The organism is Stenotrophomonas sp. DR822, from assembly GCF_019793815.1.
Classification (GTDB): Bacteria; Pseudomonadota; Gammaproteobacteria; order Xanthomonadales; family Xanthomonadaceae; genus Stenotrophomonas; species Stenotrophomonas indicatrix.
Map to the genome: position 1 here is coordinate 968,807 of NZ_CP081826.1, position 113,902 is coordinate 1,082,708.

Sequence of the window (113,902 nt, forward strand, 5' to 3'; positions counted from 1 at the left end):
AACGCCGCCAGGCGGCCGGGATCGCGGCCGACCACCAGCACGGGGCTGCCGGCCTCCAGCAATGCGCCGACCACACCCTGGCCCACGGCACCGGTGCCGCCGAGAACCAGGACTTCGGGCGTCAGAATCCCATTCACGGGACATTTCCTCCCAAATCCGGGATAGTCCCGATTCGGCGCAGCCGGTCACCCTTGTGCGAGGCAAGGTGCAAGGCACCGCCACGCTGCTGACGCATGGGTGCGGTAAACTCCCGAAAATCCTTGTTAACCAAGGAGCTGGGACGGGATTCAACGGTCATTGCCAGGTCCAGGGCGTTCTGGCCGGCAATCCGGAAGCGGGCAAGAATGTTGCGCAGGCTCATGGCGGACGGGCTCCAATTAGCGAATGGCCCCACGATAGACCTCAAACCCCTACTTGATTAGTCCTGATTAAGGGGAATAATCATCCCGCCCCCGGTCCAATCGTTCTGTCACGATTGCCCCATCCCCGACGTCCAGGATCCCTGACCATGTCCCACGATCTCAACGAGACGCTGATCTTCGTCAAAGTGGTCGAGCAAGGCAGCTTCATCGCGGCTGCCAAATCGCTCGGCCTGCCCAAGACCACGGTCAGCCGCAAAGTGCAGGAACTGGAGACGCGCCTGGGTGCGCGCCTGCTGCACCGGACCACGCGCCGCCTCGGCCTCACCGAAGCCGGTTCGATCTATCACGAGCATTGCCAGCGCATCGCGCGCGAACTTGAAGAAGCCGAAAGCGCGGTCAGCCAGCTGCAGTCCGGTCCACGCGGCTGGTTGCGCTTCACCGTGCCCTATTCGATCGGCATCACCTGGATCGCACCGCTGCTGGGCCAGTTCCATGCGCAGTACCCGGAAATCCGCCTGGACATGCACATGGGCAACGAGAAGCTGGACCTGATCGCCGGTGAGGCCGATCTTGCCCTGCGCGTGGGTGCCCTGCCCGATTCCAACCTGGTGGCGCGCAAGCTCGGCAGCCTGCGCACGCAGGTGTTCGCCAGCCCGGCCTACATCGAGCGCTACGGCGAACCGCTGCATCCGGAAGAGCTGCAGTTCCACCGCATCCTGGCCATGCGCAAGCCGTACCACACCGGCAATTCGCCACGCTTTACCTGGCAGCTGGGCGAGAACGGTGGCGAGCTGCGCGACTTCCCGGTGACGCCGCTGATGACGGCCAACGACATGTCTGCGCTGAATGGCGCGCTGGTGTGTGGCGAAGGTCTGCTGCTGACCGGCGACGTGATGGCCAAGCCGTTCGTCGAGTCGGGCATGGTGCGCCGCGTTCTGGCCGGCTGGACCGGTCCGGAAGTGGATTTCAACGCGGTGTTCGCCGGTGGCCGGCTGGTGTCGCCGAAAGTACGCGCGTTCGTCGATTTCCTGGTGGAGAAGCTGAACTTCGACGCCAACTACATGCTGGCGCAGTGCCCCGGTGCGAAGCTGGCGCGGCAGCAGCAGGAACAGGAAGAAGCGGCGCTGGCGAGCAGCGGCAAGCGGATCCTGGAGAAGGTGGCTGCTTCGGCGGCGTAAGCTGCAGCGATGCCGGCTGTACCCTGCTCCTGGATCGCCTTCGGTAGATGCCGACCTTGGTCGGCACGGCTCTCCACATGGGCTATCGGCGTGCCGAGCACACTCGGCACCTACAGAAAATGCCGCCTGCCAGGGCGGCATTTTCGTTCCGGCTGCGGCGGAACAGCAATAACGCTATGCGTTATTGTTTGAGAGGAATCACGCGGATTTCGACGCGACGGTTCTTGGCACGGCCGGCATCGGTGCTGTTGTCAGCGATCGGGTAGGCCTTGCCAGCACCCAGGGTTTCGATGCGCACGCTCTGCACGCCCTGGCCGATCAGGTACTGCGCCACCGAATCAGCACGTTCCTTGGACAGGCGGTTGTTGACCGCGTCGCTGCCGATGCTGTCGGTGTGGCCGACCACTTCGATCATGGTCTGGTTGTACTCGCGCAGGGTGCCGGCAACGCCATTGAGCGAACCGTAGAACTGCGGCTTCAGTGCCGACTTGCCGAAGTCGAAGGTGATCCCGTCGGGCAGGTTCAGCATGATGTTGTCGCCCTGGCGCTCGACGTCGATGCCGGTGTTGGCGGTGCGCTCGCGCAGCGCGCGCTCCTGGCGATCCTGATACTGGCCCACCGCGGCGCCACTGAGCGCCCCGATACCGGCACCGATCAGCGCATGCTGGCGACGTTCGGTCGCGCTGTCGCCGGTCAGCAGGCCGGCGGCCACGCCGATGGCGGTACCGATCAGGGCATTTCGGCCGGTGCGGTTCTGCTGCTCGGTCGGGTTGCCGTACGGATCACTCTGCACATAGGAGCCGCCGGTGGCGCAGGCCGACAGGACGGCCGCACTCATCAGGGCCAGTGCGACGTTGCGGGTGGTGTTGCGGATCATGGTGTTCTCCTTGGTTTCCGGTCGGGCCGGCGGCTTGCGGGCGGCAACGAGGATAAACAGCCGGACGCGATGTCGGGATGATGATCGTACCGGTCGACAGGGACGTGTTCAGCTAGCTGTCTGGACCGCTCAGCCAGCGCTTTACCCCGCCGCCGACTGACGGTAGGCGGCCAGAGCGGCATCCCGGCCAGCCGCCAGGTCCACCAGCGGCGTGCGCGGGTAGCCGGGCGCCAGCTCGGCCAACAGGAGCGGATGCTGCCATGGAGCGAACCGCGCCTTCACCGGCAGCGCCGCCAGCTCAGGCACCCAGCGGCTGATGTAGCGCGCCTGCGGATCGAACTTCTCGGCCTGTGTGACGGGATTGAACACGCGGAAATACGGAGCCGCGTCTGCACCGGTGCCGGCCACCCACTGCCAGCCCATCGTGTTGTTGGCCAGGTCGGCATCCACCAGCGTGTCCCAGAACCAGCGCGCACCGTGCAGCCAATGCGCACGCAGGTGCTTGCACAGGTAGCTGGCAACGATCATCCGCACCCGGTTGTGCATGTAGCCGGTATGCCAGAGCTCGCGCAGGCCAGCATCGACGATGGGGACGCCGGTATTGCCGCGCTGCCAGTCGTGCAGCTGGGCGGCACTGGGGCTGGCCCACGGGAAGCGATCGAAGCGTGGATTGAGGTTGTCGGTCGGCGTCTTCGGGAAGTGGTGCAGCAGGTGATGGGCAAAGTCACGCCAGCCAAGCTGGCGCAGGTAGCCGTCGATATCGGCATCGGTACCGGCACTGCGCAGGCCTTCCAGCGCGTGGGCGATGCGCCACGGCGCGATCTCGCCGAAATGCAGGTGCGGCGACAGCCGCGAGGTACCGACCCGGTCCGGCAGGTCGCGCTGCTCGCGATAGCCGCGCAGCGCACCATCCTCGAACACGGACAACGCCTCGAGCGCACCGGTCTCGCCCGGCTGCCAATGTTCCCAGAACCCGGTGTCCCAGTGCAGGGTGGGCGCCAGCTGCAGCGTATCCAGCGCGAGGCTGTCCACCGTATGCGCCGGCAGCGTCTCCGGTGCGGCCTGCAAGGCGGGCAAGCGCCAGTGGCTGAGTACATTGCGCCAGTACGGAGTGAATACCTTGTAGGGCTGCCCCTGCTGGGTGGCGATGTCCCAGGGCTCGAACAGCAGGCTGCCGTTGCAGCTCTGCGCATCGATGCCCTGCTCGCGCAGCGTGCGTTTGATGGCGGCATCGCGCGGTTGCGTCGCCGGTTCGTACTTGCGGTTCCAGTACACCGCCTCGGCGCCGGTCTGCTGCACCAGCTCCAGCAGGGTCGGCAGGCTGTCACCGCCGCGCAGGACCAGCGATGACCCCCGTACACGCAGGCCGGCATCCAGTGCCGCCAGCGAACGATGGCGCCACGCATTGGAGGCCGCGCCCGGCGCCCACTCGCCCTCTTCATGCGGCGCGTGGATGTACACCGGCACCACATCGTGGCCCGCTTCCAGCGCTGCCTGCAGCGCCGGATTGTCCTGCAACCGCAGGTCCCGACGGAACCATACCAACGCTACCGACACGTGCACTGCCTCTCAGTTGCTGGGCGGCCATGATAGCCAGTGAAGGTGAAGGCGATGCGTGCGACCGGCTCTGCTAGGCTGCGCGCTCTTCCGCTTCCGCCCGGCCCACGTCATGGATGATCTTCGCGCCACGTTTGCCCGCTTCGGCGCCCTGCAGCCTCAATCTGCCGACGCGTGGCAGGGGCCGTTCCCGCTGCCGGGCGTGCTGGCCGGATTCTATGCGCGCGTCGGCCCGTTCGGCGAGGTATTCAATCCTGCAAAAGGCCCCTGCGGCATCACCATTCCAGGCCTTGAGGTGTGGATACCGCCCCTGCAGCGCCTGTGGGCCTATCAGGCAGGCTATCGCTGGAACGGCAACGATGGAGAACCGATCAGCGACTGGCCGGCGCAGTGGCTGGTGATCGCCGACCGTGGCGCCGATCCCCTCATCCTCGACATCGACGACGGCCGCGTGCTGTTCGCCCGGCATGGTGCGGGCCACTGGGACGCCGATGACTTCGCCGCCGACGTGCCGACCCTGATGGCCGCGTTGGCTGCGGCCGGCAGCGTTTACCTCGATGCCGATGAGGATCTGTACAGCGATGACGACGATGGCGGGATCCGTCCGGTTCATCGCGACGCGGCGCTGCGCGCTGTCGCTGTGGTGTTGGGCAGCACGGATGAAGCGGATCTGTTCCTGGACGCGATGCAGTAGAGCCACGCCTTGCGTGGATGGTGCACGGAAAGGTTCAATCCACGCGTGGCGTGGATCCACTTCTGGACTGCTGCATCGCTTCGTTGATCACCCGTCCGTCGTTCTTTCCTGCGGCACCTGCTCCGGCTGAGCGGCCAGGAGCGGGTGCAGTACGGTATCGGCAGCAGCCACCGCGCCCACCACCAACAGCAGGGCAACGGCGATGGCGGCCATCGGAACGAGGTGCGGGCGTGTGCTCATCGGTCGTTCCTCACTCCCAGCACCGGTCGGTGCGGCCCTTGGCGGTCTGCGCACGCGTGCAGTCACGCGGCGCGATCCGTCCCTCCTGCTGCTCCAGCCGTTGCTTGCCGCCATTGTCATCGCGCTTCAGCTCGAAGGCGTCGTACAGGCGCCCGGTCACCGTGCGGGCCTCGTAGCGAAGGCGCTGCGGATCGATGCGCAACACCTGGAACAGCTGGGTGTCTTCGCCCACAGGGTCCATCGTCCTGCGTGCTTCGTCCGACAGGCGGTACTGCTTCGGTCCGGCCACCGTCACCACGTACTGCGGTGTTGCCGCCTGCCCTTCGCCGCGACGGCCGTAGGTATGGTCATGCCCCTGCAGTACCAGATCCACCTTGTGACGGCGCACCACCGGCAGCAGCACCTTGCGCAGGGCAGCATTCTCGCGGCCCTCGCGCGGCGAATAGAACGGCTGGTGCAGCAGCACGATCGTCCACGGCTGCCGGTTGCCGGCCAGCACCTTGTCCAACCACTGTGCCTGCGCCTTGGCGGTACCGAGATCCAGCGCCGAGGTGCCATCGACCACGGCCACGCGCACGCCCTGTGCGTCGAACCAGTAGCTGGTACCCGCCGCCGCGCTGGCACCGTTGCCCGGCAGGGCGAAGGTCACCGGCCAATGGCGGCCCAGCACACGGCGCTCCTGTGGCGTGTCCTCGAACTCCTCGAAGTACTCGTGGTTGCCGATCGCCGGCGCCACCAGCGTCTCCTGTGCCAGCCAGCTGGTGGCGGCGAACCATTCGCCCCATTCGCTGTCGTCCATGTTGTCGCCACCGCTGACCAGGTCGCCGGCAAACAAGCTGATCCGTGCATCCGGCGCGGCCTTCTGTGCGGCCCGCACCACGCGGCTTACATGGCTGACGTTCTTGTTCTGGGTATCGCCGAAATACAGCAGGGTCAGCGGCTGGTCGGCAGCGGCCAGCGTACGCAGCTGGTTCCACGCGCTCCAGCTGCCATTGCCCTGTACGCGGTAGACATACAGGGTGTCCGGCTGCAAACCATCGATGTCGGCGCGATGATGATGCGACAGGCCGTTCTCGGTCTGCAGCACCTGGGTCTTCGCGCGCACCTGGACGATGCCCTCGATGGCCGGCGAATCGTCGGCCCGTGCGATTTCCAGCAGCGGCGACTGCACGCTGCCATCAGTGCGCCAGGCCACTGCGAAACCGTGGCTGGGGTCGACCGATGGAGAGGCAACGATGCGGTCCGGCACCGGTGTGGCCGCGTAGTAGCGGCTGCCCGACGGCACCTGCGTATTGGGCTCGGCCGCAGCCATCGCCATCGATGGCAATGCCAGCAGCAGCCCGATCGCAAGCAGGCGCACCAAACGCGCGCTCACGAGCCACACTCCAGCGGCAGGGCCAACTGCTTGGCGATGCTCTCCCAGTCGAAGGCCACCACGCCCTGGTCATCGTGCACCGCATACAGGGCGCCGTGCGGGAACCGTGGCGTTGGCTGCTGCATCATCCAGATGCCATCGGTGTTGGCCACGGTATTGCCCTGGAACGCACCCACCGGCTTCAGCGTATGGCGGTCGAACAGATGGAACACGCTGCGCTGCTTGCCCTGCTCGGTGGTGATCCACCAGCCGTCCTTGCCGCAGGTGCGCAGCATCACGCCTTCGGCCTGCGCCTTGAACACGTCGCGGCCGAAGGTGGTGCCGGTGAAGCGCCCCGCCAGGGTGTAGACCTTGAATTCGCTGGCGTAGCTTTCGTCCTCTTCGGCGATCAGCAGGCGATCATTGGCCGGATCCCCCCAGATCGATTCGACCACACGCAACGCGCCGGCTTCGCTGGTATCACCGATGCTGGCCGACAGTGTTGCCTGCACCTTCGTGCCATCGCGGGACACGTGGTACTGGCGCACGCGCTTGTCCAGCTCAGCCAGCGGCGGCAGGATGTCCTTGCCCTGTGCGTCCTCGCCGTTGTCCCAGGAGTCGGTGACGTAGACGCTGTAGCCATCGGCACGGCGGTCCACCCACAGGCCGTAGGGCTTGCGCAGGTCGTCGGCACCGAAGGTGGCCAACGGAGTGAAGTCCGGCAGCGAAAGCACCTGCACACGGTGGTTGTCGCGCTCGACAATCCACAGCAGGTCATCGATCACCGCGATGCCGTTGGGACGATCGAACTGGCCCAGGCCGGTGCCGGTGCTGCCGACGTCGCGCAGGTGCTGGCCGTTGCTGCCGTCGTAGACCACCAGCTTGTCGGTGGCCTTGGCCGTGGCGATCAGCCAGGTCGTGCCATCCGGCGCCTGCCAGGACGCGGGCGAATCGATGTTGTCGGCCGGGGTCATCGGGGTCAGGAAGGCCTCGGCGATGGTCGCCACGTTGCGCTCGACCGGAGCCACAACGCCTGTTGCTGCAGCCGCTGCCGACGCCTTGTCCGCGGCCGGCGTGCAGCCGGCGGCAAGAACGGCTGCCAGCGAGGCCGCCATCAGGGTCATGCAACGCGCCATCACAGCGCCACCTTCAGGCCCACGGCGTAGGTGCGGCCGTATTCCTCCATCTGCAGGGTGCGCGAGCGCGTGCCCTGGTACAGCTCCAACGGCTTGTCCAGCAGGTTCTGCGCTTCAAAATACACGCTCACGTTCGCGTTGAACTTGTAGTCCAGCGAGAAGTCGAGCTGGGTGTTGGGCGCCACGTAGATGTCGAACGCACGGCCCTTGCCGATGCTGTCCAGGTACTCGCTGCGGTACACCGCCGCCAGACGCGTGCTCAGGCCGTACTTTTCATAGCCGATGTGGGCGCTGTACACGTGCTTGGAGGCACGCGGCAGGGTGAAATCCTCACCGGCGCGATCCTCGATGCCAGCGTCGAATCCGGTATCCAGCCAGGTGCCGCTGGCGCCCACCAGCAGGCCGTCCAGGCCGGCGGGCAGGAAGGCCAGCTGCTGCTGCCAGTTCAGCTCCGCACCACGCACGGTGGCTTTGCGGCCATTGATCGGCTGGGTCACGTCGAAACCACCGTAGGCCGGATCATTGGTGCGCACCGTCTCGACGATATAGCCGTCGATGGACTTGTGGAACAGACCGAGCGAAACGATGCCGGTGCTGCCGAGGTACTTCTCCACCGACAGGTCGATGTTCTTCGACTCGTACGGGTCCAGCTCAGGATTGCCCAGGCGCACTTCCTCGTCGCCGCGGCTGTAGCCCACGCGCGGCGAGATATCGCCGAAGGACGGGCGCGAAACGGTCTTGTTGGCCGACGCGCGCAGCACCCAGTCATCGGCTGCGTCGTAGCGCAGGTGCAGGCCCGGCAGTACGTTGGTGTAGCTGCTGTTGGCCACGCGCGGGGTTACGGTGTAGCTGCGGCCGTTGGCCGCCACATCGACCTGGTTGCCCTCGGCCTTGAAGCGGGTGTTCTCCACACGCACGCCACCGATGATGCGCAGCGCACCGACATCCCAGGTGCCCATGGCGTAGCTGGCGAAGATGTCTTCACTGGCGGTGTAGTCCTCTTCCAGCGAGGTCATCGCGTTGGCGCCGACATCCTGCGGACGGGCACTGAACTGGCCACGGTTGGCCGCCCAGTACGCGCGCATCGCGCCCGAATCCATGCCGTCACCCAGGGTGCCGTGGCGGTGATCCGGGGAGCCGGTGGTCCAGCTGGACAGGGCAACCTTCGGGCCGACGCGCAGTTCGCTTTCGTCGACGTTGACGTCGCGGTCGCGCCAGCGCCCCAGCAGGCCGAACTTGATGCTGCTGCTGTCGCCGTCGAAGCGGACGTTGACCTGTGCACTGTGCTCCTTGTCGTTCACCTGCTTGGGTGAAATCACGAAGCGGTCGAACGCGTAGTTCGCGTTGTCCATCCACTGCGGATTGTCGAAGCTGTAGCTGGGCATTCGACTGCTCTGGTCCAGCGTACCGTTGAAGGCCTTGCCGTTGAGCTTGAAGCGCGCCTCCATTTCATCGTTCACCCGCTCTTCGGTTCGGGTGAAACCAACCTTGTAATCGACCACGGCGTTGGTCAGCGTGTTCTCGCCGCCCAGGCTGGCCGCAAAGGTGTTTTCTTCCTTGGTGCGGTAGCGCATGCGCTTGTCGATGGAATCCTTCGGCATGCCGTCCAACCGGTACTGGTCGGTACCGGTCTTCACCATCTTGGCGTCATCGAAGTTGAAGATCACCCGCTGGCGGGTTTCGGCATCATCGAACTGGCTGTACAGCGCACGCAGGTAGTACTTGCTGTCCTCGTTCGGGCGCCAGTCCAGGTTGAGGTTGGCGCCGATGCGCTTGCGCTCGATCTCATACTTGCGGTGCTGCAGGTTGATCGCGGTGACGTCGCCCGGTGCGGCATCGTCTTCGCCGTCGTACTCCACTTCGGTGTTGTCCGATTCGAACGTGCGCTTCTGGTAGTTCACGCCCAGCGCGACGCCGAAGGTGTCGTTGAACACTTCGCTGTAGTTGAAGGCCGCCTTCGGGCTGGTTTCGCCGGACAGCTGCTGGTGGCTGGCTTCGATCTTGCCACGCAGGCTGCGGCCGTCACGATCGAAGGCCGAGGCCGATTCAACCAGGATCGCGCCGCCGATGGCGTCGCCCGGCATGTCCGGGGTCGGCGACTTGACCACGCGCAGGCGTTCGGTCGAATCGGACGGAATCACATCCAGCGGCGCCGCGCGGCTGGAATCTTCCGGGGTGCCGATGGCGATGCCGTCGACGCTGACGCTGTTGAGGTTGGCATCCAGGCCACGCACCACCACGAACCGGCCTTCACCCTGGTCGCGGGTCACGCTGATGCCTGGCAGGCGCTGCAGCGACTCGGCCACGTTCTTGTCCGGGTACTGGCCCAGCGCGTCGGAGGACACGGCGTCTTCGATGGCATCGCTGCTGCGCTTCAGGTCGACGGCGCGTACCTGCGATTCCAGCTGCGCGCGCACTTCGATGCGGTCCAGATCGGTCGCTGCGGCGGCACCCCCTGCCACGGCAGCGGCAGCGTTTTCGGCCGCCAGCACCGACGGGCTGGCCGTCACCAGCAGCGAGAGGCTGATTGCCAGGCCCAACGTGTTCTTCTTCTGCACAGCTATCCCCAACGGTGTAAAGATTGGGTCAGCACGGTATGTCCGGCAGGTTGCATGGGCATGACACCGGTGGAGCCTGGCCTGCCGGACCCGGCTCGGCACCACCGCGCATTCCGCTTAAAATGGGGGCCTCCCCTTCTGCCAGACCCTCCCATGAAGATCGTCGAAGTGCGCCACCCGCTGGTGCAGCACAAGATCGGCCTGATGCGCAACGCCGCGCTCAGCACCAAGGATTTCCGCGAACTGGCCAACGAACTGGGCACGCTGCTGGCCTACGAGGCCACCGCCGACCTGGAAACCGAGCCGCACACCCTGCCGGGCTGGTCCGGCCCAGTCACCGTGCAGCGCATCGCCGGCGCCAAGATCACCGTGGTGCCGATCCTGCGCGCCGGCCTGGGCATGCTCAGCGGCGTGCTGTCGCTGATTCCGGCCGCCCGAGTCAGCGTGGTCGGCCTGCAGCGCGATGAGGAAACCCTGCAGCCGGTGCCCTACTTCGAGCGCCTGACCGGCCGCCTGGAAGAGCGCGACGCGCTGATCCTCGACCCGATGCTGGCCACCGGCGGCACCCTGATCGCCACCATCGACATGCTCAAGCGCGCCGGCGCCCGCCGGATCAAGGGTATCTTCCTGGTTGCCGCGCCGGAGGGCATCGAAGCGGTGAAGGCCGTGCACCCGGACGTGGAGATCTACACCGCCGCGATCGACGCGCAGCTCAACGACAAGGGCTACATCCTGCCGGGCCTGGGTGATGCCGGCGACCGCATCTTCGGTACCCGCGTGGGCTGAGATCGACCGGGGTCGGAGCGCTTTCGAAAGGAAGTGCTCCACCTGCTCCAGGCACCTTCACGCCGGCTTTGCAGCGACGGGAGAATGCTCCGCGCACCCGCCCTGCCCTGGAGCCACCATGAAAGCCTCTTTGCTGCTCGCCGCCGCCCTGCTGGTCGGCCTCCCGATTGCCGCCAACGCAGCCACCCCACAGCAACAGCGCATGGCCGACTGTGCAGCAAAGAACAAAGGGCTGAAAGGCGACGCCTACAAGTCCGCGCAGAGCGCATGCCTGAGTTCGCACGCAGCCGCACCGGCAACCCCTGCCACGCCGCAGGAGCGCATGAAGAAGTGCAACGCAGACGCTGCCACCAAAAAGCTCGCCGGCGACGCCCGCAAGACCTTCATGAGCAGCTGCCTCAAGGCATCGTAAAAAACTGCGAAGAAAGGCCCCATCCACGCATGGCGTGGATCTACTGACCGTCACTTGGAACCTGTCCGTCGAATGGGGTCAGAGCCCGTTGCCCAGCAACGGGATCCGACCCCGAAAGACTCACCGCGTGTCCCATCCGTCACCGGAAAACTGTCGAAGGCGGGGCGGTGTCGGATTGCGGGGTGTCAGCCGCATGGATGCGGCTGCAAAGCCTACAAGGACGTACTTGCGGCCTCCCCGCCATCCGACACCGCCCCGCCACCCCACGGACAGCCCGCTGTTGCTGTTGCTGTTGCTTCGGCTCCGGCCTCTGCAGGTGCAGGGCGCAGCCCTGCCGGCCAACCTCACCCCAGCGCACGCGCCTTCAGTTCGCCCTGCTCATGCAGCGTCACGAAACGTCCCTTCTCATCCCGCCCGAGCTGCGCCAACGCCACCTGCGGATCATGGGTGAAGAACAGATGCACGTTGCGCGCCAGCTTGTCTTCCAGGAACTGCCGCTTCTCGTCGATCAGCAGCTCGGCGTTGCGGTCGTACCCCATGGTGATCGGCACGTGCACCCACGAGCGACCCGGAATCAGATCGGCGCAGAACACCACGCCGCCGTGCGCCCCCTCGCCTGCGCGTGCCTGCCCGACGATCTCGGCCAGCATCAGCCCTGGCGTGTGCCCGTCGCTGTAGCTGAAACGCACGCTGTGGCCGAGCACCTTCGAATACTCGCCGTCCACCACTTCCAGGCGGCCACTGGCCTGCAGCAGGCCCGGCAGTTCTGGAATGAAGCTGGCGCGATCGCGCGGGTGCGGCTGCAGCGCGCGCTGCCAGTGCTGCGCACCGACCACGTACGTCGCATTGGGGAACAGCAGTTCCGGTTCACGGCCTTCGTGCCACGCGGCCAACAGGCCGCCGGCATGGTCGAAGTGCAGATGGCTGAGCACCACCACGTCGATGTCTTCGTGCTCGAAGCCGGCTTCGCGCAGTGAATCGATCAGCACATGCTGGCTTTCCTGCACGCCATAGCGCTCGCGCATGCGCGGCTCGAAGAACGCACCGATGCCGGTTTCGAACAGCACCGTCTTGCCTTCCAGCGGGCTCGCCAACAACGCACGACAGGCCAGCTCGATGCGGTTGAGCTCATCCGGTGCTGCCCACTTTTCCCACAACGCGCGCGGCGCGTTGCCGAACATTGCACCGCCATCCAGGCGTTGGGTATTACCGCGGATCGACCATAGTTTCATGAGGCAATTATCGGTGGCCGCTCGTTAAATAATCGCTAGTGGGGAAATGAAAAACCCCGCCGTTGCGGGCGGGGTTCCCAGGTTTGCGTCCGCCGGACATGGCCCGGCGCAACCGCCGGCTCAGGGAGCCGGCACGACCTGGGCACTGCCGACCGGGTTGCGCGGGTCGCTGCCGCCAAACAGCTTGTTGGCCTTGCGGTCCCACTCCACCGTCTGCAGGTTGCCCCACACGTGGCTGGAGCCGCGGCCGCCGGCAGCGACCTCGCCCGGCAGGTCGATCTTGTGGCCCATCGCCTGCAGCTGCTTGATGGTGCCAGCGTCGAAAGCATTGCTTTCCGCTTCGATCAGGTCCGGCAGCCACTGATGGTGGTAGCGCGGCAGCGCGGCGACCTGCTGCGCATCCAGGCCAGCGTCGTAGCCCAGGATACCCAGCAGCACCATGGTGATGATGCGGCTGCCACCGGGCGTGCCCAGCACGATCACCTTGTCGTCGTTTTCCATGAAGGTGGGCGTCATCGAGCTGAGCATGCGCTTGCCCGGCTTCGGCGCGTTGGCCGCGTAGCCCATCACGCCAAAGGCGTTGGGCGTTCCCGGCTTCAGCGCGAAGTCGTCCATCTCGTTGTTCAGCAGCACGCCGGTGCCCTTCGGAATCAGGCCCGAGCCGTACAGCAGGTTGACGGTCTGGGTGGCACCGACACGGTTGCCATCACGGTCGATGATCGAGAAGTGGGTGGTCTCGTCATCCTCCAGCGGCGTCGGGTTGCCCGACAGCAGGTCGCTGGGGGTCGCCTTTTCCGGGTGGATGGTGGCACGCAGGCCCTGCGCGTAATCCTTGCTGGCCAGCACCTTCTGCGGGATCTGCACGAAATCCGGGTCGCCGAGGAAGAAGGTGCGGTCACGGTAGGCACGACGCATCGACTCGACCACCAGATGGGTGCGGTGCGCGGCATCCATCTGCTTGATGTCCCAGCCTTCCAGGATCTGCAGCATGCTGGCCAGGGCTATGCCACCGGAGGACGGCGGCGGTGCGGTGGTGATCTTCCAGCCGTTGTAGTTGAAGACGATCGGCGCGCGCTGCTTGACGCGGTAGCCGGCAAGCTCTTCGGCGGTCCACTTGCCGCCCGCCTGCTTCACGCCGGCCAGCAGCAGCTTGCCGGTCTGGCCCTTGTAGAAGCCGTCGAAGCCACCGGCCGCCAGGCGCTCGAGGGTCTGCGCCAGTTCCGGCTGCTTGAACAGGTCACCGGTGGCTATCGGCCTGCCATTGCGCAGGTAGACCTCGCGCGTACCGGGATAACGCTCCATCACTTCACGGCGCGAGGCATAGCCCTTGGCCATGCGGTCGTACACCGGGAAGCCTTCACGCGCGATGCGGATCGCCGGCTGCAACGATGCCGCCAGCGGCAGCTTGCCGTGCTTGGCCGACAGTTCGACCAGCGCCGCCGGCAGGCCCGGAATGCCGGCCGACCACGGGCCGTTGACCGAGCGGTCGCGGTCCAGGTCACCCTTCTTGTCGAGGAAGGCCTGCGGCGTGGCCGCGGCCGGCGCGGTCTCGCGCGCGTCCAGCATCACGTCCTTGCCGGTGGCCGCATCGTGCAGCAGGAAGAAGCCGCCGCCACCGAGGCCGGAGCTGATCGGCTCGACCACCGCCAGGGTGGAAGACACCGCCACCGCCGCGTCGAAAGCGTTGCCGCCCTGGGCCAGGATGTCGACACCGGCCTGGGTGGCCAGGGCGTGACCGCTGGCGATGGCCGCGCCATCGGGGCGCTCGGCACGGACCGGGGCATCAGCCCAGGCGAGGGAACTCAGCAGCAGGCCGAGCAGCAACAGGGGGCGGGCGAACGACTTCATTCGGATGGGGGCTCCGCATAGAGTTCGGGATGATCGTGCTGCAGTTGGCGCAACTTGGCCAGCAGCTCGATTTCGGTTTCGACGATGTCCGGATCGGGGTCGATGCATTCGACCGGGCAGACGACCACGCACTGCGGCTCGTCGAAATGGCCCACGCACTCGGTACAGCGGGCGGGGTCGATCACGTAGATGGTTTCACCCATCGTGATGGCCTGGTTCGGGCAGGCCGGCTCGCATACGTCGCAGTTGACGCAGAGCTCATTGATTTTCAGCGACATGGCGATACTCCACGCCCGCGCCTTGGGACAAGGACCGGCCTGCGCGGGCGCGCGGGCCGGTCAGGTCATCAGCGGCGCCCATCGCAGGGCGCCGCCCGGGCCGTGCCGAAGCACGACCGCCTCGGCTCGGTCTTACTTGGCTTCGACGAAAATGTACTCGGCACCGGTCGGCTGGACCACGGCCTGCACGCGGGCGTTGTCGGCGGACTGGCCGATGAAGACGACGCGCACGCCCTTCATCGAATCCGGCGAGACATCCTTGAACACGGTCTGGATCATGTCAGCCATCTTGCCCGAGGCCGACGAACCGAAGGCCAGCATGTTGCCCGGCTGCACGCCACGGGCCACGGCCTGGGTCGCGCTTTCGGTCTGGCGCTCGTACTTGGCCTGGAAGTCCGGATCCGATTCCGGCGACAGGTAGTACAGGAACGGGCTGTTGGTGATGTTGCCCATGTTCTGGATGGCCACTTCCTGCAGGTACTTCTTCCAGCCTGCGTCGTCTTCCTTGGCCGGCGCGACCAGCGCCTGCTTGGCTTCGTCGACCGGAGCGGCTTCTTCCTTCTTGCAGGCGGTGAAAGCCAGGGCAAACGAAGCGATCAGCATCGCGCGCATGGTGTTGTTCATGGGTTTCCTCCCGGAATGTTGCGTGTTGGTGTGCGTAATGGAATGCGTGGTGCTACAGGATCTACTGCTGGCCAGGGCTTACGACTGCGCCGACTTCGCTTCGCGGACCTTGCGCAGCGCCTCGAGCACGGCGGCCGGCACGAAGCCGGACACATCGCCACCCAGGCGTGCGATCTCGCGGACCAGCGAGGACGAGATGAAGCTGTGCTGCTCGGCGGGGGTCAGGAACAGGGTCTCGACCTCCGGAATCAGGTGGCGGTTCATGCTCGCCATCTGGAATTCGTACTCGAAGTCGGACACCGCGCGCAGCCCGCGCAGCAGCACACCGCCCTGCACCGAACGAACAAAATGTGCCAGCAGCGTATCGAAGCCGATGACCTCGACGTTGCTGTGGTGGCCCAGGGCGCCACGCGCCAGCTGCACGCGCTGTTCCAGCGGCAGGGCCGGTCCCTTCGAGGGGCTCTGCGCCACGCCCACCACGACCTTTTCAAACAGCGGCGCGGCCCGGCTCACCAGGTCGATATGACCGTTGGTGATGGGGTCGAACGTGCCGGGATAGACGGCGATGCGGCGGTTGGCCACGGTCATGGGCGGTAGCAGATGTTCAGATGAGGTCAAAGTGTAGCAGCGGCGCGGCGGTACAGGGCAAAGCGCACCTCGCGGGTGCCGCCATCGCGGTGCAGCAACCATTCCGGGGGCAGCGCCGGCACGTGGCTGGCCGGCGATTCCAGGTACAGCCAGGCATCGGCGGCCAGGTGCCGCGGCAACTGGGCCAGCACGTCCTGCCACAGGCCATCGGCGAACGGCGGGTCGATGAACACCAGATCCGCCTGCTGTGCCGGCGCGGCCTGCAGCCAGCGCAGCGCATCGGCCTGGGCGACCGTCACGACGTCACCCGCCTGCAGTCTGGCCACGGCCGCCGACAGGTTGCGCGCCAGCTGCGGGTCGCGCTCGACCAGGGTGGCATGCGCAGCCCCGCGCGAGACCGCCTCCAGGCCCAGCGCGCCGCTGCCGGCGAACAGGTCCAGCACGCGCGCCCCGCCCAGCTTGGGCATCAACCAGTTGAACAGGGTCTCACGCACGCGGTCGCTGCTGGGCCGCAGGCCCGGCAGGGTCGGCACCGGCAGCCGGGTATTGCGCCAGCGCCCACCGATGATGCGCACCTGGCCTTCGTTGCCACCGCGGCCGCTCACAGGCGCCCCTGGCGAGGTTCATTCGAGAATTTCAGCATGAGCGGGATTGTAGTTCGGCCGGGCTGCGCCCGGCACCCGCAGAGGCCGAAGCAACGGCCGAAGCAACGTCAGAAGCTGGCTTCCTGCGGGTTGGCGGGGTGGGCCCGGTTGCGGGGGCCGCCGTAAATCCGTCCATGGAGGCTCGGTCGCGCCATCCATGGCGCTCACGCCCCCGCAACCGGACCCACCCCGCCTTCGACAGTTTCCTGCGACCTGTAGATCCACGCCATGCGTGGATGAACATCTGTCAGATATCGAAGGATTTGATGAGATCAGAAGCCAGCCGTCGGCTCCGTCACCGGGAATCTGTCAGAGGCGGGGCGGTGTGGGTTGGCAGGACCGCAGGCGCCATGGATGGCGCCTACGAGCCCCCATGGAAGGGTTTACGGCGTGTCCTGCCAACCCACATCGCTCCGCCAAGCGAACAGACAACCCAGAGCCAGCTGTTGCTGTTGCTGTTGCTTTGGCCTCGGCCGGTGCCGGGCGCAGCCCGGCCGACCAACCCCTTGATTTCGGGACAATCACCCCTACCCCTTGGCGAGGCCGCACGCGCTTGCGCGGCACCGCACATGGAGCCCTACCCGATGACCGAGACGACCCAGACCGAAACCCTTGGCTTCCAGACCGAAGTCAAGCAGCTGCTGCAGCTGATGATCCACTCGCTGTACTCCAACAAGGAGATCTTCCTCCGCGAGCTGGTCTCCAATGCCGCCGACGCCGCCGACAAGCTGCGCTTCGAAGCCCTGACCCAGCCCGAGCTGCTGGAAGGCGACAGCGAGCTGCGCGTGCGCGTCAGCTTCGATCCGGCCGCCCACACCATCACCATCGAAGACAACGGCATCGGCATGAGCCGCGCCGATGCCATCACCCACCTCGGCACCATCGCCAAGTCCGGCACCGGCGACTTCCTGCGCCAGCTGTCCGGCGACCAGAAGAAGGACTCGCAGCTGATCGGCCAGTTCGGCGTCGGCTTCTACAGTGCCTTCATCGTCGCCGACGAAGTGGAAGTCACTTCGCGCCGCGCCGGCCTGGCCGCCAATGAAGGCGTGCGCTGGACCTCGCGTGGCGAAGGCGATTTCGATGTCGCCAGCATCGACAAGGCCGAGCGCGGCACCCGCATCGTCCTGCACCTGAAGGACGGCGAGCACGACTTCGCCGACGGCTGGCGCCTGCGCAGCATCCTCAAGAAGTACTCCGACCACATCGGCCTGCCGATCCAGATGCCCAAGGAAGGCGGCGAAGAAGGCGCCGCGATCGAGTGGGAAACCGTCAACCGCGCCAGCGCGCTGTGGACCCGCCCGCGCACCGAGATCAGCGATGCGGAGTACACCGAGTTCTACAAGCACGTCGCCCACGACCACAGCGACCCGCTGGCGTGGAGCCACAACAAGGTCGAAGGCAAGCTGGAGTACACCTCGCTGCTGTACGTGCCGGGCCGCGCGCCGTTCGACCTGTACCACCGCGATGCGCCCAAGGGCCTGAAGCTGTACGTGCAGCGCGTGTTCGTGATGGACCAGGCCGAACAGTTCCTGCCGCTGTACCTGCGTTTCATCAAGGGCGTGGTCGATTCCAACGACCTGTCGCTGAATGTCTCGCGCGAAATCCTGCAGTCCGGCCCGGTCATCGATTCGATGAAGGCCGCACTGACCAAGCGTTCGCTGGACATGCTGGAGAAGCTGTCCAGCGACAAGCCCGAGCAGTACGCCACGTTCTGGAAGGAATTCGGCCAGGTGCTGAAGGAAGGCCCGGCCGAGGACTACAACAACCGTGAGAAGGTCGCCGGCCTGCTGCGCTTCGCTTCCACCCGTGGCGAGGCCGATGCGCAGACCGTCTCGTTGGCCGACTACATCGGCCGCATGGCCGAAGGCCAGGACAAGATCTATTACTTGACCGGCGAGAGCTACAGCCAGGTGCGCAACAGCCCGCACCTGGAAGTGTTCCGCAAGAAGGGCATCGAAGTCCTGCTGCTGACCGATCGCATCGACGAGTGGCTGATGGGCTACCTGACCGATTTCGACGGCAAGGGCTTTGTCGACATCGCCCGCGGCGACCTCGACCTGGGCGCGCTGGAGAGCGAAGCGGACAAGCAGGAGCAGGAAGCCGCAGCCAAGGACAAGCAGGGCCTGGTCGAGCGCCTGAAGAACGTGCTCGGCGATGACGTGGCCGAAGTGCGCGTGTCGCACCGCCTGACCGATTCGCCGGCGGTGCTGGCCATCGGCGAACAGGACCTGGGCCTGCAGATGCGCCAGATCCTGGAAGCCAGCGGCCAGAAGGTGCCCGACAGCAAGCCGGTACTGGAGATCAACCCGGGTCATCCGCTGATCGCCAAGCTGGATGCTGAAGCCGATGGCGCACGTTTCGACGACCTGGGCCGGGTGCTGTTCGACCAGGCCGCACTGGCCGCCGGCGACAGCCTGAAGGACCCGGGTGCCTACGTGGCCCGTTTGAACAAGCTGCTGCTGGAGCTGTCGGCCTGACCGATGCCGGGATCGCCCGGCCTGGTGGGTGCCAACCTCGGTTGGCACCGCCATTGCCCCGGTAGATGCCACCCTTGGTTGGCGCTGCTGTTGGCCTGGTAGATGCCAACCTTGGTTGCCGCTTGAAAAGCTGCCGAGCATGGCTTGACTGCAAAAGCGTGCCAACCAAGGTTGGCACCTACCAGAGCCGGTCGGATCAAGCCCGTCCCGGAGCCGGTCGGATCAGACCCATCCCAGATGCGGTCCGATCAGGCCTGCCGATCCAGCAGCGAGCCCAGCATCTGGTCCTCGCGGCGGATCAGCACGCCATTGGCAGCGAAGGCCACCACCTCGGCCTTGGCAGCCAACAGGTCGCCCAGCGGTGCGGTCGGATCGGTGTCGCCATGGGACGTCACGCGGGTGTCCACCCCGCCCTGCGCTGCGGCATCGCGCTGCAGCTGCAGTCGTGGCGCATCCGGGGTCGCCAGGTTGGCCACATTGTGTGCAGCCACCTGCACGCCCTGCTGGGCCGCACGCATCCCGCTGAGCGCAACACCTGTCACATCGTTCATCGGCGGTCTCCCAGGCCACCCAACGCAGCCCTCCGGACCGGTTAACGGCCGCGCAGCTGCGACCTTGAGTCCACGCCGGCCATACAGGCCCGGGTGGTAGCATATCCCTCTGATTTCAGCGCCTTTTGCCAATGCTCAGTTTTTTCCGCCGCAAGAAGCCCCAGGACGCCGCCACACCGGACGCGCCCAAGACCCAGCACTACTCGGCTGAAGAGCTGGCGGCGGCATTCCCGTCGGCCGCGCCACCCGAGCAGGCCCCGGCCGCACCGGTAGCCCCGCCGATGGTGGAAGCGCCTGTGCCAGCTGCCACGCCCGAGGTCGTTGCGCCCGCAACGTCAACCGCGCCGGCCCCGCAAGCAACACTGCAGACGGCGCAGGAAACCATCCCCGAAGCCGCGCCCGCCCGCGTGCTGGCGCCGGAGAACTTCGAAGCCGAAGCGGCCGCCGCTGCCGCGGTGCTCGCCCCGCTGGCCCCGGTCATCCCGGCACAGGAACCTGCCGCCCCCGCCGCCGACCTGCCGGTACTGGTCGATGCCCCGGCTGCTGCGGCGGGCAAGCCCGGCTGGCGCGAGCGCCTGCGCAACAGTGCGTTTGCCCGCAGTTTCGGCGGCCTGTTCTCGCGCAACCCCAAGCTTGATGACGACCTGCTGGACGAGATCGAGACCGCGCTGCTGACCGCCGACGTTGGCGTTGCCGCCACCACCGACCTGATCGCCGACCTGCGCAAGCGCATGAAGGCGCGCGAGTTCATCGATGCCAATGCCCTGCTGGCGGCACTGCGCGCGGACCTGATCGCGATCCTGCAGCCGGTATCCAGGCCACTGGTCATCGACCGCAACGCCAAGCCGTTCGTGGTGCTGACCGTGGGCGTCAACGGCGTCGGCAAGACCACCACCATCGGCAAGCTGGCCAAGCGTTTCAAGGATGAGGGCCACAGCCTGATGCTGGCCGCTGGCGATACCTTCCGCGCCGCCGCCGTCGCCCAGCTGCAGATCTGGGGCGAGCGCAACGGCGTGGCCGTGGTCGCGCAGGGGCAGAACGCTGATGCCGCCTCGGTGGCCTACGATGCGCTGCAGGCCGGCAAGGCCCGCGGCACCTCGGTACTGATCGCCGATACCGCAGGCCGCCTGCACACCCAGTCCGGGCTGATGAACGAGCTGGGCAAGATCCGCCGCGTGCTCGGCAAGATCGACGAGAACGCGCCGCACGAAGTGCTGATGGTGATCGACGGCACCACCGGCCAGAACGCGCTTTCGCAGCTGCGCCAGTTCAATGCCGCAGTCAAGGTGACCGGCCTGGTGGTGACCAAGCTGGACGGTACCGCCAAGGGTGGCGTGGTGTTCGCGCTGGCCCGGGAGTTCGGCATTCCGATCCGTTTCGCCGGCATCGGCGAGCGCCCGGAAGACCTGCGCGTGTTCGATCCGGAAGCCTTCGTCGACGCCCTGTTGCCCGAAGCACTGGGCACTGCCTGACGCGCCCGCATCCGCGCATGGCGTGGCTCTACTGCAACCCGGTAGAGCCACCCCATGGGTGACCGGCCGCTGCCGTAGTAGAGCCACCCCATGGGTGGCTGCCCCCTGGAGTACCGATGCCCCGCCAGCCGAACGCCAGCGCCACGTCCGACCCTGAGCACGGCTTCGTTGCCCGCCTGCTCCACTGGTTCGACGACCACGGCCGCCACGACCTGCCCTGGCAGCATCCGCGCAGCCCGTACCGGGTGTGGTTGTCGGAGATCATGCTGCAGCAGACCCAGGTGGCCACGGTCATTCCGTACTTCCATCGGTTCCTGCAGCACTTCCCCACCCTGCCCGACCTTGCCGCCGCCAGCAACGACGCGGTAATGGCGCAGTGGGCCGGCCTGGGCTACTACGCCCGTGCACGCAATCTGCACGCCGCCGCCAAGCGCTGCGTGGCCGAGCACGGCGGCGACCTGCCGCGTGATTTCGATGCCCTGCACGATCTGCCCGGCATCGGCCGCAGCACCGCCGGCGCGATCCTCAGCCAGGCCTGGAACGACCCGTTCGCGATCCTCGATGGCAACGTCAAGCGCGTGCTCAGCCGCTATCACGGCGTCGAAGGCTTCCCTGGCCTGCCCGCCATCGAAAAGCAGCTGTGGGCCATCGCCGAAGCGCAGGTCGCCCAGGTGCCGGTTGGACGCATGGCCGACTACACCCAGGCGCAGATGGACCTCGGTGCCACGGTCTGCAGCCGGTCCAGACCGGCCTGCGTGATCTGTCCGCTGCAGGCCGATTGCGTGGCACGTCGCGAAGGCCGCACCGCCGAGCTGCCAACCGCAAAGCCAGGCAAGACGCTGCCCGAACGCGAGGCGGTGGCTTTGCTGCTGCGCGACAAGCAGCAGCGCGTACTGCTGCAGAAGCGGCCGGACACCGGCATCTGGGCACAGTTGTGGACGCTTCCGCAGGCCGATGCTGGCAGCGAGCTGCAGGACTGGTTCGACGTCCACGTCGATGGTTCGCTGGAAGATGCCGAGGAACTGCCAGTGCTGCAGCACACCTTCAGCCACTACAAACTGCACCTGCAGGTATTGTCACGGCAGGTGCACGGCCTGCGCGTGCAAGAACCCACGCTGCGCTGGGTTGGCGCCGCCGAACTGCCTGCACTGGGCTTGCCTGCCCCCATCCGCAAACTGCTTGAGGGCGCGCCCATCAAGAGCCCGAAGCGAACCTCCGCAAAATCCCGCAACCACGAGTGAGTGCCATGCCCCGAACCGTCTTCTGCCAGTACGAACAACGCGATGCCGAGGGCCTGGACTTCGTGCCTTACCCGGGCGAACTGGGCCAGCGTGTGTTCAACCACATCGGCAAGCCGGCGTGGACCGCATGGCTGGCACACCAGACCATGCTGATCAACGAGAACCGCCTTTCCCCGCGAAAGCCGGAGCATCGCGCCTGGCTGGAAACGGAACTGGTGAAGTTCCTGTTCGAGAAGGACGCGGAGAAGCCCGCCGGGTTCACCCCGGAAGCCTGACCTGCCGGTAGCGCCGGGCCATCCCGGCGTTCCCGCACCCGCCGGGCATGGCCCGGCGCTACCGGCCTATTTCGTGGACTCTTCGCGCTCCTGCACCTGCGCCTGGCGCATTTCCTTCTCCTCCGCCCGCAGCGACTTCACGTCCAGCTTGCGGATGGTCTTGATGAAGCACGGCATGCGCGGACCACCGGTCGGGTCACGTACCAGCACTTTGTCGAACGGCGCCGAGACGCGGCCCATGTGGCTGGTCAAGCCGATTGCCGGCGCGTAGGACAGATCCGGGCATGGCCCGCTCAGTTCCAGCAGGTAGGCCTCGCTGGGCTTGGTCCAGACCGCCAGCGCGCTGTCGCCCAGCTCGGTCCAGCCATTGAGACTGCCGAAGAACTGCATGTCCTTCTGCGGTGCGCCGGCGTGGGCACGATACAGCTCCAGCTTCTCGGCACTGCCCAAGCGCCCGGTGGTGGCGCAGCCAGCCAGGGCCAGGCACAGCCCGGCGATCAACAGTGGGGTCTTCATGGCGATCTCCGCGGGGGAACTGTGCCGATCATGCACCCGCCGGGGTGGTGCCGGCGCAACGGCCGGCAGCCCCGTTCAGGCCCTGCATCGAATCCGGTAGTCGCCAACCTTGGTTGGCGCTTGGCCGGCCGCTCAGACGTCGGCGTGGGCCAGCGCGTGCAGGCGCCCTTCGCGCAGCTCCAGCACCCGGTCCAGACGCCGTGCCAGCGAGCGGTCATGGGTCACCAGCACCAGGCTGGTATGCCGCGCACGGTTGAGCTCCAGCATCAGCTCGAACACGGTCGCAGCGGTGCGGTCATCCAGGTTGCCGGTCGGCTCGTCGCCCAGCACACAGGCCGGGTGATTGACCAACGCGCGCGCCACCGCGGCACGCTGGCGTTCGCCACCGGACAATTCGCCGGGCTTGTGGTCCAGGCGATGGCCCAGGCCGACCGATTCCAGCAGCGCCGTGGCGCGCGTAGTGGCCTCGGCCACCGCGGTACCGGCCAGCATCACCGGCATCATCACGTTTTCCAGCGCGGTGAATTCCGGCAGCAGGTGGTGGAACTGATAGACGAAACCCAGCGCCTGGTTGCGCAGCAGGCCGCGCGAGGTGTCCGACAGCGCCGACATGCGCTGGCCGGTGACATACACCTCGCCCGCGGTGGGCGTATCCAACCCGCCCAGCAGGTGCAGCAGTGTGCTCTTGCCGGCACCGGAGGCACCGATGATCGCAACCGTCTCACCTGCCGTCACCGTCAGGTCCAGCCCGTCGAACACCGGGGTCTGCATGCGCCCTTCGGCGTAGGTCTTGCCCAGCCCTTCGGCACGGATCACTTCATCGCCGCGGTTGAAGACCTTATTCATAGCGCAGGGCCTCCGCCGGCTGGGTGCGTGCTGCCCGCCAGGCGGGATACAGAGTGGCCAGGAAGCTCATCAGCAGCGCGACCAGGGTGATCACCACGATGTCGCTGGTCTGCATGTCGGTCGGCAGGCCGGTGATGTAGTACACATCCTCCGGCAGCAGCTTGACGTTGAACACCGACTCGATGGCGCCGAGGATGCGTTCCAGGTTCAAGGTCAGGGTGATGCCGCCGATCAGGCCGGCAAGGGTGCCGAAGATGCCGATCAGCGAGCCCTGCACCATGAACACCTGCATCACTCCGCCCGGGGTCAGGCCGAGGGTGCGCAGGATCGCGATATCGGCCTGCTTGTCGGTCACCAGCATCACCTGCGAGGACACCAGGTTGAACGCGCCCATGGCGATGATCAGCGAGAGCAGGATGCCCATCACCACTTTTTCCATGCGCAGCGAGTGGTACAGGTTGGCGTTCTGCTGGGTCCAGTCGCTGACCCGATAGGCACCGCCGAGGTTCTGCGCCAGGTCCACGCCCACCTCCAGCGAGCGGTCCATGTCATGCAGTTTCAGGCGCACGCCGGTGGCGCCATCCGAACGCAGCACGCGCTCCAGATCTTTCATGTTGGCAAAACCCACACCGCGATCGACCTCGTTGTAACCGGCCTCGAAGATGCCGCTGACGGTGAAGCGCTTCATCCGCGGCACCGCACCGGCTGGCGTGCCCTGCACTTCGGCGAAGGTCACCAGCACCTGGTCACCGACGTCCACGCCCAGCCAGACGGCCAGTTCCTTGCCCAGCAACAGGTTGAAGCTGCCCGGGGTCAGGCTGCCGTAGCTGCCCTTGGTGACCTTCTTGTCGATCACCGACACCTTCGGTTCCAGTGCCGGGTCGATGCCCTGGATGATCGCACCCTGCACGCGCGGGCCGCTGATCATCGACTGGATCTCGATATACGGCGCAGCACCGGCCACGCGCGGATCCTTGCTGGCCACATCGACCACGCGCATCCAGTCCGGCATCGGTTCGCCGTCGCGGCTGATGGTGGTGTGCGCGGTCATCTGCAGCAGGCGGCTGCGGATTTCCTTCTGGAAACCGCTCATGACCGCCAATGTGGTGATCAGCACCGTCACCCCGAGCGCGATGCCCAGGATCGATGCCATCGAAATGAAGGAGATGAAGCCGTTGCGGCGCTTGGCGCGCAGGTAGCGCAGGCCAATGGCCACGGGAATGGGTTTGAACATGCAGGCACGCCGGTCGATTCAGCCTATGGTGCCACCGACCGGGGCCGACGGGAAACGCTTCGTGCGGCCACGGCCAGTCGCAGTTCACGTCGTTGTGCGCGATCAAGCACGTCCGGCCAGAACAACAGGCGCCTGCGACGCCAGCCCTCGCGCCAGTGCAGCAGCAGCCAGGGCCCGCGCACCACCAGCCGGGGCTCGGCAATATCGCCGCCGTCCAGCCGCAGCAGCGCTGGCAGGGGCGGCAGCTGCAGCACGACAGGGGGCCGCCGCAGGCGCCAGCCCAGCTCAGCCAGGCCAAGCGCCCAGACCCCGATCAACGCCGGAAGCAGGTGCGCGGACGGCAGATCCGAAGCATGCAGCAGCCACGGCGCGGCCAGCAGTACCGCCAGCTGGGCGCCGGCCTGCAGCCGCGACGGGCGCCACTCAAGGCTTGAGGGCGAGGATCCTGTGCATGAGGGGGACGGCGTGTGCATGCGGGCAGGCCTCGTAGCCCATGAACCAGCGCCACAACTTATCGTCCTCGCAATCGAGCAGGAACAGGAAAACCTCGCGGTCTTCGGTCGGCGCACTGCTCCATTCGCGGTCCAGGTAGCGACCGAACAACTGATCCAGTTCACGCATGCCGCGACGGCAGCGCCAGCGCAGCTTCTTCAGCAGGACTTCTTCATCCATTGTGTTTCTCCAGATACAGCAAAGCCACGCATGGCGTGGCTCTGCTGGGGTCATGCAACCACCCGGCACCGTATCAGGCGCGGCGTTCCATCATCAGCTTCTTGATCTCGGCGATCGCCAGCGCCGGGTTCAGTCCCTTCGGGCAGGTCCGGGCGCAGTTCATGATGGTGTGGCAGCGGTACAGCTTGAACGGATCTTCCAGATCGTCCAGGCGCGCACCGGTGTCCTCGTCGCGCGAATCGATGATCCAGCGGTAGGCCTGCAGCAGGATCGCCGGGCCCAGGTAACGCTCGCCGTTCCACCAGTAGCTCGGGCAGCTGGTCGAGCAGCACGCGCACAGGATGCACTCGTACAGGCCATCGAGCTTCTTGCGGTCTTCCGGCGACTGCAGGCGCTCACGGTCCGGCGGTGCCGGGGTCTGGGTGCGGATCCACGGCTTGATCGAGGCGTACTGCGCGTAGAAGTGGGTCAGGTCCGGAACCAGATCCTTGACCACGTTCATGTGCGGCAGCGGATAGATCGGCACTTCCTTCTTGCCGCAGTCCGAGATGGCCCGGGTGCAGGCCAGGGTGTTGGTGCCGTCGATGTTCATCGCGCACGAACCACAGATACCTTCGCGGCACGAGCGGCGGAAGGTCAGGGTCGGGTCGATCTCGTTCTTGATCTTGATCAGCGCGTCCAGGACCATCGGGCCGCAGGCGTCCAGATCGACATCATAGGTGTCGGTGCGCGGATTGCTGTCGTCGTCCGGACTCCAGCGATAGATCTTGAAGGTGCGCACGTTCTTGCCGCCGGTCTTGGCGGGGAAGTGCTTGCCCTTCGTGATCTTGGAATTCTTGGGGAGTGAAAACTCGGCCATGGCTGCTCTCGTTGGCTCAGGCGGCCCGCGCCCGAGGGCGCGGATTGCATGTTAGGCGGGGTCGGATCAGTACACGCGCGGCTTCGGCGGCACCACGGACACGTCATCAGTCAACGTGTACATGTGCACCGGACGGTAGTCGAAGCTGCACTTGCCCTTCTCGTCCACGCTGACCAGGGTGTGCTTCTGCCAATTGACGTCGTCGCGGTCCGGGAAGTCCTCGTGCGCGTGTGCGCCGCGGCTTTCCTTGCGCTGCTCGGCCGAGTTGATCGTCGCCACTGCATTCAGCAGCAGGTTGTTCAGCTCGTAGGTCTCGATCAGGTCCGAGTTCCAGACCAGGGAACGGTCGGAGACCTTCACGTCCTGGAACGAATCGAAGATCTTGTCCATCTTCTCGCAGCCTTCCTTCAGCGTCTGGCTGGTACGGAAGACCGCCGCGTCGGCCTGCATGGTGCGCTGCATGCGATCGCGGATGACCGAAGTCGGAGTATCGCCGTTGGCGTGGCGCAGCTTGTCCAGCAGGCCCAGCGCCTTGTCGCAGGCGTCGGCCGGCAGGGTCTTGTGCGCCGCACCCGGGGTGATCGTCGCCGCGCAACGGTTGGCCACCGCACGCCCGAACACCACCAGGTCCAGCAGCGAATTCGAACCCAGGCGGTTGGCACCGTGCACCGAAACGCAGGCCGCTTCGCCGATGGCGTACAGGCCCGGCACGACCGCATCGGGGTTCTCGCCGTCCTTGCGCACCACTTCACCGTGGTAGTTGGTCGGGATGCCGCCCATGTTGTAGTGCACGGTCGGAATCACCGGGATCGGCTGCTTGTGCACGTCGACGCCGGCGAAGATGCGCGCGCTTTCGGCGATGCCCGGCAGCTTGTCGTCGATCACGCCCGGGCCAAGGTGGGTCAGGTCGAGCAGGATGTGGTCCTTGTGCTCGCCCACGCCACGGCCTTCGCGGATCTCGATGGTCATCGAACGGCTGACCACGTCGCGCGAAGCCAGGTCCTTGTAGTGCGGTGCGTAACGCTCCATGAAGCGCTCGCCGCTGCTGTTGCGCAGGATGCCGCCTTCACCGCGGACACCCTCGGTGATCAGGCAGCCGGCGCCGTAGATGCCGGTCGGATGGAACTGCACGAACTCCATGTCCTGCATGGCAATGCCGGCGCGCATGGCCAGGCCGCCACCGTCGCCGGTGCAGGTATGCGCCGAGGTGGCGCTGAAGTAAGCGCGGCCGTAGCCGCCGGTGGCCAGCACCACGCCCTGGGCGCGGAACAGGTGCAGTGTGCCGTCGGACATGTCCAACGCCAGCACACCACGGCAGGCACCTTCGTCGTCGAAGATCAGGTCGAGCGCGAAGTACTCGATCATGAAGCGTGCGTCGTGCTTCAGCGACTGCTGGTACAGCGTGTGCAGCATCGCGTGGCCGGTACGGTCGGCCGCCGCGCAGGTACGCTGCGCCGCCGGGCCTTCGCCGTACTTGGTGGTCATGCCACCGAACGGACGCTGGTAGATCTTGCCTTCGGCGGTGCGGCTGAACGGCACGCCGTAGTGCTCGAGTTCGATGATCGCCGGAATCGCTTCACGGCACATGTACTCGATGGCGTCCTGGTCGCCCAGCCAGTCCGAACCCTTGATGGTGTCGAAGAAGTGGTAACGCCAGTCGTCCTCGCCCATGTTGCCGAGCGCGGCGGAGATACCCCCCTGCGCAGCAACCGTGTGCGAACGGGTCGGGAAGACCTTGGTCAGGCACACGGTCTGCAGGCCCTTGGCGGCCAGGCCGAACGTGGCACGCAGGCCGGCGCCGCCGGCGCCCACCACGACCATGTCGTACTTGTGTTCGGTAATCTTGTAAGCGGACATCTAGTCTGGATTCCTGTCTTGGCGCCTGGGCTCAGGCAACGCCGAGGGCGATGCGGCCCACCGCAAACACACTGACGATCATGCCGAGCACGGCAACGAACTTCACCGCGGTCTGCAGCACCAGGGCCAGCAGCGATTCGTGGATGTAGTCCTCCAGCACGACCTGCAGGCCGAGCTGGGCATGCCAGAACATGGCGATCAGCAGGCCGATCAGCGGAACGGCGTTCCACGGCTTGGCGATCGCGGCGGTGGCGGTCACGTAATCCGAGCCCAACAGGCCCAGCACGAACACCAGGAACCAGATGCCCAGCACCACCAGCGCGGCGGCGGTCAGGCGCTGATGCACGAAGTGCTCGGTGCCGGTCTTGGCCGAACCGAGACCGCGCACGCCCTTCAACGGGGTACGGAACTTGCTCATGCGCCACCTCCGAACAGCACATAGGCCCACACCGCCAGGGTGATCAGCAGGCTGCCGATCACCGACATCCAGCTGCTGCGGATGAAGGTGGCAATGCGGAATCCGATCGCGAAGTCCTGCACGATATGGCGGATGCCATTGCACAGGTGATAGGCGAACGACCATGTCCACGCGAACAGGAACACGCGGCCATACCAGGCCCCGGCATGGCCGGTGAAGCAGTTCCAGGATTCGGGCCCCATCATCAGAGCCAACAGGCCTCCGGCGATGATGAGGGCACCAACAGACAGAAAGACGCCAGTGGCTCGATGCAGGATCGAGGTGGCCATCTGAATCTGCCAGCGATACACCTGAAGGTGCGGAGAAAGGGGACGTTGTCTGGTCGCCATTCGCTGGGCTCGTTGTCTCGGCTGGGCGGCATAAGGCCGCGTTGGCTCAATGCTGATCAAAAATCGATGCAGCGTCCGTTTTTTTCCCAATCGCCATACCGCACCGGATCAAGTCCGCCACGGCCACCGAATTCTTCTTCCACCTCTGGTTGTTCCACGGGCACAGGGACCGGGGGAACCAGCGGGGCTTCAGCTTCGGCGTCGGGAGTGGGGGTTGTTTGGCCTATCATGATGGGTCTCGCAACGCACAAATTTTAGACCTCGTTCACGTGCCTGACAACCTTCCCCCTGCTTTCGTCGCATATCCGCGCCTGCCCGGCCATCAATTGCTGAGCCTGCAGGGCGTGGATGCAGTGGCTTTTGCCCATGCCCAGTTCAGCAGCGACGTGACCGCCCTGCCCCTGCTGCATTGGCAGTGGAGCGCGTGGCTGAGCGCCAAGGGCCGCACCCTGGCGGTGTTCCAGCTGCTGCGCCTGGCCGATGACCATGTGCTGCTGGTGCTCGCCGACGGCGATGCCGATGCGATTGCGTCGCAACTGCAACGCTTCGTGTTCCGCCGCAAAGTGAAACTGCAGGTGCATGCGGACCTGGCCGTTGCCGGTGCCTTTACTGCGCCGGAAGCCGCCGCTGGCGCCGCCATCGCGCTGGTCGGCAGCCAGGGTTGGGAGCTGGATCTGGGCAACGACGCACTTCCCCGTACGCTGCGCATCGGCCCGGTCGAGGCCTTCCCGGCCAGCGACGAAGCCGAAGATGCCGCCTTCGCCCTGGCCTGGCGCCAGACCGACCTGCGCTTTGGCCTGCCACGCTTGGCAGAGAGCCAGCGCGAGGTGTGGACCCCGCAACAGCTGGGCCTGGACCGCCTCAACGGCTACAGCGTGAAGAAGGGCTGCTACCCCGGCCAGGAAATCGTCGCGCGCACCCATTTCCTCGGCAAGGCCAAGCGCGCGGTGCAGCTGCTGCATACCGCTGCACCTGCGCAGGCAGGCGATGGCGTGCAGCAGGACGGGGTCGCGCTCGGCACCCTGGCCAGCGTGGCCGGCGATCTGGCACTGGCCGTGCTGCCGCTGGAGACCGGCGACAGCGAACTGCAGGTGGGCAACGCGGTCGCGCAGCGGATGCCGCTGCTGGACGGCCTGGCGCGCTGAGGCGCCCGCCGGACATGGTCCGGCGCTACCACTGGCCTTGTGGGTGCGGAACGTTGGTCCGCACCGGATGGGTAGTGCAGGCCGCTGGCCGGCACTACCGGTTACAGGCGCTCGCCGGTTTCCGGGTTGAAGAAATGCAGGCCCTGCGGGTGGATCGCCACTCGGATGTCCTCGCCCACGCCCGGCAGCGACTGCGGCGCCACGCGCATGGTCAGCGCGTGCTGGCCGCTGCTCATGTTGACGAAGATCTCGTTGCCGACCGGCTCGATGCCCTCGATGCGTGCGGTGAACGCATGGGTGTCTTCGCTGCCTGCCGGCTGCAGGTGCTCGGGGCGCACGCCCACGGCGATCGGCTTCTGCAGCCACGCCGGATCGATCGTCGCCTGCCCCAGCGGAGCACGCCACTGGCCATCGACCACGGTCACGCCACCGGCGTCGCCCTGCAGCGTGCCGCGCAGCACGTTCATCGCCGGGCTGCCGAGGAAGCCGGCCACGAACAGGTTGGCCGGGCGGTCGTACAGCGCCATCGGCGTATCGATCTGCTGGATGATGCCGTCCTTCAGCACCACGATGCGCTGGCCAAGGGTCATCGCCTCGACCTGATCGTGGGTCACGTAGATCATGGTGGTGCCCAGCTTGCGGTGCAGCTGCGCGATCTCGGTGCGCACACTGTGGCGCAGCTTGGCATCCAGGTTCGACAGCGGCTCGTCGAGCAGGAACACCGCCGGCTCGCGCACCAGCGCACGGCCCAATGCAACGCGCTGGCGCTGGCCACCGGACATCGCCTTGGGCAGCTTGTCCATCATGTCGGTCAGCCCCAGCGTCTGCGCGGCTTCGCTGATGCGCTTGTCGATGGTCGCCTTGTCGTGCCCGCGCAGCTTCAGGCCAAAGGCCAGGTTCTCGGCCACGGTCATGTGCGGATACAGCGCGTAACTCTGGAACACCATCGCGATGTCGCGATCCTTCGGCGCCACGTCGTTGACCACGCGATCGCCGATGGTCAACGTGCCGCCGCTGATCTCTTCCAGCCCGGCCACCATCCGCAACAGGGTCGACTTGCCACACCCCGACGGACCGACCAGCACCATCAGCTCGCCATCGGCGACCTCGAAGGTGGCGTCCTTCACCGCAACCTGGCCGTTGTCGTAGACCTTGCGCACACCCTGCAACTGCACTTTTGCCATTTCACTCATCCAGTGCGCCCGACGCCGGGCTGTCTTTTGGGACTGCCTCGGCCCTCCCGATGGCAGTGATGATTGCGCGGTCGCCGCATGACGGCGACCACTGCAATCGAATACAGTTGCCCATTCTGCCATGTAAACGTTTTCACGTGGCACTATCCGACTGTCGGTGCGCACCGACCTGCATCGTCGACCGAACGAAGGGTTGCCGCTGTAGTGGTTTCGATTGGAACGGTGCTCCGCCAACCCGGAAAACCGATCCAGATGAGCCTCGGACAGGCAGTTGCGCGGATGTCCCCCGAACCCAGCCATGAAGCGATTGACAACGATGTCACCCGGATCTGAAACTCGAGCGATGCACGACACACTCTTCCTGTTTGGTGCCACAGGTGATCTGGCCCAGCGCTACCTGTTCCCTTCGCTGCTGCGCCTGCTCGGCGACGGCCTGCTGCCGGAGGATTTCCGCATCCGTGCGCTGGCCCTGTCGGGCCACGACACCGCAGCCTTCCATGACATCCTGCGCCCACGCCTGCAGCAGGCGATGCCGATGGCCAGCCAGGAGGACATCGCCTCCCTGCTGCGCCGCATCGACTACCGCTCGGTGGACCTGCGCGACGTCGACTCGGTCGCCGCTGCCGTGTCAGACCTGGTCGACCGCCGCTGCGTGAGCTACCTGGCGATCCCGCCGGGCCTGTACATCTCCACCTGCGAGGGCCTGGCCAAGGGCGGCGCGCTGGCCGCACCCGCGCGGCTGATGCTGGAGAAGCCGATCGGCAGCGACAGCGAAAGCGCCGAGGAGATCATCACCACCATCGGCCAGTGGATCGACGAAGACCGCGTGTTCCGCCTGGATCACTACCTGGGCAAGGCGGCGGTACAGAACCTGATCGCGCTGCGCTTCGGCAACACGCTGCTGGAAGCGGTGTGGAACCGCAATTACATCGAATCGGTGCACATCCTGGTCGCCGAGAGCGAAGGCGTGGATGGCCGCGATGCCTACTACGCACGCTCCGGCGCCCTGCGCGACATGGTGCAGAGCCACATCCTGCAGCTGCTGTGCATGGTGGCGATGGAGCCGCCGGCGTCGCTGGAAGCCGACCGCATCCGCGATGAGAAGGTCAAGGTGCTGCGCGCACTGCGCCCGCTGGATGCCAAGCACGCCGCGCGTGACAGCGTGCGCGGCCGCTACACCGCCGGCAGCATCAACGGCCAGCCCGCACAGGCCTACCAGCCGCCGGAAGGCAGCGACGTGGAGACCTTCGCCGGTGTCACCGCGCACATCGACAACTGGCGCTGGAGCGGCGTGCCGTTCCACCTGGTCACCGGCAAGCGCCTGCCCGAGCGCACCACCCGCGTGGTGGTGACCCTCAAGCCGGTCACGCATTGGTTGTTCGAGCGTCCGCAGCGTGCGCAGGCCGCACCGAACCGCCTGGTGTTCCAGCTGCAGCCGCAGGAGAACATCGAACTGGGCCTGATGAGCAGCCTGGCCGGGCCGGAATGGGGCGCGCTGGAACTGCAGCCGCTGGAGCTGGAGCTGTCGGTGCCGACCGGCCTGCATCGCCGCATTGCCTACGAGCGCCTGTTCCTGGACGCCTTCAACGGCAACCACACCCTGTTCGTGCGCGATGACGAGGTGCGTGCCGCTTGGGCCTGGATCGACAGCGTTGCCGATGCCTGGAAGGCGGCCAACCTGCCGCTGGAACCCTACCCTGCCGGCCAGTGGGGCCCGGCCAACGCGGTCGACTTCCTGCCGCAGGGCGTGGATGCGCCCGACAGCGGAGCGTCGGAATGAGTGCCAGCTCGCAGCCCGTGCTTGTGGCCGACATCGGCGGCACCAACGCCCGCTTCGCCCTGGCCGACACCTCGCAGGACGCCCCGCTGCTGAAAGAGAGCATCCGCGAGTACGCCGTGGCGGAGTTCCCGTCGCTGGGTGATGCCGCGCGCCACCATCTGGAGCAGATCGGCGCCACCGCAAGCCGTGGCGTGTTCGCAGTCGCCGGTCGTGTCGATGGTGACGAAGCCCGCATCACCAACCATCCGTGGGTGATCTCGCGCAGCCGCACGGCCGCGATGCTTGGTTTCAACGAACTGCACCTGATCAACGACTTCGCCGCGCAGGCGATGGCGATTTCGCTGCTGCAGCCCGATGACGTGGTCCAGGTCGGCGGTGCCGCCTGGGTTCCGGGCAAGCCGGGTCAGCCGCGCAACTACGCAGTGATCGGCCCAGGTACCGGCCTCGGCGTCGGCGGCCTGATCCTTCGCCACGGCCGCTGTTACCCGCTGGAAACCGAGGGTGGTCATGTCAGCTTCCCGCCGGGAACGCCGGAAGAGATCCGCATCCTGGAGATCCTGTCCGAGCAGTTCGGGCGCGTCTCCAACGAGCGGCTGATCTGCGGCCCCGGCCTGGTCAACATCCATCGCGCAATCTGCGAGATGGCGGGTATCGACCCGGGCCAACTGCAACCGGTGGACGTGACCGCCCGCGCCCTGCACGGCGATCCACAGGCGATGCGTACCGTGGATGTGTTCTGCGCGGTGTTCGGCGCCATTGCCGGTGATCTGGTGCTGACCCAGGGCGCCTGGGATGGCGTGTTCCTGACCGGTGGGCTGACTGCGAAGATGCTCGATTCATTGCAGCACTCCGGTTTCCGCCAGCGCTTCGAACACAAGGGCCGGTTCTCTTCGATCATGGCGCGGGTGCCGTCGCTGGCCGTGATGCATCCCCACGCCGGACTGCTGGGCGCCGCTGCCTATGCTGCCGACGCCGAACGTGACGCACCAGGAGTTGCCGCATGAGCCCAATCTTCCAGGACGACCGTATCGACTTCATCAACCACGGCGATGCCGATGGCTGGATCGAAGCGGTTGCAGCCGAAATGGCCCAGGCGATCAACCACGACATCACCGAACTGGGCCGCGCACGCATCCTGTTGTCCGGCGGCACCACGCCGGCACCGGTGTACCAGGCGCTGGCCGAGCTGGACGTGCATTGGGACCGCGTTGAAGTGAGCCTGGCCGACGAACGCTGGTTGTCGCCGCAGGATCGCGACAGCAATGCGTGGCTGGTGCGCGAGAACCTGCTCACACGTGCCGAAGGTGCGCACTTCGATCCGCTGGTGCGGATCGGCAAGCCGCTGCCCGAGTGCGTGTACACCGCCAACCTGCAGGCCCAGTACAGCCAGGCGCCAAGCCTGGTCGCACTGGGCATGGGCAACGACGGCCATACCGCCTCGCTGTTCCCGTGCTCGAAGGACCTGACCCGCGCGCTGGAAAGCACCCTGCCGTATGCCGCACTGGATGCCACCGGCTGTCCCGGTGCCAACCAGTGGCCGCTGCGCATCACCCTGACCCCGCGCGGCCTGGCCCAGTGCCGCCAGCGCCTGCTGCTGCTGCGCGGCAAGCAGAAGCTGCAGGTGCTGCGCCAGGCATTGGACAGCAACGACCCGCAGCAGTATCCGATCCTCAACGCGATCAACCTGGAAGGCGCGCGCCTGCGCGTCCACTGGGCTGATTGATGTCGGCGGCGGCGCCTTGCTGCCGTTTGCCTCTCGCCACCTCGAACGCCGGTAGCCCATGAGCCTCCATCCGCAACTGCAAGCCATCACTGAGCGCGTCATCCGCCGCAGCGCCGCCTCGCGCGCCGCCTATCTGGCAGCGATCGACGCCTCCCTGCGCGATGGCCCGTTCCGCAGCCGCCTCAGCTGCGGCAACCTCGCCCACGGTTTCGCCGCCTGTGGCGGCACCGACAAGAGCCGCCTGCGTGGCGGCGTGACGGCCAACCTGGGCATCATCACCGCCTACAACGACATGCTGTCGGCGCACCAGCCGTTCGAAACCTATCCCGAACAGATCCGTGCGGTGGCCCGCGAGCTGGGCGCGACGGCACAGGTTGCCGGCGCTGTGCCGGCGATGTGCGACGGCGTCACCCAGGGCCGTGGCGGCATGGAGCTGTCGCTGTTCTCGCGTGATGTCATTGCCCAGGCCACCGCGATCGGGCTCAGCCACGACATGTTCGATACCACCGTGTACCTCGGTGTGTGCGACAAGATCGTGCCGGGCCTGCTGATCGGCGCCCTCGCCTTCGGCCACCTTCCGGCGGTGTTCGTGCCGGCTGGCCCGATGACGCCGGGCATTCCCAACAAGCAGAAGGCCGAAGTGCGCGAGCGCTACGCCGCCGGTGAAGCGACCCGCGAAGAACTGCTGGAAGCCGAATCGGCGTCCTACCACGGCGCAGGCACCTGCACCTTCTACGGCACCGCCAATTCCAACCAGGTGCTGCTGGAAGCGATGGGCGTGCAGCTGCCGGGCGCATCGTTCGTCAATCCGGACACGCCGCTGCGCGATGCACTGACCCGCGAAGCCACCGAGCGCGCACTGGACATCACTGCGCTGGGCGACGACTTCCGTCCGCTGGGCCGGATCATCGACGAGCGCGCGATCATCAACGCGGTCATCGCGCTGATGGCCACCGGCGGCTCGACCAACCACACCATCCACTGGATCGCGGTGGCACGTGCGGCCGGCATCGTGCTGACCTGGGACGACTTCGACGAGCTGTCGCAGCTGATCCCGCTGCTGGCACGTGTCTATCCGAATGGCGAGGCCGACGTGAACCGCTTCGCTGCAGCGGGTGGCCCGGCGTTCGTGTTCGGTGAGCTGATCAAGGCTGGCCTGATGCATGGCGACCTGGTCAGCGTCGCCCGTGGCGGCATGGCCGACTACGCCCGCGAGCCGCAGCTGCGCGATGGCAAGCTGGTGTACCTGCCGGGCCTGGAGCGCAGCGCCGATGAAGAAGTGGTGCGCAGCGTCGACAACCCGTTCGAGAGCCAGGGTGGCCTGCGCCTGTTGCGCGGCAACCTCGGCAAGTCGCTGATCAAGCTGTCGGCGGTGAAGCCGCAGTACCGCACCATCGAAGCGCCGGCCGTGGTGGTTGATGCGCCGCAGGTGCTGAACAAGCTGCATGCCGGCGGCCTGCTGCCCGAGCATTTCGTGGCGGTGGTGCGTTACCAGGGGCCGCGCGCGAATGGCATGCCGGAACTGCATTCGCTGGCGCCGCTGCTGGGCCTGCTGCAGAACCAGGGAAGGCGCGTGGCGCTGGTCACCGATGGTCGCCTGTCCGGCGCCTCGGGCAAGATTCCCGCCGCCATCCACGTGACGCCGGAAGCTGCGCGCGGTGGTCCGCTGGGCAAGGTGCGCGAGGGCGACATCATCCGCCTGGATGGTGAGGCCGGCACCCTTGAGGTGCTGGTGGACGCAGGCGAATGGGCAGCGCGTACACATGCGCCGAATACGTCGCCGACGGCCAATGACCTGGGCCGCAACCTGTTTGCGATCAACCGGCGCGTGGTGGGTCCGGCCGATCAGGGCGCGATCTCTATTTCGTGCGGTCCGGCGGCGGCTGACGGTGTGCCGTGGGACTACGACGCGGAGTATGAGCTGGGGCACGATGCGGCGGCGGCGGCGGCGCCGCATGAGGCGAAGGACGCCTGAGGGATTGAAGCGCGTTGCGGGTTTGTCGCAGCGGTAAATTTCCTGGCTGAGGGCGCGGTCAGCCCCAGCCGGGACACGCCGTAAACCCATCCATGATGGGGGCTCGGTCGCGGCATCCATGCCGCTCACGGTCCCGTCTGGGGCTGACCGCGCCCTCCTGACACTCCCCCCGGCGCGTCAACGCCGCGAAGTGATCATTGAAAGCACAACTAGAGCGAAAGCAAAGGCAGAAGCAGAGCTATGGGTATCGAACAACATCAGGTGCGGGCGGCGGAGTTGTTGCATGCGGCCGGCATCCTGCCGGTGGTGACGATTCATACGCTGGACCAGGCACGTGCGGTCAGCGCGGCGCTGCTGGAAGGCGGATTGCCGGCGATCGAGCTGACGCTGCGTACGCCGGTGGCGATGGAAGCGCTGGCGATGCTCAAGCGTGAGCTGCCGGATGTGGTGGTCGGCGCCGGTACGGTGCTGACGGTGGAGCAGATGCAACAGTCGATCGATGCGGGCGCCGATTTCCTGGTGACCCCGGGCACGCCGCCGGTGCTGGCCGATGCGTTGGCTGCGGCACCGCTGCCGGTGGTACCGGGTGCGGCGACGCCGACCGAACTGCTGGCGCTCTACGCGCGCGGTTTCCGCGTGTGCAAGCTGTTCCCGGCCACGGCCGTGGGTGGCCTGGCGATGATCAAGGGCGTAGCCGGCCCGATCGCCGACCTCAAGCTGTGCCCGACCGGTGGCATCACCGAGAACACCGCCGCCGAGTACTTGGAGCAGAAGAACGTGGTCTGCATCGGTGGCTCGTGGATGGTGCCGGGCAACTGGATCGACGCCGGCCAGTGGGACAAGGTGCGCGAAAGCGCGGCGCAGGCCGCGAAGATCGTCAAGCGCGTACGCGGTCACTGACGCAGTACGGAGTCAGAGCCCTTTCCCGCCGGGAAAGGGATCCGACCCCAAGCGCGCAAAGCGCGCGACCCGCTCCTGCCGTTCCTTCTTCATTCCGCGGTGGCAGCGCACGGAACCTGTCCGTGGCCGGGCGGATGGGTTGCGCAGGGGCGTGAGCCGCATGGATGCGGCGACCGAGCTTACATGGACGTACTTGCAGCGTCCCCTGCGCAGCCCATCCGTCCGGCCAACCCCACGAACTCCGTCGCACCACCGCGAGGGGCTCAGCCGTTGGCCGACACCCTTACAGCGGCCGTGCCGGATCCACCAGCCCGTACTGGCTGGCCATCCGCGCCAACGCGATGTTGTCGTGGATTCCCATCTTCTCGAACAACCGTGCCTTGTGCGTGTTGACCGTCTTCGCGCTCAGGCTCAGACGACGGGCGATGTCTTCCTGGCGCAGGCCCTGGGTCAGCAGCAACGCCACTTCCAGCTCACGCGGCGACAGGTTGTCGAACGGCGAGCCGTTGCCTTCCACGGTGGACAACGCCAGGTTCTGCGCGATGCTCGTGCCCAGGTAGCGCCGTCCGGCGGCTACGTCGCGCACCGCTCGCAGCAGTTCCTGCGCATCACAGCCCTTGCCGATGTAACCGGCAGCCCCGGCTTCGAGCAGGCGCTTGGGCAGCGGACCGTCTTCCAGCACCGACACGATCACCACCCGCGTGCTGCGGTGGCCACGGACGATGCGCTCGGTCACTTCCATCCCGCTCACGCCGGGCAGGTGCAGATCACACAGCACCACGTCCGGTTGCAGCTGGCGGATCGCGGGCAGCGCGTCTTCGCCCGTTTCGGCCTCGCCCACCACTTCAATGTCGGTTTCACTCGACAGTATCATTTTCATCCCGGTGCGGACCAACGCATGGTCATCCACTAGGTAGACTCGAATCGTCATTCACGTACCTCTTCGAATGCGGCCAATACGGGTCAACCTAGGCAGGAGCACCTGACCACTGCAAGCGCGGATGTTGCGCAATTCCGGCGTTCTGCCTTGCGCATCACATTCTTCACGCACTGATCGTGCCCCTTGCCCTGCAGAACCCGTTACAACGAAACAACCCGTCCCTCAGGTAGACGCCCTTGGGAGGGCATCCACGTCACTCCCCTTGCGTGATCGCTTCGCTGGCCGTCGCTGGCGGCGAACCGTGCCGTCGCCATGGATGGCGGCGGCTGAACATGACCAGATAGCACCCTACCACCCAAACCAGCGCGGCACACCACCCGGCGAGGATGTCGGAGGGGTAATGCACCCCCAGATAGACCCGGGAAACGCTTACCAGCAGGCTGAACGACGGCGCCAGCAGCAGCACCGGCCAGCGCCAGCGGGTATTCCAGGCCAGCAGCACCAGGGTGACCGCCAGGGTCATCGAGCCCATCGCGTGGCCACTGGGGAAACTGAACGTGGATTCCGGCGCGATCGATTCCCACAGGCTGGGCCGGTCACGCTGGAAGAAGTGCTTGCTGCCCATGTTGAGCAGCGCCGACCCTACGAAGCTCACGGCCACGAAGGTCGCTTCACGCCAACGCCGGTGCCAGGCCAGTGCACCGACAATCAGCACATCGGCCGGGATCAGGAACCACTCGTAGCCCAGTTTCGACAACAGCACGAACACGTGGTCCAGCCACGGCGAATGCAGGCCGTGCATCTGCCACAGCAGCGGCGCATCGAAATGGAAGGATTCGAACTCGTGCACCTCGTCGGCCAGGGCGACGAATCCGGCCAGCGGCAGCAGCACGCCGGCAAACAGCAGCAGCAGCCGCCAGGCATTGCGCGCCATCCAGTGGCGGAAGCCGGAGGCGGGCTCCGGTGCAGCGAGGATCGTCGGCTTACCCGGCGCTTCGGACATAGGTGCGTTCAACGTAATCATCGATCAGGGCGACGAATTCCTGGGCGATGTTCTCGCCACGCAGGGTCACCTTCTTCTCGCCATCGACGAACACCGGTGCCGACGGTGCTTCACCGGTGCCCGGCAGCGAGATGCCGATGTTGGCATGCCGCGACTCACCCGGCCCGTTGACCACGCAACCCATCACCGCCAGGGTCATGTTCTCCGCACCCGGGTGCTGGATCTTCCACAGCGGCATCTTTTCGCGCACGTGGTTCTGCACCACCTTGGCCAGCTCCTGGAAGAATTCCGAGGTGGTGCGGCCGCAGCCCGGGCACGCCGTGACCAGCGGAGTGAAGGCGCGCTGGCCGGTGGTCTGCAGCAGTTCCTGGGCGACGATCACTTCCTGCGTGCGCGACTGGCCCGGTTCGGGCGTCAGCGAAATGCGGATGGTGTCGCCGATGCCTTCCTGCAGCAGCACGCTCAGTGCCGCCGCCGAGGCGACGATGCCCTTGCTGCCGATACCGGCTTCGGTCAGGCCCAGATGCAGGGCGAAGTCCGAACGCTGGGCCAGGTCGCGGTAGACCGCGATCAGCTCCTGCACGCCGCTGACCTTGGCCGACAGGATGATGCGATCGCGTGGCAGGCCGATGTCCACGGCCTGCTCAGCCGAATCCAGCGCCGAACGGATCAGCGCCTCGCGCAGCACGCGGCCGGCGTCCCAGGGCTGTTCGCGGTGGTTGTTCTCGTCCATCAGCTTGGCCGCCAGGGCCTGGTCCAGCGAGCCCCAGTTGGCGCCGATGCGCACCGGCTTGTTGTAGCGGATGGCGAACTCGATCAGCTGGGCGAACTGCAGGTCCTTCTTCTTGCCGAAGCCCACGTTGCCCGGGTTGATGCGGTACTTGGCCAGCGCTTCGGCGCAGGCCGGCTCGGCCGTCAGCAGCTGGTGGCCGTTGTAGTGGAAGTCGCCGATCAGCGGCACGTCGATGCCCATCATCGCCAGCTTGTCGACGATGCGCGGGATCGCCGCGGCCGCTTCGACCGTGTTGACGGTCAGGCGCACCATTTCCGAGCCGGCACGCCAGAGCTCAGCGACCTGCTTGACGCTGGACGCCACATCGGACGTGTCGGTATTGGTCATCGACTGCACCACGACCGGCTTGCCACCGCCCACGGTGACTCCACCGATCTGGACCGCTTGGGTCAGGCGACGGGGCCAGGAAGTGGCATCGGAGGGGGCTGTAGGGCGGGTGACGGCGTCATGCATGCGGGCATTCTAACGCCCGCCCCGACCTTCCGGGTGTGTCGCATTCAGGCGACAGTCCGGCTGCGGCCGATTGTCGCAGGCAGCCGCCCCCGCGAACGCATACGATGGGCGCGAATGACCGGTCCCGACGCCCCGTTTCTCCGAACCCTGTGCAGCCTGCGCTGGTTGGCCGTGGCTGGCCAGGCGGCCACCATCCTGGTTGCGACCTGGGTGCTGGGACTTCCCTTGCCGCAACTGCCGCTGTGGTCGGGCGTGGCCGTGCTCGCCGTATTCAACCTGTATACGCAGCTGCGCCCGGAGCCGGCCGATACCGCGCCGCTGACCGCCTTCGGCCACATCCTGGTGGACGTGATCATCCTCACCTGGATGGTCAGCTGGAGCGGCGGCATCGCCAATCCGTTCGGCTCGCTGTTCCTGATCCTGATCGCCCTGGCGGCCTTCGCCCTGCCCCTGCGCTGGGCCCTGGCCGTGGCCAGCGCCTGCCTGCTGGGCTACGCCGCCAGCGGACTGTTCGGGCAACCGCTGCCGGCGGGCTATTTCAACGCACTGGACCTCAATCGCTGGGGCGTGATCGCCACCTTCCTGCTGTCCGCTGCGGTCGTACTGATCTTCTCTACCCGGCTGGCGATCGCGCTGCGCGAGCGCGAGCTGGAACTGTCGGCACTGCGCGAACGCTTCGCGCGCAACGAGGGCATCGTCGCCCTGGCCACGCATGCAGCCTCGGTGGCGCATGAACTGAACACGCCGCTGGCGACGATGACCCTGCTCGCCGACGACGTGGCCGAACGCAGCGAAGAGCCGGAAGTGCGCGAGGACATGGAAACCCTGCGCGAACTGCTGGTGCAGTGCCGGGAGCGCGTGCTGGCCCTGGCCGCCCCGGCCTCCAATGACCGCCCCGGGCGCGCCCACTCCACGGCCCAGCAGGTGCTGGAGCAATGGCGGCTGGTGCGCCCGACCATCGACCTGCATCGCAACGACGACGCACCGCTGCGCCTGCCGCTGGACCCGGGCGTCGGCCACCTGCTGATGGTGCTGCTGAACAATGCTGCCGATGCCGGCGAGCAGGCCGGCCGACCACGCGTCGATCTCAGCCTGCGCATCGAAGGCGACGACCTGATCGGCGAAGTGCGCGACTACGGCCATGGCTTCAACGCCCGCGCCGCCGTGCTGCCGGGCAAGCTGTTCGGCAGCAGCAAGAGTGAAGGCATGGGCGTCGGTCTTGCCCTGTCCCATGCCACCATCGAACGCCTGGACGGCGAGATGTGGATGCGCCCGGCCCAAGGGGCCGGTAGCCGCGTCGGCTTCCGCCTGCCGTTGGCCCCCCGCGAGGAATGACCATGACTGCTTCCACCCTTGGCCTGCTGGTCGACGACGACGAACTCTACCTGCGCACCCTGCAGCGCAGCCTGGCCCGCAAAGGGCTGGAGACGCAGACCGCACAGGATGCGGCCAGCGCGCTGGCACTGGCCCGCCAGCATCCGCCGGCGTTCGCGTTGATCGACCTGAAGCTGGGCAGCGATTCCGGCCTGGCCCTGATCCAGCCGCTGCGCGCCCTGCGCGCGGACATGCGGATCCTGCTGGTGACCGGCTATGCCAGCATCGCCACCGCAGTGGAGGCGATCAAGCTGGGCGCCGACGACTACCTGCCGAAACCATCGACGGTGCCGATGATCCTGCGTGCGCTGGGCGAGGAAGACGATGGCCCCGCCGATGACGGCGAGATGGAAGTGCCCGATGCGATGACCCCGATCAGCCGCCTGCAGTGGGAACACATCCAGCAGGCGATGCATGAAACCGGCGGCAATGTGTCGGCGGCCGCGCGGCTGCTCGGCATGCACCGGCGTTCGCTGCAGCGCAAGCTGGCCAAGCGGCCGAGCCCGGAACGCGATCCGAGCCGGTGAAGCGTCGTCGTATTCGCCGGGCATGGCCCGGCGCTACCGGCATGACGAAGGGTAGCGCCGGGCCATGCCCGGCGGCATTCCCTGCCCGCGCTCAGCCCTTCAGCTGCGCCAGCAGCTCACGGGTCAGCGGATCATTGATCTGGACATCCTCGCCCTGCAGGGCCGGCAGCAGGCCACTGGCCAGCTGCTTGCCCAGTTCGACACCGAACTGGTCGAAAGCGTTGATGTTCCAGATCACCGACTGCACGTACACCGCGTGCTCGTACATCGCGATCAACGCGCCCAGCGCCTGCGGGGTAAGCGCGTCGAGCAGGATCATCGTGCTCGGGCGGCCGCCCGGGTAATCGCGGTGCGGATCGTCGCTGCCCTGGCCGTTGGCCAGTGCTTCGGTCTGCGCCAGCAGGTTGGCCATCAGCGCCTGGTGGTTGACCGTATACGGATCATCGTTGTGCACGCAGCCGATGAAGTCGGCCGGGATGATGCTGGTGCCCTGGTGCAGCGCCTGGAAGAAGCTGTGCTGCACATCGGTGCCCGCACCGCCCCACCACACCGGCACGGTGTCGGTGGTGACCGGCTGGCCATCGCGCTGCACGCGCTTGCCCAGGCTTTCCATCACCAGCTGCTGCAGGTAGGCCGGCAGCAGCGCCAGGCGCTGGTCGTAGGTCATCACCGCATGCGTGGCGTGGCCCAGCAGATTGCGGTTCCAGATGTCGGTCAGGCCGTGCAGCACCGGCAGGTTGCGCTCCAACGGCGCGTCCAGTGCATGCGCATCCATCTGCGCGGCACCTTCCAGCAGCTGCTCGAAGCGCTCGAAGCCGATGGCCAGTGCGATCGGGAAACCGACGGCCGACCACAGCGAATAGCGGCCGCCCACCCAGTCCCACATCGGCAGCACGCGCTCGGCGGCGATGGCGAAGGCCTTGGCGGCGCGTTCCGGATTGGCGCTGACCGCGTACAGACGGTCGCTGCCGCCCAGCCAGTCATGCAGGATCTGGCCGTTGAGCAGGGTTTCCTGGGTACCGAAGGTCTTGGAGATCAGGATGCCGGCGGTCTTCGCCGGATCCAGCGTGGCCAGCGTGCGCTGCATGGCGGCGCCGTCCACGTTCGACACGAAATGCACGCGCAGGCGTGCGCCTGTGACCGGGCGCAGCGCATCGGCGACCAGTCGTGGGCCGAGATCGGAACCGCCAATGCCGACGCTGACCACATCGGTCACGCCGCTGTCTTCCAGCGCGCGCACCAGCACGCCCATGCGCTGGCGGATGCCGCGCGCGGTGGCATAGGCCTCGGCCGCCACCGGTGCATCGACTACATCGCCGCGCAATGCGGTATGCAGCGCAGCGCGGCCTTCGGTCAGGTTGACCTGCTCGCCACGGAACAGGCGCGTGATGGCGCCGCCGACATCACGTTCGGCAGCCAGCGCCAACAGCGCCTGCAACGCTGCGGCATCGTATTTCTGCCGGGCGAAGTTGACATACAACGGACCGACCCGCAGCGCCAGGTCCTGTACACGGCCGGGTTCGGCGGCGAGCAGGCCGGGAATGCTTGCGCCCTTCAGGCGCTGGGCGTGGGAATGCAGCGAGTCGAATCCGTTGTTCGTTGTCATGCGGCCTGGGTCGGGATCGTGTCGTTGGTGTGGGAGATCTGGTTGTTGCCATCCACGTACACCAGCTTCGGCTTGAAGCTGTCGGCTTCCTGCTCGGTCATGCTGGCGAAGGCGGCAATGATGATGATGTCACCGACCTGCACGTGGCGCGCAGCGCCACCATTGAGCGAGACGACACCGCTGCCGGCTTCGGCGCGGATCGCATAGGTCGAGAAGCGCGCACCGTTGGTCACGTCCCAGATGTGCACCTGCTCGAACTCACGGATGCCGGTGGCAGCCAGCAGGTTGTCATCGATGGCGATGGAGCCTTCGTAGTTCAGCTCGGAATGGGTGACGGTGGCGCGGTGGATCTTGGTCTTGAGCAGGGACAGGTGCATGGGGGCGCTGCAACGGCAAAGGAAAGAGCGGATTCTAGCACCCACGCGGCAACCGTCAGGTAGCGGCCGCAGGATGCTGAAGACCGTTCAGCCGGTGCGCTGCTGCGCGCCCGGCGATGGCGCCGCGGCACCGGCCAGCACGGCCCGGAACACGGCATGGAACGCCAGTCCGGCCATCAGGCCGAATCCGGCCGCCACCAGTACCGGGAAGGCATAGCTGGCCCAGTCGAAGTTTCCCGCAGAGGACAGCAGGCTCATCAGAGCGCCGCCAGAGCCGTCGGGCCAGGCACAGGTGGCCATGGCCAGCGCGCCCAGCCCTGCCCCGACCAGCGCGAACCACACCCAGCGCAGGCGGCCGGAAGACAGCAGGATCAGGCCCATCGGCAGCAGCACCGCCACGGCGTGGGCGAAGGCCAGCACGAACATCAATGCGGCCGCCAGCGCGGCCGTGGCCACTTCCTGGCCGAGACTGAGACCGGCAATCAGGCCACCGATCACCAGCGAAGGCAGCAGCGCGGCGGCGAACACCGCCAGGATCGCCGCCACGGCACGGCGGCCGGGGCTGGCTGGAAACGAGGTCATATCGGCAGGTCATCCTTGTCCGGCGAACACGGGCGCCCACTGCGGGCGCCCTGCACAACCGCGCGGGGCGGTTCAGAACTCCAGGTTGTCGATCAACCGGGTGGTGCCCAGGCGTGCGGCGATCAGGGCCACGCGGCCGCCGCCATCGAAACTCGGCTCGGCCAGCTCCGGAGTGCGCAGTACCGCGTAATCCACCTGGAAGCCCGCTGCCTGCAGCGCAGCGACGGCGTCGGCCTCGATGCGTTCACGCGCGTGCCCGGCCACATAGCCTTCGCGCATGCCCAGCAAGGTGCGGTGAAGGGTGGTCGCCAAGGGGCGCTGCTCGGCGCTGAGGTACTGGTTGCGCGAGCTCTTGGCCAGGCCATCCTCATCGCGCACGATCTCGGCACCGACGATCTGGATCGGGAACGACAGCTCGGCCACCATCTGCTTGATGACCGCCAGCTGCTGGTAGTCCTTGCGGCCGAACACGGCCACATCCGGCTGTACCTGCAGGAACAGCCGCGCCACCACCGTGCACACGCCATCGAAATGGCCCGGGCGGCTGGCGCCTTCCAGCACCTCGCTGACGCCAGGCGCATGCATCTGCGTGGTCTTGTCCACGCCCAGCGGGTACATCGCTTCGACGCTGGGCAGCCACACCGCATCGCAGCCCACCTGCTCCAGCCCGGCCACATCGGCTTCGGGGGTGCGCGGATAGCGGCTGAAATCCTCGTTCGGCCCGAACTGTGTCGGGTTGACGAAGATGCTGGCCACCACCTTGTCGGCGTACTGCTTTGCCAGGGTGACCAGCGCGTGGTGCCCGCCGTGCAGGTTGCCCATGGTCGGCACCAGCGCCACGCGCAGGCCCTCGCCCTTCCACTGCGCGATCTGCGCGCGCAGCGCACCGAGTTCGTTGAAGGTCTGGATCATTGGGCGTACGCGTGTTCGTCGTCTGGGAAGCTGCCATCGCGCACGGCATCGGCGTAGGCACGGGTGGCGCCGGCCACCGAACCGCCTTCAGCCAGGAAGTCCTTGACGAACTTCGGGCGACGGTGGCCGCTGTCCAGGCCGAGGAAATCGTGCAGCACCAGCACCTGGCCGTCGCACTGCGGACCGGCACCGATACCGATGGTCGGCACCGGCACCGCGGCGGTGACGGCGGCGGCAACCGGGGTCGGCACGCATTCGAGCACCATGATGCTGGCACCGGCTTCAGCCACGGCCTTGGCATCGTCCACCAGCTGGCGCGCGGCATCGCCACGGCCCTGGATCTTGAAGCCACCCAGGCGCAGCACCGACTGCGGGGTCAGGCCCAGGTGCGAACAGACCGGGATCTCGCGCTCGACCAGGTAGCGGATGATGTCGACCTTGAAGCCGGCGCCTTCGATCTTGACCATCTCCGCACCCGCCTGCAGCAACTGCAGCGAAGCATCCAGCGCGCGTTCCGGGGTGGCATCGGCGCCGAACGGCAGGTCGGCGATCAGCAGCGCACGCTGCAGCACGCGGGCGACTGCGCGGGTGTGATAGACCATGTCGGCGACGGTCACCGGCAGGGTCGAATCGTGCCCCTGCACGACCATGCCCAGCGAATCGCCGATCAGGATCAGGTCGACGCCATTGGCATCGAAGGTGCGGGCAAAGCCTGCGTCGTAGGCGGTCAACATGACCAGCTTCTGGCCATTGCGCTTGGCCTCGGCCAGGGCGGGAACGGTCCAGGGCTTGCTGTCTGCGTGGGTGCTCATGTGCTGATAACCGGGGGAGATAACCCGGGCATTATCACCCTAACGGCGCGATCCCGCAGGCATCCACCCGCATCACTGCATCCCGTACGCGACCGTGGCCGGGAATGGCCAGATCGGCGGCGATTTCGGCCAACGGCACCAACACGAACGCACGCTCGTGCAGGTAGGGATGCGGCACCTTCAGCTCGGGCAGGTCCAGCACCTGCTCGCCGAACAGCAGCAGGTCCAGATCCAGCGCACGCGGCCCCCAGTGCACGGCGGGGTCGCGTACGCGGCCGAAGCGCTGCTCCAGCGCGAGCAGGGCCTGCAGCAGCTCGACGGCGGGCAGATCGGTGTCGACCGAGGCCACTGCGTTGACGAACGGCGGCTGGTCCTCGTTGCCCCATGCCGGCGTCGCATACAACCGCGAGGCCTGCGTCAGCCGGGTTCCGGGCAGCCCGTCCAGCGCGGCAATGGCCGCGCGGACGGTGTTGGCTGCGTCGCCAAGATTGGCGCCCAGCCCGATCCAGGCACCGGTCATGGATTACTCGGCAGCACCGGCAGCTGCGCCATCGGGACGACGACGGCGACGACGACGCTTGCGCGGCGCTCCACCCTCCTCATCGCCGGCATCGCTGTGCAGGGAATCCAGCGACGAATCCAGCTCATGCCCGGACTGCGCCTGCGCTTCACGCCAGAACGCAACGTCGGCTTCGTGCTCTGCCGATGCCACCTGGCGCAGGGCCAGGAAATCGAAGGCGGCACGGAAACGGGGGTGGCTGAGCGTGCGCATCACGCGCTTGCGCTGGCGCGAACTGAAGCGCGCCTGCAGCAGCCAGATCTCCTGCATCGGCAGCGAGAAACGGCGCGGCAATGCAATGGTGCTCAGCTGCTGCACGGTGACACGGTCGGCGGCACGACGCTGTGCCTCTTCCGGTGCCACGCCCTGCTTGAGCAGCATTGCCTGTGCGCGGCAATACGCCGGCCACAGGAGCAGCGCGAACAGGAACGCCGGCGACACGGGCTCGTCATTGGCCACGCGTGCATCGGTGTTGGCCAGGCCCTCGACCAGCATGCGACGCAGCGCGCCGGTGCGGTTCGACTTCAGCGCCTTGGCGCTTTCCGGGAACAGCACGTCGAACAGGCCGTAGCGTTCCAGTCCTTCGAAGCTGGCAACGCCATGCCCGGACAGGAACAGCTTCAGGACTTCCTCGAACAGGCGCGCCGGTGCGGCTTCGTTGAGCAGGCCGGCCAGCTGCGGGATCGGTGCGGCGGTGCCCTCTTCGATCTGGAAACCGAGCTTGGCCGCCAGGCGGACCGCACGCAGCATGCGCACCGGGTCTTCCTGGTAACGCTGCACCGGGTCGCCGATGAGCTTCATCAGGCGTGCCTGCACGTCTTCGAAGCCACCGGTGTAGTCACGCACCGAGAAGTCCTCGATGGCGTAATACAGGGCATTGCAGGTGAAGTCGCGGCGGATGGCGTCGTCTTCGATGCTGCCGTACACGTTGTCGCGCACGAGCATGCCGTTTTCCATTTCGCGGTCGCCGCTGCCGTCATCGATGTTGGCACGGAAGGTGGCGACTTCGATGATCTCGCGGCCGAACACAACATGGGCCAGGCGGAAACGGCGGCCGATCAGGCGGCAGTTGCGGAACAACTGCTTGACCTGTTCGGGCGTGGCATCGGTGGCCACGTCGAAATCCTTGGGTTGGCCATTGACCAGCAGATCGCGCACCGCGCCGCCGACAAGGTAGGCGCCGAAGCCGGCATCGCGCAGTCGATAAAGCACGCGCAACGCGTTCGGGCTGATGTCCTTGCGGGAGATCGTGTGCTGGTCGCGCGGGATGACGCGCAGGCTGAACGGTGATGTAGCAGAGGAAATGATGTTGGCGCTTCCGGTTGAAGTTTCGGGATTGCCCAATGGCATCGAGGTGCATATACTAGCGCTCCTGCACCGGCAGCGACACACTGCTCCCTTCGTCTAGTGGTTAGGACGTGGCCCTCTCAAGGCTAAAACAGGGGTTCGAGTCCCCTAGGGAGCACCAGTCGCCGCAGCAGGAACCGAAAAAGCCCGCCTTGTGCGGGCTTTTCTGTTTTCCGGATTCGTGTCGCCGACTGGGCTGGTCGCTTGAGCGCCTCCCTGCTATCGGCTTGAGCCGGCGGGGTCACCCAGGGCAGGACACGCCGTGAACCCATCCATGGGGTCTCGATGGCGCCATCCATGGCGCCAACGGTCCTGCCCTGGGTGACCCCGCCGGCTCTGGACGGTTTCCCGCGCGCTGCAGCAGCAGCCGACCAGCGCTTCAGTGCATCCGCTGGCACCGTGAAACTGTCAGGAGGGGGCAGGCCGCCCTCTCCAGGACCGTTGGCGCCATGGATGGCGCCATCGAGCACCATGGATGGGCTCTTGCGTGTCCTGGAGAGGGCGGCCTGCCCCCTCACACCGTGGACAACCAGGCGCCGACGAAATGCAACCGAAGCCAGGCACACGTCAGCCTTCCATCTGCTCCAGCTCTTTGCCCTTGGTCTCGCGCACGTAGCGGATGACGAAGATGATCGAGAGGATCGCGGCCACGGTGTAGATGCCGTACGCACCGGCCAGGCCGATGCCGGCCAGCAGCATCGGGAAGGTCACGGTGATCGCGAAATTCGACGTCCACTGCGCCGCCCCGGCCACGGCCAACGCCGGGCCGCGGATCTGGTTCGGGAACATTTCGCCCAGCATCACCCACATCACCGGGCCCCAGGACATATTGAAGAACACCACATAGACGTTGGCCGCTACCAGCGCCAGCCGGCCCATGCCGTCGGACAGCTGCAGGCGCCCCTCGGCCAGGCTGCCACTGGCGAAGGCCACCACCATCAGCACCAGGGCCACCGACATGCCGACCGAACCGACCCACAGCAGCGGCTTGCGGCCGATGCGATCGATCAGCACCACCGTCAGCAGGCAGGCGCCGATGCTCAGCGCACCGGACAGGACGTTGATCAGCAGCGCATCGCTTTCCGAGAAACCCACCGCCTGCCACAGCACCGCGCCGTAATAGAACACCACATTGATGCCGACCAGCTGCTGGAACATCGCCAGGCCGATACCGACCCAGACAATCGGTCGCAGCTTGCCGGTGGCCTTGTTGAGCAGGTCGCCGAATCGCGGCTTGTGCTGGTCCTGGGCCAGGCTTGCTTCGATCTCGGCCTGCTTGTTCACCGCGGCACGTTCGCCGTACAACCGGCCAAGCACCGCCCTCGCCTGCGCCTGCCGGCCCTTCATCACCAGGAAGCGCGGGCTTTCCGGGATCACCAGCAACAACAGCAGGAACAGCAGCGACGGCAGTGCCTGCATCCAGAACATCCAGCGCCAGGCTTCCTGCCCCAGCCAGAGCGGCTCGGTCGACGCACCCGCCGCCCGGGCCAGCAGATAGTTGCTGAGGAACGCGGCGAACAGGCCGCAGATGATCGCCATCTGCTGCACGGTCGCCAGCCGGCCGCGATAGCGCGCAGAGGCGACTTCGGCGATATAGGCCGGCGACATCACGCTGGCCGCACCGACAGCGAACCCGCCGAGCACGCGTGCGCAGACGAACAACCAGGAGGCATGTGCAGCGCCGGCGCCCAGCGCCGACACCAGGAACATCACGGCCGCCACGATCAGCACGCCGCGACGTCCCAGCCGATCGCCAAGCCAACCGGCCACGAACGCCCCGATTGCGCACCCCAGCAGCATCGAGGCGACCTCGAAGCCGAGCGCGGCCTCGCTGGAGTTGAAGGCCTGGCGCAGGCCGTCGACGGTGCCATTGATGACGCCACTATCGAAGCCGAACAGGAACCCGCCGAGGGTGGCGGCGCAACTGATCAGGACGATGAAGGCAGTGTTCTCACCGCCGTTGGAGGCGGCACCGGGCTGGACTGGCGACATGAAGAATCCTGCAGGGAAGGGGGCCGACCGAAGCGGGCCGGCGGCCCTGGCAGCGTCGCACAGGGCGGGCACGCCGCCAAATGGGCCTTCGCCCCCCCCATCCCCCCACTTTCACACGGCAACCGACACCGGGGGCCAACCTGTTCTAGAATTGGCAGGTTCAGAAAGCGATTCGCCCTCTACCCATGCCATTTGTCGTCACCGAAAACTGCATCAAGTGCAAACACACCGATTGCGTGGAAGTGTGTCCCGTGGATTGCTTCCACGAAGGCCCGAACTTCCTGGTGATCGACCCGGACGAGTGCATTGACTGCACCCTCTGCGAACCCGAGTGTCCGGTCAACGCGATCTTCCCGGAAGACGATGTTCCCGCTGGCCAGGAAGGTTTCGTCGCCCTCAATGCAGAACTGGCGAAGGAATGGCCGGTGCTGACCGTGCGCAAGGACCCGCCGGCCGACGCCGGTGAGTGGGATGGCAAGCCGGACAAGCTGAAGCTGCTGGAGCGCTGAGGCGCAGGCACCATGGCCGTGGTAGCTGCCAACCTTGGTTGGCACAAAAGCGCCGACCAGGGTCGGCCTCTACCACGGCAGGTGCGAACCAGCAGGCAATGAAAAGGGCGCCCAGGGCGCCCTTTTCTGTTCCGGCCTTGGTAGCTGCCAACCTTGGTTGGCACAAAGGCGCCGACCAGGGTCGGCCCCTACCACGGCAGGTACGAACCCGCAGGGTCCGCACCCGCCCAACCGGCCATTACGGGGCCAGCTTGGCCTTCAGCGCGGCAATCAGCTTCACCGGGGCTTCGGCGGTGGCCGGCAGGCCACGCGGATCGACCGCGGAGATGTAGGCACCGGCGTCGACGGCGACCACGCGGACCAGGAAGTTGCTGCCTTCATAGGCCACGTCGTACGAACCCAACAGCTGGGCGCGGGTAGCGATGGTCAGACCTTCCACGCCTTCCAGCGCGGTACCGACCTTGGCGAAGGCTTCATCCTTGCTGCCGGCAATGGTGAAACCGGTGGCGCTGACGGCGGGGGCAGCGGCGGCCGGGGTGGCTGGCTTGGTCGCCGAGCTCAGGGTCGGCACCTGGTTGTTGCCGGCGCCTGCCGGCAGGTTCAGGTCCGGCGGCACTTCCAGCGGACGCACTTCCGGGGCCAGAGCGTAGTCGCCCTTGACGCCACGCTTGAAGCAACCGGTGGTGCCGGCTGCGGTGGCCACGGCAAGGAGCGCGAAGGACAGCACGCGGACGGCGGAAACGGATTGGCGCATGTGAATCTCCTGGATCAGACCAAGACGGAAGGTCAGTGGCTGGAAAGGGCTTCGAGGGCGGCGATATCGCCGGCGAGATGGTCGGCGGCAGGCGCGTGTGCGGCCGAAAGCGGCAGCAGCGGCAGGCGCAGATCGTGACCGATGCCGATCCGACGCAACAGCGCCTTGACCGGAATCGGGTTGGATTCGACACCGCAGAAGTCATGGAACGGCTGCAGGCGAGCGTCCCAGGATTCAACGGCTTCATGGTCGCGGGCAGCGGCCAGGTCGCACATCCGGCGATAGGCGCCGGGCAGCACGTTGGAACCGACCGAGATCAGACCGTCCATGCCGGCCTGGATCGAACGTGCGGCCGTGCCGTCATCGCCGGTGAGCACGGCAAACGTCGGACTGCGCAGGTCCAGCAGTGCCCGCACGCGGCCGGTGTCGCCCACCGCTTCCTTGATGCCGACGATGTTCGGATGGCTGGCGAGCTCGGCCACCGTCTCCGGCAGCATGTCGCAGCCGGTACGGCCGGGCACGTTGTACAGCACCACCGGCACTCCGGCCTGGTCGGCGACCGCGCGGTAATGCGCGATCAGGCCAGCCTGGGTCGGGCGCACGTACGGCGGGGTGACCACCAGCGCGTGGGTGGCGCCAAGCGCAGCAGCACGGCGGGTCTGCTCGATGGTTTTGGCGGTGCCGGACAGGCCGGTACCGGCCAGGACCGGAACGCGGCCGGCGATGCGTTCGACCGCGCTGGCCAGCAGCTGGTCGTACTCCGCATCGGACAGGGTGGCTGCCTCGCCGGTGGAGCCAGCAACGACAACGCCTTGGACGCCGCCCTCCAGCTGCAGGTGCAGCAGGCGCTGCCAACCGTCGGGGTCGAGTGCGCCGTCGGCCCGGAAGGGGGTCGCCAGCGCGGTGATGAGGCCGGAAAGGGACAAGGACGTGCTGCTCTTGGCTGGGGAGGGAAAACGTCCGCCACGGAAGGGCGCGGGCGTTCTGAATGTTACTTGCGGCGCGAAAGCACGGGCAAGTATGCTGGACACCGGTGGATCCCCGCCTCTGGCGGGCATTCAGACTAACGCATGCATTACCCGGAATCGCCTTGACCGACACCACCCCGCGCCCAGCGCCGAGCGAAAACCACCTCCTGATCAACGCCTATACGACGCATCCGGAGTCCCCCCTGTTGTCCGTCACCCGCCGCATCGCCGACAGCGGGTGCAATCTGGTGGATGCACGCCTGGCCACCGTGGGCCGCGACGTCTCGGTGACCGCGCTGGCCACCGGCTCCTGGGATTCGGTCGCCAAGCTGGAAGCGATGCTGACCCGGCTCGAGCGCGAGGAAGGCCTGAAGCTGGTGTGGTATCGCACCGAAGCCAAGCAGGCGCAGTCCAACCTGCTGCCGTACATCGTCGAGGTGATCGCCGCCGACAAGCCGGGCATCCTGTTCCAGCTGGCCGATTTCTTCGACCGCCAGGGCATCACCATCGAGACCCTGCAGAGCACGCGCTACCGCGCCATGCAGACCGGTGCGGAAATGTTCAGCGCACAGGTCACCATCGGCGTGCCGGCCAACATGCATATCGCCGCCCTGCGCGATGATTTCCTCGAGTTCTGCGACCACTTGAACCTGGACGCGATCATGGACCCGATGAAGTTCTGATTGAAACCCTGATTCTTCGCGCGCTCCTCACGGGCGCGTGGCGTTTCATGCAATTGTCGTAGAAAGAACCCAGGCTCGACAGAAGGACCTCATGAACAACGGCGATACCCTGGACAGCACCACCCTCTCCCTGCCGCTGGCGCTGTCCGGCGGCGCCCAGGCCACCCTCGGCGATTACGCCGGCCAGTGGCTGGTGCTGTACTTCTACCCCAAGGACAGCACCCCGGGCTGCACCACCGAAGGCATCGACTTCAACGCGCTGCTGCCCGACTTCCAGAAGGCGGGCGCGGTCGTGCTTGGCGTCTCCCGCGACTCGGTGAAGTCCCACGACAACTTCTGTGCCAAGCAGGGCTTCGCGTTCCCGCTGGTCAGTGATGCCGACGAAGCGCTGTGCAGCGCCTTCGACGTGATCAAGATGAAGAACATGTACGGCAAGCAGGTACGTGGCATCGAGCGCAGCACCTTCCTGATTTCCCCCGACAGCCGCATCGTGCAGTCATGGCGCAAGGTCAAGGTCGCCGGCCATGCCGACGCCGTCCTTTCCGAACTGAAGGCCAATCAGTCCAAGTGAGTCCCATCGCCCACTTTGTCCGCCACCACCCTGCCCTGCAGCAGGTCGTGGTGGTTTTTCCCTGTCCGTAACCAGGAACCGATGATGACCCGAGGCAAGCGCATCTACGTGCTGGATACCAACGTGCTGATGCACGATCCCACCGCGCTGTTCAAATTCGAGGAGCACGATGTCTACCTGCCCATGCAGGTGATCGAGGAGCTGGACAACGGCAAGAAGGGCACGACCGAAGCGAGCCGCAATGCGCGCCAGGTCAGCCGCTTCCTCAACGAGCTGGTGCAGGCTTCGGGCCTGGACAACCTGGCCGAGGGCATTCCGCTGCAGCGGCCGCAGGGCCTGCAGCTGCGCGGCAAGCAGAGCGTGGGCCTGCTGCGCTTCCAGACCAGCCATTTCGACGCGGGCAAGAGCTTTGGCAAGGTCATCCCGGACAACGCCATCCTCGGCGCGATCCTGGCGCTGAAGGAAGAAACGCCGGAGATCCCGGTGGTGTTCGTCTCCAAGGACATCAACCTGCGCATCAAGGCGGCCATCGCCGGCATCGTCTCGGAAGACTACGAGAACGACCGCGCGCTGGACGATTTCAGCCTGCTCTACACCGGCGCCACCGAGCTGCCGGAAGACTTCTGGAAGCGCCACGGCGAGGATCTGCGCAGCTGGAGCGACAAGGGCCGCACGCACTACGAAATCCTCGCCCAGGACGGCGAAGAGTGGTACCCGAACCAGTACGTGTACCTGCCGGGCGAAGATGAAGTCGAGCTGCGCGTCAGCAGGATCGTCGGCGATGGCAAGGTGGTGTTGTCGCTGGTCGATGACTTCCGCCACGGCAGCCATGCCGTGTGGGGCATCAGCGCGCGCAACCGCGAGCAGAACTTCGCACTCAACGCACTGATGGATCCGGAGATCGACTTCGTCACCCTGCTCGGTACTGCCGGCACCGGCAAGACCCTGCTGGCACTGGCCGCCGGCCTGGCGCAGACGATGGACCAGCAGCGCTACCGCGAGATCATCATGACCCGCGCCACAGTCAGCGTCGGCGAGGACATCGGCTTCCTGCCCGGTACCGAGGAAGAGAAGATGACGCCGTGGATGGGCGCGCTGACCGACAACCTGGAAGTGCTGACGCACAACCAGGAAGGCGGCACCTGGGGCCGCCAGGCCACCAACGACCTCCTCGCCAGCCGCATCAAGATCCGCTCGATGAACTTCATGCGCGGCCGTACGTTCCTGTCGCGTTACCTGATCCTGGACGAGGCGCAGAACCTGACCCCCAAGCAGATGAAGACGCTGATCACCCGTGCCGGCCCCGGCACCAAGATCGTCTGCCTCGGCAACGTCGAACAGATCGACACCCCGTACCTGACCGAAACCACGTCGGGCCTGACCTATGCCGTGGACCGCTTCAAGAACTGGCCGCACAGCGCGCACATCACGCTGCGTCGCGGTGAACGCTCGCGACTGGCCGATTACGCCTCGGAGGTGTTGTGAACCGCTGCACCCGTCTGCTGCTGCCATCGCTGGCCGCCGCCATTGCCACGCTGCTCGGTGCCTGCGCGACCACGCAGGGACCGGCCAGCGTGCCGACCACAGAACGCAGTGGCCAGTCCTGGGTGGTCACCCGCCCGATCATCGCCGCGCAGGTGCTCGACACCTGCTCGCGCCCCAGCCCCGGCCGCGAGGCCGGGCGGGTCAGCGGCTACTGGGCGCCGAGCCGGCAGCAGGTGGACCAGCTGGAAGCGAAGCTGGCATCGCTGGAAGCCCAGGTGCCACACGTGCTGGATTTCGATCGCCAGTACGTCGGCATCGAGCTGGATGGAAAGCAGGTGATCTACATCAACGCGTTCCATCTGCCTGAAGACAACAGCCTCCGGCCCGCCCGCGAGGCGGTACGGGTGTGCGATGGCGGCGCACAGTTCTGGGGCGCGGTCTTCGACCCGGCCAGCGGGACCTTCAGCGAGCTGCAGTTCAACGGCGGCTTCGGCGGGCCCTGAGGGGCCTGCCATGGGAATCCGCCTGCCCACCTGGGTCTGGATCGGCGCGGTCGCCCTGTCGTGCGTGGCCGGCATGGTCAATGTGGTTGGCTTCCTCGGTTTTGAACACCAGGCGGTCAGCCACATGACCGGCAGCACCAGCCAGCTCGGCATGGCACTGGCGCAAGGTGACTGGCGCGCGGTCGGCCATCTGTGGGGGCTGCTGATCGCGTTTTCGCTGGGCGCGATGGTCAGCGGACTGCTGATCCAGGACAGCGCACTGCAGCTCGGCCGGCGCTACGGCGTGGCGCTGGCATTGGAATCGCTGTTGCTGCTGGCGGCCATTCCGCTGTTCAAGCAGCATCAGATATGGGGCGCATTGGCGGCCGCGATGGCCTGCGGACTGCAGAATGCGATGGCCACCACCTTCAGTGGTGCCGTCGTACGCACCACTCATCTCAGCGGCATGTTCACCGATCTCGGCATCGGCCTGGGCCACCTGCTGCGCGGGCTGCCGCTGCAGGTACGACGCCTGACCCTGAGCGGCCTGATCATCAGCGGCTTCCTTGCTGGCGGCGTGATCGGCGCCTGGCTGTTCGTGCGCTGGCAGTACGACGCCCTGCTGGCCCCTGCCCTGCTGACCGGCCTGACCGGGCTGGGCTATGTGTCCTACCAGCAGTGGGCACGCTGGCGGCGTTGAGCATGGCGTCATCCACGCATGGCGTGGATCTGCGTTGTCCATCCGATCTTTTCCGCGATATCCACGCATGGCGTGGATCTACTGACAGTCACCAGGAAGCTATCGACACCGCCCCGCCTCCCCCGCAGAAATCCAGAGCCGCTGTTGCTGTTGCCCCGGCTTCTGCCGGTGGCGGGCGCAGCCCGGCCGGCACTACCCCCTGGCAAGGCAGCACGGCACAATCGCTGCATGAGCCCGACCACCCCCGTTTCCGCCCTGACCATCGCCGGCTCCGATTCCGGCGGCGGCGCCGGCATCCAGGCCGACCTGAAGGCCTTCGCCGCGCATCGCGTGCATGGCCTGTCGGTGATCGCCGCACTGACCGCGCAGAACACCCGCGGCGTCCGCGCCGTGCACGTGCCACCGATCGACTTCCTGCGCGCGCAGATCGAAGCCTGCTTCGACGACTTCGACATCCACGCGGTGAAGCTGGGCATGCTGGCCAACGCCGAGGTGATCCACGCGGTGGCCGATGCACTGGAACGCCATCGACCACCGCACGTGGTGCTCGACCCGGTGATGGTCGCCACCAGCGGTGCGCGCCTGCTGGAGGACAGCGCGCTGCAGGCAATGCGCCAACGGCTGCTGCCACTGGCCACCCTGGTCACCCCCAATGCACCCGAAGCGGAGCTGCTGGTCGGCCGCAGCATCGCCAATGGCAACGACGCAGAGCGGGCCGCCGCCTTGCTCCTTGATCTGGGCGCCGGTGCGGTGCTGTTGAAGGGGGGGCACCTGCACGAAGGCAACCGCGTGGTCGACCGCTACTTCGACGGCGTCAGCAACGAAGAATTCATCCATGCCCGCCTGCCACTGGATGCGCATGGCACGGGCTGCACGCTGGCCTCGGCCATCGCCGCGCAGCTCTGCAACGGGCTGAGCCTGGCCAACGCCTGCGAAGCCGGCATCGACTACGTGGCGCGCGGATTGCAGCAGGGCTATGCGCCCGGGCGCAGCGAGGTGCTGGTTCTGGACCACTTCGGCGCGGCGCCCCACGCATGAGCGATTCGCCACGCGCGCTCACTGTGAACAGCGGCGATGGCCACCGTTTCGATGTGATCGCCTGCGTGCCCGCACAGCCGCTGGCACGGCTGTTGTGGCTGCCGGCGCTGGGCGTGGCCGCGCGCCACTACCTGCCGCTGGCGCAGGCACTTGCAGCCAGGGGCGTGGCGGTCTACCTGCACGAATGGCGTGGCAATGGCAGCAGCTCGCTGCGACCGTCGCGCAGCCAGGATTGGGGCTACAGGCAGATTCTCGACCACGATCTGCCGGCCAGCCAGGCCCTGCTCGCCGACGCTGATGCTGGCCAGAACGCGCTGCCATGGATCATCGGTGGCCACAGCCTGGGCGGGCAGCTGGCCTGCGTGCACGCCGGACGCCAGCCACAGGCGTTCGATCGATTGTGGCTTGCCGCCAGCGGCACACCGTTCTGGCGCACGTTCCCGCCACCACGCGGTTGGCTGCTGCCACTGATCTATCGCTTCCTGCCGTGGATCGCGCGACGCCAGGGCGTGCTGCACGGGCGCCGGCTCGGTTTCGGCGGCACCGAAGCACGCGGACTGATCGCCGACTGGGCACGCGTAGGGCTGAGCAATCACTACGCCGCCGCAGGCATGGACGAGGACCTGGATGCGCAGATGGCGCGCGTGCACGGCAGTGCGCAGGCGGTGCTGATGGAAGACGATTGGCTGGCGCCGACCGGATCAATGCAGGCGCTGCTGGCGAAACTGCCGGATGTCGCCTCGGAATTACGCGTGCTTTCTGCGCAGGAGCTGGGTACGCAGGCCGATCACTTCGCTTGGATGAAACACCCGGAGGCTGTCGCAGAGGCGTTTTTCATTCAGTTGGGTGAAAATTTTCACAAAAGCGTTGACGACTCGCGCCGACATCCGCATAATTCCGCTCCTGTCGCAGGGCGCCCGTAGCTCAGTTGGATAGAGTACCTGGCTACGAACCAGGCGGTCGGGAGTTCGAATCTCTCCGGGCGCACCACTCGACAGACCTTCAGCATCCGCCGCTGGAAGTGCAGTAAAATTTGATTGTGTACCGCGCGCCCGTAGCTCAGTTGGATAGAGTACCTGGCTACGAACCAGGCGGTCGGGAGTTCGAATCTCTCCGGGCGCACCACACACCGATCAACACAACAAGTTTATGTAATTGGCGCCCGTAGCTCAGTTGGATAGAGTACCTGGCTACGAACCAGGCGGTCGGGAGTTCGAATCTCTCCGGGCGCACCATTACACCGAAACAGCAGGCCTCGGCCTGCTGTTTTTTTATGTGTGTTTTTTTTGGCAGGGCTGCGCCCTGCACCTGCAGAAGCAACGGCCGGAGCAACAGCAACAGCTGGCATTCCGTGGGGTGGCGGGGCGGTATGGATAGGCAGGACACGCCGTAAACCCATCCATGGGGGCTCGATGGCGCCATCCATGGCGCCAACGGTCCTGCCTATCCATACCGCCCCGCCCCTGACAGATCACCGCGATCTGCGGTAGATCCACGCCGTGCGTGGATGACTCCATTGAATTCGAATATTTCGACAGTTGAACGAAGGACATCCATGCTTGGCGTGGATCTACGTGTCGACCAAGGTCGACACCCACCAAGAGCAGGCCAAGAGCAGGCCAAGCCATTCCGGCAGATCGCGGAAATCTGTCGAAGGCGGGGTGGGTCCGGTTGCGGGAGTGTCCGCGGCATGGATGCCGCGGCCAAGCCCCCATGGACGGGTTTACGGCGTCTCCCGCAACCGGACCCACCCCGCCTCCCCACAGGAAACCAGCTTCTGCTGTTGCTGTTGCTGTTGCTTCTGCTGTTGCTGTTGAGGTTGCCGGCCAGCGGCCGGCACTACCGCAGGTGCAGGGCGCAGCCCTGCCGAACCCTACCCCTCTGCCATCGCCTGCCACCATTGCGCCAGCAGCTCCGGCCGCCGCAGGCGCTCGCGCCACCAGCGCAGGGCCGCGCCATCTTCGCCGGTGCGCCAGGCCAACCAGAAGGTCTCTTCCGGCTTGTGCTCCTCGACCTCGCGGATCACCAGCTGGCCGCGCGCCACCGCCGCGCGCGCGCAGGGCTCGGGCAGGAAGCCGAATCCCAGCCCCTGGCACTGCAGCTTCAACTTGCTGGCCATGTCCGGCACGGTCAACGTCTCCTGGCCCATCAACAGGCCCACCGTCCGTGGCAGCAGCCGCCGCGCCGAGTCGGACACGGCGATTGCGCAGTACGGCGCCAACTGCTCGCGGCCCAGCACACCCGGCACGGACGCCAGCGGATGCCCGGGTGCCACCGCAAACACAAAATCAACGCTGCCGAGCGGTTCGACCACGTAGCCCCCGCCACTGGGCCCCTCACCGGGCGCGCCCACCAGCAGGTCGGCGCGCCGGTCCAGCAGCGCTTCCCAGGTACCGGACAGTGCTTCGCCAAACAGGCGCAGCCGGGTGGGCGCCGCCACCTCGCGGAACGCGGCAATATCCGGCCCCAGCAGCCAGGTCGGGAACACCGAATCCACCGCCAGGGTCAATTCCGCCTCCCAGCCCGAGGCTACCCGCCGCACCCGCAGCTCGAGCTCCCGGGCCGCACGCAGCAGGTGCCTGCCCTCCTCCAGCAGCGCGCGCCCGGCCTCGGTCGGCTCCGCCCGCGGGCCGATCCGGTCGAACAGCTGCACCCCCAGATCCTCTTCCAGCTTGGCCACGGTGTAGGAAATGGTCGAAGGCACCTTGTGCAGGGCCTTGCCGGCGCCGGCAAAGGAGCCTCGGCGGTCGATCGCGTCCAGGATCTGCAGGGCATCGAGGCTGAGCTTGAGCATTCGAAATTTTCGATGATGTCTGTCAAAACTATCCGTTTTTCAAACCCAAGGTGCAAGCGGATACTTCTCTTCAACGGGGAAACAAAGCGGCTACCCGCCCACCCCGCCCCATCGAAACCATCGAACAAGGAGATTCCATCATGCTGCAGATCCGCAAGAGCGCTACCCGTGGCCTGGCCGAGCATGGCTGGCTGTCCTCGCGCCATACCTTCTCGTTCGCCAGCTACTACGACCCCCGCTATGTGAGCTTCGGCCCGCTGCGGGTCATCAACGAAGACAAGGTGATCGGCGGCCAGGGTTTCGGCACCCACAGCCACAGCAACATGGAGATCGTCTCCTACGTGCTGGGCGGCGCGCTGGAACACAAGGACTCGATGGGCACCGGTTCGGTGCTGCGCTACGGCGACGTGCAGCGCATGAGCGCAGGCAGCGGCGTCAGCCACAGCGAGTTCAATCATTCGGCCAGCGATCCGGTGCATTTCCTGCAGATCTGGATCTTCCCGGAGGCCGAGAACATCGCGCCGTCGTATGAGGAGACCCACTTCACGCCGGAGAGCAAGCGCGGCCAGCTGCGCCTGATCGCCTCGCCGGATGGCGCCGATGGTTCGCTGCATATCCATCAGGATGCGCGCATCTTCGCCACCATCCTCGATGGCGAGCAGAAGCTGCACCACGCCCTGGCTGCCGGCCGCGGCGCGTATGTGCAGGTGGCGCGTGGCCAGCTGCAGGTCAACGGCATCACCCTGGAAGCGGGTGACGCACTGCAGGTCAGCGACGAGGCACAGCTGACCCTGGAAAACGGCAACGACGCCGAAGTGCTGGTGTTCGACCTGAAGCTGTAACCAGCATGCCCGCGATGCCATCCGGCAGCGCGGGCATGTCCTGTTGCAACGCGATCAGAACCTGTACGTCACTGCCAGCCGCACGTTGCGCGGCTCGCCCCAGGTGTAGGTGCTGTACCAGCTGAAGATCGTGTAATAGCGCTTGTCCAGCAGGTTGTTGACGTTGACCGTGGCCGACAGGCGATCGTTGAACTGGTACCGGGCCATGGCATCCAGCAGCCAGTACGGCTGGGTGCGATGAACCACCGACGTGCCACTGGCCGGGTTGGTGATGTCGCCGAACGTGGAGTCCTGCCAGCGCGCACCGCCACCGACGGTCAGGCCCTGCCAGTCGCCGCGCAGGCGGTAGCTGGTGTGCAGGCTGAACTGGTTTTCCGGCTCCAGCGTGGTCACCTTGCTGCCGGCCTGGCGGGCGATCTTGTGCGCAAAGCCACCCTGCACCTGCCAGCCCTCGGCCAACTGCCCGGACATCTCCAGTTCGTAGCCCTTGGTGCGTACGCCCATCAGTGCGCGATAGGCGTCTTCTCCGTTGGGCGTTTTGCCGCCTGTAGGCTGGGCGAAATTGTCCTGGTCGAGCTGGAACAGTGCCGCGCTGGCATTGAAGCGGCCGTCGAGGAACTCCGCCTTCAGGCCCATTTCATAGCTGCGGCCTTCCAGCGGATCCAGTGCCTTGCCCTGTTCGTCGCGTTCGCTGTGCGGCTTGAAGATGGTGCTGTAGCTGGCATACACCGAATAGTGCTGGCCAAGGTCGTAGACCACGCCGGCATAAGGCACGAACACGCCGGTCTCGCGCGTCTGCGGCGAACGGTAGCTGGCCAGGCGGCTGCCGACGATCACCTTCAACGGGTCGGCCACGTCGAAGCGACCGACCACGTACAGGCCGTTCTCGCGGGTCACCTCATTGTTGCCATAACCGCGCTGCCATTCCGGCTCCGGGATGTCGCCCTTCCAGCTGTTGTAGTCGGCAACGGCGGTCGGGTACCCGGGCTGCGGCGAATAGCCGGTGTTGGTCCAGCGCTTGCGCGAGGCACTGCCGCCGACCACCAGTTCATGCTGGCGACCGAACAGGCCGAAATTGCCGCTCAGATAGAAGTCGGCCGCGTTGCTGACCGTCTTGCCGACGTACTTGCCCAGCCACAACGAGACGCCTTCGCCGGTGACCGGATCGGGATTGCCACCGGCCGCACCGGCCAGTGCCGCATCGTAGCCGTTGACCTGATGGTTGAGCTGCAGCTTGGCTACCCAGTCGTTGTCGAAGGTATGTTCCAGCGTGGCAAAGCCGGTGCGCACGTATTGGCGCCAACCGCTCCAGTGGGTGCCGTTGTTGAACGAGCGCGGCATGTCGTTGAAATTGCCCTGGCTGTCCAGCAGCGGAATACCGCCCCAGGTCGAGCCCTTGGGATCGCTCTCCAGCACGTCGCCACCGACTGTCAGCAGCGTGCGTTCGCCCAGATCGGCTTCCAGCACGGCATAGCCGACCTTGCTGGTGCGCTGGTAGAAATCCAGATTGGAATGCTTGTCCTGCCAGGCACCTACCGCGCGCCCGCGCACGCGGCCATCGGCGGCCAGCGGGCCGCCGACATCGACTTCGGCACGGTAGTCGTCCCAGCGGCCGACGCCCAGCGTCGCACTGCCAGCAAATTCCTTGCCCGGCTTCTTGCGCACCAGGTTGATGGTCGCGCCGGGGTCGCCCATGCCGGTCAGCAGGCCGGTGGCGCCCTTGAGCACTTCGATGCGGTCGTAGATCGCGGTATCGCTGAGCGTATTGCCGGCCGAGTACGCCGAGTCGCGTGACATCGGAATGCCGTCGTACTGGAAGTTCTGCACGGCAAAACCACGTGCGTAGTACTCGGTGCGCTCACTGTCGTAGGTGACGATGCTGATGCCCGGGGTCACCCGCATCACGTCATCGATGCCATCCAGACCGAAGTCGTCCATCTGCGCACGGGTGATCACGCTGATGGTCTGCGGGGTCTGCCGCGGAGTCAGCACCAGGCGGGTGGCGGTGGCGATGGTACCCGGCGTGTACGCGCCGCTGCCCTCGGTGATGGTGCCCAGCTGGTTGGCGGTGACCTGCACGGTCTGCAGGGTCTGCGAGGCTGTCCTGCCCTTTTCTTCAACCGGCGCCGATTGCGCCGAGGCGGCGCCGGCAGTGGCCACTGTGGTCAGCAGAAGACCATTGGCAAGGGCCCTCGCCAATGGGCGGCGACGCAGGGACAGCACGGAAAAACGAACAGGCACAGACGACACGACGGGACCTCCACGAAGGGGTGGGATCCTCTGGCGGCGGCTCGAGGGGAAGGGGGAATGCGGCCAAGGGCGGCCGGCGCAGGAGTTTACTCTCCTGCGCCCCCACTGTCGTGGGGTGGCGCCAGTGCCTGACCAGGGACTGCTGCCTGGCGATAGTCAGCCGTCGACGGCGGCTACGGCCTCCAGGATCAGTGCTGACACTTCGGAGGGATGCGAGGCCAGCGAGGCATGGCTTGCCTCCAGCTGCAGCAGGCGCTTGGGCTGCATGCGTTCGGCCATGGCCTTCTGGTTCTGTGGCGCGATCATCCGGTCCTGGCCGGAAAGCTGGTACCAGCTCGGCTTGTGCTTCCACGCCGGATCGCTGATCGCATGGCCGAAGGTGCTGGCCAGCGGCGCCTTCTGGGTCACCGCCATCACCCAGCCTTCGTCGGCACTGAGGTCCTGGCAGAAGCTCTCATGGAACTTGTCGGCACGCAGCCACAGATAGCCATCGCTGTCCGGGGCGAGGTTCGGTGCTGCTTCGGGCAGGTGCTGCTGGGTAATGCCGCCGGGGCTCTCACCACTGTCCGGCGCAAAGGCGGCGATGTAGACCAGCGCCTGCACATTCGGCTGGTTGCCGGCTTCGGTGATCACCGCGCCTCCGTAGGAGTGCCCGACCAGTACGACCGGGCCATCGATCTGGCGGATCATCCTGCGCGTCCGCTCGGCGTCGTTGACCAGCGAGGTCAGCGGCAGTTCGACCGCCTTCACCTGGTCATGGCCCTTGCGGTGCAGCTCCAGGATGACCTTGCCCCAGTGTGCGGCCCCGCCCCAGAACCCATGGACGAGGAGGATGGTCGGTGTGGTGCTCATGCGCTGATCTCCGGCGGCGGCCGGGCGGAATGCCGACCGTCGGTCTACTTTGCGCTGGCGACGTTAATCCCCGGTGAGGCCTTGGAGCCGGAATTCAGATGTGCGGAGCTGGTGCGCGTTTCAACAGTCCATCAATCCTCTGATATCCGTCGAACAATGCTGGCCGCCCCTGTTGCGGGCACAGTGCCGGGAGAAACGCGCCAGCCAACGACAATGCCTCGCTGTAGCACGTTGCCAGCATCGAAAAGTCACCTGTGCGGGCGCACAGGGCAGCCAGATGGAACAGCCGTCCCCGCCCACGGTGCAGCAGAATCAGAGCAAGCGTCAATTGAGGCGCGGCATGACCATCATGCGCGAGCGCATCGGCGGCAAACAGCATGCGTGCCGTGCGCCCATTGCCATCGGCAAACGGATGGATCGACAACAGGACCACATAGGTGGCCAGTGCCTTCTCGATACCGGACCGTTCCGTTTGCCGGCGCCGTGTGCTGAACAAGCGCACCGACGCTCGCATGGCCTGGACCGCTGAAGGTCCGCGGAACCGTTGACTGTAGGAGTTCTGCGTCGCGATCCCTATTCCGCGCATGCGCTGCGCCGGACGAAGGCCGGTGATCGTTTCCAGTGCCGCTGATAGCTGCCCCAGCGTGCACGCAGCGTGCGCGCGGTTGAGTGCCGGTTCGAGCAGTGCGTGCGCGTGTAGCAGCTCATGACGCTCCAGGTTCCGTTCAAAGAGCTCGGAACGATCAAACGAATCATGCAGCAGCAGCGCGGTTGCCACTGGCAGCGGACAAGTGACGTCCTGCCGAAGCGGAACACCACACGACAGGCGCAGCTCGGAAAAGGCAGCAGCGATCCACTGGTCGCTGCAGGTGAACGTGATATCCATGGTTACTGGCGCTCGTAGATGGTGACCAGATCATCTGCCGCACCCGATCGACTCAATTGATAGAGCTCGTTCCATTGCGCTGCATTTGGACGGGGATCCACGCTGGGCGGCGGCAACCCCTGCAGCCGGGCGTCTTCGGCAAGCGCGCGCAGGAACTCGCGGGACTGGATCTGCACGTGCTTCGGGGATGCCATGGCGTCCACGTCAGCCATCACGGTATCCATCAGGTACTGCACGGTGTGATCCCCCAGCGCCAGTGGCACCTCCAGCCGAGCTCGCAGTACACCGGCAGTATCCCGATTCGTAGGTCCAAAACGCTCCTCGTACAGTGCGCGCTCGGCAACCGCACCTTGTTGATAGGCATACAAAGCGCCATGGGCACCGGCATCGAAATTCTGGCTCATGGCCAGCATGTACTCACCACGTTTCTTGAATGCGGAACCCGCCATCGTCAAAAGCCGGGGATCGCGGGTTCCTGCCAGTTGTCGCGGATCGATCGACTCTGCTGCTGCCAGGTCGGCAGCTTTTGGGTAGTGATGCCGATCCATCCATGCCGCCTCTTCAACCGACAACGCAATCAGACGGGGATCGCCCGCAAATGCCTCGCGCACCGTCAGCTTGCGCTGCTGCGGTGGTTTCTTCATGGATGCCAGCGCGTCCGCATCACGCTGCGCCTTCATCCCCGCCATCGCGCCGCGGTAGGGCTGCAGGAGAGGATCGGCCTGGTGAGCCGATTGCAGCGAATCGACATCCCCCTCGACATATGAATCCAGCAGCCACAGTCCGCCGCAGACCAGGACCAGAACCAGGACCGCCAACAGGCCTGCAGCCTTCCAGGTGAACTTCATGGTCAGCTCCCGAACCCGAGATGATCGCAGTAGTTCTTGAAGGCAGCGCTGGATGTACGGCAGGCCGCGTCCATCTGCGACCGGTCATACGCCGGCTGTGACGTCCAGGGCTCGATCCATTCCCACTGCAGAAACCTTGCATACGCCGTGGCCTGGCCTATCACGAATGCACCGAATGCAGGAAATGCGCCACCGAGCCTCTGCTGTCCATCCGCGATCATGTCCTGCCGAAGACGTTCATCGCACTGATGTTTGTCATTGCCATGCGTCCCGTAGCACGTGTCATGCGCATCACAGGCCGCTTTGAACATCGCTCCGAACGCCGCCGCGCCGCCCTGCAACGCCCCTGGTGCAACCAGAAAATCCGGCACCGGTACGCCACCCGCCGTGCCACAGCCATTTACCGCCAGCACCGGCGGGCTGTAGAGGTCACAGCCATGGCCGTCCCAGGCGTAACCGGGGGCATCGGTGCACCATGAGATCTTGTGATATTCGTCGCGCGGGTCTGACGAACCGTCACCGCCGCCCCAGCCTCCTCCTCCTCCGCCCCCGCCAGGGTTGGGAAGGATGGGCGGATAGACCCAGCATCCCGAATCCGTGCAGGTACTGCCTCCGGCCAGTGCGCCGTCGGCAACCGCGCCGCTTCCCAGACCAAGAACGCTGGCCATCACCAGCTTCAGCACGTGCGGTGAGTTCATTGACGATTTCCTCCATGAAGGGCAAGGCGGTGAGCAGGGATTCCCTGCCCCGGTCGCTTCTGCGCGACGGAGAGACCTTAGGAGGTGCTTCACAGGCTCTGTATCGGAAAATGTCCATGCTTGCGCCAAGGATTCCGCTCGTGCGGGTGCGAAGCTGGCGAAGGGTCACACTTCCATGCGCGCGACATCTGCGCGAGCCATTGCGCGAGCATCGATGCAGCGCACCGTCGCTGCATGCGCCGTCCTCACAATGGCCCGAATGCGCTACCTGCAAGGGAAGACCGGAGGAATCGCCACGATGCATTCGTATTCGACATCCGATGTCATCCATGGCACTTGCCTACGGATTATGAAAACGTTTTCATGCAATCGACCCTCTGGAGCCTTCCTCGCGCATGACGCCCTCTTCTCCCCGCGCCCAGCAGCACGCGACCCGCGCTGCGTTCTTCATCCCCGGCTTTGCCACCGCTGCCTGGGCGCCGATGGTGCCCTTCGCCAAAGCCAAGGCCGGGTTGTCCGACGCCAGCCTGGGCGGGCTGCTGCTGTGCCTTGGCCTCGGCTCGCTGCTGGCGATGCCACTGGCCGGTGCGTTGACCGCGCGCCTGGGCTCGCGCCGCTTGATGATCGCGACCACGGCCTTGATCCTGCTCGCCCTGCCACTGCTGACGCTCGCCCCCACGCCGCTGGCACTGGGAGCAACGCTGTTCGTGTTCGGCGCGGGTGTGGGGGCGATGGACTGCACGATGAACATGCAGGCGGTGGCCGTCGAGCGCGATGCAGGGCGGCCGATGATGTCCGGCTTCCACGCGTTCTACAGCATCGGCGGCTTCATCGGCGCCGGCTGCATGACCGGCCTGCTGGTTCTCGGCACGCCCCTGTGGCTGGCGTCATGGGTTGCCGTGGCGGCGATGCTGCTGGTGGCCCTGTTGTCGGCACCGCACTGGCGCCCGCAGCGCATTCTGCATGACGGCCCGATGCTGGCCCTGCCGCACGGCGTGGTGCTGTTCATCAGCGTGCTCGCCTTCGTGGTGTTCCTGGCCGAGGGTTCGATGCTGGACTGGAGCGCGGTGTTCCTGGCCGAAATACGCCACGTGCCGCGCGACCAGGCCGGTGCCGGTTTTGCCGTGTTCACGCTGGCGATGACGGCGATGCGCCTGTTCGGCGATGGCATCGTCGAGCGCCTCGGCCGCACCCGTACCATCGTCATTGGCGGCATCACCGCTGCGGCCGGTTTCGCGCTGGCCACGTTGGTTCCCTCCTTCGCCATGGCGCTGGTCGGCTACGTGCTGGTGGGCCTGGGCTGCGCCAACATCGTGCCCGCCCTGTTCTCGATGGCCGGTCAGCAGCGCGCGATGCCGGAGAGCATTGCGATCACCGCAGTCACCACGCTGGGCTATGCCGGCATTCTTGCAGGCCCCGCAGCGATCGGCGCGCTCGCCCATGCCACCAGCCTGGGCTTTGCCTTCCTGTGCGTGGCAGCGATGCTGCTGGGTGTAGCGGCATCTGCACGTTCGCTGGCCCGCCGCCTGCCCTGACGCTCAGCCGCGTGCTGGGGTTTTTGCGGGTGTGTCGACGCCATGCACCAGCCATTCGGCCTGGGCCGGCAACTGCGGTGCCGGACACGCGGCTTTCGGATGGTGCTCGTCGCGCGCCATCCAGTCATCGACCACCCCGGCCAGCAGGTCCAGCCGCAGCGGCAGGGTGATGTGATCTTCGCCGCGCATCTCGATGTAGTGCGCACGCGGATTGGCCTGCGCCAGCGCACGCCCCTGGCTGACCGGAATGTGCTGGTCGCCCTGCCCGTGCAGCAGCAGCACGCAGGCGCGGGTATCGGCCAGCGCGCGGGCAACATCCACCTTGTCCAGATCCACGTCGATGCGGCGGCTGGCGGCGGCCACCACCTGGTTGATGTCCTGGCTGCCGTAGCGCCAGCGTGCATAAGAAGCGATGGCCTGTGCCTTCAACCCTTCCGGCTGCAGGGCCATCAGATGCGGAATCATGGTGCGGATCGCAACCCCGGCATTGGCGAACGATTCCATCGCCACCACGCCGGCGACCTGGTCGCCCAGCTTGTCGGCGGTGAACAATGCGGTGGCAGCGCCGTAGGAAACACCGAACAGGTACAGCGGGCCGGTCACTTCGCCGCGCGCGCGCAGTTCGGCGATGACATCCACAACATCGTCCGACTCATAGGTGCCGTAGCCGGAGGGACCGGCGCCGGACTGGCCATGGTTGCGCAGGTCCAGGGTGATCACGCGGTAGCCCGACTCGGCCAGCTGCAGCGACCATGGCAGCATCGAATCACCGTTCATCATCCAGCCGTGCAGCAGCACCACGGTGCCGCGCGGTGCCTGCGCGCGGAACGGCTGCGGTACGGACAGGCTCAACCCGGTATCCAGCGGCAGGCCGTTCTGGTGCTGCTGCGGCAGGTAGTGGTAGCGCGCACCGTAGTCGCCCGGATCGAAAGCACGCCAGAAGATCGGCACGCCATCACGGCCCGGGGCGAAGCCATGCCGGTTCGGCAGCGCGGCCACAGCTGCGGCGATACGCGGTTGATCAAGCAGGGTCGAGACGCCACCGGGCGCGATCAGGCGGTCGCTGAGCGAGGTAGACGAGGCCGTCATCGAGGAAGAGCATGCAGCCAGCCACAGGCCGGCGCACGCCAGCAAAAGCAGCAGCAGGCGCTTCATGGGCAGTCAGGGGAAAAGTGCGACAGCGTGGCAGGTTAGCGGCCACGCCCGGCGCCATCTATCGCAGCTGGATGACGGGTTGATGACAGCGCAGGATCGATTCAGCTTGTCACAATGTCGCGACCGGCCAGAGCATTGATCCGGATCAATGAATGCCATCGCATGAATGGCCACAGTGCCGGCATGCGCACCCCGTTCAAGCTCGCCATTGCCCTGGCCGCCACCTTGGCCGCCGCTTACGGCATCGCCCGCAGTACACCGTACTGGTTCGCCCCACGGCAACAGGCCGAGGTCGACATCCACGACCCGGCCCTGATCGAGCAGGGCCGGTATCTGTCGCGTGCTGCCGACTGCGCCGCCTGCCATACCGCACCGGGCGGCAGGCCGTTCGCCGGCGGCCTTGGCATGCAGACCCCGATGGGCACGCTGTACTCGACCAACATCACACCGGACACGGAGACCGGCATCGGCGCATACGACTACGCCGATTTCGAGCGCGCGGTGCGGCGTGGCATCCGCCATGACGGCCAGCCGCTGTATCCGGCCATGCCCTACGCCTCGTACGTGATCGCCAGCGATACCGAGATCAAAGCGCTGTATGCCTACTTCATGGGTGCGGTGCAGCCGGTCCGGCAGGACAACGCCGACAGCACGATTCCGTGGCCGGCAAACATGCGCTGGCCGCTTGCCTGGTGGCAGCTGTTGTTCGCACGCCCGCGCAGCTTCAGCCCTGATCCCACCCTGGATGCCGGCCAGCAGCGCGGCGCCGAACTGGTTGAAGGCCTGGCCCATTGCGGCGCGTGCCATACCCCGCGCGGGCTGGCCTTCCAGGAAAAGGCGATGGCCGATGATGGCCGCCGCCAGTTCCTGTCCGGCTCGGTGCTGGAAGGCTGGTACGCGAAGAACCTGCGCAATGAACAGACCGGCCTGGCCAGCTGGAGCGAAGCCGAAATCGTCGAGTTCCTGCGCACCGGCCGCACCGATCGCTCCGCGGCTTTTGGCGGCATGGCCGATGTGGTCGAGCACAGCACGCAGTACCTGTCCGACGCCGATCTGCTGGCGATGGCGCGGTACCTGAAGCAGCTGCCGGCCCGCGAAGGGCGCAGCGCGCAGTGGACGTCGGGCACCGACACCACTACCGCCGCACTGCGCGGCGGCGATTACCGGGTGGCCGGTTCGCTGGCCTACGCCGAACACTGCCAGGCCTGCCATCGCGCAGATGGACGCGGCATGCCACGGGTCTACCCAGCCCTGGCGGGCAACTCCATCGTCTTCGCCGATGATCCCAGCTCGCTGGTGCAGGTAACCCTGACCGGCGGGCGCACGCCACATACCGCGCACGACCGCATGGCATTCACCATGCCGGGCTTCGAGCAGCTGCCCAATGCGCAGCTCGCCGACATCCTCACCTTCATCCGCAACAGCTGGGGCAACCAGGCCAGCGCGGTCACTGAACTGGACGTAGCGCGCATGCGCCGGGTGGTGCGTGACAAGCCGGCGCATGTGGTCCCGCAGGAGACGGCGCAATGAGGCGTTCGAAAAAGCGTTCGACAGCGTTGATCGCCAGCGCGGTCGTTGTGGTGCTGCTGGCCGGTGCTGGCGCGCTGCTGTACCAGCACCTGTACCCGGACCTGGACGCGGAAGTCGCAAGGACCCTGGACATCCTCGACAGCCACGGCCAGGTGGTGGGCCAGTACCACGTACCCAGTGCCGAGGAGATCGCCAGCCTCGGCAACGCCGACGCGGTGATGTTCGGCCGTCGCCTGCTCAACGAGACCGCACGCCTGCTGCCGGACAACGTCGGCAACGATCTGAACTGCAATTCGTGCCACATGGCCGAGGGCAAGCGACCGTTCGGCAACCACTATTTCAATACCGGAGGCGGCAGCTATCCGCGCTACATGCCGCGACCGGGCAGGGAAATCGGCCTGGCCGAGCGCATCAACGGTTGCCTGCAGCGCTCGATGAACGGCAAACCGCTGGCCAAGGACGCGCCGGAGATGCGTGCGATGCTGGAATACATGGCGTGGCTGAGCCGCCCGGTACCGGAGGGTGCGCGCGTGGCCGCGCCCAGCGAAGGGCCGATCGACAGCACGCTGACACCGGACCCCGTGCGCGGGCAGGCGCTGTATGCCGCGCAGTGCGCCGCCTGCCACGGCGACAACGGCGAAGGCCGGCGCGATGCCAGCGGCGATATCGCGTTCCCGCCGTTGTGGGGCGAGCGCAGCTTCAACATCGGTGCCGGCATGGCGCGGTTGTACAAGGCCGCAGGCTTCGTCAAGCACAACATGCCGCCGGCAATGACCCGTGAACCGCCACTGGGCCAGCAGGTGATGCCCGACCAGGACGCGGTGGATATCGCCAGCTACTTCATCAACCAGCCGCGCCCGGACTTCGCCGGCAAGGCCAAGGACTGGCCGCGCGATCCGAAACCGAAGGACGCGCGCTACTGAGCAACGCCCCGGTCTTGCCGGCCGTCACACAACACACTCCCTGCATCTGCGCGTCACCGCCATGTCATCGGCGCTGCCGACACTCCCGGACTTTCCTCCCTTGAAGGTCCGGTTTCGATGCGAACGATTGCGCGCTTTCCCCGTATCTCGCTGCTTGCCCTGCTGATTGCTCCCGCACTGGATGCCCTGGCCGAAGCACCGCAGGGCGATGTGGCCGATACGCGAAGCGCCGACGCGCGGACCCTGGACCAGGTACAGGTGATCGGCCAGGCCACCAGCTATGCCAAGACCTCCGTGCGCCAGGAAACGTTGAACCGACAGACCGTGTTGAGCAGCGTCAATGGCGCGCTCAACGAAGTGCCCGGCGTGGTCGTCAGCGAAGCCGATGCCACCGGTTCGTCGGTCTGGGGCACGCAGATCAGCATGCGCGGCTTTGTCACCAACCGCGACACCCAGCAGATCGGCACCACCATCGATGGCCTGCCCAATGGTGGTTCCGGTTATGGCGGCGGCTCGCTGGCCAACCGCTACATCGACACGCTCGACCTGGAAACGGTGGAAGTGAGCCAGGGTACGGCCGATATCTCCTCGCGCTCGAACGAAGCACTCGGTGGCACCCTGAACTTCCTCACCAGCGACCCACTGCAGGAGCAGCGACTGCGCATGGTGGTGGGTGCCGGTGACAATGAAGCGCGCAAGTACTACGTGCGCTACGACACCGGCCTGCTTGGAGGGCATACCCGCGCATGGATCAGCGCATCGTCGGCGCGCGTGCATGACTGGATCGATGGCACCGGCCACACCAGCAACGACAACATCGCCGGCAAGTTCATCACCGAGCTGGACCGCTGGACCCTGACCGGCTACCTGTCCTACAACGATGCCGACGAGCCGGAGTACACCAGCGTTTCGCCGCAGGGGTTCGCCACCAACCCCGACCGCGACGGCCTGGTCGGCACCCTGACCGGCATTCCGTACCTGGACCAGAACTACCGCTCCGGTTCGCGCGCACTGCGCGAGAACACGTTCGGCTACCTGCGCGCCGCCTTCGATGACGGCAACGGTTTCAAGGCCTCGATGGCCGCCTACGGGCACCGCATGCAGGGTCGCGGTGACTGGCTGCCGCCGTACCTGGCCGACGTCAACGACGACGGTGCCGGTCGCCCGCAGTCGGAGTACCTCGGCGGCAGGACGGTCTACGGTGGCAGCAACCGCGGCCAGATCTACTTCGTGAACCCCGACGGCAGTTCCGCCCAGCGCCTGGCCAACTGCACGCCGCGACTCGGCTTCAGCGCCGAGTACGACCCCAACTGCTACGCCGGCAACGTGCAGGGCGCGCAGTCCTACCGCCACTCCCACTACGACAACGATCGCGTGGGCGTGACCGCCGACGTCGAATGGCGGCAGACCTTTGGCGCCATCGACAACACCGTACGCGGCGGGCTGTGGGTGGAGAAGCTGGACCGTTCCGTGCGCCGCGATTGGCACCGCCTGCTCAACGTCGGCCAGGACATCGCCTTCGACCACCAGCCCTACTGGGTGCAGTTCGAGGACAAGTACAAGGTCGATGAGCAGATGTACTACGTCGAGGACGTGGCCCGCTTCGGCCCGTTCAGCGCGCGACTGGGCGTAAAGCAGTTCTTCGTCGATCAGTCCCGCCACCGCGTGATCGGCGCCGCCGAGAATGTGAAGTCCGACTCGAAGTCCGATCCGCTGCTGTCCACCGGCTTCACCTGGGCCCCGGGTGTGGAGGGCATGGAACTGTTCGCCGGCTACTCGCAGAACTTCGCCGCGATCCCGTCCGGGGTGCTGGGTGAAACCGATCCCCAGCGCTTCCGCAACGTCGAGCCTGAGACCGCCGACAACATCGAACTGGGCATGCGCATCAGCCGCTGGCCGCTGACCACCTCGGTCACCCTGTACAACATCAAGTTCGACAACCGCATCGTGTATCTGCCAGCCGGCCTGGTCAGCGGCATCGACTACCTCGGCGAGACCGATGGCGTCTACGAGAACTTCGGCGGCGTGGAGAGCAACGGCCTGGAAGCGGCCTTCGGCTACGGCTGGGACAATGGCTGGCGCATCAATGCGGCCTACACCTACAACCGTTCCAAGTACCTGGGCAGCGGCAACGACGCGCGCGACACGCAGCTGGGCATCGTCGATGGCGCCAAGGTGATCGGCCAGCCGGAGCAGATCCTGGTGGTGTCGGCCGACTGGCAGGGCGAGAACTGGAACTTCGGCCTGTCCGGTCGCTACCTGGGCGAACGCTACCTGGATGCGGCCAACGTCAACAAGCTGCCCTCGGCCACCGTGTTCAACGCCAACATCGGCTTCGACCTGCAGGGCCTGTCGCCGCGCCTGAAGGGCATGGGCGCCAACCTGGTGGTGAGCAACCTGACCGACAAGCGTTATCTTGCAGGGGTGGACGGCCGCGACAACGCCTTCATCGGCGCCCCGCGCACCGTCGGCATCTCCTTCCGCGTGGACCTGTGAGTGTGACCCTGTGACTGATACCGGCCGACGCCGACTGTTGCAGGCCGGCGTCGCCGCCGGCCTTTCGCCGCTGCTGCCCAGCATCGCCCGGGCAGCAGCGATCGCCCCTGCGCCGCGCGCGCGCAGCCTGCAGGACCTGCAGCACATCGTGGTGTTCATGCAGGAGAACCGCTCGTTCGATCACTACTTCGGCACGTTGCCGGGCGTGCGTGGCTTCGGCGACCGTTTCGTTGCCCCGGCATCGCCGCTGCCCGGTGGCGACCGCCCGCGCAGCCTGTGGCTGCAACCCGACGCCAGCGGACAACGCGCCATCGCCCCCTTCCCGTTGGATACCGCTGCGCACTTCGGCTACATGCGGGTGGAAGGCACGCCCCACACCTGGCCTGATGCACAGCAGGCATGGGACCACGGGCGCATGGCGCACTGGCCCAAGGCCAAGCAGAACCATTCGATGGGCTACTTCCAGCGCAGCGACATGCCGTTCCAGTTCGCCCTTGCCGATGCATTCACGCTGTGCGATGCCTACCACTGCGCGATGCAGGCCGGCACCAACCCGAACCGCGTGTTCCTGTGGACCGGCCACAACGACGCCCAGGGCCAGGCAGGCGGCCCGGTGATCGCCAATTCGCACGACAATTTCCCCGAGCTGGGCGGCCATCCGGACTCGTACCGCTGGGCCAGCTATGTCGAGCGGCTGCAGCAGGCTGGCGTGTCCTGGCAGATCTACCAGGACATGGCCGACAACTTCACCGACAACCCGCTTGCCGGGTTCGAGACCTTCCGCCAGGCGTACCGCGGCGACCCGGGGCATGACCCGGAGCTGCGCGCGCGCGGTGTCAGTACCCGTGGCCTGGCGCAACTGCGCGAGGACGCGATCAGCGGCCGCCTGCCGCAGGTGAGTTTCATCATTGCCGACGCAGCCGGCAGCGAGCACCCCGGTCCGTCCAGCCCCGCGCAGGGCGCCGCCTATACCGCGCGCCTGCTGGATGCACTGACCGCCGATCCAGAGGTGTGGAGCCGTACCGCCCTGCTGCTGATGTTCGATGAGAACGATGGCTTCTTCGACCATGTGCCGCCACCGGCACCGCCCTCCCCGCTTGGTGCCGGCTGGGCCGGTGCGTCGGCGGTCAGCACCGAGGGCGAATACCACCGCCACCCGGCACCCGGCGACGAGAAATACGATGCCGCCGAGCTGCGTGGGCGCCCCTATGGGCTTGGCCCGCGCGTACCGTTGTATGTGATTTCACCGTGGAGCCGCGGCGGCTGGGTCGACTCGCAGGTGTACGACCACACGTCGGTGTTGCGTCTGATCGAGCGCCGCTTCGGCGTCGCCGCGCCGGACATCTCGCCGTGGCGGCGTGCGGTCTGCGGTGATCTGAGCAACGCCTTCGACTTCGCCCAGCGCGACACCCGCCCCTTCGCCAAGGCGCTGCCCGATGTCACCGCGGTCGCCGCGCGCGCCGCCGCCCTGCCCGGCCGTACCGTGCCCGCGCTGCCCGATGGCCTGCATCCGGCCCGCCAGGAGCCAGGCGTACGTCCTGCACGGGCACTGCCCTATCGGCCGCAGGTGCAGGCCACATCGGTGGATGGCGCTGGTCTCACCCTGCAGCTGGCCAGCGATGGCGCCGCGACCGTGCTGCATGTCTACGACCGCCTGCACCTGGACGCCGTTCCGCGCCGTTACACCGTGGTACCAGGCGCCCCGCTGCAGGATCGCTGGCCGCTGGATGCGCAGGGTCGTTACGATCTCTGGCTGCTGGGACCGAATGGATTCCATCGCCATTATCGCGGCGATGGCACGCTCGCGCCGCTGCACGCGCACGTGGAGCGCGCGGACGGCCAGATGCGCCTGACACTGCGCAATCCATCGCCTTCAGCGCGGAAGGTCCAGGTGCAGGCCGGAGCCTATGCCGGCCACATGCCTACCCGCGAACTGCAGCTGGTGGCTGGCGCGGAAACCGTACTGGCCTGGGATCCCGCGCCAACCGCAGGCTGGTACGACCTGATCATGCGCTCGCAGGGCGTCGAGCAACGCCTCGCCGGACGTGCCGAAGACGGCCGGCCTGGCACCAGCGACCCTGCCATGGGCAGCGAACCGCTGCGCTTCGATCACGGCTGAAAGTGATGCTGTGGAGCCGGGCGCGTGCTCGGCTCCACAGGGTGGCCCATCCCGCTCAGGCCTCCTGCAACCCCGGCCGGCCATGCTCCACGGCATAGCGCTTCCAGCTCTGCAGCGCGCCGTTCGGCTGCATGACCGTATCGAGCGTCTTCATGTCACCGATCCAGGCATCACGGGTGACGTCGCACAGCACATAACCGCGCTTGTCCGTCGTCGCCTTCAGGTGCGGACTGTGCCGCAGCTGGTTCTCTGCATAGGCATCCACGCCCTGCCCGTCCGCGCCCGACGTGATCGAAGTGGCCAGGAACTCACTGGAAATGACCCCGGAATCGGCATTGTCCTGCACCAGGTCACTGGCATAGTGGCGGTGCGCATCGCCACAGACGGTTACCACGTTGCCGAAGCCCACCTTCTGGATGTGATCGAGCAGGCGCCGGCGGCTGGACAGATAACCGGACCACTGGTCGTCGGAGGCCTGCACCACGCCGTCCTTCTCGCGCAGGTAGTTGCCCAGCGAAACCTGGTGGGCGATGGTGTGCCAGCGCGGCGCGGCGTCGGCCAGGCCGTCGAACAGCCATTGCTCCTGCTTTGCGCCAACAATGCTGCGTTCGGGAGATTCGACCTGCCCGCGCTGCGCGATGTCCACCTGCTTGCTGCGGTACTGGCGGGTATCGAGCAGGTGCAGGTCCAGCAGCGTGCCATAGCGCGCGCGCCGGTACATCTGCATATGGCCGTCGCGCGGGAACGACGAAGCACGCAGCGGCATGTTCTCGTAGTACGCCTGGAACGCCTGTGCGCGGCGCAGCAGGAACACTTCACTGGGCGTGCCGTCCTGGTCCTCGGCGCCGGCCCAGTTGTTGTCCACTTCATGGTCGTCGAACGTGACGAACCACGGCGACGCGGCGTGCGCGGCCTGCAGGTCCGTATCGGTCTTGTATTGCGCGTAGCGCCGGCGATAGTCGTCGAGCGTGTAGGTCTGCGGGCCAACATGGTTGCGCAGGTTGGTGAACGGCTGGCCGTTCATCCTGCGCACGCCAGGCTGGCTTTCGCCCTCGTAGATGTAATCACCGTAATGGAACACGAAGTCGAGCGGCTCCTCGGCAATGTGCCGCCATGCACTGTAGTGCCCCTCCTCGTAGTGCTGGCAACCGGCCACCGCGAAGCGCACGCGGTCGACCCGTGCGTTGGCCGCAGGCAGGGTGCGGGTGCGGCCAATCGCACTGGCATGGCCTCCCACGGTGAAGCGGTACCAGTACGGCCGCCCCGGCAGCAGGCCGTCCAGTTCCAGGTGCAGCGCATGGCCAAGCTCGGGGTGGGCCAGCGCGGTGCCCTGCCGCACCACGGTGCGCATGCTCTCGTCGGCGGCCAACTGCCATGCCACCGCCATCGGCCGGGTTGGCATGCCGCCGCCGAACACCAGTGGCTCGGTGGCCAGCCGCGTCCACAGCACCACGCCGTCGGCCGACGGATCACCCGACGCCACGCCGAGAGTGAACGGCGTACTGGCAAAGCGCGGCGATGCGAGCAGGTTGCGCGGATTCAGCGCTGCCACATCGTTCTGCGCAGCCAGCGCGCGGGCCGTTCCGGCCCACGCACCCAATGCGGAAAGTCCGGACAGGGCAAGGAAACGCCTGCGATTGATCGTATCCAAGACGGCCGCCCTCAGTTGTAGATGATGTGGAAATAGAAGAAACGGCCGTAGTCATCGATCTCTGTGCGGAAGCGCCCGTTCGGACCGGTGCTGTAGGTCGGCTGGGTGTTGAACAGGTTCTTGGCCTCGTACTTCAGCGTCACGTGCTTGCTGACCTTGTGGCTGAAGGCCAGGTTGAAGGTCATGTACGGGTCGTAGTACGAATCCAGCCACTGGGTATCGCCGAAGTCGACCAGCATCCGGCTGCGGTAGGTGCCGGATACGCGCAGCTGCGAGCTCTTCCACGGCATGCGCCAGATCACCGAGCCGTTCACCGACCAGTCTGGCTGGTACAGCAGGCGGTCCAGGCGGCGCTCGCTGCCGTCGCTGATGCGGTAGTTGGTCTGCCCGTCCAGGCGGGTGGCATTGAGGTACATGTCGAAACGGTGGCGGCCCCACTGCAGGTTGCGGTTGGCTACCGCGAACTCGACACCGCGCAGCGTCGACTCATCGGTGTTCATCGGCTGGGTGATCCGGTAGCGGATGTCGCCGACGTTCTCGAACGTGGTCAGGGTGTAGATGTCGTCCTTGATGACCTTGTCGAACAACGCCACCGAGACCAGGCCGTTGTTGCCGTTGAAGTACAGGTCCCAGGCAAGATCGAGGTTGGTCGAGCGGCGCGGCTGCAGCGAGGCATTGCCCTGCTTGATGGTGCAGAAGCCTCCGCCCAGCTCGTCGTCGCCGCAGCTGGTGCTGGTGGCCTGGGCGATGTTGCTGGGCGTCGGCCGGCCCAGCGTGCGGCTGGCGGAGAACCTCAGGCGCTGGTCTTCGCTCAGCTTGAAGGTGGCGTTCAGCGACGGCAGCAGGTTGTTGTAGCCGCCACTGCTCTTGCGGAATGCCGATGTGTAGGTGGTGCCACCGTCCTCACTGAACGGGCTGAACGCATCGAAGGTGGTGTGGTCGTAGCGCAGGCCGCCGATCAGCAGCAGCCGGTCCCAGGCGTAATGCGCCGACACGTAGGCGTTGGCAATGTCTTCCACGTACTTGTAATCGCTGGTGAAGTCGGCATTCGGGTACGCCGCATCGTTGTTGCCCAGCTTCGGGTAAAGCTCGTCATGCCACTTGCGGTTGTCGATCAACGGGAAACCGGGAACGCTGCCAAGCAGGGTCGAACCCGGGTACAGATAGTCATTCAAGGTCGCGCTGGTCTTGTAGTAATCGAAATCGATGTCCTGCCAGATCTTCAGGTGGCGATACTCGGCACCGGCAGCCAGACCGAAACCGCGTGCATCGGCATCGATGTTGTAGCTGAAGTCGGCGCGCAGGTTGTCGATGCTTTCCTTGGCGTCGCGCGGCGAGATATAGGCCTGCGCCGGATTGAGCTTGAACGCCGAGCTGGTCAGCAGGCTGGAATCGGAAACACCCACGGCGTTCGGAAAACCATGGCTGTCGTTGGCATAGTCAACGAACAGGTTGCTCGGGTAGGCGCGCACGCCCCAGTAGACCTGGTTGTTGTGGAAGGTCTCTTCGGTGTGGCCGGCACGCAGGGTCAGCCGCGAGAGGTCACCGATATCCCAGTTGAAACTGGCGATCGCGCCGCGGTTGCTGCGGTCCCAGCGGTCGTGGCGGTTCTTGATGTAGATGCTGTTGATCTGGCTGGTGCCGCCGTCCTCGCTCTGGTTGCGTATCGGGAACTTGGCGTTGCCATACAGATCGGTCTTGTTCATCGTCGAGTTCTCGTAGAACCGGTACGAATACAGCAGCAGCGAGGCATAGAACGGGTCGTCCGATGGCTTCCATTCCAGCTTGGCCGAGCCACCGAAGTTGGTGATGTAGTTGGTGTAGGTGCCGGTGCTGAAGTTGCCCGGTGCGCGCAGGCCGTTCCAGCCTTTCGCCTCGTCGGGGCCGGTGGTTCCATCGGTGAGGTACTTGCCGGCATCGTTGTAATAGTAGTTCGATTCCACCCAGCGCTTGACGCTGTTGCGCGAGCGCTGTTCGTAGCGCGCGACCGCGACGATGCCGAACTGATCGTCGCCGCCGAACTGGTTGGAAAACACTGCCTTGGCGCTCTTGCCGAAGTGACCCAGGGTCTTGTGGTCGCCCCCCGCGCTGCGCCCCACATTGGTCTCGGCCGTGGAATGGATGCCGGCCACGTCGGCGAACACGTACTTGCCGGAGCGGTCAAAGGCGCTGCGGCTGATGATGTCGATCACACCACCGATGGCATCCGGTGCCTGCTCGGCGCTGAAGCTCTTGTAGATGTCGGTGCGGGTGCCGATGTCGCTGGGAATCAGCTGCAGGTTGTTCATGCGCTCGCCGGAGCCACTGCCGCCCACGCTTGCGATCGCGATGCCGTCGATGGTCGTGTAGTTGAGATTGGCCTGCACGCCGCGCACGGTCACGTAACGCGGTTCGCCCGCATCTTCCACCGCACTCAGGCCGGGCGCGGCCATCAGGCTCTCGGCCAGCGTTTCATCGCCATAGCTGTCCATCTCGTCGTAGATCACCGAATCCTTGATCACCGGCGAGGTCTTCTTCTGATCGATGACCTCATGGGCGGCGATCACCTTGACCGTGCCCAGGGTCGGGGCCACCACCGCTTCCGGTGGGCGCGGTGCAGGTGCGGCCGGCCGGCTTTCCCGCGAGACCGGTGCCGCGTCGATGGCGATCACGTTGCCGTCCACCACCGTGTAGCGCAGGCCGGTGCCGGCCAGAAGCGTGTCCAGCGCCTGCTTGACGGTGGCTCCTCGCGGTACCGCGCCCGCCATGGGTGCAGCGCCCGCGCCGGCATACAGGAACTGCACGCCCGAACTGCGTGACAGCTGCTCCAGCGCCTGGCTCAGCGGCTGCGCGGCGATCGCTGCGGTGATCCGGGTCTCAAGCCCGTTGGCCGACGCCACCTGTGCATGCGCACCCAGACAGGGAGACAAGGCCAGTACCACCGACAGATAGAACTTCTTGCGCATCACGGTTCCTTGGAGGAGAGAGGACTGCTGGTACCGCGTCGGCAGGCGACGGCGGCTTCTCCCAAGTAAGAGCCGGCATCGGCGGAAGTGGAGAACGCCGATTCGATGAATTTTTTCTGACAACCGTTCGCCGAACCGCGGTCAACGGCTGGACACCCACACCGTGTCCGCTTCGCGGCGGATGACGAAGCGTGCGTCCCGCTGCAGGAATGCCTGCAGCGCTGCGACCCGGTGCGCCTCCAGGCTGCCTGACAGGCGCGCCGCGCGCGCCGCATCATCGGTCAGCCGCACCTGTACCTGGTTGTGGCGGTTGAAGGCAGCCGCCACCTCGTCCAGCCGCTCATCGCGGAACGACACCCGGCGCTGCTGCCAGTCCAGCAGCATGGACACCGGTATTTCCAATGGCTGCACCGCATGGCTGCGGTGATCGACTTGGACCACCTTCCCGGCAGGCAGCTGCGCCAGCCGTCGTTGCCCGCTGCCGGCGGTCCAGACCTCCACTTCGCCGGACACCACGCCGATGCGCGTACTCTGCAAACGGCGCGACACATCGAACACGGTGCCGATGTCGCGGATCCGCAGATCGCCAACCTGCACCTCGAACGGCCGGCGATCCGCTGCGATATCGAACGTGGCCTCGCCGCTCAGCAATTCAACCCGACGGCTGAACCAGCCGATGTTCACCCGCAGACGGCTGTCTGCGTTCAGGCGCACCTGCGTCCGGTCAGCCAGCACCACCTCACGCAGTTGCCCGTGGCCGGCGATCAGCATCTGTTCGCGAGGCATCAGCCACGGCACCAGTCCGGCCACCATCAACAGGCAGCAGGCCACCGCAGCCACCCGCCTCCAGAGTGGTCGGCGTGATCGCGATGCGACCACGGCGCGCGGCACGGGCACCGGTACGGCAAACAACGGCACGACTTTCGCCGTTGCCGGCAGCTCCGGCAACGCGGCCCTGTCCCCCTGCTCCTGTCCGTACGCCACCATCACCGCGCCTACCTGCCGGTGCACGTGCAGGACGTGCAGGTACGCGCGTATGTGTTCGGGAGAGCGCTTCATCCATGCCATGAACTCGATGCGCTGAGCGGCGCTCAGGTCACCCTCGCGGTTGCACAGGAACCAGTGCGCGGCCTGCTCGGCCACCTCGTCATCCATCGCTGCAGGCTCCTGCCGGTTCATCCATCCTTCCCGGCGCCGAGCGCCTTCCTGCAGGCATCCAGTCCCTTGCCGATGTGCTTGCGCACCATGTGCACCGACACATCCAGCTGTGCCCCCACCTGCCGGCAATCCAGCCCATCGCGATAGTGCAGCTCCATCACCCGCCGCGTTGTCGGCGGCAGTTGCGCGATGGCGCCGCGGATTCCGCTCCAGCGCTGTGCCCGCTCGAAATCAGCTTCGATGTCCTCCTCGCTGCGCAGTACCTCGGCCAGCAGGTCGACGTCCTCGATCTGTGGCAGGCCGGAGCGCGAGCGTGCCTGTTCACGCGCCAGGTTGGCCGCCACCGCGAACAGATAGGCTTCGGGATTCTCGATCGCCTGGGCATCTTCGCCGGTACTGCGCAGCAGCCGCAGGTAGACCTCCTGGGCCAGGTCCTCGGCATCGGCAGCCTGTGAACCACGCCGAAGGAAGAAGCCACGCAGCAGGCGGCGCCGCAAGGCATAGCTCTTCTCCCAGATCCTGACGCTGTTCACAACCGACCAACCACCCCGAGGCTGGAAAACCCAGCAGGGTGCACACCAACGATGACATCCGCATTGCAGCGCTGCATGGCCAAGCGAAGGTTCGCGCAGACCCAATCGTCGCCCGTCTACCCGCCAGCCGATACGGCGCCTACGCTTGTCTCCTCGGCAGCCACCACGGCCGCCCCCGCGCCACGGACCTGCCAGCGCGACTCCGCTCCAGAGCTGTCGCCCTGCCGGCGGTGCCGTGCAGGTGCAGAACCGGCGCTCTCTGGAGACGCAGCATGAACCAGGCACATTTCCCTCTCGACGCCGATCCGCAGGAAACCCGCGAATGGCGCGAGTCCCTGCAGGCGGTGATCGAGGCCGGCGGCCGCCCCCGCGCGCACTATCTGCTGGACCAGCTCGATGCACTCGATGTGCAGCAGCATGGCGACCTGCACACCCGCGCGTGGACCGCCTACACCAACACGATTCCCCCCGAACGCCAGCCCGCCTACCCGGGTGACCTGGCCATCGAGCGGCGGTTGAACGCGATGATCCGCTGGAACGCCATGGTGATGGTGCTGCGTGCCGGCAGGCATTCCAATGTCGGCGGCCACATCGCCACCTACCAGTCCGCAGCAGTCATGTATGACGTGGGCTTCGATCACTTCTTCCGTGGACGGACCGAAACCTTCGACGGCGACATGATCTACATCCAGGGTCATTCGGCCCCCGGCATCTACGGCCGGGCGTACGTGGAAGGCCGCATCAGTGCCGAGCAGATGGACAACTTCCGCCGCGAAGCCGGACGCGAGGGCCTGTCCTCGTATCCGCACCCGCGGCTGATGCCCGGGTTCTGGCAGTTTCCCACCGTGTCGATGGGCCTGGGCCCGCTGACGGCGGCCTATCAGGCCCGCTACATGCGCTACCTGGAATACCGGGGGCTGAAGCAGCACCAGGGCCGCAAGGTCTGGGCCTTCCTTGGTGACGGCGAAATGGACCAGCCAGAATCGCTGGCGGCCATTTCGCTGGCCGGGCGCGAGCGCCTGGACAACCTGGTGTTCGTGGTCAACTGCAACCTGCAACGTCTGGACGGACCGGTGCGTGGCAACGCCAAGGTGATCCAGGAACTGGAAGGCACCTTCCGCGCCGCCGGCTGGAACGTGATCAAGGTGATCTGGGGCAGCGGCTGGGACGAGCTGCTGGCACGCGATCATAGTGGGCTGCTGCGCCAGCGCATGATGGAGTGCGTGGATGGCGACTACCAGACCTTCAAGTCGCAGAGCGGCGCCTACGTGCGCGAACACTTCTTCGGGCGCTACCCGGAACTGCTGGCGCTGGTGGCGCACATGAGCGACGACGAGATCTGGGCACTGGCACGCGGCGGCCACGATCCGCAGAAGGTATTTGCCGCCTACCAGCAGGCGGTGAACACCAGCGGTCGCCCGAGCGTGGTGCTGGCCAAGACGGTGAAGGGCTTCGGCATGGGCGAGGCCGGCGAAGGCCAGAACATCAACCACCAGCTGAAGAAGATGAGCGCCGACGCGGTGCGTGCGTTCCGTGACCGCTTCGACCTGCCGGTCAGCGACGGGCAGCTGGAAGAGATGCCCTACCTGCGCCCGCAACCGGGCAGCGCCGAGGCGCTCTACTTCGCGCAGCGTCGCCAGGCGCAGGGCGGCCAGCTGCCGGCACGGCTGACCCAGGTCGATCCGTTGCCGCTGCCGCCGCTGTCCACGTTCAACGTGCAGTTGCAGGGCAGCGGTGATCGTGGCCAATCCACCACCATGGGCTTCGTACGCATCCTCACCACCCTGCTCAAGGATCCCGAACTGGGCAGGCTGGTGATCCCGATCGTGCCCGATGAATCGCGTACCTTCGGCATGGAAGGGCTGTTCCGCCAGATCGGCATCCATTCCTTCCTGGGCCAGCTGTACACCCCGCAGGACGCCGGCCAGCTGAGCTATTACAAGGAGTCCAAGGACGGCCAGATCCTGCAGGAAGGCATCAACGAATCCGGCGCAATCTGTTCGTGGATCGCAGCGGGCACCGCGTACAGCAACCACGGCCTGGCCACGATTCCGTTCTACATCTTCTATTCGATGTTCGGCCTGCAGCGCGTCGGCGACCTGGCCTGGGCAGCGGCCGACGCGCGCACCCGTGGCTTCCTGCTTGGCGCCACCTCCGGCCGCACTACCCTGATGGGCGAAGGCCTGCAGCACGACGATGGCCACAGCCACGTGCTGTCCTCGGTGATTCCAAGCTGCGTGTCCTACGACCCGACCTACAACTTCGAACTGGCAGTGATCATCCACGACGGCCTGCGCCGCATGTATGTGGACCAGGAAGACATCTACTACTACATCACCCTGCTCAACGAGAACTACCCGCACCCTGCACTGCCTGACGGCGCCGAAGCCGGCATCCTGAAGGGGCTCCATCTGCTGCGTCCCGCCGCTGCCGACAGCACGGCACAGCCTCGCGTGCAGCTGATGGGCAGTGGCGCGATCCTGCGCGAGGTGCTGGCCGCCGCCGATCTGCTGCAGCAGGATTTCGCCATCGCAAGCGATGTCTGGAGTGCCACCAGCCTGACCGAACTGCGCCGTGATGGCCTGGCTGCCGAGCGCTGGAACCTGCTGCATCCGGCCGACCCGCCGCGCGTTCCCTACGTGCAGCAGTGCCTGCAGCACCATGCCGGGCCGGTGGTGGTGGCAACCGACTACATGAAGATCGTCGGCGACCAGATCCGCCCCTTCATCAACGACCGGCGCTTCATCGCACTCGGCACCGATGGCTTTGGCCGCTCGGATACACGCGAATCGCTGCGCACGTTCTTCGAAGTCGATCGCCACTTCATCGTACTGGCGGCACTGAAGGCCCTGGCCGACGACGGGCATGTGGAACGGGGCCTGCTGCAGCAGGCGATCGACCGGTACGGCATCGACACCGGCAAGCCCGATCCCGCCGCGGCATGACAGAACAGCAACGGCACCCGCAGAGCAAGCTTCTGTGGGTGCCGTTGCATCACATCACTACGGCAACCGCTTGAACAGGTTGGTCTGCAGGATCGGCGTGCCGTCATGGCCGAAGAAGGCCTTTGTCTCGGTCATCGTTGAACGATCGGCGGCCACCGTGTACACGCGGGTGGACGCCGGCGCGCCATGATCGACCAGCTGCATCACCAGCGTATTCGGCGCCGGCAGTTTCAGCGTTGCCTGGTTGGCGCCGTAGCTGCCGGTCAACGCCGCGGGCGTGCCATCCAGTGCCAGCGTACCGTCGGATTTCATGGTCTTGCCGTCATGCAGGACGATGTCCACATGCGAGCTCCACCTGCCCGCACCGGCATCCTTGAATTCCAGCACGACCTGTTGCGGCCGCTGCGCCTCAGGAAGAGCGGAGGTGGCGATCTCCAGCGACCAGCGGCCGAGCAGGGGCGAACGCATAGCGTCGGCCGCCTGCGCCGTCGATGCCTGCTGCGGAAGAAGGGCCAGCAGCACAGCAGAAAACAGCTTCATGTGAGTCTCCTGTCGAGTGAAGAACCGTCTGCGCAACGTGCACGATGGCCGCACCACCCGGACTCTTCAGCCACCGGGGCAGGCGCGTAACGAACTGCATCACAGTGCGGCAGTCCGATCCGGGGCCAGGCCCCACGGGGTGAGCATTCATCGAGGTGATTCCGCCGCGCTCAGCCGTTCCATCCCAGCCCGCGCGGCTCGTTGCTGAAGCCTGCGGCCCGCAGCGCGTCCACCAGCGCGCCGCGATGCACCGGCACATCATTGATCCGTTCCAGGATGAAGGACAGGCGCCGCCCCCGGCGCAATGCCACCGCCAGGGCCTGTGCAGCGGCAACCAGAGTATTGGCCGCATCCTCTGCCCCGCCCTCGATCCAGCTGGACAGTTGCCGCCCGCCCTGCGCCAGGTACAGCAGCAACCGGCCGTTGCCGATCACCACCATCGCGCCGGAACGCCGCAGCGGACGTGCACCGGCCACCGGCTGCGGCCACGGCAGCAGGCTGCCGAAGGGATTGGCCGGATCCAGCGCTGACAGCGCGACAACCGACAGCTCACGCGGCACACGCTCGGACAGCTCGCGCAGATGGTCGATGGTGCCGCGCTCTGCAAACTGTGCTCCGCCCAGCCCCGCCACGAAGCGGCCGCGCAGGACCTGCCCGGCATCTTCCATGCCTCGATAGACAGGCTGCAGTGCAGGGAACCCACCGGTTACCGCTTCGGTCATTGCCGCCGCCCGGGTCACCACCCGGTAGCGATCAAGCAGGCCTTCGCCCAGCGCCAGCGCCCGCACGGTGTCGTTGCTGCGCTCGCGGGGCAGCAACGACCATCGCCCCGCCAGGGTCGGCCCGCTGGCAATGGCCGGGTCCAGCGCCGTGGCCCGCGCGTCCAGCATCGGCATGAAGCGGAAACCCCGCGTGCGCCGCGAGGCCGACGCAACGCGCGCCCGCTGCTGGCGCACGCCGGCCAGGGCCCGCAACGGCGACCACAGGTCGCTGCTCACTTCGCCCCTCCAGGCCAGCTGCCACAGCGCCAGCTGGAAGTCCTCGGCCGCCGCCGCACTGCCGGCCAGGCGCGACTGCACCTGCGTGGCCAGCTGCCGCGCGAAGTAGGCGCCGCCATCGGCCAGGACCTGCACGATGGCGTCCTGCATCGGTGTACGCAGCGCCGGATCCGCTTCCGGCAGCAGCGGCAACGTTTCGGCGGCATGTTCCTGCAGGTGCAGCGACACCAGGCCGTCGTCGTCACCCAGCCGCCCGTGCCCGGCCCACAGCACCATGCCGGTCGCCAGCAGCTCATCAAGCAGGGCCGGTGCGTAGTCGCGTACCCGGGCCGGCAGGACCTGGTGTTCCCAGACCGAAACCGGCAGCGGCAACCCCGCCAGCTGCTCGACCACACGGGCAACGCCGTCGCTGCCCTCAAGCATGGCCGCAACGGCACCATTGCGGGCACGCCCGGCGCCGCCCTCCAGCAATACCCCCTGCCCCTCCAGCAGCAGGCGCACATAGGCTGCCGGTGGCACCGGCCGGGTGGCTTCACGTGCGGCCTGCAGCGACCGCAGGCGCAGACGCTGCAATACATCTTCGCTGACCCATTCGTGCACTACGTCCGGCGACGGATGCACCCCCTCATTTTCCTGCTGTCGCCGCGCTGCGCCGAAATTGCCACGCAGCACCCGCCCCTGCTCCTGCAGCCTTTCCAGCGCGCCGTCGACCACCGCCACACCCAGCCCGAACCGCTTGGCCAGCGCGCTGCTGGTGAAAGGCGCATGCGTACGTGCGTGGCGGGCCAGCAGATCGCCGAGGGGATCGGGCATGCCTGCAAGAAACACCTCGGGCAGGCCGCCCGGCAGCGCCGTACCCAACGCATCGCGCACACGTGCGGCGTCCTCCACGGCGACCCACTGCGTGCGGCCGGCAATTGAAGCCGGGATGGCGCGCTGCTGCGCCTGCAGCGCTGCCAGGTGCACTTCCACGCATTCCGGATCGGACAGGCGCAGCGCCAGGTCCGATGCAGCCAACGGTCCCAGCTCGCGCAGCAGGTCGGACACGCCTTCCATGCCATGGGCCCTGCGCGCAGGTTCCAGCCGCTGCAGTTCACGTTCAACCTGATCGACCACCCCCGCATCCAGCAGTTCGCCCAGATCTACCTGGCCCAGCAGCTCGGCAAGCAGGCCACTGTCCAGTGACAGCACCGAAGCACGGCGCTCGGCCAGCGGTACGTCCGCCTCGTACATGAACTCGGCGACATAGCCGAACAGCAGATTGGCCGCGAACGGCGAAGGCACCTCGGTCGCGACGTCCAGCAACTGCACCTGGCCGCGTTGAACGCGTTGCATCAGTGCGTCCAGCGCATCCAGGTCGTAGACATCCTGCAGGCACTCGCGGGCGGTCTCGATCAGGATCGGGAACTCCGCATGGGCCTGCGCGATCTCCAGCAACTGGCCGGCGCGCAGGCGCTGCTGCCACAGCGGCGATCGACGCCCCGGCGTGCGACGCGGCAACAGCAGTGCGCGCGAGGCACACTCGCGGAAGCGCGCCGCGAACAGTGCCGAATGACCGACCGCCGCGGTGATCGTACGGCGCAACCGCTCCGGTTCGAACACGAACATGTCCGCCCCCGGAACGCGCCCGGTACTGTCGGGAATCCGCGCGATGATGCCATCGTCGCTGGCGACCACGGCCGGGTCGATGCCCCAGCGCTCGCGCAATCGTGCTGCCACCGCCAATGCCCACGGATCATGCACGCGGCGGCCATACGGCGAATGCAGCATCACCCGCCAGTCGCCCAGCTCGTCGCGGCAACGTTCCACCACCAGGCGCAGATCGGTGGGCAGCACGCCCGTGGCCTGCCGCTGCTCGGCGACCAGGCCGAGCATGTTGCTGATCGCGTTGGCGTCCAGGCCACTGGCCTGCAGGCGTGCGTGCAGCGCCGTCGCAGGGGTGTCACTGCTATCGATGTGCGCCTCCAACGCGGCAAGAAACGCGCCGATGGCCTGTCCCAGTTCGGCAGGGCGGCCCACACCTTCGCCACGCCAGAACGGCAGGCGCGCCGAACGTCCGGGCGCGGGCGTCACCACCACCTGATCGTGGGTGATCTGGTCGATCCGCCATGAGGTCGCGCCCAGCGTGATCACATCATTCACCCGCGACTCGTGGACCATCTCCTCGTCCAGCTCACCGACGCGACGCGATCCGGCCCGCTCTTCTCCTTCAGGCAGCACCACGCTGTACATGCCACGGTCGGGAATGGTGCCGCCGCTGGTAACCGCCAGTTGCTTCGCACCAGGGCGAGCGCTGAGCTCACCACTCTGCCGGTTCCATACCAGCCGCGGCCGGAAGCCGGCGAAATCCTCGGACGGGTAGCGGCCGGAAAGCATGTCCAGCACGGCGTCGAAAGCACTGCGCGGGAGTGAGCGGTACGGCGCGGCACGGCGTACCCGCGCATACCAGGCATCGGCCTGCCACGGCTCCATCGCCACCGCCGCCACCGTCTGCTGGGCCAGCACATCAAGCGGGTTGCGCGGCGGAGCGATGGCCTCGATGCGTCCGGCCAGCATGCTGTCCACCACCACAGCGGCATCGATCAGGTCGCGCCGCGTACGCGGATACACCAGACCGCGGGACATGCCGCCCACCTGGTGGCCGGCGCGACCAACGCGCTGCAGGGCGCTGGCCACCGACGGCGGCGCGGCCACCTGTATCACCAGGTCAACCAGCCCCATGTCGATCCCCAGCTCCAGGCTGGACGTGGCCACCACGCAGCGCAGTGCACCCGATTTCAGCGCCTGCTCGATCTCGCCGCGCTGCTCCTTGGAGACCGACCCGTGATGCGCGCGTGCAATCAGTGCCGGCGCAGCGGAGACCCGGTTGACCGTACTGCCGGTGAAAGAGCCATAGGCCAACCCGCTACCCGAATCGCCACGGATTGCGCCGTCTTCGCCACTGCGTCCGGCGTGCAGCTCGTTCAGGCGTGCGGTCAGCTTTTCGGCTACGCCACGCGAATTGGCAAAGACAATCGTCGAGCGATGGCGCAGCACGTTGTCGAGAATGCTTGCCTCCACGTGCGGCCAGATCGAGCCGATCCGCGCGCCGCCGTCGCGCTCCCCGGGCGTGCCCTGCGTAGTCAGGCTGGACATGTCTTCCACCGGCACCACGATGCGCATCTGCAGCTGCCGCGCCGAGCCGGGTTGGACCACGCTCACCGGGCGGTCGCCGCCCAGGAACGCCGCCACCTCGTCGACCGGCCGCACCGTGGCCGACAGGCCGATGCGCTGCGCCGGTTCGTGCAGCAGCGCATCCAGCCGTTCCAGGCTCAGCGCCAGATGCGAACCGCGTTTGCCACCGGCCACTGCATGGATTTCATCGAGGATGACGGTCTGCACATCGCGCAGGATCTCGCGTGCCTGCGAGGTCAGCATCAGGTACAGCGACTCGGGCGTAGTGATCAGGATGTCCGGCGGCCGCCGCACCAGCCCTGCACGTTCACTGCTGGAGGTATCGCCGGTACGCAATGCGACGGTCAGCTGCACCGCCGGCTCGCCGCGTCGGGCGCGCTCGTCGGTGATGCCCTGCAGCGGCACCTGCAGGTTGCGCTGCACGTCGCTGCCCAGCGCCTTGATCGGCGACAGGTAAAGCACGCGGGTGCGCCGCACCGGCTTGGCCGACGGCGCTGCACGCGCTTGCCGATCACGCTCGCCGAACAGCTGGTCGATGGCATGCAGGAATGCGGCAAGCGTCTTGCCCGATCCGGTTGGCGCGATGACCAGGGTATGTTGGCCAGCACCGATCGACGACCAGGACTGATCCTGCACCGGCGTGGAGGCGTCGAACGCGGCACGGAACCAGGCCTGCGTCGCGGGATGGAAGCGATGCAGCGGGTCCTGCAGGGAATCAGGCGGCGTCATGGTGCATCGATCATACCCAGCTGCGCCCGTTGGCCGGACCTTCGCAGGCGCTGGTTGCATCAGGCAGCTGATCCGGGGTCGACGACAAAGGCCCCGAGCGTAGCCATCCTGCCGTCACCGAAACACCAGACGTCGCTGCAGGAAGGTGGCCTTCTTCGCACTGGTCATCGACGTGCTCCGCTCGGCGGTCATGGTGCGAACCTGGCACCGCGATCGTGGGCCGCAGGCCAACGCGACGCACAAAGAAAACGCCCGCAGATCCTGGATCTGCGGGCGCTCTTTGCATCTGGCGGAGTGAGAGGGATTCGAACCCTCGATAGAGCTTTTGACCCTATACTCCCTTAGCAGGGGAGCCCCTTCAGCCGCTCGGGCATCACTCCGGGGTTTTCTCCGCGTCTGGTGCGTTGCACCTCAGCGGGGCGTGAATCATAACGTTAATCACGCGCGAAGGTAAAGCCTTATTCCGCAGAATTTTCACCACCGGTGCTGCCGGCTTCGTCACCACGCTGGATGCGCTGGTAGATCTCTTCGCGATGCACGGCGACGTCCTTCGGCGCAGTGATGCCGATACGCACCTGGTTACCCTTGACGCCAAGCACGGTGACGCTCACCGAGTCACCGATCATCAGGGTTTCGCCGACGCGGCGAGTCAGGATCAACATTTTTTTAAGTCTCCATGGAACCGTGTGGAAGGGTATCCCCCACCGGCTTGACGCTCCGTCAAGAAGCGCGCCCACGACAAAGGGAAAAGATTCGCAATGGTACCGTCAGCCGTCCCGCTCCTACAAGGAGGGGGACGGCAGGGGTTCATCACAGGCGGGGGCTGACCCATTCGACGACCGCAGCCAGCGCGGTAGCAAGGGCGGGCCCGTCCTCGCCACCACCCTGGGCGAGGTCCGGGCGTCCGCCGCCCTTGCCCCCGATCTGACCGGCGATATGGGACAACAGTTCCCCGGCCTTGACCTTGCCCATTGCACTGCCGTTCACGCCCGCGACCAGGGCCGCCTTGCCGTCCTGGGCACCGGCCAGCACGATCACCGCATCGCCCAGCTGCTGCTTCAGGCGGTCCATGGCATCGCGCAGGGCCTTGGCGTCGAAGCCTTCCAGGCGGACAGCCAGAACCTTCACACCGGCGACCTCGACGGCCTGGCCGGACAGGTCGGCGGTGGCGCCGGCGGCGACCTTGGCCTTCACGGCCTCCAGCTCGCGCTCCAGCTGCTTCTGGCGCAGGCCCAACGCACGGATCTTCTCGACCACGTCGGCAGCACTGCCACCCAGCAGCTCGGCGGCCTCGGCCAGGCGGGCCTCCTCGGCATCCACGTAGTCCAGCGCGCCCTGGCCGGTGACGGCCTCGATACGACGCACACCGGCAGAGACACCGCCTTCGGAGGTGATCTTGAACAGACCGATGTCACCGGTCCGGTTGACGTGGGTGCCACCACACAGCTCGGTGGAGTAGTCGCCCATCTTCAGCACGCGCACGTTCTCGCCGTACTTTTCGCCGAACAGGGCCATCGCGCCGAAGTCGAGCGCTTCCTGCATGCCCATGTTGTGCACTTCGGCGGCGTTGTTGGCGCGCACCTGCTGGTTGACCTTGCGCTCGATGATCGCCAGTTCCTCGGCGCTGATCGGCTGGAAATGCGAGAAATCGAAGCGCAGGCGGTCCGGCGCCACCAGCGAGCCCTTCTGCTGCACGTGGGTGCCCAGCACTTCGCGCAGGGCAGCATGCAGCAGGTGGGTCGCCGAGTGGTTGAGGATGGTGGCGCCACGGCGCTCGCCATCGACCTGGCCGGACAGCACGTCACCGATCTTCAGGCTGCCCTGGGTGAGCTTGCCGACGTGGCCATGGAACTGGCCCGCGAACTTCTGGGTATCGCTCACCTGCAGCTGTACGCCGGCAGCGGACAAGGTGCCGGTGTCGCCGACCTGGCCACCGGACTCGGCGTAGAACGGGGTCTGGTTGGTCAGCACGATGACCTCGTCACCGGCCTGGGCAGCGTCCACCGGGCGACCATCCTTGAGGATCGCCACCACGCCGAGGCCGTCGGCCTGCAGGCGGTCATAGCCCAGGAAGACAGTCGGCTTGAGCGTGGCGACCAGATCGGCCGACAGCGTCACGCCACCGCCGAACTTGCCGGCGGCACGCGCGGTCTCGCGCTGCGTCTCCATCGCGGCATTGAAGCCGTCGATGTCCACGGTCAGGTCACGCTCGCGGGCGATGTCCTGGGTCAGGTCGAGCGGGAAGCCGTAGGTGTCGTACAGGCGGAACGCGTCCACGCCCGGGATCACGCCATTGCTGACCTTGGCCGCAACGTCGTCGAAGATCTTCATGCCCGAGTCCAGCGTCTCGGCGAAACGCTCTTCTTCTGCCTGCAGGGCACGCACCACGGTATCGGCCTGTGCCGGCAGTTCCGGGTAGGCCTCGCCCATCTGCTCGACCAGGGTCGGCACCAGCTTGCTGAAGAACGGCTGGCGCACGCCCAGCATCCAGCCGTGTCGCAGTGCGCGGCGGATGATCCGGCGCAGCACGTAGCCGCGGCCTTCGTTGGACGGCAGCACGCCATCGACGATCAGGAACGAACAGGCGCGGATGTGGTCGGCGATCACGCGCAACGACTTGTTTTCCAGATCAGCGGTGCCGGTCAGCTCCGATGCCTTGCGGATCAGCGCCTGGAACAGGTCGATTTCGTAGTTGGTATGCACGTGCTGCAGGATCGCAGCCAGGCGTTCCAGGCCCATGCCGGTGTCCACGCACGGCGCCGGCAACGGCATCAGCGTGCCGTCCTGCTGGCGATCGAACTGCATGAAGACCAGGTTCCAGATCTCGATGAAACGGTCACCGTCCTCGTCCGGCGAGCCCGGCGGGCCACCGGCGATATGGTCACCGTGATCGTAGAAGATCTCGGTGCACGGACCGCAGGGACCGGTATCGGCCATCTGCCAGAAGTTGTCCGAGGCGAACGGCGCGCCCTTGTTGTCGCCAATGCGGACGATCCGGTCTTCCGGAATGCCGATCATGTCGCGCCACAGTGCGTAGGCCTCGTCATCGGTCTGGTAGACCGTGACCAGCAGGCGCTCGGCGGGCAGCTTCCAGACCTGGGTCAGCAGCTCCCAGGCCCAGGCGATCGCATCCTTCTTGAAGTAATCGCCGAAGGACCAGTTGCCCAGCATTTCGAAGAAGGTGTGATGGCGGGCGGTGTAGCCCACCTGGTCGAGATCGTTGTGCTTGCCACCGGCACGCAGGCAGCGCTGGACGTCGGCCGCGCGCACGTAGCTGCGCTTTTCCGCGCCCAGGAACACGTCCTTGAACTGCACCATGCCGGAGTTGGTGAACAGCAGGGTCGGATCGTTGCCCGGCACCAGCGGCGCCGACGGCACGATGGTGTGGCCTTTGCCCTTGAAGAATTCAAGGAAGTCGCTGCGGATCTGGGATGTCGTGAATTTGGCGGATGCGTTCATGGGGGCTGGCAGTCTGCGGGCCGGGGCCCGTGCCGCCGGCCGCAGTGGCCAGGGTCGAACGGACCGCCGAAACCCCAAAGGGTATCAGGCCCGGCGCCATCAGTCTCAGTCGTCCGGATCGTAGCGGGTCGCGCGGCGGATGCTGTCGCCATCGAAGCCCCGGCGGGCCAGCAGATCGGCGGCCTTGCGGCGCTGCGCGAGGTCCTGCGGACCGGCCTCACCAAAGCGGCGACGGACCAGATCCCGGGCATTCTCCGTCCAGTCGCCCTCGAAGGTATCCATCGCAGCAGTGATCTGCTCGCTGTCCAGCCCGTGGGTTCCCAGCTCGGCACGTACATGGATGGGGCCATAGCCCGTATTGGCGCGCATGCGCACCAGATTCTCGGCAAACCGGTTGTCGTCCTGCCAACCGGCCTCGGTCAGCTTGTCGACCGCCGCCTGCGCAGCCTCGTCCTCGATGCCCCGGGACGTCAGCTTGCGGGTCAGCTCCTTGCGCGAGTGCTCACGACGGACCAGCAGGCCCAGGGCGCGCTGGACAGGCGTCTGTTCGCGTACGCGGCGCTTGCGGCCGGGTGCCGGGGCGTCGGAATCGTTCATTCTCGCCTTCAATCAAATGCGCCGTCCCTGGCGCGTCCCCCGTCGGGGAAACCGAATCTGCAGGACAGGGCGACGTCACTGACGGCGCCGCCCTGCCCCACAGCAAGCCTTTACTCGTCGTCGCCTTCGTCTTCGCCTTCCTCACGGACGGCTTCGGTCGGCTGGAACTTCTCGCGCAGCTCAGCCTCAAGCTTGGCGGCAACCTGCGGGTTGTCGCGCAGATAGCCACGGGCGTTGTCCTTGCCCTGGCCGATGCGCTCTTCACCGTAGCTGTACCAGGCACCGGCCTTCTCGACCAGCTTGGCTTCGACACCCATATCGATCAGCTCGCCTTCGCGGCTGATGCCTTCGCCGTACAGGATCTCGGTGATGACCTGCTTGAACGGGGGCGCCAGCTTGTTCTTGACGACCTTGATCTTGGTCTGGTTGCCGATGATCTCGTCGCCCTTCTTGATCGCGCCGATACGGCGGATGTCCAGGCGCACCGAGGCATAGAACTTCAGCGCGTTGCCGCCGGTGGTCACTTCCGGGCTCTGGCCCGGCATCATCACGCCGATCTTCATGCGCAGCTGGTTGATGAACACCACCAGGGTGTTCGAGCGCTTGATGTTGCCGGTCAGCTTGCGCAGCGCCTGGCTCATCAGACGCGCCTGCAGACCCGGCAACTGGTCGCCCATCTCACCTTCGATTTCAGCCTTGGGGGTCAACGCGGCGACCGAGTCGACCACCAGGATGTCCACCGAACCGGAGCGCACCAGCATGTCGGCGATTTCAAGCGCCTGCTCACCGGTATCCGGCTGCGAAAGCAGCAGATCGTCGACATTGACGCCCAGCTTGCCTGCGTAGATCGGGTCCAGCGCGTGCTCGGCATCGATGAAGGCGGCGGTGCCACCCAGCTTCTGGCACTCGGCGATGGCCTGCAGGGTCAGCGTGGTCTTGCCGGAGGATTCCGGACCGTAGATTTCCACCACGCGGCCCTTGGGCAGGCCACCAATGCCCAAGGCGATATCCAGCATCAGAGAACCGGTCGGGATCGCCTCGACGGGCTCGACCACGCGGTCGCCCATGCGCATCACCGAGCCCTTGCCGAACTGCTTTTCGATCTGGCCCAGAGCTGCAGCGAGGGCGCGCTTCTTGTTCTCGTCCATCGGATTGGTCCTTGCAGAGGTCACGTCGTTGGAGGTGCTGTCTTTGGAAGTCTTCTTGGCCATGGGTTCACTTTAAGGCTGGCGTATCGCACAGGCTGAGATTCTGCCCGGCGTTCGGAAAAAAATTATCGGACATCCGTACCAACCTCAGCAGAACCAGAGAATCGCCACAAAAGACCGCGGGAATTGCAGGATGAATCGTCAACGGTTCGGTCGCAGCAGCCCGCAGTACAGGCCCTCGATCGAGAAATCCTGGTCTGGAAGCACGTCAATCGGCTTGTAATCGGGATTGCGCGGCAGCAGGCGGATGCGATCCTTGGCGATCTTCAGCAGCTTGACGGTGATCTCGTCATCGATGCGGGCCACCACGATCTGTCCGGAATGGGCGTCGCGCGTGCGGTGCACACCGATCAGGTCGCCATCGAAGATGCCTTCGTCGATCATCGAATCGCCCTGCACTTTCAGCAGGTAGTCCGGTGCCGGCGAGAAGAACACCCGGTCCAGCACCACGAAATCATCCGAGCCGATGTCGGCGCCGATCGGCAGACCCGCAGCAACCCGACCCAGGATCGGCAGACGCAGGACGCTGTCGGGCAGGCCCGGCTCGGCGAGCTTCTCCACCGGCGGTGCCTGCACCAGACGGATGCCGCGGGCCTGGCCCGGCACGCGACGGATCGCCCCGGCCTGCTCCAGCGCCTCCAGGTGATACTGCGCTGCGCGTACGCCCTTGAAGCCGAAGGCACGCGCGATTTCAGTCTGCGAAGGGGGTGCGCCTTCGCTTTCGATACGCTCGGCGATCAACTGCAGGATCGCCTGCTGGGTGTCGGTCAGGTCCATGGTTAGTAGTATTACTACTAACGTCCGGGACTGCAAGTGCCGAGGGCGATTCCGGGAGGAGCGAAAGCGGCCAGGCATGGCCCGGCGCTACCGGGAATGCGGCGCGGCTGGTTGGGGGCGGCAAAGGCAGAAGCAGCCGACCCGCGGCAAGCACACTACGTGTGCTTGCCGCTTCTCCAGATCGAGAACAGGATCCACACCCCGCAGAACCCTGCGCCGATGAAGCCGCACACGCCCAGCGCCAGCAGCCAACGGCTGGAAACGCCTCCTACGCTGTGCATCACGATCGAGGAGCCGATGATCAAGGCTGCCGTGACGATCCCCATCACCAAGCGGTTCGCGGCGCGATTGACCTGGTCGCCGAAGCCCTGCAGCGCGTTGGTCTCGACCTTCAGCTGCAGGCGGCCACGGCGCGCCGCCTGGACCAGCTTGCGCAGGTCCCGCGGCAAATCACCGGCGAAGTCGATCATGCCGAGCAGGCTGCGTCGGCCACGCTTGAACAGCGCCCGCGGCGCGTAGCGCTGCAGTACCACCCGCTCCAGGAAGGGACGCGCGGCGCTGGCCATGTCGAAATCCGGGTCGAGCTGGCGACCCATGCCCTCCAGCGTCAGGAAGGCCTTGATCATCAGCGCCAGATCTGCCGGCAGGGTCAGGTTGTAGCTGCGCAGCAGCTGGGTGATGTCGCCCAGCATCAGGCCGATGCGCAGGTCCTTCAGCGGCACGCCGCGGTATTGGTCGACGAACAGGCTGATGTCGTGCTGCAACCGGTTCTCGTCCACTTCCACGCCGCCGGCCCAGTCCAGCAACACATCGGCCACGCCCTGCGGATCCTGTTCAACCAGACCATGCAGCAGCTGCGCGACCTGGAAGCGACGCACCTCCGACAACGCGCCGACCATGCCGAAATCGATCACGCCGATGCGGCCGTCACGCAGGTAGATGATGTTGCCCGGGTGCGGATCGGCATGGAAACTGCCGTCCTCCAGCACCATCTTCAATACGATGTCGGCGCCACGCCGGGCCAGTTCGCGGCGGTCGATGCCGGCCGCATCGACACCGGCCAGATCACGTCCGGCAATGCCGTCGACGAAGTCCTGGACATTCAGGCTTTCGCAGGTCCATTGCCAGTGCACCGCCGGAATCAGGATGTCGTCACGGCCCTCGAAGTTGCGCGCGATGCGCTCGGCGTTGCGGCACTCCGCGGCAAAATCCAGCTCGCGGCGCAGCGACACGGTGAACTGCTGCACCACCTCGGCGGGCCGGTAGCGGCGCAGATCCGGCAGCCGTGCCTCAACGATTTCGGCCAGCCGTGCCAGCAGGCGCAGATCGGCTTCAACCACGTCACGGATACCCGGGCGGCGCACCTTCAGCACCACTTCGCGGCCATCACGCAACCGCGCCCGATGGGCCTGGGCCAAGGAAGCGGCCGCCATCGGGGTTTCATCAAGGAAGGCAAACACCTGCGACGGCGGTGCACCGAGATCGGCCTCCAGCTGTTCGCGGATCTTCTCGTAGGGCAATGCCGGGACCGCGTTCTGCAACTCGGAGAGTTCGGCGATCCAGTCCGGCGGCAGCAGGTCGACGCGGGTGGCGAGCACCTGGCCCAGCTTCACGAACGTCGGTCCGAGATCCTGCAGGGCGCTGCGCACGCGTACCGGCGCGGTCATCCGCAGCATCTCCTGCCGCTCCTCGTTCCAGTGCAGCAGGCGGCCGGCACGTTCCAGTACCGTGGCCAGGCCGATGCGCCGCACGACGTCGCCGAAGCCGTAGCGGATCAGGACGGCGGCGATTTCCTGCAGCCGGCCAAGGTCACGGACGGTGCCCAGCGTCTCCCACATCGTTGCCTACTCCGGTTGATTGCCAGAGCAGCATGTCACAGCTGGGCGTCGATGCCGTGCAATGCCGCCGCTACGGTCTGCCGGCGGATGGCTTCACGGTCACCATCGAACTGGAACAGTTCGGCCCGGGCATAGCCGCCACGGCGCTTCCAGCCGATCCAGACACTGCCGACCGGCTTGTCCGGGCTGCCACCGCCCGGCCCTGCGATACCGGTCACCGCCACCGCGATGCCGGCACCGGAATTGACCAGCGCCCCGGAGACCATCTCCAGCACGGTTTCGCGGCTGACCGCACCGAACTGCTCCAGCGTCTGCGCGCGCACGCCGAGCAGGCGCTGCTTGGCTTCGTAGCTGTAAACCACCATGCCGCAGTCGAAGAACGCCGAGGAACCGGCTATGTCGGTCATGCACTTGGCGATCCAGCCGCCGCTGCAGCTTTCAGCAGTCACCAGCTGCAGCGAGGCCTGTTGCAGGCGCTGGCCCAGCGCAGCGGCCTGGGCATTGAGTTCGGCGTCGGTCGGGAAGGCCATCGGGGTAGCTGAAAAGTGAAGAACCTGCACGTTGTACCGCAGATGGCAGGGGGGTGTCGCGGCCACAGGACATGCCGGCCAACGGCCGGCACTACCTCACCATTCGGGCAGCTTCTCCGGCAGCAGGGCCCGGATCGGCTCGCCGTCGGCAGTGGCGGCCAGCTTCTCGGCCTCGGCGATGGGAAGATCGACCTGGAGCAGCCAGCCGTCTTCATCGGCCTGCTCGCTGCGGATTACTTCCAGTTGATGCAGGCGCGCGCGCAGGCGGCCGGCACTGGGCGGCAGGCGCAGCTCGCCGGTGACATGCTGCAGGCCCAGGCGCTTGCCGAGCACGGCCTGCAACAGCTCCATGCCCTGCCCGTCGCGTGCGGAAATCCACACCCGCTCGCGCCGCGATTCATCCGGTACGCCGTCCTGGCCATCGTGGCGCACATCGGCACCCTCGATACGGTCGATCTTGTTGAAAACCAGCAGCTGCGGCAGATCGCCGGCACCGACCGCGGTCAGCACCTCGTCGACCTGCGCGATGCGCTCCTCGCGATGCGGGTCCGCGGCATCGACGACATGCAGCAGGAAGTCCGCTTCCCTCGCTTCAGACAGGGTCGAGCGGAAGGCCGCCACCAGGTCATGCGGCAGGTCGCGTACGAAACCAACCGTATCGGCCAGCACCACGTTGCCACCGGGCACGGCGATACGGCGCACGGTTGGATCCAGGGTGGCGAACAACTGGTCGGCCGCATACGCCTCGGCGCCCGTCATCGCGTTGAACAAGGTCGATTTGCCGGCGTTGGTGTAGCCCACCAGAGCCACGCGCGGCAGTTCGCTGCGCACACGCGCACGGCGCATCTGGGTGCGCTGTACTTCGACTTTCTCCAGCCGCTTCTGCAGCTGTTCAACCCGCTTCTGCAGCAGGCGGCGATCGGTTTCCAGCTGGGTTTCACCCGGTCCGCGCAGGCCGATCGAACCGCCGCGCTGGCGCTCCAGGTGGGTCCACCCCCGCACCAGGCGGGTCGCCAGATGGCGCAGCTGGGCCAGCTCGACCTGCAGCTTGCCCTCATGGCTGTGCGCACGCTGGGCGAAGATGTCCAGGATCAGGCCGGTACGGTCGATCACCCGGCGCTCGAGGAAACGCTCCAGATTGCGTTCCTGGCCCGGGCTCAACGCGTGGTTGACCAGGATCAGGTCTGCGCCGGTGGCTTCGGCGGCGGCCTTGATCTCATCCAGCTTGCCGCTGCCGATCAGGGTCGACGGGTTGGGGCGATCCAGCCGCGCGGTGATGGTCACCGCGATGCTGGCGCCGGCCGAGCGGGCCAGATCACCGAATTCTTCCAGCACATCGTCTTCCAGCTTGCCGAAATGCGGCTGGATCAACAGGGCGTGTTCGCCCTTTTTCGAGCGGTCAAACATTCACCGCTCCAACATCATTCGTCTGCTTCATCACCCGCCTGACCATCCTCACCTGATTGCACGTACCCACCACCCGGGCCGACCTTGACGTTGCGCGCCGGCACCACGGTGGAAATGGCATGCTTGTAGACCATCTGGCTGACGGTGTTGCGCAGCAGGACCACGAACTGATCGAACGATTCGATCGTGCCCTGCAGCTTGATGCCGTTGACCAGGTACACCGAAACCGGCACGCGCTCGCGCCGCAGTGCATTCAAGAAAGGATCCTGCAGCGATTGCCCCTTGGACATTGCACACTCCTGATTATTGTTCTTATTGGTAGCCGGCGGTTGCCGCGGCCCCCGAGCCGCTTGCCGGCCCATGATGGTACACGGCCAGCGTCGGTTCAGCGTGCAACGAAGGTCGACACCGCACCTGCGAGGCGCTCCCCATCCATATGGGGGTCGAACCAGCGCGCATCAAGCTCGCCGCGCAGCCAGGTAAGCTGGCGCTTGGCCAGTTGCCGGGTGGCGAAAATGGACTTGTCCCGGAAGCGGGCCGCGTCCCCGTCCCCGTCCAGGTACTCCCAGGCCTGGCGATACCCCACCGCGCGGACGGCGGGCAGGTCCAGCGGTGCGGCCACCGCCCGCATTTCCGGCAATGCACGCAGGGCGCGCACTTCGTCGAGGAAGCCCTGGGCGAGCATGGCGTCGAAGCGGGCCTCGATGCGCTGGTGCAGGACGGCGCGGTCGCGCGGCGCCAGAATCAGCTTCAACGTGCGCACCGGCAACGGGGCCACACCGGGGCGGCGCTGCCATTCACTGATCGGCGTGCCGGTCAGCCGGTAGACCTCCAGCGCCCGCTGGATGCGTTGCGGGTCGGTGGCATGGATGCGTGCTGCGGCGGCGGGGTCAACGGCGGCCAGTTCGGCGTGCAGCGCCACCCAGCCTCGCTCGGCGGCCTCGGCACTCAGCACGGCACGCATCGCCGGGTCGGCCTCCGGCATCGGCGACAGACCCTGCAACAGCGCGCGGAAGTACAGCCCCGTGCCGCCGGCCAGGATGGGAGTCTTGCCACGGGCGACGATGTCGGCCACCACGCGGGCGGCGTCGGCAGCGAACTCGGCCGCCGAATAGGTCTGCCAGGGATCACGCAGGTCCAGCAGGTGGTGCGGTGCCTGTGCGCGCTCGGCCGCATCCGGCTTGGCCGAACCGATATCCAGGCCGCGATAGACCAGCGCCGAATCGACACTGACGATTTCACCGTCCAGCTGCTGCGCCAGCGCGATCGCGGTGGCGGTCTTGCCGCTGGCGGTCGGCCCCATCACGGCGATCGCCAGCGGCCGCTGATCCACTGCCATCAGTCTTCGTCCGGCCAGCGGAGGGTCGGCTTGGCGTCCACCCGCACGGCAGGTACCGCCTCGACCGCCTGCCAGACCTTCAATGCATCGACCGTCGCTGCCACATCGTGCACGCGCACGATACGGGCGCCGCGCTGCACGGCGATCAAGTGTGCGGCCACCGACGCAGCGACACGCTCTGCCGGCGACTGACGACCGGTCAGCTCGCCCAGGCTGCGCTTGCGCGACAGCCCGGCCAGCATCGGCACGCCCAGTTCAAGGAAACGCTCCGAGCGGGCCAGCAGCGTCATGTTGTGGGCCGTGGTCTTGCCGAAGCCGAAGCCGAGGTCGATCACCAGATTCTTCTTGGCGATGCCGGCCATCTCCGCGGCAAACAGCCGCTGCACCAGGAAGCCATGGACCTCGGCGACCACGTCGTCGTACTGCGGGTCAGTCTGCATGTGACCCGGTTCGCCCTGCATGTGCATCAGCACCACCGGCACGCCTGCATCCGCCGCCGCCTGCAGCGCACCGTCCTGGCGCAGGCCGAAGATGTCGTTGATCATCCCGGCGCCTGAGGCAACGGCGGCACGCATCACCTCCGGCTTGAAGGTATCGATGCTGATCGGCACCGCCGTGCGCGCTGCCAGCTGTTCGATGACCGGCACGACACGACGCAGTTCCTCGTCGATCGACACCGGCGCCGCGCCCGGACGGGTCGATTCGCCGCCGATGTCGAGCAGGTCGGCGCCCTCCTCCACCAGCTTCAGGCCATGCGCGACCGCCGCCTCGGTGGTGTCATGGGCGCCACCATCGGAGAACGAATCCGGGGTGACGTTGACGATACCCATGACCCGGGCACGGTCCAGACGCAGGATGCGGCCGGCGCAATCGAGCTGGGGCGAGATGTCGAACATGGTCAATCCTGCGGGCAACGGAGGTTAGTTTAAGGCGGCAGGGCTGCGCCCTGCACCCGCAGAAGCGGTAATGCCGGCCGCTCTGGCCGGCAACCTCAACAGCAAAAGCAACCGCGGCATTCTGTGGGATGGCGGGGTGGGTCCGGTTGCGGGCGGCGCTGCCCGGTGGCCAGTAGATCCACGCCATGCGTGGATGAATCTCCATCGGAATCGAATATCTCGACAATTGAACGAAGAGCATCCACGCATGGCGTGGATCTACCGTGTCGACCAAGGTCGACACCTACCAGCAGCAGCGGGAAATTGTCGAAGGCGGGGCGCAGCCCTGCCGGCAAACCTCACCGCTGCCGGCGACGCTTCCGGTCCACGTACAGCGTCTTGATGATGCTCAGCAGGATACCCACCGCAATGCCCACGCCACAGCCCAGCAGCAGATTGTCCACGGTCAGGCCGACAGCGACGCCGACTACGGTAGCGATCACCATCTCGGCGGTGTGGGAAATCGGTTCAGGCTTGGGGGCGGACATGCGGACTCCAGCGGACGGTCGGGATCGGATGGGCCGGGGGCCCGGAAACAACAAGGCCGGGTTGCCCCGGCCTCGTCTTGCGTTGCGTACGGCAGGCCGTCAGATCGATTCGGCCGGACCGGCGATCGGCGGCAACGGACGGGCATCGCCACCCTTGTCGTTGTTGCCGCCATCCTTGTTGGACTTGCCCCAGCCCATCGGCGGCGGCGGATCACGCCCTTCCATGATCGCGTCGATCTGCGGCGCATCGATGGTTTCGTACTGCAGCAGCAGCTGCGACATCGTGTGCAGCTTGTCGATGTTCTCGGTCAACAGCTCGGTGGTGCGGGCGTACGCCTTGTCGAGGATGTTGCGCACTTCCTCGTCGATGCGACGGGCAGTGTCGTTGGACACGCTCTTGTGCTGGGTGACCGAACGGCCCAGGAACACCTCATCGTCCTCTTCGCCATAGGCGATCGGGCCGAGCTGCTCGGACAGGCCCCACTTGGTGACCATGTTGCGTGCCATCTTGGTGGCACGCTCGATGTCATTGGACGCACCGGTGGTGACCTTGTCGGTACCGAAGATCAGTTCTTCCGCCACGCGGCCACCGTACAGCGAGCACAGCTGCGACTGGATCGCCACGCGGTTCATCGAGTACTTGTCGCCTTCCGGCAGGTACATGGTCACGCCCAGCGCGCGGCCGCGCGGAATGATCGTGACCTTGTAGACCGGGTCATGTTCCGGCACCAGGCGGCCGACGATGGCATGGCCGGCTTCATGGTAGGCGGTGAGGGTCTTCTCCTCCTCGCTCATGGCCATCGAGCGGCGCTCGGCACCCATCAGGATCTTGTCGCGGGCACGATCGAAGTGGTCCATGCGGACCTCCTTCTCGTTGCCACGGGCGGCGAACAGGGCGGCCTCGTTGCAGAGGTTGGCCAGGTCGGCGCCCGAGAAGCCCGGGGTACCACGCGCGATCACCATCGGCACGACATCGTCGGCCAGCGGCAGCTTGCGCATGTGCACCTTGAGGATGTGCTCGCGGCCCTTCACGTCCGGCAGACCGACCACCACCTGGCGGTCGAAGCGGCCCGGACGCAGCAGCGCCGGGTCCAGCACGTCAGGACGGTTGGTGGCGGCGATCACGATCACGCCTTCGCCGCCTTCGAAACCGTCCATCTCGACCAGCAGCTGGTTCAGGGTCTGCTCGCGCTCGTCATGACCGCCGCCCAGGCCGGCACCACGGTGGCGACCGACGGCGTCGATTTCATCGATGAAGATGATGCACGGCGCGTGCTTCTTGGCCTGCTCGAACATGTCGCGCACACGGCTGGCGCCGACGCCGACGAACATTTCCACGAAGTCCGAGCCGGAGATCGAGAAGAACGGCACCTTGGCTTCACCGGCGATGGCCTTGGCCAGCAGCGTCTTGCCGGTACCCGGAGGGCCGACCATCAGCACGCCGCGCGGGATCTTGCCGCCGAGCTTGGTGAACTTGGACGGGTCACGCAGGAAGTCGACCAGTTCGCCGACTTCTTCCTTGGCCTCGTCGCAACCGGCAACGTCGGCGAAGGTGACCTTGATCTGGTCTTCGCCCTGCAGCTTGGCGCGCGACTTGCCGAAGGACATCGCGCCCTTGGCACCGCCGCCACCGCCCTGCATCTGCCGCATGATGAACAGCCAGAAGCCGATGATCAGGATGACCGGCAGGAAATTCATCAGGATCGCGCCGAGGGAGATGCCGCTGGACGGCTCTTCCTGCACGATCTCGACATTCTTGTTGCGCAGCACGTTGATCAGGTCGCGATCGAACGGCGCGGTGATGGTGGACGACTGTCCACCACGGGTGGTGTAGGTGATCTGGCTGGTACCGCCGCGCGTATCGCCGCCGAAGGCGACCTTCTGCACGTTGCCGGTGTCCACCTGGTCCAGGAACTGCGAGTACGAAGCGCCCTGCGCCCCGGGCCCCGAGGTCTTGGGCGAGAAGCTCTGGAAGACCACCATCAGCACGACGGCGACGACCACCCATAGCAGGAGGTTCTTGGTCAAGTCGTTCATCCTCATTGGCTCCGGTGTTCCTCTTAGTGCTGGCGTTGCGTTGGGGTCGAGCTTACGGGGTCGAGCTTACTTCATGTGGGCGCGTTTTCCCTGACCCAAGGCATACACCTCGGGAGAGCGCTTGCGCGAGGCTTCCGGCTTGCGGATGGAGACCTTGTCGTACCGGCGGCGCATCTCGCGCACGTAGTCGTCAAAGCCTTCGCCCTGGAACAGCTTGATCAGGAATGCCCCACCGGTCTTGAGGTGGTTGTCGGCAAAATCCAGCGCCAGCTCCGCCAGGTGCATCATCCGCGGCTGGTCGACCGCGCCCACACCACTCTTATTGGGGGCCATGTCCGACAGCACAAGGTCCACCGGCTGATCCCCGAGCATCGCTTCAAACTGCGATAGGACGGTTTCTTCCCTGAAGTCACCGTGAAGGAACTCCACGCCGGCCAGCGGCGGCATGTCCAGGATGTCCAGGGCCAGCACACGGCCGGTATCGCCGATCTGTCTCCGCACCTGCTGAGACCAGCCACCCGGGGCCGCGCCGAGGTCGACCACCACCATGTGCGGCTTCAGCAGGCGGTCACGTTCGAGCAGTTCTTCAAGCTTGTAGGCCGCACGGGAGCGCATGCCTTCGGCCTGGGCCTTCTTCACGAAGGGATCGGAGAAGTGTTCCTTGAGCCAGCGCTGGCTGCTTTTGCTGCGGGTAGCCATTGGAAATAGGGGCTGATGGGGTCGCCATGATACCCTGATCGTCCCATTCAACCGTGTTTTCTGCATGCCCACTGCCTTGACCCCTTCCCAGACCCGTTTCCTGCGCGGCCAAGCCCACGACCTGAAGGCCCTGCTGCAGACCGGCGGCAAGGGCGTCACTCCGGCCTTCCTGACCGAGCTGAACGAAGTGCTGGAACGCCACGAACTGGTCAAGGTGAAGGTTGCCGCCGAAGACCGTGACGCCCGCGACGTGATGATCGGCGAGATCGTGCAGGCCACCGACAGTGCGCTGGTGCAGCGTATCGGCCATGTGGCCGTGCTGTATCGCCCGAGCAAGGAACACCGCCAGATCGTGCTGCCGCGCGGCTGATCGGACCCTGCCATGCAGCTGAACCACGAACTGCCCGACTACGCCTACAGCCTGCGCGCCGCTGACGGTCGCTCGGCACGGGTGAATGATCGCGTTCTGGGCAACAGCTTCTTCCTGACCCCGGACCAGCTGGTCGAACAGTGGCCGGTGACCGACGTCACGGCGCTGCAGCTGGCTGACCTGGAGCCGATCCTGGCACTGAAGCCGGCGTTGATACTGCTCGGCACCGGAGAGCGCCAGGCGTTCCCGCCGGCGGTTGTCATGGCCGCCTGCCTGTCGCGCGGCATCGGACTGGAAGTGATGAACAATCCGGCTGCCGCACGCACCTTCAACATCCTTGCCGGCGAAGGCCGCAAGGTGGCGGCCGCCTTCATCCTGGAAGGCTGAGGCCCGAGGTCGCCGGGCATGGCCCGGCGCTACCTGAAACACACGTTGCGCATATGTAAGCGTCCGAGCCCATGTTCGGGCAGTGCTGCATTGCGGCGTACAGCCGCCGGGCATGGCCCGGCGCTACCCGTATCTGCCCGCGCTAGCGCGCCGGCAGATACTGCTGCGGGTCGAAAGGCAGACGAGCACGGCGCGGCTCTACAGGCGCAAGGCAATCGCGGCATCTGTGAGCGTCCGAGCCCATGCTCGGGCAGCGCTCCATTGCGGCGTACAGCCGCCGGGCATGGCCCGGCGCTACCCGCGTATCTGCCCGCGCTAGCGCGCCGGCAGATATTGCTGCGGGTCGACCGGCTTGCCGTTGTAGCGGATCTCGAAGTGCAGCATGTCCCGGTTGGCGCCGGTTCGGCCCATCTCGGCGATCTGCTCGCCGGCCTTCACGCTCTGCCCTTCATTGACCAGGCGCTTGCGGTTGTGGCCATAGGCCGACAGCCACTGGTCGCTGTGCTTGATGATGATCAGCTCGCCATAGCCGACCAGGCCGGCACCGGAGTACACCACCACGCCATTGGCCGTGGCCTTCACCGGTGCACCGCTGGTGCCGGCGATGTCCACGCCCTGCTTGGTCGCATCCCCGGCCACGTAGCGGCCCACGACTGCGCCATCGGCCGGCCAGCGCCAGGCGATGTTGCTCTTGACCGGACCGGCCGGAACCGGCGTCGGCGCGGTACTGCCGCCAGACGTGCTGCCAGCCGGACGCGGCGCGGTGACCACGGTGGTCGGCGCACGACCGCCACCGGAACCGGCCGGATACAGGCGGATCACCTGCCCCGGGTAAATGGTCGACGGGTTGTCCAGATTGTTCCAGGCGATCAGGTCGGCCGGCGTGATGTCGTGGATGCGGGCAAGCGCATAGATGGTGTCGCCCTTGCGCACGACCACCGTCTGCCCCGGCTTGGGCACCGACGTCTTCGGCGTGCTGACGCCACTGCTGCCGCCGCCACTGGGCCGGACCACGGTGGCGGTGCCACAGGCGGCCAGGGTGGATACCAGCAACGCCAGCGCGCCGATGCGCACTCCCTTGCTCAGACGATCTGCACTCATGCGAACTTCGACCTCCATACAAGCCAGGCGATCAGCACCACCACCAACGCGGTGGCGATCCAGCCCAGCGGTTCAATCCATCGGCGCAGCGCAGCTTCCGCGCGCGCACCACCGATACGGATGACCGCAGCCAGCACGAACACGCGCTTGCCACGACCGATCAACATGCTCAACAGGTACTGCGGCATCGGCACGCCGACGATACCCGATGCCCACGTGAAGACCTTCATCGGAATCGGCATGAAGCCGCCCAGCACCAGGAAGGTGAACACCGCCCAGGGCGACTCCACCATCTTCGCCTGCACGGTAGCAATGCCCTGCTCGATCGCCGGCAGCATGCCCAGCGCCTCGAACACCGGCTTGACCGCTTCGAATGCATAGTGGCCCAGCGCGTAGCCGATCAGCGCGCCGACCATCGAGCCGGCCAGGCTGAGGGTGGCGAACCACCAGCCGCGCTTGGGCTGGGCCACGCACATCGGCGCCAGCATCACTTCCGGCATCACCGGGAAGATGATGGCTTCGAAAAAGCTCAGCACCATCAGATAAGTCGGCGCGCGCTCATGCGCAGCCCACTTCATTGCCCGCTCGTACAGCGGCCCGAAAATCTTCATGCAACCCTGCTCCGTGGATTCAATCGAGCATGCCAGACAGCAGCGGCACGAAGGTGACCGGCGCCAGCACGCGTTGTTCGATGCTGCCGTCATCCTTGCGGTCGAGCTGCACCAGCGACTGTGCGCCCGCGCAACCGACCGGGGCGACCAGGCGGCCACCTGCAGCCAGCTGCTCGACCAGCGCATCGACCAGTGCCGGTGCGGCGGCGGTAACCACGATGGCGTCGAACGGGCCATGCTCGGCCCAGCCCAAGCGGCCGTCGTCGTGCTTGGTGCGGATGTTCATGCCCAGCGCGCGGAACCGCTTGCGCGCCTGCCGCAGCAGGTCACCGATGCGCTCGACGGTATAGACCTCCAGCCCCAGCGCGCCGAGCACGGCGGCCTGATAGCCCGAGCCGGTACCCACTTCGAGCACCTTCTTCGGCGCCACCTGCAGCACGGCCTCGGTCATCCGCGCGACCACCCACGGCTGCGAAATGGTCTGGCCGTGGCCGATCGGCAGCGCGGTGTCTTCATATGCGCGCGAGGCCAGGGCCTCATCGATGAATAGATGGCGCGGCACCACCCGGATCGCGTTCAGCGTCGACTCGTCGACGATGCCGGCTTCGCGCAGGCGGTCGACCAGGCGGTCGCGCACGCGCTGCGATGTCATGCCGATGCCGACTGCTTCCGGCTGCAGGCGCAGGCGTGGGCTCATGCCGGCCGGTCCAGCGCGGCGCTGAGGCCGCCGACCCAGCTGGCGACCTTCTCCAGTGCCTGGTAGCGGGTCAGGTCAACCTGGATCGGGGTGATAGAAATGTGGCCGGTGCGCACCGCATGGAAATCGGTGCCCGGGCCGGAGTCCTGCTCGCGGCCGGCCGGACCGATCCAGTACACCTCGTTGCCGCGCGGGTCTTTCTGCGCGATGCAGCCTTCGGCGCGATGACGGTTGCCCAGGCGGGTGACTTCGAAGCCCTTGACCTCGCTCCACGGCAGGTCCGGCACATTGACGTTGAGGATGGTGTCGGCCGGCAGCGGATCGGCCTTGAGGCGGGCAACAATCTCCACTGCGGCACGCGCCGCCGTCTCGAAATGCTTCGGGTCGTGGTTACGGGTCACCAGCGACACCGCCACTGCAGGCAGTCCGAGGAAACGACCTTCCATCGCCGCCGAGACGGTGCCGGAATAGATCACGTCGTCGCCGAGGTTGGCGGCATTGTTGATACCGGACACGACAATGTCAGGCTCGAATTCCAGCAGGCCGGTGAGCGCAAGGTGCACGCAGTCGGTGGGCGTGCCGGCCACCGACACGGTGTAGTGGTCGATGCGCTTGAGCCGGATCGGCAGATCCAGGGTCAGCGAATTGCTGGCACCGGAGCGGTCGCGGTCGGGTGCGACCACCGTGACTTCGTGCCCGGCCTCGCGCAGCACGGATGCAAGCATCCGGATGCCCGCCGCGTCGACACCGTCATCATTGCTGACCAGGATGCGCATCTTCGATTTAACCGCTTGATTTTCCAAGAATTCGATCCCGTCACCTTGCAACGTGGGCGAAGCCGGCCCGTCTCCTCCAGGGAGGCGGCAGCTCCGCAAGTGCGCCGACTATTGTGCCGCAAGCGGGCGCTGGGTCCTACCCTGTCTGCTGTCACGGCCGACATCCAACGGTCATAGGCAGACCCGCGCAGGCGGTTTAACCTGTGCGCATGTCGCACCCTGAAGACGAAGATCCGGCTGCATTGTTCCGTGCCGCCATCGGCGAAGTGACGCCGCTGCGCAAGGAAGTGGAGCCCGCCCCTGCTGCGCCGCGGCCCAGGCCGCGTGCGCGCATGGCCGAGCGCGACGACGCGGAAGCCGCCGGTGAGTTCGCCCGGCTGCTGCGCGACAACGCTCCGCTGGAAGCGGGCGACGTTGCCAGCTACCGGCGCGACAACCTGCCGCCACGCCTGTTCCAGCGCCTGAAGCGCGGACAGTACTCGGTGCAGGACGAACTGGACCTGCACGGCGCCACCGCCGCGCAGGCCGAGATGATGCTGCGCCAGTTCCTGCTGGAGGCCCACGCCCACGAGTACGGCTGCGTGCGCATCATCCACGGCAAGGGCCTGCAGTCCGATGGGAGTGCGCCGGTGCTGAAGAACCTGGTGGACCGCCTGCTGCGCCTGCGCAACGACGTGCTGGCGTTCCATTCCGCCCCGACCGGGCAAGGCGGGACCGGCGCCATGCTGGTGCTGCTGGCGCGGCGTTGACGTTCTGCCGGTGGGATTCATCCACGCATGGCGTGGATCTACTGACGGCCCATCCACGCATGGCGTGGATCTACTGTGGCGGGCGGAGGAAAGTGGATCCACGCCATGCGTGGATGCTCTTCGCCTCCGCCACCATTTCCGTCAGGCCTGCGAAGCGTCTTCGACCGGGCCGAGCTCGTGCAGGACCGCAGTGGCATAGCAGCCTGGCGGCAGCGCGAAGGACAATTCCAGTACGTCAGCGGCCAGCCACTGGTGCTGCAGCAGCGCTGGACGCAACCGCAGCGCGCGCCGCTCCTGCTTCAGCCGCGCCTCTTCCAGGCCGCCGCGCAGCGCCTTGGATTCGTCATCATCCAGCGCTGCCAGTTCCAGCTCACGGGCGGCGTCGCTGCTGCGCAGCTCACCCTCGCCCCACAACGGAGCACTGGGGTGGATGTCGAAACGTGCCAGGCGCTCGGCCAGCACGTCGCTGTAGGGCTCGGGGCCGAACACGCTGCGGCTGCCATCAAGCATCCACACTTCGCCCTGCAGCGGCTGGTCCCAGCTGCCCTGCTCCACGCGTGCGGCCAGCACGCGGTTGAACAAGGCCGAACGCGCCGCCGACAACAGCAGCGAACGCTGGTCCTTGCGCATGCGCCGGCCACCGAACATCGCCAGCGCAGCGGGAACGTTGCCGCCATCGCGCCCGAAGCGCTGCTCGCCGAACCAGTTCGGCAGGCCGCGCATGGCGATCTGCTGCAGGCGCTCGTCGATCGCCGCCGCATCACCCTGCACATCGCGCAGCACCAGCCTGAAGCGGTTGCCCGCCAGCGCACCGCGCTGCAGCTTGCGGTTGTGCCAGGTGGAGTCGATCACCTCGATCTCGTCACTGGCCAGCTCGGCCAGATCGGGCGCGACGCGCTTGGGCAGATGTACGCTGAAACGCTGGGTGGTGACCGCGTTGCGGTCCTTCATGCCGGCATAGCTGACCGCCATTTCCGGCAGGCCTGCCCACTTGGCCAGTACCTTGGCCACGTGCACCGTATTGGCGCCACGCTTGCGGATATGCAGCAGCAGATGCTCGCCTTCACCGGTCGCTTCGAAAGCGGGCAGCTCATCGACCTGGAAATCTTCCGGCGTGGTGCGGATGCGCGCCTGCAGCAGCGGTGCACCGAACGCGAGCGGCAACGGGATCATGCGGCCACCAGCAGCACGACCGCCTGCGCAGCGATGCCTTCGCCACGGCCAGTGAAGCCCAGCTTCTCGGACGTGGTGGCCTTGACGCTCACCGCATCCAACGGCAGCTGCAACAGTTCACCGATGCGCTCGCGCATGGCCAGCGCATGCGGGCCGACCTTGGGCCGTTCGCAGATCACGGTGATGTCGGTGTTGCCGACACGCCAGCCGCGCTCGCGCAGCAGGCCATCGCAATGGCGCACGAACTCGCTGCTGTCCGCGCCCTTCCAGCGGTCGTCAGTGGGCGGGAAGTGCTGGCCGATGTCACCCAGCGCGATCGCACCGAGCATGGCGTCGCACAACGCGTGCAGGATGACGTCGCCGTCACTGTGCGCAAGCACGCCGCAGCTGTGCGGCACCGCGATGCCACCGAGCATGATGTGGTCGCCTTCACCGAAGGCATGGACGTCGTAGCCCTGGCCGATACGGACGGGCGGGAACGGGGAGGTGCTCATGGATGCAGCCCTTGCAGCAGGGCCGCGCGGGCGGTCAGCCGGCGCGGCGGGAGAGTACGAATTCGAAACGATCGAGATCGGCCGGGGTGGTGACCTTGAAATTGTCCTCGCTGCCTTCCACCAGCAGCGGGCGCTGGCCTTGGCGCTCCATGGCCATGGCATCGTCGGTCACATCGACACCGGCGGCAGCGGCCTCGGACAGTGCGCGGATCAACTGGTGGCGGCGGAACAGCTGCGGCGTCAGTGCACGCCACAGGCGCTCACGTGGCTCGGTGCCGTCGATGCCACCATCATCACCAGCACGCTTGAGCGTGTCGCGTACCGGCGCGGC

The 113,902-nt window shown here is 66.4% G+C and carries 105 protein-coding genes, 5 tRNA genes and 1 pseudogene (2 of these 111 cut by a window edge); 38 read left to right on the forward strand and 73 right to left on the reverse strand.

Going from position 1 to position 113,902, the window contains the following annotated elements:
* Positions 1-137 carry the 5' end (the start) of an SDR family NAD(P)-dependent oxidoreductase gene (locus K5K93_RS04390; RefSeq protein WP_025878841.1) on the reverse strand. Its footprint begins 634 nt before the window's first position, so only the first 137 of its 771 coding nucleotides appear in the window; it begins with the start codon at positions 135-137; the stop codon falls past the left edge of the window.
* Positions 134-361 carry a hypothetical protein gene (locus K5K93_RS04395; protein WP_025878840.1) on the reverse strand — a complete coding sequence of 76 codons (228 nt, stop codon included), beginning with the start codon at positions 359-361 and terminating at the stop codon, positions 134-136. The genes K5K93_RS04390 and K5K93_RS04395 overlap by 4 nt, the downstream gene beginning before the upstream one ends.
* Before the next feature lie 147 nt (positions 362-508).
* On the opposite strand from K5K93_RS04395, the gene K5K93_RS04400 reads away from it, so the two are divergent.
* A complete protein-coding gene (locus K5K93_RS04400; RefSeq protein WP_025878839.1) occupies positions 509-1,540 on the forward strand; it encodes a LysR family transcriptional regulator in 1,032 nt (343 codons plus the stop codon).
* A gap of 181 nt (positions 1,541-1,721) precedes the next feature.
* Here K5K93_RS04400 and K5K93_RS04405 read toward each other — a convergent pair whose 3' ends face one another.
* Positions 1,722-2,417 carry an OmpA family protein gene (locus K5K93_RS04405; protein ID WP_049470452.1) on the reverse strand — a complete coding sequence of 232 codons (696 nt, stop codon included), beginning with the start codon at positions 2,415-2,417 and terminating at the stop codon, positions 1,722-1,724.
* A gap of 141 nt (positions 2,418-2,558) precedes the next feature.
* Positions 2,559-3,974 (reverse strand): deoxyribodipyrimidine photo-lyase, encoded by a 1,416-nt coding sequence (locus K5K93_RS04410; protein WP_222389949.1) that lies wholly within the window; start codon positions 3,972-3,974, stop codon positions 2,559-2,561.
* Between the two features lie 112 nt (positions 3,975-4,086).
* Between K5K93_RS04410 and K5K93_RS04415 the strand changes: the two genes are divergently transcribed.
* The gene (locus K5K93_RS04415; protein WP_222389950.1) at positions 4,087-4,668 is read left to right on the forward strand and encodes a hypothetical protein; all 582 of its coding nucleotides are present in this window, start codon (positions 4,087-4,089) and stop codon (positions 4,666-4,668) included.
* Positions 4,669-4,773: 105 nt separating this feature from the next.
* Here K5K93_RS04415 and K5K93_RS04420 read toward each other — a convergent pair.
* The 4 genes and pseudogenes from K5K93_RS04420 to K5K93_RS04435 form a co-directional block, all read right to left on the reverse strand.
* Positions 4,774-4,908, reverse strand: a pseudogene (locus K5K93_RS04420) (inorganic diphosphatase); the annotation flags it as partial.
* A gap of 10 nt (positions 4,909-4,918) precedes the next feature.
* The gene (locus K5K93_RS04425; protein ID WP_093820186.1) at positions 4,919-6,226 is read right to left on the reverse strand and encodes a metallophosphoesterase family protein; all 1,308 of its coding nucleotides are present in this window, start codon (positions 6,224-6,226) and stop codon (positions 4,919-4,921) included.
* Between the two features lie 53 nt (positions 6,227-6,279).
* Complete coding sequence (locus tag K5K93_RS04430; RefSeq protein WP_222389951.1) at positions 6,280-7,398, reverse strand: phytase; 1,119 nt, start codon at positions 7,396-7,398, stop codon at positions 6,280-6,282.
* Complete coding sequence (locus K5K93_RS04435; RefSeq protein WP_222389952.1) at positions 7,398-9,956, reverse strand: TonB-dependent receptor; 2,559 nt, start codon at positions 9,954-9,956, stop codon at positions 7,398-7,400. Before K5K93_RS04435 ends, K5K93_RS04430 begins: the two co-directional genes overlap by 1 nt.
* A gap of 153 nt (positions 9,957-10,109) precedes the next feature.
* Here K5K93_RS04435 and upp point away from each other — a divergent pair, with 153 nt between their 5' ends.
* On the forward strand, positions 10,110-10,742 hold the full coding sequence (upp, locus tag K5K93_RS04440) for a uracil phosphoribosyltransferase (RefSeq protein ID WP_025878832.1): 633 nt from the start codon (positions 10,110-10,112) through the stop codon (positions 10,740-10,742).
* Positions 10,743-10,860: 118 nt separating this feature from the next.
* Positions 10,861-11,154 carry a PsiF family protein gene (locus tag K5K93_RS04445; RefSeq protein ID WP_222389953.1) on the forward strand — a complete coding sequence of 98 codons (294 nt, stop codon included), beginning with the start codon at positions 10,861-10,863 and terminating at the stop codon, positions 11,152-11,154.
* Positions 11,155-11,498: 344 nt separating this feature from the next.
* Here K5K93_RS04445 and K5K93_RS04450 read toward each other — a convergent pair whose 3' ends face one another.
* The 6 genes from K5K93_RS04450 to rsmD form a co-directional block, all read right to left on the reverse strand.
* Positions 11,499-12,386: an MBL fold metallo-hydrolase gene (locus tag K5K93_RS04450; protein ID WP_222389954.1), complete on the reverse strand. Its 888-nt coding sequence runs from the start codon at positions 12,384-12,386 to the stop codon at positions 11,499-11,501.
* Positions 12,387-12,506: 120 nt separating this feature from the next.
* Complete coding sequence (gene ggt / locus K5K93_RS04455; protein WP_222389955.1) at positions 12,507-14,234, reverse strand: gamma-glutamyltransferase; 1,728 nt, start codon at positions 14,232-14,234, stop codon at positions 12,507-12,509.
* Positions 14,231-14,512 (reverse strand): YfhL family 4Fe-4S dicluster ferredoxin, encoded by a 282-nt coding sequence (locus tag K5K93_RS04460; protein WP_025878828.1) that lies wholly within the window; start codon positions 14,510-14,512, stop codon positions 14,231-14,233. The genes ggt and K5K93_RS04460 overlap by 4 nt, the downstream gene beginning before the upstream one ends.
* Positions 14,513-14,644: 132 nt before the next feature.
* On the reverse strand, positions 14,645-15,136 hold the full coding sequence (locus K5K93_RS04465; protein WP_025878827.1) for a hypothetical protein: 492 nt from the start codon (positions 15,134-15,136) through the stop codon (positions 14,645-14,647).
* Positions 15,137-15,214: 78 nt separating this feature from the next.
* Positions 15,215-15,724 carry a pantetheine-phosphate adenylyltransferase gene (gene coaD, locus K5K93_RS04470; RefSeq protein ID WP_008267036.1) on the reverse strand — a complete coding sequence of 170 codons (510 nt, stop codon included), beginning with the start codon at positions 15,722-15,724 and terminating at the stop codon, positions 15,215-15,217.
* Positions 15,725-15,750: 26 nt separating this feature from the next.
* Positions 15,751-16,329: a 16S rRNA (guanine(966)-N(2))-methyltransferase RsmD gene (gene rsmD / locus K5K93_RS04475; protein ID WP_093819966.1), complete on the reverse strand. Its 579-nt coding sequence runs from the start codon at positions 16,327-16,329 to the stop codon at positions 15,751-15,753.
* A 623-nt stretch (positions 16,330-16,952) separates the two neighbouring features.
* Here rsmD and htpG point away from each other — a divergent pair.
* Entirely contained in the window at positions 16,953-18,845 is a 1,893-nt protein-coding gene (gene htpG, locus K5K93_RS04480; protein WP_222389956.1) for a molecular chaperone HtpG, read from the forward strand.
* Positions 18,846-19,093: 248 nt separating this feature from the next.
* Here htpG and K5K93_RS04485 read toward each other — a convergent pair whose 3' ends face one another.
* Positions 19,094-19,396, reverse strand: a complete 303-nt coding sequence (locus tag K5K93_RS04485; protein ID WP_222389957.1) for a hypothetical protein — start codon at positions 19,394-19,396, stop codon at positions 19,094-19,096.
* A 131-nt stretch (positions 19,397-19,527) separates the two neighbouring features.
* Between K5K93_RS04485 and ftsY the strand changes: the two genes are divergently transcribed.
* From ftsY to K5K93_RS04500, 3 genes are all read left to right on the forward strand, one after another.
* On the forward strand, positions 19,528-20,868 hold the full coding sequence (gene ftsY, locus K5K93_RS04490; RefSeq protein ID WP_222389958.1) for a signal recognition particle-docking protein FtsY: 1,341 nt from the start codon (positions 19,528-19,530) through the stop codon (positions 20,866-20,868).
* Positions 20,869-20,984: 116 nt separating this feature from the next.
* Complete coding sequence (gene mutY / locus K5K93_RS04495; protein ID WP_222389959.1) at positions 20,985-22,109, forward strand: A/G-specific adenine glycosylase; 1,125 nt, start codon at positions 20,985-20,987, stop codon at positions 22,107-22,109.
* Positions 22,110-22,114: 5 nt separating this feature from the next.
* Complete coding sequence (locus tag K5K93_RS04500; protein ID WP_222389960.1) at positions 22,115-22,384, forward strand: oxidative damage protection protein; 270 nt, start codon at positions 22,115-22,117, stop codon at positions 22,382-22,384.
* A gap of 66 nt (positions 22,385-22,450) precedes the next feature.
* Here the strand turns inward: K5K93_RS04500 and K5K93_RS04505 are convergent, their stop codons facing one another.
* From K5K93_RS04505 to sdhC, 9 genes are all read right to left on the reverse strand, one after another.
* Positions 22,451-22,900 carry a DUF6491 family protein gene (locus tag K5K93_RS04505; protein ID WP_093820190.1) on the reverse strand — a complete coding sequence of 150 codons (450 nt, stop codon included), beginning with the start codon at positions 22,898-22,900 and terminating at the stop codon, positions 22,451-22,453.
* Between the two features lie 132 nt (positions 22,901-23,032).
* Positions 23,033-23,746 (reverse strand): lipoprotein-releasing ABC transporter ATP-binding protein LolD, encoded by a 714-nt coding sequence (lolD, locus tag K5K93_RS04510; protein WP_222389961.1) that lies wholly within the window; start codon positions 23,744-23,746, stop codon positions 23,033-23,035.
* Positions 23,739-24,980, reverse strand: coding sequence for a lipoprotein-releasing ABC transporter permease subunit (locus K5K93_RS04515; RefSeq protein WP_093819978.1), 1,242 nt, complete (start codon positions 24,978-24,980; stop codon positions 23,739-23,741). Before K5K93_RS04515 ends, lolD begins: the two co-directional genes overlap by 8 nt.
* A 23-nt stretch (positions 24,981-25,003) precedes the next feature.
* Positions 25,004-25,453, reverse strand: a complete 450-nt coding sequence (locus K5K93_RS04520) for a hypothetical protein (RefSeq protein WP_222389962.1) — start codon at positions 25,451-25,453, stop codon at positions 25,004-25,006.
* On the reverse strand, positions 25,404-25,652 hold the full coding sequence (locus K5K93_RS04525) for a succinate dehydrogenase assembly factor 2 (RefSeq protein WP_032977868.1): 249 nt from the start codon (positions 25,650-25,652) through the stop codon (positions 25,404-25,406). Before K5K93_RS04525 ends, K5K93_RS04520 begins: the two co-directional genes overlap by 50 nt.
* Before the next feature lie 73 nt (positions 25,653-25,725).
* Positions 25,726-26,511 carry a succinate dehydrogenase iron-sulfur subunit gene (locus tag K5K93_RS04530; protein WP_025878815.1) on the reverse strand — a complete coding sequence of 262 codons (786 nt, stop codon included), beginning with the start codon at positions 26,509-26,511 and terminating at the stop codon, positions 25,726-25,728.
* 66 nt (positions 26,512-26,577) lie between these two features.
* Entirely contained in the window at positions 26,578-28,368 is a 1,791-nt protein-coding gene (gene sdhA / locus K5K93_RS04535; RefSeq protein WP_080149147.1) for a succinate dehydrogenase flavoprotein subunit, read from the reverse strand.
* A 31-nt stretch (positions 28,369-28,399) separates the two neighbouring features.
* Entirely contained in the window at positions 28,400-28,786 is a 387-nt protein-coding gene (gene sdhD / locus K5K93_RS04540) for a succinate dehydrogenase, hydrophobic membrane anchor protein (RefSeq protein ID WP_025878813.1), read from the reverse strand.
* Complete coding sequence (sdhC, locus tag K5K93_RS04545; RefSeq protein ID WP_080149149.1) at positions 28,783-29,175, reverse strand: succinate dehydrogenase, cytochrome b556 subunit; 393 nt, start codon at positions 29,173-29,175, stop codon at positions 28,783-28,785. The genes sdhD and sdhC overlap by 4 nt, the downstream gene beginning before the upstream one ends.
* A gap of 269 nt (positions 29,176-29,444) precedes the next feature.
* Here sdhC and K5K93_RS04555 point away from each other — a divergent pair, with 269 nt between their 5' ends.
* Positions 29,445-30,320, forward strand: coding sequence for a folate-binding protein (locus tag K5K93_RS04555; RefSeq protein ID WP_222389964.1), 876 nt, complete (start codon positions 29,445-29,447; stop codon positions 30,318-30,320).
* A gap of 101 nt (positions 30,321-30,421) precedes the next feature.
* Here K5K93_RS04555 and ugpC read toward each other — a convergent pair whose 3' ends face one another.
* Complete coding sequence (gene ugpC / locus K5K93_RS04560; RefSeq protein WP_025878810.1) at positions 30,422-31,504, reverse strand: sn-glycerol-3-phosphate ABC transporter ATP-binding protein UgpC; 1,083 nt, start codon at positions 31,502-31,504, stop codon at positions 30,422-30,424.
* 352 nt (positions 31,505-31,856) lie between these two features.
* On the opposite strand from ugpC, the gene zwf reads away from it, so the two are divergent.
* From zwf to K5K93_RS04585, 5 genes are all read left to right on the forward strand, one after another.
* Positions 31,857-33,293: a glucose-6-phosphate dehydrogenase gene (gene zwf / locus K5K93_RS04565; RefSeq protein ID WP_222389966.1), complete on the forward strand. Its 1,437-nt coding sequence runs from the start codon at positions 31,857-31,859 to the stop codon at positions 33,291-33,293.
* A complete protein-coding gene (gene glk, locus K5K93_RS04570; protein WP_100468153.1) occupies positions 33,290-34,297 on the forward strand; it encodes a glucokinase in 1,008 nt (335 codons plus the stop codon). Before zwf ends, glk begins: the two co-directional genes overlap by 4 nt.
* Positions 34,294-35,016, forward strand: coding sequence for a 6-phosphogluconolactonase (pgl, locus tag K5K93_RS04575; protein ID WP_222389967.1), 723 nt, complete (start codon positions 34,294-34,296; stop codon positions 35,014-35,016). The genes glk and pgl overlap by 4 nt, the downstream gene beginning before the upstream one ends.
* A 58-nt stretch (positions 35,017-35,074) precedes the next feature.
* Positions 35,075-36,991: a phosphogluconate dehydratase gene (gene edd, locus K5K93_RS04580; protein WP_222389968.1), complete on the forward strand. Its 1,917-nt coding sequence runs from the start codon at positions 35,075-35,077 to the stop codon at positions 36,989-36,991.
* A gap of 240 nt (positions 36,992-37,231) precedes the next feature.
* The gene (locus K5K93_RS04585) at positions 37,232-37,891 is read left to right on the forward strand and encodes a bifunctional 4-hydroxy-2-oxoglutarate aldolase/2-dehydro-3-deoxy-phosphogluconate aldolase (RefSeq protein ID WP_032977879.1); all 660 of its coding nucleotides are present in this window, start codon (positions 37,232-37,234) and stop codon (positions 37,889-37,891) included.
* 283 nt (positions 37,892-38,174) lie between these two features.
* Here K5K93_RS04585 and K5K93_RS04590 read toward each other — a convergent pair whose 3' ends face one another.
* The 3 genes from K5K93_RS04590 to ispG all read right to left on the reverse strand — a co-directional run bounded on the left by K5K93_RS04590 (position 38,175) and on the right by ispG (position 41,020).
* Entirely contained in the window at positions 38,175-38,822 is a 648-nt protein-coding gene (locus K5K93_RS04590; RefSeq protein WP_025878804.1) for a response regulator, read from the reverse strand.
* Positions 38,823-39,024: 202 nt separating this feature from the next.
* Positions 39,025-39,774, reverse strand: a complete 750-nt coding sequence (locus K5K93_RS04595; protein ID WP_025878803.1) for a phosphatase PAP2 family protein — start codon at positions 39,772-39,774, stop codon at positions 39,025-39,027.
* Complete coding sequence (gene ispG / locus K5K93_RS04600; RefSeq protein WP_088101382.1) at positions 39,755-41,020, reverse strand: flavodoxin-dependent (E)-4-hydroxy-3-methylbut-2-enyl-diphosphate synthase; 1,266 nt, start codon at positions 41,018-41,020, stop codon at positions 39,755-39,757. Before ispG ends, K5K93_RS04595 begins: the two co-directional genes overlap by 20 nt.
* 114 nt (positions 41,021-41,134) lie before the next feature.
* Between ispG and K5K93_RS04605 the strand changes: the two genes are divergently transcribed.
* Both K5K93_RS04605 and K5K93_RS04610 read left to right on the forward strand, forming a co-directional pair.
* Positions 41,135-42,355: an ATP-binding protein gene (locus tag K5K93_RS04605; protein WP_093819996.1), complete on the forward strand. Its 1,221-nt coding sequence runs from the start codon at positions 41,135-41,137 to the stop codon at positions 42,353-42,355.
* Positions 42,352-42,921, forward strand: coding sequence for a response regulator transcription factor (locus tag K5K93_RS04610; protein ID WP_032952096.1), 570 nt, complete (start codon positions 42,352-42,354; stop codon positions 42,919-42,921). Before K5K93_RS04605 ends, K5K93_RS04610 begins: the two co-directional genes overlap by 4 nt.
* A 91-nt stretch (positions 42,922-43,012) precedes the next feature.
* On the opposite strand, the gene pgi is transcribed toward K5K93_RS04610, so the two are convergent.
* The 7 genes from pgi to pcnB all read right to left on the reverse strand — a co-directional run bounded on the left by pgi (position 43,013) and on the right by pcnB (position 49,113).
* Positions 43,013-44,527 (reverse strand): glucose-6-phosphate isomerase, encoded by a 1,515-nt coding sequence (pgi, locus tag K5K93_RS04615; RefSeq protein ID WP_059063792.1) that lies wholly within the window; start codon positions 44,525-44,527, stop codon positions 43,013-43,015.
* The gene (panD, locus tag K5K93_RS04620; RefSeq protein WP_004153087.1) at positions 44,524-44,904 is read right to left on the reverse strand and encodes an aspartate 1-decarboxylase; all 381 of its coding nucleotides are present in this window, start codon (positions 44,902-44,904) and stop codon (positions 44,524-44,526) included. Before panD ends, pgi begins: the two co-directional genes overlap by 4 nt.
* A gap of 87 nt (positions 44,905-44,991) precedes the next feature.
* Positions 44,992-45,486 (reverse strand): hypothetical protein, encoded by a 495-nt coding sequence (locus K5K93_RS04625; protein ID WP_222389969.1) that lies wholly within the window; start codon positions 45,484-45,486, stop codon positions 44,992-44,994.
* A 72-nt stretch (positions 45,487-45,558) separates the two neighbouring features.
* A complete protein-coding gene (gene panC, locus K5K93_RS04630) occupies positions 45,559-46,398 on the reverse strand; it encodes a pantoate--beta-alanine ligase (RefSeq protein WP_032977891.1) in 840 nt (279 codons plus the stop codon).
* Complete coding sequence (gene panB, locus K5K93_RS04635; RefSeq protein ID WP_093820002.1) at positions 46,395-47,210, reverse strand: 3-methyl-2-oxobutanoate hydroxymethyltransferase; 816 nt, start codon at positions 47,208-47,210, stop codon at positions 46,395-46,397. Before panB ends, panC begins: the two co-directional genes overlap by 4 nt.
* 34 nt (positions 47,211-47,244) lie before the next feature.
* Positions 47,245-47,730: a 2-amino-4-hydroxy-6-hydroxymethyldihydropteridine diphosphokinase gene (gene folK / locus K5K93_RS04640; protein ID WP_222389970.1), complete on the reverse strand. Its 486-nt coding sequence runs from the start codon at positions 47,728-47,730 to the stop codon at positions 47,245-47,247.
* 3 nt (positions 47,731-47,733) lie between these two features.
* A complete protein-coding gene (gene pcnB / locus K5K93_RS04645) occupies positions 47,734-49,113 on the reverse strand; it encodes a polynucleotide adenylyltransferase PcnB (RefSeq protein ID WP_222390971.1) in 1,380 nt (459 codons plus the stop codon).
* A gap of 49 nt (positions 49,114-49,162) precedes the next feature.
* Between pcnB and K5K93_RS04650 the strand changes: the two genes are divergently transcribed.
* A tRNA-Glu gene (locus K5K93_RS04650) sits at positions 49,163-49,237 on the forward strand.
* Positions 49,238-49,683: 446 nt separating this feature from the next.
* Here K5K93_RS04650 and K5K93_RS04655 read toward each other — a convergent pair.
* Positions 49,684-51,108 (reverse strand): sugar porter family MFS transporter, encoded by a 1,425-nt coding sequence (locus K5K93_RS04655; protein WP_117310098.1) that lies wholly within the window; start codon positions 51,106-51,108, stop codon positions 49,684-49,686.
* 185 nt (positions 51,109-51,293) lie between these two features.
* Between K5K93_RS04655 and fdxA the strand changes: the two genes are divergently transcribed.
* Positions 51,294-51,617, forward strand: coding sequence for a ferredoxin FdxA (gene fdxA / locus K5K93_RS04660; protein WP_005409054.1), 324 nt, complete (start codon positions 51,294-51,296; stop codon positions 51,615-51,617).
* A 238-nt stretch (positions 51,618-51,855) separates the two neighbouring features.
* Here fdxA and K5K93_RS04665 read toward each other — a convergent pair whose 3' ends face one another.
* Both K5K93_RS04665 and dapA read right to left on the reverse strand, forming a co-directional pair.
* On the reverse strand, positions 51,856-52,371 hold the full coding sequence (locus K5K93_RS04665; RefSeq protein WP_025879442.1) for a hypothetical protein: 516 nt from the start codon (positions 52,369-52,371) through the stop codon (positions 51,856-51,858).
* Positions 52,372-52,403: 32 nt separating this feature from the next.
* A complete protein-coding gene (dapA, locus tag K5K93_RS04670; RefSeq protein WP_025879443.1) occupies positions 52,404-53,297 on the reverse strand; it encodes a 4-hydroxy-tetrahydrodipicolinate synthase in 894 nt (297 codons plus the stop codon).
* 164 nt (positions 53,298-53,461) lie between these two features.
* On the opposite strand from dapA, the gene K5K93_RS04675 reads away from it, so the two are divergent.
* The 10 genes from K5K93_RS04675 to K5K93_RS04720 all read left to right on the forward strand — a co-directional run bounded on the left by K5K93_RS04675 (position 53,462) and on the right by K5K93_RS04720 (position 59,533).
* A complete protein-coding gene (locus K5K93_RS04675; RefSeq protein ID WP_025879444.1) occupies positions 53,462-54,022 on the forward strand; it encodes a glycine cleavage system protein R in 561 nt (186 codons plus the stop codon).
* A gap of 91 nt (positions 54,023-54,113) precedes the next feature.
* On the forward strand, positions 54,114-54,593 hold the full coding sequence (locus K5K93_RS04680; RefSeq protein WP_093820011.1) for a peroxiredoxin: 480 nt from the start codon (positions 54,114-54,116) through the stop codon (positions 54,591-54,593).
* Positions 54,594-54,677: 84 nt separating this feature from the next.
* Positions 54,678-56,078 (forward strand): PhoH family protein, encoded by a 1,401-nt coding sequence (locus tag K5K93_RS04685; RefSeq protein ID WP_025879446.1) that lies wholly within the window; start codon positions 54,678-54,680, stop codon positions 56,076-56,078.
* Positions 56,079-56,098: 20 nt separating this feature from the next.
* A complete protein-coding gene (locus tag K5K93_RS04690) occupies positions 56,099-56,581 on the forward strand; it encodes a hypothetical protein (RefSeq protein ID WP_222390972.1) in 483 nt (160 codons plus the stop codon).
* A 10-nt stretch (positions 56,582-56,591) separates the two neighbouring features.
* The gene (locus tag K5K93_RS04695) at positions 56,592-57,260 is read left to right on the forward strand and encodes a YoaK family protein (RefSeq protein ID WP_059063786.1); all 669 of its coding nucleotides are present in this window, start codon (positions 56,592-56,594) and stop codon (positions 57,258-57,260) included.
* A gap of 228 nt (positions 57,261-57,488) precedes the next feature.
* Entirely contained in the window at positions 57,489-58,298 is an 810-nt protein-coding gene (gene thiD / locus K5K93_RS04700) for a bifunctional hydroxymethylpyrimidine kinase/phosphomethylpyrimidine kinase (protein WP_222389971.1), read from the forward strand.
* Positions 58,295-59,221, forward strand: a complete 927-nt coding sequence (locus K5K93_RS04705) for an alpha/beta fold hydrolase (protein ID WP_093820017.1) — start codon at positions 58,295-58,297, stop codon at positions 59,219-59,221. Before thiD ends, K5K93_RS04705 begins: the two co-directional genes overlap by 4 nt.
* Positions 59,212-59,288, forward strand: a tRNA-Arg gene (locus K5K93_RS04710). Before K5K93_RS04705 ends, K5K93_RS04710 begins: the two co-directional genes overlap by 10 nt.
* Positions 59,289-59,346: 58 nt before the next feature.
* Positions 59,347-59,423, forward strand: a tRNA-Arg gene (locus K5K93_RS04715).
* 33 nt (positions 59,424-59,456) lie between these two features.
* Positions 59,457-59,533 (forward strand) — tRNA-Arg (locus K5K93_RS04720).
* A 638-nt stretch (positions 59,534-60,171) separates the two neighbouring features.
* On the opposite strand, the gene K5K93_RS04725 is transcribed toward K5K93_RS04720, so the two are convergent.
* A complete protein-coding gene (locus K5K93_RS04725; protein WP_222389972.1) occupies positions 60,172-61,092 on the reverse strand; it encodes a LysR family transcriptional regulator in 921 nt (306 codons plus the stop codon).
* A 140-nt stretch (positions 61,093-61,232) separates the two neighbouring features.
* Here K5K93_RS04725 and K5K93_RS04730 point away from each other — a divergent pair, with 140 nt between their 5' ends.
* A complete protein-coding gene (locus K5K93_RS04730; RefSeq protein WP_025878940.1) occupies positions 61,233-61,934 on the forward strand; it encodes a pirin family protein in 702 nt (233 codons plus the stop codon).
* Between the two features lie 54 nt (positions 61,935-61,988).
* On the opposite strand, the gene K5K93_RS04735 is transcribed toward K5K93_RS04730, so the two are convergent.
* The 5 genes from K5K93_RS04735 to K5K93_RS04755 form a co-directional block, all read right to left on the reverse strand.
* Positions 61,989-64,184, reverse strand: coding sequence for a TonB-dependent siderophore receptor (locus K5K93_RS04735; RefSeq protein ID WP_222389973.1), 2,196 nt, complete (start codon positions 64,182-64,184; stop codon positions 61,989-61,991).
* A gap of 156 nt (positions 64,185-64,340) precedes the next feature.
* Positions 64,341-65,036, reverse strand: a complete 696-nt coding sequence (locus tag K5K93_RS04740; protein ID WP_222389974.1) for an alpha/beta hydrolase — start codon at positions 65,034-65,036, stop codon at positions 64,341-64,343.
* A gap of 94 nt (positions 65,037-65,130) precedes the next feature.
* Positions 65,131-65,922 (reverse strand): Fic family protein, encoded by a 792-nt coding sequence (locus K5K93_RS04745; protein WP_222389975.1) that lies wholly within the window; start codon positions 65,920-65,922, stop codon positions 65,131-65,133.
* 2 nt (positions 65,923-65,924) lie between these two features.
* Positions 65,925-66,770, reverse strand: coding sequence for a hypothetical protein (locus tag K5K93_RS04750; RefSeq protein WP_222389976.1), 846 nt, complete (start codon positions 66,768-66,770; stop codon positions 65,925-65,927).
* Positions 66,771-66,772: 2 nt separating this feature from the next.
* The gene (locus K5K93_RS04755) at positions 66,773-67,468 is read right to left on the reverse strand and encodes a hypothetical protein (protein ID WP_222389977.1); all 696 of its coding nucleotides are present in this window, start codon (positions 67,466-67,468) and stop codon (positions 66,773-66,775) included.
* 395 nt (positions 67,469-67,863) lie between these two features.
* Here K5K93_RS04755 and K5K93_RS04760 point away from each other — a divergent pair, with 395 nt between their 5' ends.
* Positions 67,864-69,003 (forward strand): MFS transporter, encoded by a 1,140-nt coding sequence (locus K5K93_RS04760; RefSeq protein WP_093820029.1) that lies wholly within the window; start codon positions 67,864-67,866, stop codon positions 69,001-69,003.
* A 3-nt stretch (positions 69,004-69,006) separates the two neighbouring features.
* Here the strand turns inward: K5K93_RS04760 and K5K93_RS04765 are convergent, their stop codons facing one another.
* A complete protein-coding gene (locus K5K93_RS04765; protein WP_032976526.1) occupies positions 69,007-70,158 on the reverse strand; it encodes an alpha/beta fold hydrolase in 1,152 nt (383 codons plus the stop codon).
* A gap of 183 nt (positions 70,159-70,341) precedes the next feature.
* Here K5K93_RS04765 and K5K93_RS04770 point away from each other — a divergent pair, with 183 nt between their 5' ends.
* The 4 genes from K5K93_RS04770 to K5K93_RS04785 all read left to right on the forward strand — a co-directional run bounded on the left by K5K93_RS04770 (position 70,342) and on the right by K5K93_RS04785 (position 77,226).
* Positions 70,342-71,688 carry a cytochrome c gene (locus K5K93_RS04770; protein ID WP_222390973.1) on the forward strand — a complete coding sequence of 449 codons (1,347 nt, stop codon included), beginning with the start codon at positions 70,342-70,344 and terminating at the stop codon, positions 71,686-71,688.
* A complete protein-coding gene (locus K5K93_RS04775) occupies positions 71,685-72,611 on the forward strand; it encodes a c-type cytochrome (RefSeq protein WP_222389978.1) in 927 nt (308 codons plus the stop codon). The genes K5K93_RS04770 and K5K93_RS04775 overlap by 4 nt, the downstream gene beginning before the upstream one ends.
* 117 nt (positions 72,612-72,728) lie before the next feature.
* Positions 72,729-75,107: a TonB-dependent receptor gene (locus tag K5K93_RS04780; protein ID WP_222389979.1), complete on the forward strand. Its 2,379-nt coding sequence runs from the start codon at positions 72,729-72,731 to the stop codon at positions 75,105-75,107.
* Positions 75,108-75,117: 10 nt separating this feature from the next.
* The gene (locus K5K93_RS04785; protein ID WP_222389980.1) at positions 75,118-77,226 is read left to right on the forward strand and encodes a phospholipase C, phosphocholine-specific; all 2,109 of its coding nucleotides are present in this window, start codon (positions 75,118-75,120) and stop codon (positions 77,224-77,226) included.
* Between the two features lie 55 nt (positions 77,227-77,281).
* On the opposite strand, the gene K5K93_RS04790 is transcribed toward K5K93_RS04785, so the two are convergent.
* The 4 genes from K5K93_RS04790 to K5K93_RS04805 all read right to left on the reverse strand — a co-directional run bounded on the left by K5K93_RS04790 (position 77,282) and on the right by K5K93_RS04805 (position 83,513).
* Complete coding sequence (locus K5K93_RS04790) at positions 77,282-78,877, reverse strand: alkaline phosphatase D family protein (RefSeq protein WP_222389981.1); 1,596 nt, start codon at positions 78,875-78,877, stop codon at positions 77,282-77,284.
* Positions 78,878-78,888: 11 nt separating this feature from the next.
* Positions 78,889-81,822, reverse strand: coding sequence for a TonB-dependent receptor (locus K5K93_RS04795; protein ID WP_222389982.1), 2,934 nt, complete (start codon positions 81,820-81,822; stop codon positions 78,889-78,891).
* A gap of 141 nt (positions 81,823-81,963) precedes the next feature.
* A complete protein-coding gene (locus tag K5K93_RS04800; protein ID WP_222389983.1) occupies positions 81,964-83,001 on the reverse strand; it encodes a FecR domain-containing protein in 1,038 nt (345 codons plus the stop codon).
* On the reverse strand, positions 82,998-83,513 hold the full coding sequence (locus K5K93_RS04805; protein ID WP_025878928.1) for a sigma-70 family RNA polymerase sigma factor: 516 nt from the start codon (positions 83,511-83,513) through the stop codon (positions 82,998-83,000). The genes K5K93_RS04800 and K5K93_RS04805 overlap by 4 nt, the downstream gene beginning before the upstream one ends.
* A 272-nt stretch (positions 83,514-83,785) precedes the next feature.
* Here K5K93_RS04805 and aceE point away from each other — a divergent pair, with 272 nt between their 5' ends.
* Complete coding sequence (gene aceE / locus K5K93_RS04810) at positions 83,786-86,458, forward strand: pyruvate dehydrogenase (acetyl-transferring), homodimeric type (protein WP_222389984.1); 2,673 nt, start codon at positions 83,786-83,788, stop codon at positions 86,456-86,458.
* Between the two features lie 57 nt (positions 86,459-86,515).
* Here the strand turns inward: aceE and K5K93_RS04815 are convergent, their stop codons facing one another.
* The 17 genes from K5K93_RS04815 to rlmE form a co-directional block, all read right to left on the reverse strand.
* The gene (locus K5K93_RS04815; RefSeq protein WP_222389985.1) at positions 86,516-86,998 is read right to left on the reverse strand and encodes a LuxR family transcriptional regulator; all 483 of its coding nucleotides are present in this window, start codon (positions 86,996-86,998) and stop codon (positions 86,516-86,518) included.
* Between the two features lie 170 nt (positions 86,999-87,168).
* Entirely contained in the window at positions 87,169-91,899 is a 4,731-nt protein-coding gene (locus tag K5K93_RS04820; protein ID WP_222389986.1) for an ATP-dependent helicase, read from the reverse strand.
* Positions 91,900-92,186: 287 nt separating this feature from the next.
* Positions 92,187-92,279 (reverse strand) — tRNA-Ser (locus K5K93_RS04825).
* A 78-nt stretch (positions 92,280-92,357) separates the two neighbouring features.
* Positions 92,358-92,561 carry a carbon storage regulator CsrA gene (csrA, locus tag K5K93_RS04830; protein WP_025878924.1) on the reverse strand — a complete coding sequence of 68 codons (204 nt, stop codon included), beginning with the start codon at positions 92,559-92,561 and terminating at the stop codon, positions 92,358-92,360.
* A gap of 148 nt (positions 92,562-92,709) precedes the next feature.
* Positions 92,710-95,358, reverse strand: a complete 2,649-nt coding sequence (gene alaS / locus K5K93_RS04835) for an alanine--tRNA ligase (protein WP_222389987.1) — start codon at positions 95,356-95,358, stop codon at positions 92,710-92,712.
* A gap of 105 nt (positions 95,359-95,463) precedes the next feature.
* The gene (recX, locus tag K5K93_RS04840) at positions 95,464-95,955 is read right to left on the reverse strand and encodes a recombination regulator RecX (RefSeq protein ID WP_222389988.1); all 492 of its coding nucleotides are present in this window, start codon (positions 95,953-95,955) and stop codon (positions 95,464-95,466) included.
* Between the two features lie 110 nt (positions 95,956-96,065).
* Complete coding sequence (recA, locus tag K5K93_RS04845) at positions 96,066-97,103, reverse strand: recombinase RecA (protein WP_025878921.1); 1,038 nt, start codon at positions 97,101-97,103, stop codon at positions 96,066-96,068.
* A gap of 201 nt (positions 97,104-97,304) precedes the next feature.
* Positions 97,305-97,940, reverse strand: a complete 636-nt coding sequence (gene lexA / locus K5K93_RS04850) for a transcriptional repressor LexA (RefSeq protein ID WP_025878920.1) — start codon at positions 97,938-97,940, stop codon at positions 97,305-97,307.
* A gap of 155 nt (positions 97,941-98,095) precedes the next feature.
* Positions 98,096-99,778 (reverse strand): 2-polyprenylphenol 6-hydroxylase, encoded by a 1,683-nt coding sequence (gene ubiB / locus K5K93_RS04855; protein ID WP_088101363.1) that lies wholly within the window; start codon positions 99,776-99,778, stop codon positions 98,096-98,098.
* A 35-nt stretch (positions 99,779-99,813) separates the two neighbouring features.
* Positions 99,814-100,308, reverse strand: coding sequence for a CinA family protein (locus K5K93_RS04860; RefSeq protein WP_093820053.1), 495 nt, complete (start codon positions 100,306-100,308; stop codon positions 99,814-99,816).
* A 96-nt stretch (positions 100,309-100,404) separates the two neighbouring features.
* The gene (gene hflX / locus K5K93_RS04865; protein ID WP_093820055.1) at positions 100,405-101,715 is read right to left on the reverse strand and encodes a ribosome rescue GTPase HflX; all 1,311 of its coding nucleotides are present in this window, start codon (positions 101,713-101,715) and stop codon (positions 100,405-100,407) included.
* A 14-nt stretch (positions 101,716-101,729) separates the two neighbouring features.
* Positions 101,730-102,005: an RNA chaperone Hfq gene (hfq, locus tag K5K93_RS04870; protein ID WP_025878916.1), complete on the reverse strand. Its 276-nt coding sequence runs from the start codon at positions 102,003-102,005 to the stop codon at positions 101,730-101,732.
* Between the two features lie 95 nt (positions 102,006-102,100).
* Positions 102,101-103,054, reverse strand: coding sequence for a tRNA (adenosine(37)-N6)-dimethylallyltransferase MiaA (gene miaA / locus K5K93_RS04875; RefSeq protein ID WP_222389989.1), 954 nt, complete (start codon positions 103,052-103,054; stop codon positions 102,101-102,103).
* Entirely contained in the window at positions 103,054-103,950 is an 897-nt protein-coding gene (gene folP / locus K5K93_RS04880; RefSeq protein ID WP_222389991.1) for a dihydropteroate synthase, read from the reverse strand. Before folP ends, miaA begins: the two co-directional genes overlap by 1 nt.
* A 338-nt stretch (positions 103,951-104,288) precedes the next feature.
* A complete protein-coding gene (locus K5K93_RS04885) occupies positions 104,289-104,477 on the reverse strand; it encodes a hypothetical protein (RefSeq protein ID WP_025878913.1) in 189 nt (62 codons plus the stop codon).
* Positions 104,478-104,576: 99 nt separating this feature from the next.
* Positions 104,577-106,514 (reverse strand): ATP-dependent zinc metalloprotease FtsH, encoded by a 1,938-nt coding sequence (gene ftsH, locus K5K93_RS04890; RefSeq protein ID WP_222389992.1) that lies wholly within the window; start codon positions 106,512-106,514, stop codon positions 104,577-104,579.
* A gap of 66 nt (positions 106,515-106,580) precedes the next feature.
* Positions 106,581-107,213 carry a 23S rRNA (uridine(2552)-2'-O)-methyltransferase RlmE gene (gene rlmE, locus K5K93_RS04895; protein WP_008265654.1) on the reverse strand — a complete coding sequence of 211 codons (633 nt, stop codon included), beginning with the start codon at positions 107,211-107,213 and terminating at the stop codon, positions 106,581-106,583.
* 64 nt (positions 107,214-107,277) lie between these two features.
* Between rlmE and yhbY the strand changes: the two genes are divergently transcribed.
* Together yhbY and K5K93_RS04905 are read left to right on the forward strand one after the other, a co-directional pair.
* Positions 107,278-107,583, forward strand: a complete 306-nt coding sequence (gene yhbY / locus K5K93_RS04900) for a ribosome assembly RNA-binding protein YhbY (RefSeq protein ID WP_025878910.1) — start codon at positions 107,278-107,280, stop codon at positions 107,581-107,583.
* A 12-nt stretch (positions 107,584-107,595) separates the two neighbouring features.
* Positions 107,596-107,970 carry an Mth938-like domain-containing protein gene (locus K5K93_RS04905; RefSeq protein ID WP_208082923.1) on the forward strand — a complete coding sequence of 125 codons (375 nt, stop codon included), beginning with the start codon at positions 107,596-107,598 and terminating at the stop codon, positions 107,968-107,970.
* Positions 107,971-108,285: 315 nt separating this feature from the next.
* Here K5K93_RS04905 and K5K93_RS04910 read toward each other — a convergent pair whose 3' ends face one another.
* The 4 genes from K5K93_RS04910 to surE are packed head-to-tail and all read right to left on the reverse strand — an operon-like array spanning position 108,286 to position 111,155.
* Positions 108,286-109,071, reverse strand: coding sequence for a peptidoglycan DD-metalloendopeptidase family protein (locus K5K93_RS04910; protein ID WP_093820063.1), 786 nt, complete (start codon positions 109,069-109,071; stop codon positions 108,286-108,288).
* Complete coding sequence (locus K5K93_RS04915; protein ID WP_025878907.1) at positions 109,068-109,682, reverse strand: DedA family protein; 615 nt, start codon at positions 109,680-109,682, stop codon at positions 109,068-109,070. Before K5K93_RS04915 ends, K5K93_RS04910 begins: the two co-directional genes overlap by 4 nt.
* A 19-nt stretch (positions 109,683-109,701) precedes the next feature.
* Positions 109,702-110,379 (reverse strand): protein-L-isoaspartate(D-aspartate) O-methyltransferase, encoded by a 678-nt coding sequence (locus tag K5K93_RS04920; RefSeq protein ID WP_222389994.1) that lies wholly within the window; start codon positions 110,377-110,379, stop codon positions 109,702-109,704.
* Complete coding sequence (gene surE / locus K5K93_RS04925; protein WP_025878905.1) at positions 110,376-111,155, reverse strand: 5'/3'-nucleotidase SurE; 780 nt, start codon at positions 111,153-111,155, stop codon at positions 110,376-110,378. The genes K5K93_RS04920 and surE overlap by 4 nt, the downstream gene beginning before the upstream one ends.
* A gap of 209 nt (positions 111,156-111,364) precedes the next feature.
* Between surE and K5K93_RS04930 the strand changes: the two genes are divergently transcribed.
* Positions 111,365-111,904 carry a Smr/MutS family protein gene (locus K5K93_RS04930; protein WP_032976509.1) on the forward strand — a complete coding sequence of 180 codons (540 nt, stop codon included), beginning with the start codon at positions 111,365-111,367 and terminating at the stop codon, positions 111,902-111,904.
* 141 nt (positions 111,905-112,045) lie between these two features.
* On the opposite strand, the gene truD is transcribed toward K5K93_RS04930, so the two are convergent.
* The 3 genes in view from truD to ispD are tightly spaced (at most 34 nt apart) and all read right to left on the reverse strand, a layout consistent with a single transcriptional unit that may run on beyond the window.
* Positions 112,046-113,077 carry a tRNA pseudouridine(13) synthase TruD gene (truD, locus tag K5K93_RS04935; RefSeq protein WP_222389996.1) on the reverse strand — a complete coding sequence of 344 codons (1,032 nt, stop codon included), beginning with the start codon at positions 113,075-113,077 and terminating at the stop codon, positions 112,046-112,048.
* Entirely contained in the window at positions 113,074-113,571 is a 498-nt protein-coding gene (gene ispF / locus K5K93_RS04940) for a 2-C-methyl-D-erythritol 2,4-cyclodiphosphate synthase (protein ID WP_025878902.1), read from the reverse strand. The genes truD and ispF overlap by 4 nt, the downstream gene beginning before the upstream one ends.
* A 34-nt stretch (positions 113,572-113,605) precedes the next feature.
* Positions 113,606-113,902: the end of a 2-C-methyl-D-erythritol 4-phosphate cytidylyltransferase gene (ispD, locus tag K5K93_RS04945; protein WP_032976507.1), read on the reverse strand. It continues 402 nt past the right edge of the window; only the last 297 of its 699 coding nucleotides appear in the window; its start codon lies off the right edge, out of view; the stop codon is at positions 113,606-113,608.

Coding starts and splice junctions, on each gene's coding strand:
- K5K93_RS04395 (WP_025878840.1), bottom strand. CDS start 361: ATGAGCCTGCGCAACATTCTTGCCCGCTTCCGGATTGCCGGCCAGAAC.
- K5K93_RS04415 (WP_222389950.1), top strand. CDS start 4,087: ATGGATGATCTTCGCGCCACGTTTGCCCGCTTCGGCGCCCTGCAGCCT.
- K5K93_RS04430 (WP_222389951.1), bottom strand. CDS start 7,398: ATGGCGCGTTGCATGACCCTGATGGCGGCCTCGCTGGCAGCCGTTCTT.
- K5K93_RS04530 (WP_025878815.1), bottom strand. CDS start 26,511: ATGGCCGAGTTTTCACTCCCCAAGAATTCCAAGATCACGAAGGGCAAG.
- K5K93_RS04610 (WP_032952096.1), top strand. CDS start 42,352: ATGACCATGACTGCTTCCACCCTTGGCCTGCTGGTCGACGACGACGAA.
- ispG (WP_088101382.1), bottom strand. CDS start 41,020: ATGCATGACGCCGTCACCCGCCCTACAGCCCCCTCCGATGCCACTTCC.
- edd (WP_222389968.1), top strand. CDS start 35,075: ATGAGCCTCCATCCGCAACTGCAAGCCATCACTGAGCGCGTCATCCGC.
- folP (WP_222389991.1), bottom strand. CDS start 103,950: ATGTTCGACATCTCGCCCCAGCTCGATTGCGCCGGCCGCATCCTGCGT.
- K5K93_RS04485 (WP_222389957.1), bottom strand. CDS start 19,396: ATGAACGATGTGACAGGTGTTGCGCTCAGCGGGATGCGTGCGGCCCAG.
- K5K93_RS04775 (WP_222389978.1), top strand. CDS start 71,685: ATGAGGCGTTCGAAAAAGCGTTCGACAGCGTTGATCGCCAGCGCGGTC.
- K5K93_RS04595 (WP_025878803.1), bottom strand. CDS start 39,774: ATGTCCGAAGCGCCGGGTAAGCCGACGATCCTCGCTGCACCGGAGCCC.
- hfq (WP_025878916.1), bottom strand. CDS start 102,005: ATGTCCAAGGGGCAATCGCTGCAGGATCCTTTCTTGAATGCACTGCGG.
- pgi (WP_059063792.1), bottom strand. CDS start 44,527: ATGACAACGAACAACGGATTCGACTCGCTGCATTCCCACGCCCAGCGC.
- glk (WP_100468153.1), top strand. CDS start 33,290: ATGAGTGCCAGCTCGCAGCCCGTGCTTGTGGCCGACATCGGCGGCACC.
- K5K93_RS04885 (WP_025878913.1), bottom strand. CDS start 104,477: ATGTCCGCCCCCAAGCCTGAACCGATTTCCCACACCGCCGAGATGGTG.
- K5K93_RS04525 (WP_032977868.1), bottom strand. CDS start 25,652: ATGGATGAAGAAGTCCTGCTGAAGAAGCTGCGCTGGCGCTGCCGTCGC.
- pgl (WP_222389967.1), top strand. CDS start 34,294: ATGAGCCCAATCTTCCAGGACGACCGTATCGACTTCATCAACCACGGC.
- K5K93_RS04520 (WP_222389962.1), bottom strand. CDS start 25,453: ATGCACACGCCGTCCCCCTCATGCACAGGATCCTCGCCCTCAAGCCTT.
- K5K93_RS04500 (WP_222389960.1), top strand. CDS start 22,115: ATGCCCCGAACCGTCTTCTGCCAGTACGAACAACGCGATGCCGAGGGC.
- miaA (WP_222389989.1), bottom strand. CDS start 103,054: ATGGCAGTGGATCAGCGGCCGCTGGCGATCGCCGTGATGGGGCCGACC.
- K5K93_RS04750 (WP_222389976.1), bottom strand. CDS start 66,770: ATGAAGTTCACCTGGAAGGCTGCAGGCCTGTTGGCGGTCCTGGTTCTG.
- K5K93_RS04605 (WP_093819996.1), top strand. CDS start 41,135: ATGACCGGTCCCGACGCCCCGTTTCTCCGAACCCTGTGCAGCCTGCGC.
- K5K93_RS04450 (WP_222389954.1), bottom strand. CDS start 12,386: ATGAAACTATGGTCGATCCGCGGTAATACCCAACGCCTGGATGGCGGT.
- K5K93_RS04585 (WP_032977879.1), top strand. CDS start 37,232: ATGGGTATCGAACAACATCAGGTGCGGGCGGCGGAGTTGTTGCATGCG.
- K5K93_RS04920 (WP_222389994.1), bottom strand. CDS start 110,379: ATGAGCCCACGCCTGCGCCTGCAGCCGGAAGCAGTCGGCATCGGCATG.
- K5K93_RS04795 (WP_222389982.1), bottom strand. CDS start 81,822: ATGCGCAAGAAGTTCTATCTGTCGGTGGTACTGGCCTTGTCTCCCTGT.
- coaD (WP_008267036.1), bottom strand. CDS start 15,724: ATGACCGTGGCCAACCGCCGCATCGCCGTCTATCCCGGCACGTTCGAC.
- K5K93_RS04685 (WP_025879446.1), top strand. CDS start 54,678: ATGACCCGAGGCAAGCGCATCTACGTGCTGGATACCAACGTGCTGATG.
- recA (WP_025878921.1), bottom strand. CDS start 97,103: ATGGACGAGAACAAGAAGCGCGCCCTCGCTGCAGCTCTGGGCCAGATC.
- K5K93_RS04815 (WP_222389985.1), bottom strand. CDS start 86,998: ATGAAGCTGTTTTCTGCTGTGCTGCTGGCCCTTCTTCCGCAGCAGGCA.
- K5K93_RS04905 (WP_208082923.1), top strand. CDS start 107,596: ATGCAGCTGAACCACGAACTGCCCGACTACGCCTACAGCCTGCGCGCC.
- K5K93_RS04505 (WP_093820190.1), bottom strand. CDS start 22,900: ATGAAGACCCCACTGTTGATCGCCGGGCTGTGCCTGGCCCTGGCTGGC.
- ggt (WP_222389955.1), bottom strand. CDS start 14,234: ATGAAGTCGTTCGCCCGCCCCCTGTTGCTGCTCGGCCTGCTGCTGAGT.
- K5K93_RS04780 (WP_222389979.1), top strand. CDS start 72,729: ATGCGAACGATTGCGCGCTTTCCCCGTATCTCGCTGCTTGCCCTGCTG.
- sdhC (WP_080149149.1), bottom strand. CDS start 29,175: ATGGCGACCAGACAACGTCCCCTTTCTCCGCACCTTCAGGTGTATCGC.
- K5K93_RS04400 (WP_025878839.1), top strand. CDS start 509: ATGTCCCACGATCTCAACGAGACGCTGATCTTCGTCAAAGTGGTCGAG.
- ubiB (WP_088101363.1), bottom strand. CDS start 99,778: ATGTGGGAGACGCTGGGCACCGTCCGTGACCTTGGCCGGCTGCAGGAA.
- K5K93_RS04680 (WP_093820011.1), top strand. CDS start 54,114: ATGAACAACGGCGATACCCTGGACAGCACCACCCTCTCCCTGCCGCTG.
- rlmE (WP_008265654.1), bottom strand. CDS start 107,213: ATGGCTACCCGCAGCAAAAGCAGCCAGCGCTGGCTCAAGGAACACTTC.
- K5K93_RS04405 (WP_049470452.1), bottom strand. CDS start 2,417: ATGATCCGCAACACCACCCGCAACGTCGCACTGGCCCTGATGAGTGCG.
- K5K93_RS04730 (WP_025878940.1), top strand. CDS start 61,233: ATGCTGCAGATCCGCAAGAGCGCTACCCGTGGCCTGGCCGAGCATGGC.
- alaS (WP_222389987.1), bottom strand. CDS start 95,358: ATGAACGCATCCGCCAAATTCACGACATCCCAGATCCGCAGCGACTTC.
- folK (WP_222389970.1), bottom strand. CDS start 47,730: ATGACCGGTGCCTGGATCGGGCTGGGCGCCAATCTTGGCGACGCAGCC.
- ispF (WP_025878902.1), bottom strand. CDS start 113,571: ATGAGCACCTCCCCGTTCCCGCCCGTCCGTATCGGCCAGGGCTACGAC.
- surE (WP_025878905.1), bottom strand. CDS start 111,155: ATGCGCATCCTGGTCAGCAATGATGACGGTGTCGACGCGGCGGGCATC.
- panB (WP_093820002.1), bottom strand. CDS start 47,210: ATGAGCACCCACGCAGACAGCAAGCCCTGGACCGTTCCCGCCCTGGCC.
- K5K93_RS04425 (WP_093820186.1), bottom strand. CDS start 6,226: ATGGCGATGGCTGCGGCCGAGCCCAATACGCAGGTGCCGTCGGGCAGC.
- aceE (WP_222389984.1), top strand. CDS start 83,786: ATGAACCAGGCACATTTCCCTCTCGACGCCGATCCGCAGGAAACCCGC.
- K5K93_RS04705 (WP_093820017.1), top strand. CDS start 58,295: ATGAGCGATTCGCCACGCGCGCTCACTGTGAACAGCGGCGATGGCCAC.
- K5K93_RS04445 (WP_222389953.1), top strand. CDS start 10,861: ATGAAAGCCTCTTTGCTGCTCGCCGCCGCCCTGCTGGTCGGCCTCCCG.
- K5K93_RS04590 (WP_025878804.1), bottom strand. CDS start 38,822: ATGACGATTCGAGTCTACCTAGTGGATGACCATGCGTTGGTCCGCACC.
- recX (WP_222389988.1), bottom strand. CDS start 95,955: ATGAACGATTCCGACGCCCCGGCACCCGGCCGCAAGCGCCGCGTACGC.
- csrA (WP_025878924.1), bottom strand. CDS start 92,561: ATGTTGATCCTGACTCGCCGCGTCGGCGAAACCCTGATGATCGGTGAC.
- K5K93_RS04910 (WP_093820063.1), bottom strand. CDS start 109,071: ATGAGTGCAGATCGTCTGAGCAAGGGAGTGCGCATCGGCGCGCTGGCG.
- K5K93_RS04765 (WP_032976526.1), bottom strand. CDS start 70,158: ATGAAGCGCCTGCTGCTGCTTTTGCTGGCGTGCGCCGGCCTGTGGCTG.
- upp (WP_025878832.1), top strand. CDS start 10,110: ATGAAGATCGTCGAAGTGCGCCACCCGCTGGTGCAGCACAAGATCGGC.
- panC (WP_032977891.1), bottom strand. CDS start 46,398: ATGATCCAGACCTTCAACGAACTCGGTGCGCTGCGCGCGCAGATCGCG.
- ftsH (WP_222389992.1), bottom strand. CDS start 106,514: ATGAACGACTTGACCAAGAACCTCCTGCTATGGGTGGTCGTCGCCGTC.
- K5K93_RS04770 (WP_222390973.1), top strand. CDS start 70,342: ATGCGCACCCCGTTCAAGCTCGCCATTGCCCTGGCCGCCACCTTGGCC.
- fdxA (WP_005409054.1), top strand. CDS start 51,294: ATGCCATTTGTCGTCACCGAAAACTGCATCAAGTGCAAACACACCGAT.
- mutY (WP_222389959.1), top strand. CDS start 20,985: ATGCCCCGCCAGCCGAACGCCAGCGCCACGTCCGACCCTGAGCACGGC.
- K5K93_RS04860 (WP_093820053.1), bottom strand. CDS start 100,308: ATGGCCTTCCCGACCGACGCCGAACTCAATGCCCAGGCCGCTGCGCTG.
- sdhA (WP_080149147.1), bottom strand. CDS start 28,368: ATGTCCGCTTACAAGATTACCGAACACAAGTACGACATGGTCGTGGTG.
- K5K93_RS04465 (WP_025878827.1), bottom strand. CDS start 15,136: ATGAACAACACCATGCGCGCGATGCTGATCGCTTCGTTTGCCCTGGCT.
- ftsY (WP_222389958.1), top strand. CDS start 19,528: ATGCTCAGTTTTTTCCGCCGCAAGAAGCCCCAGGACGCCGCCACACCG.
- panD (WP_004153087.1), bottom strand. CDS start 44,904: ATGCACCTGTCCCTGCTCAAGACCAAGATCCACCGCGCCACCGTCACC.
- K5K93_RS04655 (WP_117310098.1), bottom strand. CDS start 51,108: ATGTCGCCAGTCCAGCCCGGTGCCGCCTCCAACGGCGGTGAGAACACT.
- yhbY (WP_025878910.1), top strand. CDS start 107,278: ATGCCCACTGCCTTGACCCCTTCCCAGACCCGTTTCCTGCGCGGCCAA.
- K5K93_RS04760 (WP_093820029.1), top strand. CDS start 67,864: ATGACGCCCTCTTCTCCCCGCGCCCAGCAGCACGCGACCCGCGCTGCG.
- sdhD (WP_025878813.1), bottom strand. CDS start 28,786: ATGAGCAAGTTCCGTACCCCGTTGAAGGGCGTGCGCGGTCTCGGTTCG.
- K5K93_RS04725 (WP_222389972.1), bottom strand. CDS start 61,092: ATGCTCAAGCTCAGCCTCGATGCCCTGCAGATCCTGGACGCGATCGAC.
- K5K93_RS04820 (WP_222389986.1), bottom strand. CDS start 91,899: ATGACGCCGCCTGATTCCCTGCAGGACCCGCTGCATCGCTTCCATCCC.
- K5K93_RS04800 (WP_222389983.1), bottom strand. CDS start 83,001: ATGAACCGGCAGGAGCCTGCAGCGATGGATGACGAGGTGGCCGAGCAG.
- lexA (WP_025878920.1), bottom strand. CDS start 97,940: ATGGACCTGACCGACACCCAGCAGGCGATCCTGCAGTTGATCGCCGAG.
- K5K93_RS04930 (WP_032976509.1), top strand. CDS start 111,365: ATGTCGCACCCTGAAGACGAAGATCCGGCTGCATTGTTCCGTGCCGCC.
- K5K93_RS04665 (WP_025879442.1), bottom strand. CDS start 52,371: ATGCGCCAATCCGTTTCCGCCGTCCGCGTGCTGTCCTTCGCGCTCCTT.
- K5K93_RS04745 (WP_222389975.1), bottom strand. CDS start 65,922: ATGGATATCACGTTCACCTGCAGCGACCAGTGGATCGCTGCTGCCTTT.
- K5K93_RS04625 (WP_222389969.1), bottom strand. CDS start 45,486: ATGACCTCGTTTCCAGCCAGCCCCGGCCGCCGTGCCGTGGCGGCGATC.
- K5K93_RS04915 (WP_025878907.1), bottom strand. CDS start 109,682: ATGAAGATTTTCGGGCCGCTGTACGAGCGGGCAATGAAGTGGGCTGCG.
- ugpC (WP_025878810.1), bottom strand. CDS start 31,504: ATGGCAAAAGTGCAGTTGCAGGGTGTGCGCAAGGTCTACGACAACGGC.
- K5K93_RS04515 (WP_093819978.1), bottom strand. CDS start 24,980: ATGTTCAAACCCATTCCCGTGGCCATTGGCCTGCGCTACCTGCGCGCC.
- K5K93_RS04755 (WP_222389977.1), bottom strand. CDS start 67,468: ATGAACTCACCGCACGTGCTGAAGCTGGTGATGGCCAGCGTTCTTGGT.
- thiD (WP_222389971.1), top strand. CDS start 57,489: ATGAGCCCGACCACCCCCGTTTCCGCCCTGACCATCGCCGGCTCCGAT.
- hflX (WP_093820055.1), bottom strand. CDS start 101,715: ATGTTTGACCGCTCGAAAAAGGGCGAACACGCCCTGTTGATCCAGCCG.
- htpG (WP_222389956.1), top strand. CDS start 16,953: ATGACCGAGACGACCCAGACCGAAACCCTTGGCTTCCAGACCGAAGTC.
- truD (WP_222389996.1), bottom strand. CDS start 113,077: ATGATCCCGTTGCCGCTCGCGTTCGGTGCACCGCTGCTGCAGGCGCGC.
- lolD (WP_222389961.1), bottom strand. CDS start 23,746: ATGAATAAGGTCTTCAACCGCGGCGATGAAGTGATCCGTGCCGAAGGG.
- K5K93_RS04460 (WP_025878828.1), bottom strand. CDS start 14,512: ATGTCGCTGAAAATCAATGAGCTCTGCGTCAACTGCGACGTATGCGAG.
- K5K93_RS04740 (WP_222389974.1), bottom strand. CDS start 65,036: ATGAGCACCACACCGACCATCCTCCTCGTCCATGGGTTCTGGGGCGGG.
- zwf (WP_222389966.1), top strand. CDS start 31,857: ATGCACGACACACTCTTCCTGTTTGGTGCCACAGGTGATCTGGCCCAG.
- K5K93_RS04695 (WP_059063786.1), top strand. CDS start 56,592: ATGGGAATCCGCCTGCCCACCTGGGTCTGGATCGGCGCGGTCGCCCTG.